This is a genomic window from Yoonia sp. D2-7, assembly GCF_055809435.1.
Window position 1 is genome coordinate 911,914 of record NZ_CM147912.1, and the last position, 111,469, is coordinate 1,023,382.

Sequence of the window (111,469 nt, forward strand, 5' to 3'; positions counted from 1 at the left end):
GTTTGAGGTTCAAATGATCTATGTGGCACGTTTTTTGTCGATGATCGGCGCTATCGTGACAATTCCTAGCGCCATTGCGTACTTTGTCATGCTTGTATCCGATGACACTTTTGAGACGTTTTTCAACGATCATGGCGGCCAAATCGTCGCTGCCACCGTCATCGGATCGGTAATTCTGTTTCTCGGGCAAAAGCTTGGCAACGACTTGTTTCGCGTGCGTGGAGAATACGAGCGGCCAAAAGACTACGACCCCGCCGCACGAAACCAAACTGGTCACATCAGTGGCGGCGACTGGTAATTCGGATCGAACTACGTAGGAGGCATAGTGGCAGTGCCCCTGAAGGACCGCGGTTGCGGCCACTTTGTCCCAACCAAGCACGTTATCGAATGGGGCCGCATGACGCTGGCAAAGCGGCGATCCGCCGGACGAGCTGTTTCCGGCCCGGTGCCTAGACTACGGGCTGGGGCACTAAAAATAGATAGAAGAAAGGCCCGAAAATGGATAGTTCAACCTGACCAACCGCCTTGATACCTAAATAGAGCAGGAATCGGTCGAGGCTAAACTTTGGACGAGAAGCATGTTCGCATTTGCTAAATATGATCCATCAAGATGCTGCCTTTGTGGTGAGCAGGGGCCGCTGACTGCGGAACACAAATTCAAAGCAACACAGATCCGATCTAGCTTTCCAGATAGTGAACTGCTTGCGATAAATAATCCCGATTGGAACCGGCCGAAATATATACAGGGATCGAAATCAAATAACCTTAAGTTCAAGAAGAGTATATGCGCTGTTTGTAATAGTAGTCGCACGCAGTCCGCAGATAGAGCTTTTGACGATTACCAGCACGCCACAAGTGCTAACCTTTCGGATGTTCTGGCTGAGTACGAAGAAATCGGTGAGAGTGTACGTGCAGTTACATCTGATCACCAACGGGATGTCTTTAGATATTTTGCAAAACTATTATGCTGTTTTCTAGCGGAGGTAGATGGCCCACGACCGCAAGCCGTTGGTGCATTCGCGGCGTCGTTAGTAGACCAAAATCCAATCTTGTTATCCGTGACAGCGGACCCTGCGTTAGTGGAAATTAGGCGACGTGAAATCTCAACGGGATGGGTTGCTCATGGAGGTCTTTGGCTATGGTTCGAGAAATCTAAAACGTTCGCAACAGCAATTGGCTCAAGGCTGACGATTGGTGAAGTGCGCTATGAGTATCGAATTGAGCTTAATAGGTGCGCCCAATTAGAACTTTACTTGTTTCATCGACAGTTCCTTGAACGTGCTAAGGAAGGTTTTGTAGAATGAGGATACAGCCCACTTGCCACCCCCACCTTCCCCTGCTACATCCCCGCTATTCAAAGGCCTCGGATTCGTTCCGGGGCCCTTGTGTTATGACTACTCTGGCACCTACGGGGGCCTTCACATCAGGTCTCGCAAGAGACCGCCAAGCAAACGGAAGAAGCTAACATGGCACTTAAGTCGTATAAGCCGACGACGCCGGGCCAGCGCGGGCTGGTGCTGATCGACCGTTCGGAGCTTTGGAAAGGACGTCCAGTTAAGGCCCTTACACAAGGTCTTACAAAATCGGGCGGCCGGAACAACACCGGACGGATCACAATGCGTCGCATTGGTGGGGGTGCAAAGCGCCTTTACCGTATCGTAGATTTCAAGCGTAACAAGCTGGACATGTCCGCTGTTGTCGCACGGATCGAATATGACCCGAACCGGACAGCATTTATCGCGCTGATCCAGTACGAAGATGGCACACAGAACTACATTCTGGCCCCTCAGCGTCTGGCAGTTGGCGACAAGGTGATCGCGTCTGCAAAGGCCGACATCAAGCCGGGTAACGCAATGCCGTTCTCAGGCATGCCTATCGGTACAATCGTACACAACATCGAACTGAAGCCTGGTAAAGGTGGTCAGATCGCACGTGCAGCTGGTACATACGCCCAATTCGTTGGTCGTGATGGTGGCTACGCGCAGATCCGTCTGTCTTCCGGTGAATTGCGTCTCGTCCGTCAGGAATGCATGGCGACAATCGGTGCCGTGTCCAACCCAGACAACTCCAACCAGAACTACGGTAAAGCCGGTCGTATGCGCCACAAAGGTGTTCGTCCGTCGGTTCGTGGTGTTGCGATGAACCCGATCGATCACCCACACGGTGGTGGTGAAGGCCGTACATCTGGTGGTCGTCATCCGGTTACTCCATGGGGTAAGCCGACCAAGGGTGCGCGTACACGTAACAAAAACAAAGCGTCGCAAAAGCTTATTATTCGCTCGCGTCACGCCAAGAAGAAGGGTCGTTAAGTATGGCTCGTTCCGTCTGGAAAGGCCCATTTGTGGACGCATACGTCCTCAAGAAGGCCGAAGCGACCCGCGAAAGCGGCCGCAACGAAGTGATCAAAATCTGGTCCCGTCGTTCTACAATCCTGCCTCAGTTCGTTGGTCTCACTTTTGGTGTGTACAACGGCAAGAAGCACATCCCTGTTAACATCACAGAAGACATGATTGGTCAGAAGTTCGGTGAATATTCCCCGACTCGGACTTACTACGGTCACGCTGCTGATAAAAAAGCGAAGCGGAAATAAGCCATGAGCAAGGATAAGAATCCCCGCCGCGTGGCCGACAACGAAGCACGTGCAAAACTGCGCATGCTGAAGACGTCCCCGCAGAAACTGAACCTCGTTGCTGGCTTGATCCGCGGCAAGAAAGTTGAAAAGGCCCTAACGGACCTGACTTTCTCTAAAAAGCGGGTATCAGAAGACGTGAAGAAATGCCTTCAGTCTGCAATCGCCAACGCTGAGAACAACCACAACCTTGACGTTGATGAACTGGTTGTTGCCGAAGCTTACGTCGGCAAAAACCTGATCATGAAGCGCGGTCGTCCACGGGCACGTGGCCGTTTCGGCAAGATCATCAAGCCGTTCGCAGAAATCACCATCGTGGTGCGTCAAGTCGAGGAGCAAGCGTAATGGGTAACAAAGTAAACCCAATCGGCATGCGTCTTCAGGTCAACCGTACCTGGGACAGCCGTTGGTATGCAGATACCAAAGACTACGGTGACCTTCTTCTTGAAGATCTCGCCATCAAAGCGTTCATCAAGAAAGAATGCGCTCAGTCTGGCATCAGCCGCGTGATCATTGAACGTCCGCACAAAAAGTGCCGCGTTACAATCCACGCAGCACGTCCAGGTGTGATCATCGGCAAGAAAGGTGCAGACATCGAAGGTCTGCGTCAGAAGCTGGCGAAACTCACTGCGTCTGAATTGCACCTCAACATCGTTGAAGTTCGCAAGCCAGAACTCGATGCAGCACTGGTTGCTGAAAACATCGGTCAGCAGCTCGAGCGTCGTGTGTCTTTCCGTCGTGCAATGAAACGTTCTGTTCAGAACTCCATGCGTATGGGCGCCCTTGGCATCCGTATCAACCTCGCCGGTCGTCTTGGCGGTGCTGAAATCGCGCGGACTGAATGGTACCGTGAGGGCCGCGTGCCGCTTCACACACTGCGCGCCGACATCGACTATGCTCACTACGAGGCGATGACGCCTTATGGGATCATCGGTATCAAGGTGTTCATCTACAAAGGTGACATCATGGAGCACGATCCATCTGCGCATGACCGTAAACACGCTGAGCTCCAAGAGGGTGCTATCCCTCGCGGCGCCGGCCGTCGCTAAGGAGATCTGAACAATGCTTCAGCCAAAGCGTACCAAACACCGCAAGCTTCACAAAGGCCGCATCCGCGGTGAAGCTAAGGGCGGATCTGACATGAACTTTGGTTCATTTGGTCTTAAGGCCATCGAACCAGAGCGCATTACAGCCCGTCAAATCGAAGCTGCACGTCGTGCCATGACGCGTCACATGAAGCGTCAAGGTCGTGTGTGGATCCGTATCTTCCCAGACACTCCAGTGACGTCTAAGCCCGTCGAAGTGCGTATGGGTAAAGGTAAAGGTTCCATTGATTTTTGGGCATGTAAGGTCAAACCAGGCCGCGTCATGTTCGAAATTGACGGCGTATCTGAATCCGTTGCCCGCGAGGCCCTGCGCCTTGCAGCAATGAAATTGCCTATCAAAACACGTACAATTGTACGCGAAGACTGGTAATTTCTACGGTCGCTGATGTGACTGTTTGAAACAAGACTTGAACCCCTGCGAAGCAATTCGCGGGGGTTTCTTCTTGAGATGTCGTCGTGTTGCGTTCACCCTTTACGTGTCTTTCATTTTGAAGAAGTAAGGGGCACCCGTTGAAAATTGCTGCCATTCTCTTGATCGTTACGTCCATCTTGGCGAGTTGCGACGCGACCCCGCATCAATTAACCACTGAAGAACGCGAAGCCCAACGGTATGCCGAAGGTGAAGCTGCCGTTGCCGCCTGTCAGGCCACACGATGCAAACAGCTGGACCTCGACGGCAATTTACTGACCGACTTCACGGTACTGAACGCCATGACTCATGTTGAGGTTCTAATGGTCAGCCGGACAAATTTTGTCGATCTCACCGATATCGCCGAAATGGGTCAGTTGCTGGAACTTCATATTTCGAACACGGGCGTCAATGATCTGACGGGCCTTAGCGCATTCTCGAACCTTGATGTGCTCCACATGGAAGGTCTGCGCGAAAAACCAAGTCTCGCGCCGATGGCATCACCTGCGTTGACAGGTCTCGTGGAGCTCGCCCTGACGACCGAAAAAGAGGATAGCATCGCGTTCATCGCAAACATGCGATCTCTGAAACGGCTTAAATTCGGCTGGGGCGAAGTTGGGTCAATCAGACCGCTCGATGGGCATCCTTCCCTCGAGAAACTCTCCTCTGATTCCGATATTCTGTCGTGGCAACGCGGATTGCTGCGGATACCGCGCCTGCGTGAATTTTATGTTGGAATCGGAATGCGAAATCTGGATGATGGTATCCGGCAGTCGCTCGATGAACGGGGCGTTCTTGCGATAGCGCCGCCTTTGGTCGTGTGTTAGCAGGTCTTTCAGGGGCAAAGGGTGGCGCGGCGGCGCGAAGCCTGTCACGGTCCGGTTAACGCCCGAATCTGGACGAAAAAGGACCGCGCCATGAAACACGTTCCCAAGCCAACGACTGACGAAGACCTGATCAAACAGTTCCTCGACAACGGCGGCAAGGTCACCAAAGGCAAGACCAAACCGATGCCCGATGACCTTGGCCTGTCCAACAACGTCTGGGGCAATAAGCTGACCAAAGACGAAAAGGCCGCGAAGAAGGGCAAGTAACGCCTTCAATTCGTCGCACTCTCAAGACACTTTGCCCGTCAGGCGCCCGCATCGTGGGGCGTGGTTGATAATCTAAGAGGTGCTTTGTGATGATACGGCAAGCGATGACAGCAGTTGCTCTGTTCTTCATGTCGACAGCGCCAGCCGCCGCGATTCCCATGGGCATCCGGACGGGTTGGAATGAAACGCTTTCACTCTGGCTCGGGTTCTTCTGTTTCATGGCAGCCACGTCGGGGCTCGCGCTGCACGCGGCAAAGCCACCCCAAATCGCATTTCATAAGGTGCATACGGCGGAAATCAGTAGGCTCGCAAAAGTCTACCGCGCCATTTTCGACATCACGACAACAGGGTGTATGCTGATTGTCGTCTTCGGGCCCTATGCAATGGGCGAATGGAAAGTTGATCGAACGGAAGACATCGAAGCGGGCATTCTACAGATGCTTGAAGGTGGTCATGTTGCGGACCAGCATCCGCCAGCCGCTACCCCCAGCTATAATTGAACGACACGGTGATCCGTTCGTCTTCGGCCATGTTCATCGGCACCTCGTGGCGCAACCAGCTTTCCCACAGCAACACGTCACCCACATCGGGCTTCACGTAGACAAATTGCTTCAACGCCTCTGGGGCGTCTTTCAAGCGCCCCGGCGCGGCCATCATCATCGCCAAACGCGGGTCTTCGAATTTAATCGCTGACGTGCCTTCGGGCATCGCCACATAGGTTGTGCCAGAAATCACCGAATGCGGATGGATATGGGCGGTATGGATGCCGCCCTCAGGCAGGATGTTGATCCACAGGTCCTCTAACTTCAGCTCCTTATCACCCAAATCAAAATGGCATTCTTTGGCAAACGCGGCCACATGCTGATCTAATGCTGCCACCAATTCCTTAAAGATCGGAAAACGCCACGGCAGATCGGTTAGCGAGGCGTAAGAGGTATAGCCCGGAAACTCGTTCTCTTCACACCAATCCTGACCAGCCTCATCATCATTCGCGATCACATCGCATGACGTGGCCAGTTCATCCTGATCAATCTTGCCGTGGTCATTTAGTGGGGCACGGTAGAGCGGGGTGGTGAAGAGGGGGGTTGTTTTGGTCATTGGATGTCCTCGACGCGGCTGCGGGCGATCTAATTGGGATTTGTCCGTCTATATACAGGGCGCAAAGCTGATTGCGAGCAGGCATTGATCCGCTATGTTGCGTGGCATCCCACACTCCTGCCAAATCCTTAAAAACAAAGGGCCGTTAGGGGTTGCGAGACTCACAGAACCCCCCTATACGGCCAACTTCTACCCAATCCACTGGATTCGGGGTGACGCATATCGCGCGGCCTCCCAGTGTTTGAAACAAAGGAAAATGGCATGAAAGCCAATGAGTTGCGGGAAAAGACCCCCGACCAGCTTCGTGATGAGCTGGCAAATCTGAAAAAAGAATCATTCAACCTGCGCTTCCAGCAGGCCACTGGCCAAATGGAAAACACATCAGGTATCCGCGCTGCACGTCGCAACGCTGCTAAAGTCAAAACCATTCTGAACGAAAAAGCAGCAGCCGCTGCCAAGGAGGCTTAATCAATGCCTAAGCGTATCCTTACTGGGGTTGTCACAAGCAACCAGAACGCCCAAACAGTCACAGTTTCTGTTGAGCGCCGCTACAAGCACCCATTGCTTCAGAAAACAATTCGTAAGTCCAAAAAGTACCGGGCGCACGATGAGCAGAATACCTTTAACGTAGGTGATCAAGTTCGCATTCAAGAATGTGCGCCTAAGTCAAAAACGAAACGCTGGGAAGTTATCGCTTCTTAAGCGGTACCCAACAGTATTAACGAAACCCTGGGCCCCCGGACAGAAATCGGGACTATGCCCATAGGTCGGAGAGAATCTAAATGATCCAGATGCAAACCAACCTAGATGTGGCTGACAACAGCGGCGCGCGCCGTGTTCAGTGCATTAAGGTTCTGGGTGGTTCCCACCGTCGTTACGCGAGTGTCGGTGACATTATCGTCGTATCGGTGAAGGAAGCCATTCCACGTGGTCGTGTAAAGAAAGGTGACGTCCGTAAGGCCGTCGTCGTACGCACCGCAAAAGAAGTTCGTCGCGCAGACGGCACAGCAATCCGTTTTGATAAAAACGCTGCTGTGATCCTGAACAACAACAATGAGCCAGTAGGTACGCGTATCTTTGGGCCAGTTGTTCGCGAATTGCGTGCGAAAAACTTCATGAAAATCATCTCACTTGCTCCGGAGGTGCTGTAACTATGGCTGCTAAGCTCCGTAAAGGTGACAGTGTCATCGTTCTTGCTGGTAAAGACAAAGGTCAGAAGGGCACAATTTCGTCCATCGATCCTAAGTCCGGCAAAGCCATCGTTGATGGTGTGAACATGGCGATCCGTCACACAAAGCAAACCCAGACATCTCAGGGTGGCCGCACGCCAAAGGCGATGCCGATCGACCTGTCCAATCTGGCGATTGTTGATGCAAATGGCAAAGCAACACGCGTTGGCTTCCGTATGGATGGCGAAGCGAAAGTTCGTTTTGCGAAAACAACAGGGGATGCGATCTAATGCTTGATAACGCAAACTACACCCCGCGCTTGAAAACTGCTTACGTCGACACGATCCGTGCTGCGATGAAAGAAGAATTCGGCTACAAAAACGACATGCAGATCCCACGTTTGGACAAAATTGTTCTGAACATCGGCTGCGGTGCAGAAGCTGTCCGTGACAGCAAGAAAGCAAAGTCGGCTCAAGAAGATCTGTCTACAATCGCCGGTCAAAAAGCGATGACAACACGCGCTAAGAAATCCATCGCTGGTTTCCGCGTTCGTGAAGACATGCCTCTTGGTGCAAAAGTGACCCTTCGTGGTGACAAGATGTACGAATTCCTTGATCGTCTGATCACAGTTGCAATGCCACGTATCCGCGATTTTCGCGGCGTATCCGGCAAATCTTTCGACGGTCGCGGCAACTACGCCACTGGCCTGAAAGAGCACATCGTGTTCCCAGAAATCAACTTTGACAAAGTTGACGAAAACTGGGGCATGGACATCGTAATCTGCACCACCGCCGGTAACGACGCTGAAGCAAAAGCATTGTTGAAAGCTTTCAACATGCCTTTCAACAGCTAAGCGGTAGGGAGAATTTAGATATGGCTAAGAAATCCATGATCGCTCGCGAAGTTAAGCGCGAGAAATTGGTCGCTAAGTACGCTGAAAAGCGTGCTGCGCTCAAAGCAATCATCAACGACAAAGAGAAGCCAGTAGAAGAGCGTTTCAAGGCAACACTTGAACTCGCAAAACTGCCACGCAACTCGTCTGCTGTTCGCCTGCACAACCGGTGCCAGCTGACAGGTCGTCCACACGCTTACTACCGTAAGCTCAAGATCAGCCGGATCGCGCTGCGGGACCTTGGTTCCAATGGCGAAATTCCCGGCATGGTCAAGTCAAGCTGGTAAGGGAGCATAGATAATGAACGATCCTATCGGTGATATGCTCACACGTATCCGCAACAACCAACTTCGCGGTAAGTCCACGGTTGAATCACCTGCTTCTAAAGCACGTGTTTCTGTCCTGAACGTACTGGCAGACGAAGGCTACATTCGCGGCTATGAGCTGACGACTGGCAAAGATGGCCACCCGGCAATCGAGATCAGCCTCAAGTACTACGAAGGCGAAGCTGTAATTCGTGAAGTGAAACGGGTCTCAAAACCTGGTCGTCGCGTTTACATGAGCGTCAATGACATCCCACAAGTCCGTCAGGGCCTGGGTGTGTCGATTGTCTCCACCTCCAAAGGTGTGATGACGGATGCAAGCGCACGGGCGGCCAACGTTGGCGGCGAAGTGCTCTGCACCGTATTCTAAGGAGAACTCGATGTCTCGTATTGGTAAAAAAGCGGTTGAACTGGCATCCGGCGTTTCTGCGTCCGTATCCGGCCAAACCATCGAAGTGAAAGGCCCGAAAGGGACCCGGACCTTTAAAGCAACAGACGACGTGACAATCACAGTAGACGGCCAGTCCGTTTCCGTTGAACCACGTGGTAAATCCAAGCGCGCGCGTCAGCAGTGGGGCATGACCCGCACTATGATCGCGAACTTGGCCACCGGCGTTACCGAAGGTTTCAAGAAAGAACTTGAAATCAACGGTGTTGGTTACCGTGCACAGATGCAGGGCAAAACCCTGAAACTGGCGCTTGGTTACTCACACGACGTCAACTTTGAAGTGCCCGAAGGGATCACAGTCACAGCTGCAAAGCCGACTGAGATCACTGTGGAAGGTATCGACCAACAGCTTGTAGGTCAGGTCGCGGCAAACATCCGCGCTTGGCGTAAGCCCGAGCCATATAAAGGCAAGGGTATCAAGTACAAGGACGAGTACATCTTCCGCAAAGAAGGCAAGAAGAAGTAAGGACGGTAACAATGGCAAATTCAAAAAGAACTCTGTTCTTGAAGCGCCGCTTGCGCGTTCGGAACAAGCTGCGGAAAGTTACTGCCAACCAGGGTCGCCCTCGGTTGTCTGTACACCGCTCCAACAAAAACATCAGCGTCCAGCTGATCGACGATGTAAACGGCGTTACAATCGCGTCCGCTTCTTCGCTCGAAAAGGACCTGGGTTTTTACGGCAAGAACAACATCGAAGCAGCTCAAAAAGTGGGCGCGGCTATTGCCGAGCGTGCTAAAAAAGCTGGTGTTGAAGTTGCATTCTTCGACCGTGGTGGTTTCCTCTTCCACGGTAAGATCAAAGCACTGGCAGACGCTGCCCGTGAAGGCGGTCTGAAGATCTAAACGAACAGTAGGCGGCTTGGACAGCGTTCAGGCCGCCTCGATAATCGGGGACGCGCCACGCGTCACTGCGATTGAGATTAATAGGCGCAAAGCGCGCCACCTGAATAAGGACTGCATTCATGGCAGAACGTGAAAACAACCGGGGCGGCAACCGTCGCAACCGTGAAGAACAAGCACCAGAGTTTGCTGACCGTTTGGTCGCAATCAACCGTGTTTCCAAAACTGTTAAGGGTGGTAAGCGCTTTGGCTTCGCCGCACTCGTAGTTGTTGGCGACCAAAAAGGCCGCGTCGGCTTTGGTAAGGGTAAAGCGAAGGAAGTTCCTGAAGCGATCCGCAAAGCCACTGAGCAAGCGAAGCGTCAGATGATCCGCGTCGCGCTCAAAGACGGCCGCACATTGCACCACGACACAAACGGTCGCCACGGCGCTGGTAAAGTTGTGATGCGGACAGCCCCAGTTGGTACTGGTATTATTGCTGGTGGTCCAATGCGTGCTGTGTTCGAAATGCTGGGTGTTCAGGACGTTGTGTCCAAGTCCATCGGCTCTGCGAACCCATACAACATGATCCGCGCTACAATTAACGGCCTGAAGTCCGAGCAATCCCCACGCAACGTCGCACAGCGTCGTGGCAAAAAGGTTGCCGACATCCTGCCAAAGCGTGATGACGCACCAGCGGCTGAAGCTGCTGCAACTGAGGAGGTCTAAACCATGGCTAAAACAATCGTTGTAAAACAGATTGGTTCTCCAATCCGTCGTCCCGCCAAACAGCGCGCAACGCTGATCGGCCTGGGCCTGAACAAAATGAACCGTACCAAAGAACTGGAAGACACACCTTCCGTGCGCGGCATGGTTAACAAGATCTCTCACATGGTTGAGATCATCGAAGAAAAAGGCTGAGCCTGACTTCGAACGCAGGGGAAACCCCGCAGCGACATTCAGAACGCCTCGCAGAAAACTGCGGGGCGTTTTGCGTTGAATTGGGGGAGGGGGGACGCTGTGATATCGGTGCCATGCACGGGGGCGCAGCGATCCCCATTGGCCTTTGTCGCGGATGCTGCCCCCCCATTTCAGCAGCTAACGACAGCCATTGAGCCCAGAGCCCCCAATGCTAGGGGGCACACGAATGTCGGATTTTGAAAATTATGTTGAGTTGGATAATCCGAACGACCGAGTTTGCTCGGGAAAAGTAACGCAAGTACGGGTTTCCATGCTTTGATGTTTGCGGAACGGCGGTCTACTGCTTTGGAGTAGAGCTGCATGATATTGTAAAAAAAACAATATAAAGCCAACCGTTAGTCGTTCTAGGGGAAGTCATATTGGAGAGATTTTGTGCTTACTTTGAGACGCTCGATGCTTCTTTGGGTTCTTTTTTTGCTGCCGGGGTGTCTTCCCGTGGGCGACCCTCTCGTCAATCTCGATGCTTTTATCCAAGATCTATTTCGATTTCAGATCGACCCAATCGATATTGGGCTACTGAGAAGCGACCCTAGGAAAGCCAATCAACCGCCAGATGATACAAATGAGAGACGCGCAATACATCTTTCGGATAGCTACCAACCTAACCGCAGTGCGTTATCGTGCGATGATGTCGTTCTACAAGGCTATGCTGACTGGGCAATAGGTAACGCTGCTGCCCGAACGGCCAGAGAAAATGCGACAGGGAATGAATCTACCGCTGAGATGCAATGGCCGAACTTCTGGAACTGGAATTCACCTGCTTTGGCTGTACCACAAAAACGAGTTGCTTTCCTAGGAACGCTCTTTTCAGCAACCTACGAAATTGCGTTGCTCAACAGTGAAGCTAACTCTCTGGCCGCCATTGAGCCTGACACAGGCGAACCGTCTGCGCTTGCGCTTGAAAAGGTCTTAGCGGTGCGAGGTCGTGGATATCAGAGTTTGTACGCCAACAGATTGGCCTCAAAGAGGTTTTCAATAGAAAACATCCGCGATTGTGGTGCGTTTACAATTTTCGCTTTGACGATCCAATAAGTGTCTGACTACGATATTGGGGCAATTTTTAAGCCAGTCTAGCTAGATATACAAACGCCAGCTTCCGGAAAGCCAGCGTCCGCGCAACCGCTGCAAAAGGACGCTTGTCCGCTTTGCGGTAATTCGGCGTAGGATCATAAGGTCCGCTTTGGACAACAGGCAGCGGGTTGCTATGGACACTGCCGATTGAAAAACGGCTCAGGTGAAGGGCGTTCCAGCGTGGTGGCGCGCTCGGTCATTTTAGGCGGTCACGGGACGACGCGGCGGTGCACGCATCGTGCACGGGTTGTGCACGTGAGTCACAGGCTGATTTTTACGAATTTAGGTGCGCTTAAGCGGGCAGCAGCATGCCGTCAGATTGCTTGCGGCGACGCCCGAATAACCCCAACCCAAACAGGACCGACCCAAGCAAAAGCACAGATGCCGGCACCGGCACAGGCGCTGGGACTGCGTTGGATGTTGTGAATTCACCGATGGCTGTTTGGCCTACGATGTCGTTCGCGCTATCCGCAGGAAAGAACAAGGAACCAGCGCCGGGGGCGTTGACGAATTCGGCGTAAAGGCCCGGCGTCAGGTTCCATGTCGCGGATCCCGTAAATGCCTGTGTGCCATCAGTAAAACTTACGGTCCCGCCGTTTACGAACGACCAGATGTTCAGGCCGGTGTCGCCGCTAAAGCTCCATAGATTGGCCGAACCGTCGGATGTCTGGTTCGTCGAACTAAAGTCGCCTGATGTGTTATTGATCCCGAACCCCGTGTTGCCGTCCGCAAAGAAATTCGGAAGATAGATACCTACGCCGTCCGATCCAGACACAGTTGCGTTGGCAAGGCCCGGTTCGGCGACGACAGTGATCTGGTTCGCAATGCTTAGGTCAATTGACAGCAGTGTTGCTGCAGCAGACACGCTCGGTGAAAGCACTAACGCTGCGATCAGCGATGAAACCAGTTTTGCCATGACAGTCTCCAACAACAACAAGACACAACCGTCCCAAGATCACGTGACGGTTTACGTTGGGGTGTGTGTTAGAGGGCACCTACGACAATTGTTGGGCTGAAAAGTGTCAATACTGCCAAATTGCCGAAAAATATACATTATTTCTTGTCATTTCCGCTGGCAGCGTTCCACTGGGGGGAGGGGAACGCTGCTCAATTGATTGTGTTTAGGTCGCTGTTTTACGGCCGCGGCCGCCGCGCAGATGCATCACAAACAGCGTCGGTATCTTCCGAAGCGCAGCCCACTTCAGCCTTGAGACACGACAGGATCGCATTTGTTCCAGCAGCACCTGCGTGGTAATGATATACGCCGTTTTCGTCCGAATGGCCGTTGCAGGCGTCGAGCCCCTCCGGCTCTGAACCGTCAGATAGCAAGTGCGTAAAGATTGCATGGCCATCCATCGCGATCCCAACCTGTGCTGCATCGTTTCCGTCGGTTGCAGGTTGATCAAGGCAGTTCGTTACCGCGTGATAATGATAGCCGACATGGGTGTTCACGTGCCCGCCGCAGTCGTCAAAGGGCGCAACCGTATAGGCGGACAGAATGGCATCCACAGGGGCAGGGCCATCAAGACGCACACCATTGTGCGCAAGGCCCGAACCCGCTGTATTGGTCTGCACGGTTTGCGCGCTAAGCTGTGGTTCTAAAGGAATGACGTAAGTCATGCTCGCGTCGTCATCCATGTATTCGGGCAGGCACTGAACGCAGAAATTGTTGTACTCTGGATCAACATCTGGACGGGCGGCTGCTTCGCAAGAGGCCTGTGTGTCCGTGACGTTCACTTCGCCTGTTGTCTCATTGAAAAGTTGCCAGTTCTCGTCACCATAAAGCGTCGATAGTTCCGTGATGAATGTGCCGTCGACGTCCAACACCTCGCCTTCGTTCAGCCAGATGCCGCCTGCCCTCGCATCGTCATTGATCGATGTGGGGCACCATGGGCCGGGCGTGTAATCCTGCGGCTCTGCCTTAACTGTGATCGAAAAGCAGCTTGTCTGGGTGCCGCCCGATAATGTGCAATCCACGATCTCTGGCCCATTGAGGACCACGGCATTTTCGAAAAAATGTTCAATCTCATGTAAGCGATCATCGGTTGTGTCTGCCGAGGCTGAAGTCGCTATCAGCATTGTGGCGGTAAGGTAGGGCAGAGTTTTCATAAGAAATCCGATCATCACTTGGCTGGGTAAATCGTTTGGGCATATCCTGTTCTACGTTGGCGTTTCCCGTTTCCGTCGCCGTAATTTCAATATTGTGAAAAGATTTGAACCGCGTTCATGTCGTGCGGGTTTCCTTCTGCTTTCACGTACTGAGAATTTTGATTTACCCGCCTACTTGATCCGTCCTGCACACCCGTCTATACGCCCCCAGTCGGGTTCCCGAATCCGATCTATTTGAAACGCCGTGTGCCCCATTTCCGTCGCTGGACGGGGTCCTCCGGCAAAAGGAGAAGCGACAATGTTTAAGTTGAACGAACTGTCCGACAACCCGGGCGCAACATCACGCAAAAAACGCATCGGCCGTGGTCCAGGTTCTGGCAAAGGTAAGATGGGTGGCCGTGGTATTAAAGGTCAAAAATCCCGTTCCGGTGTAGCCATCAAAGGCTTCGAAGGCGGTCAGATGCCGATCTACCAACGTCTTCCAAAGCGTGGCTTTAACAACATCAATGCCAAGACATACGCAGTTGTGAACCTTGGTCTGATCCAGAAATTCATCGACGCTGGCAAAATCGACGTCAAAGCGGACATCACCGAAGATGCGCTGATCGCATCCGGTCTGGTACGTCGCAAAAAGGACGGTATCCGCGTTCTGGCCAAAGGTGAATTCACCGCAAAAGCCAACATCGCTGTTCACGGCGCATCAAAAGGTGCGGTTGAAGCAGTTGAAAAGGCTGGCGGAAAGCTCACAACAACTGCCCCTGCGAAAGTAGCGGCTGAGTAAGACCTTGTGAGCGGCCAATTGGTCGCTTACATACCAAACTCAAGTTTTCCCAAACGCCGCCACTCGGGAAACCGTGGCGGCGTTTTTCATGAGAAGAGACCCATATGGCATCCGCAGCAGAGCAAATGGCATCCAACATGAGCTGGGGGGCGTTCGGCAAAGCAACTGAGTTGCGCCAGCGTATCCTGTTCACACTTGGCCTTTTGATCGTTTACCGTCTTGGCACATTCATTCCGGTTCCCGGTATTGATGGTGCTGCCCTTCGTTCCTTTATGGAGGACGCCCAAGCCGGTATCGGTGGCATCCTGTCGATGTTCACCGGTGGTGCGCTGTCCCGCATGGGTATTTTTGCCCTCGGGATCATGCCGTATATCTCTGCATCCATTGTGATCCAGTTGCTGTCCACAATGTACGAGCCGCTGAAAAACCTCAAAAAAGAGGGTGAGCAGGGGCGCCGCAAGATTAACCAATACACGCGTTACCTGACCGTGATCGTGGCGACAGCACAGGCCTTTGGTCTTGCCGCATCGCTCGAGGCGGGTGGGCTTGCGTCCAATCCGGGCCTGTTCTTCCAAGCGTCGTGCATCATTACGATTGTTGGCGGGACGATGTTCCTGATGTGGCTGGGTGAGCAAATCACCGCACGTGGCATCGGCAACGGTATTTCCTTGATCATCTTCGTCGGCATTATTGCCGAGGTTCCAGCAGCGCTTGCGCAGTTCCTGTCGCAAGGCCGGTCCGGTGCGATCAGCCCTGTTGTGATCGTCGGTGTCATCCTGATGGTGATCGCGGTTCTGACGTTTGTTGTGTTCATGGAACGCAGCCTGCGGAAAATCCACATCCAATACCCACGTCAACAGCGCGGCATGAAGGTCTACGACAGTTCGTCGTCCCACCTGCCGATCAAGGTGAACCCTGCAGGCGTTATGCCAGCGATCTTTGCATCCGCATTGCTGTTGCTGCCCACAACGATCAGCACGTTCTCTGGCGGGTCAACGAACCCTGTGATGTCGACTATTCTGGCCTACTTTGGCCCTGGTCAGCCGCTTTACCTAATCTTCTTCTCAGCGATGATCATCTTCTTCACGTATTTCTACACGAAGGAAGTTGCGTTCAAGACGGAAGAAGTCGCAGAGAACCTGAAGAACCAGAATGGTTTTGTGCCGGGTATTCGTCCCGGTAAAAAGACCGCTGACTACCTAGATTATGTTGTGAACCGTATTCTGGTTCTGGGTTCCGGTTACCTTGCTTTGGTTGCCCTGATGCCAGAGATCATTCGTTCACAGCTGTCCATCCCGTTCTACTTTGGCGGCACGTCGATCTTGATTATTGTGTCTGTTGGTATGGACACGATCCAGCAAATCCAGTCACACCTTCTTGCACATCAGTACGAAGGCCTGATTGAAAAATCGCAACTCCGTGGTAAACGCGGTGGAGCAAAACGTAAGGGACCGTCACGCCGATGAATATTATTCTGCTTGGACCGCCAGGAGCGGGCAAAGGAACACAAGCCTCCATCTTGGTCAAAGAGCGGAATATGGTTCAACTCAGCACCGGTGACATGCTGCGCGCAGCAAAGACATCGGGCACCGAGATGGGCAAAAAGGTTGCTGCCGTTATGGACGCTGGCAACCTTGTGACGGACGAGATCGTGATTGGTTTGATTCGCGAACAGCTGGAAGTTCAGAAAGACGCGAACGGTTTTATCTTTGATGGCTTCCCACGGACATTGGCACAGGCCGATGCGCTTGGTGAACTGCTGGCAGAGATGGGCGAGACGCTCGACCACGTGATTGAGCTGGAAGTGAACGAAGATGTGCTTGTGCAGCGTATCCTCGGTCGTGCGGCAGAAGCCGTAGCTGCCGGAGGCACCGCCCGTGCTGACGACAACGAAGAAAGCCTGAAGATCCGCCTGATGGCCTACTATAAGCAGACTTCACCGCTGATCGGGTATTACTACGCCAAGGGTGATTTGAAATCAGTTGATGGGCTCGCGTCGATGGAAGACGTGGCTGGAAGCATCAAGGCGGTCCTTGGTTGACCCAAACGCGTAAGCGCCGGGACTGGATCGATTTAGCGATTTTTGCCATTTCGCTGTGTTCCGGTTTTGCGTTTTACGTTTTGCTGAGCCGGTACTTTAACGCAGAGTTTGCCTTGCTGGAAAGCTACTGCGACGGCTGGCGCGATTGGAATATTGTGGAAGGTGTGCTTCTTGAGGAGCCGAAAGAGTGGCGCGACCATTGCCGTGTGCTCACGAGGAACCTTCATTTGTCTTCAGGGATAAATAATATGGCCTGTGGGGTGCTTGGCTACGGCCTATTTCGGCTGATCAGAGACGTTATGTTTTGGCGTGATCCTGCGGTTCGATCTAAGACTTGACCCCCCGCTGAATCACTCCTAAACACCCCCATCTCTTATGAGAATCATTTTGCAGGAATTGGGTCGCACCCGATGATCGCAAGCTACCTCGATATGACGCAGCCCGGCGCCTTTAGGTCCGGGCTTCCGTTGTGAAAAAAGGGTCTGGAACCACGGACCCGCAACGTAAAGGAAATGCACGTGGCACGTATTGCTGGCGTAAACATCCCTACAGGAAAGCGCGTTCCAATCGCACTGACCTACATCACCGGAATCGGCTCTACCACAGCTGTTCAGATCTGCGACGCGATCGGTATCGATCACACACGTCGTGTGAACGAACTGTCTGACGCAGAAGTCTTGAAAGTCCGTGAATACATCGACGAAAATCTGACTGTCGAAGGCGACCTGCGCCGCGAAGTTCAGATGAACGTGAAGCGTCTGATGGACCTCGGTTGCTACCGTGGCCTGCGTCACCGTCGTAACCTCCCTGTGCGCGGTCAGCGTACATCTACCAACGCGCGTACTCGCAAAGGCCCTGCAAAGGCCATTGCTGGTAAGAAGAAATAAGGGAGGGCTGATATCATGGCACGCGAAGCTAAACGCACCAAGAAGAAGGTCTCCAAGAACATCGCCGCTGGCGTTGCTCACGTGAACTCTTCGTTCAACAACACAAAAATCCTGATCTCCGACGTACAGGGCAACGCCATTTCATGGTCGTCCGCTGGTACAATGGGCTTTAAAGGCTCACGGAAGTCCACACCTTACGCGGCTCAGATGGCTGCTGAAGATGCGGGCAAAAAAGCACAAGACCACGGTGTGAAGACGCTGGAAGTCGAAGTGCAAGGTCCAGGTTCTGGCCGTGAGTCCGCATTGCGCGCTCTGGCTGCTATCGGTTTCAACATCACATCGATCCGTGACGTGACGCCAATGGCACACAACGGCTGCCGCCCACCAAAGCGCCGCCGCGTCTAAGCGAATTACCCGTGATGGGGCTGTGCATTTGCACGGCCCCATTCCGTCATTTTGAAACCTCGGGCGTTTGCCTTTTGATCATGAAAGGTAGACTGGAATGGAGGGACACATGATCCACAAGAACTGGGCTGAATTAATCAAGCCAACACAGCTGGAAGTGAAGCCGGGTAATGACCCAGCACGCCAAGCCACTGTAATTGCCGAACCGCTTGAGCGCGGCTTTGGTCTGACACTGGGTAACGCCCTGCGTCGTATTCTGATGTCATCCCTTCAAGGTGCTGCCATCACTGCCGTACAGATCGACAACGTTCTGCACGAGTTTAGCTCTGTGTCTGGTGTGCGTGAAGACGTAACTGACATCGTGCTTAACCTCAAAGGTGTGGCGATCCGTATGGATGTCGAAGGCCCTAAGCGTTTGTCAGTACAAGCCAAAGGTCCAGGTGTTGTCACTGCTGGTGACATCTCTGAAACCAACGGCATCGAAGTGCTGAACAAGGATCACATCATCTGTCACCTCGATGATGGCGCTGATCTGTACATGGAACTGACCGTGAATACCGGTAAGGGCTATGTTGCAGCTGAGAAGAACAAACCAGAAGACGCGCCGATCGGCATGATCTCAATCGATGCGATTTATTCGCCGGTTAAGAAGGTGTCATATGACGTGCAGCCTACCCGTGAAGGTCAGGTTCTGGACTATGATAAACTGACGATGAAGGTTGAGACTGATGGGTCTTTGACACCTGACGATGCCGTCGCTTACGCGGCCCGCATTTTGCAGGATCAGCTGTCCATCTTCGTCAACTTCGACGAGCCTGAATCAGCACAAGCTGGTGCAGACGATGACGGTCTTGAGTTCAACCCGCTGCTTCTTAAGAAAGTGGACGAGTTGGAACTGTCTGTTCGTTCCGCGAACTGCCTGAAGAACGACAACATCGTTTACATCGGTGATCTGATCCAGAAAACCGAAGCTGAAATGCTGCGCACACCGAACTTCGGTCGGAAATCTTTGAACGAGATCAAAGAAGTTCTGTCCGGCATGGGTCTGCACCTCGGCATGGACGTTGAGGACTGGCCACCAGACAACATCGAAGATCTTGCGAAGAAATTCGAAGATCAGTTCTAAGACATTGGGCGGGTTTTCGGACCCGCCCTTTCACGACAATGCCGGCAATGACCGGGAACATATGGGCAATCACGCCCCAACAGAGTGGGGGACACGCATCCCTTGCCGTACAAAGCATAAAGCACTTTAGGAGACTGACATGCGCCACGGACATGGTTACCGTAAACTGAACCGTACACACGAGCACCGCAAAGCGATGTTCGCAAACATGGCTGGTTCTTTGATCGAGCACGAGCAGATCAAAACAACACTGCCAAAAGCTAAAGAATTGAAGCGCGTGATCGAAAAGCTCGTCACGCTCGCAAAGCGCGGCGACTTGCACGCACGTCGTCAGGCAAACGCACAGCTGAAGCAAGAAATGCACACAGCACGTTTGTTCGAAATCCTCGGCCCACGCTACAAAGACCGCCAAGGTGGTTACGTGCGTGTGATGAAAGCGGGCTTCCGCTACGGTGACATGGCGCCAATGGCGATCATCGAATTCGTAGACCGCGACGTTGATGCAAAAGGCGCGGCTGACAAAGCACGTCTGGCAGAGTCCGACGCAGAGTAAGCCAATCGGCTAAGTATTCGGAAAAGCCCCGTGCATCCCGCGCGGGGCTTTTTCTTTGTCTCCTTTAAGTTTAGCGCATAGGTTCCCGTTATGGCTGATCTTTTTGAAACATCTGCGGCGACACCCGCTGCTGGACCCCGCCCATTGGCAGATAGACTACGCCCACAGTCTTTGGGCGACGTCATCGGTCAGGAACAGGTGCTTGGCCCCGATGCGCCTTTGGGCATTATGTTGTCGTCGGGATCGTTGTCATCCCTGATTTTCTGGGGCCCGCCTGGCGTTGGGAAAACGACGATCGCGCGGTTGCTCGCGAACGAATCCGATCTGCATTTTGTCCAGATATCCGCGATCTTTACGGGTGTGCCTGAACTGCGCAAAGTCTTTGAGGCTGCGAAAATCAGACGCCAGAACGGGAAGGGGACGTTGTTGTTCGTCGACGAAATCCACCGTTTCAACAAAGCACAGCAGGACGGTTTTCTGCCCTACATGGAAGACGGCACCATCCTATTGGTTGGGGCTACAACCGAGAACCCGTCGTTTGAACTGAACGCCGCGGTGCTGTCGCGCAGTCAGGTGCTGATCCTGTCGCGGCTGACCGAGGATGACCTTGAACGATTGGCGCAGCGTGCAGAACGCGAGCTGGATCGAAAACTGCCGTTAGATGCACAGGCACGTGCCGCTTTGATCGAAATGGCCGATGGTGACGGGCGCGGGTTGTTGAACCTGATCGAGCAGATCGCTGCATGGAAGGTTGATGCGCCGCTGACGGCCGATGATCTGTCTAAGCGTTTGATGAAACGTGCGGCCAAATACGACAAAACAGGTGATGAGCATTACAATCTGATCAGCGCCTTGCACAAATCGGTGCGTGGCTCTGACCCTGATGCCGCACTCTATTGGTTTGCACGGATGTTAGCGGGGGGCGAGGACCCGCGTTATCTGGCCCGCCGCATCACGCGCATGGCGGTTGAAGATATCGCACTGGCCGATCCGCAGGCGCACCGCGTGTGTCTGGATGCATGGGAAACCTACGAACGGCTTGGGTCGCCTGAGGGGGAATTGGCTTTGGCGGGTGCCGTAACCTATGTCGCGCTCGCTCCAAAATCGAACGCGGTTTACGTCGCCTATAAGGCCGCGATGAATGCCGCGAAGAAACACGGGTCTGAACCGCCCCCCGCGCATATTCTGAACGCCCCAACGACGTTGATGAAAGAGCAGGGGTTCGGCGCGGGCTATGCCTATGATCACGACGCAGAAGACGGGTTCAGTGGCCAGAACTATTTCCCCGAAACGATGAAACGCGGCGAATACTACGCCCCCGTTGATCGTGGCTTTGAGCGTGATCTCAAGAAACGCGTTGAATATTTCGCGGGACTGCGCGCCAAGAGGGCAAAGTCATGACTGTCGTGTCCGTCGCCCTAGGTGGCGCAATCGGGGCGGTGTTGCGGTATTGGGTGGGGCTGGCTGTCGCTTTCCCGCTCGGGACGCTGACCGTCAATGTCGTGGGATCGCTGATTATTGGAATCGTCTGGGCCTACGTCAATGCAAAGGGCCTGCACGCGTGGTTGCCGTTCATTATGACCGGTTTATTGGGCGGTTTTACCACGTTTAGTGCGTTTTCCTTGGATACGGTGCGTCTGATCGAGGCGGGAAGGCTGGCGGCGGCTGGTGGATATGTTATGGCGTCCGTTCTGTTATCGCTGGCGGCCTGTGTCGTCGGCCATTGGATGATTAGGGGCACGCTATGAGCGGCGTACAAACACGGGTCGTGGGACCAGACGAAGGTGATCAACGCGTTGACCGTTATTTGCGGCGCTTGTTTCCGCATGTGACCCAAGGCCGGATCGAAAAGATGTGCCGCAAAGGCGAGGTCCGCGTTGACGGTGGCCGTGTGAAGTCGAATTCACGCGTCGAAGTTGGCCAGAAAGTTCGTATCCCCCCATTGCCGACCGAAGAAGAAGCTGCAGCAGCTGCGCGGCTGAACAAGCACGGCGTCACCAAGGCTGATGCGAAGCTGATCCAGTCCTGTGTGATCTACCGCGACGCCGATATGATCGTGATCAACAAACCTGCGGGCCTTGCCACGCAAGGTGGCACGAACACGACGCGCCACGTAGACGGGCTGTCGGAAGCGTTGATGTATGATTACGACGAAAAGCCGCGTTTGGTGCATCGTCTTGATAAGGATACGTCGGGCGTGCTGGTTTTGGCCCGCACCCGTATGGCCGCGCGTGCTTTGACCGAAAACATGAAGCATCGCGAAACCCGCAAGATTTACTGGGCCGCGATTGCCGGTGTGCCGCATCCACGTGCCGCGACCATCAAATACGGTCTGATGAAAGCTGGCGGCGGACGCGGTGGCGAAAACGAAAAGATGGTGTGCATTCACCCCGGTGAAGTTGCCAAAACCGAAGGCGCGAAACGTGCCACGTCTGACTACGCCGTCATGGATACGCTTGCCTCGCGTGCGTCATGGTGCGCCTTGGTGCCGATTACGGGGCGGACGCATCAGTTGCGCGCCCATATGGCCGAGATTGGCCACCCGATTGTCGGTGATGGCAAATACGGCGGGTCCGAGCAGGAAAATCTTGGCGATGGCTGGGGCGCGGGCATGGGCAGCGAAATCGGCCGCAAGATGCATTTGCATGCGCGTAGCTTGAAGATTGAACATCCGACGACCGGTGCGGTCATGGATTTCATCGCACCACTTCCAGAGCATATGCAAAAGACGTGGGATTTTGTCGGGTGGAAAGTCAGCCACGCCCCCGCTGATCCGTTCAATATGCCAGATGCCTGAACCGCGGCTTGTCATCTTTGACGTGGACGGCACCTTGGTCGATAGCCAAGAGATGATCGTCGCGGCCTTCACGCATGCCTATGCTGGACTTGATCTTGCGCCACCGCCCCGCGATCAAATGTTGCGGTTCGTCGGGCGGTCGCTCGAGCTGATTTTTCCGGAATTGTCGCCTGAACTCGACGCGCCGCTGCACGACAAGCTAACGCAAGGCTACCGTGACGCGTATTTCCATTTGCGCAAGACACGCGGCAGCAACGCGACGTCGCCATTGTATCCAGGGGCGATGCAGGCGCTTGAAACGCTACGGGCGCAGGATTGGACTTTGCTTGCGGTTGCGACAGGGAAATCCAAGCGCGGCCTTGATAAGCTGATCGAAGGATATGGGCTTGAGGGCTATTTTCTGAGCCAACAAGTGGCCGACTTTCATCCGTCAAAACCACATCCCGCGATGGTGCAGGCTTGCCTGAACGAAACAGGCGTTGCCGCTAATCGCACCGTCATGATCGGTGACACGACCTTTGATATCGACATGGGTCGTGCCGCCGGCGTGAAAACAATTGGTGTTTCTTGGGGGTATCATCCGGTTGAGACCTTGCAAGCCGACACAATCATCCACAGCTTTGATGCGCTTCATAGCGCGATAGACGATCTAATAGGACTTGAGACATGAGCGACTGGGCCGCGAAACGCTTTTGGAAGACAACAGCAGCCGTTGAATGTGACGGCGGCTATGCGATTGAACTGGACGGGCGTCCTGTCAAAACACCTGCAAAGGTGGCGTTGGTTGTGCCAACCGCTGATATGGCGGCGGCGGTGGCGTCCGAATGGGACGCGCAGGTTGATTTAATTGATCCTACAACAATGCCGGTGACGCGCGGTGCGAACGCGGCAATCGATAAGGTGTCCGTACAAAAGGCCGAAGTGGTCGAAATGCTGGCCGCCTACGGTGACAGTGATTTGTTGTGTTACCGTGCTGCGGGCCCTGCGGAATTGATCGCGCGCCAAGCGGATCATTGGGACCCATTGTTGCGGTGGGCAAAAGGACGGTTTGATGCCGACCTGAAAAGCGCTGAGGGCGTTATGCATGTCCCACAGGACGGTGGTGCACTGACGCGCCTGAAAGCAGAGCTGGATGCGATGACACATTTCCAGATCGCGGCTGCCCACGATTTGATCAGCTTGTCGGGGTCGCTTGTCATCGCGCTGGCGGTGATCGATGGTCATTTAAGCGAAGAAGACGGGTGGGCAGTGTCGCGCGTCGACGAAGAATGGCAGTTTGAACAATGGGGTGACGACGACGATGCGCGTGCGCTCGAATCTGTTAAACGCCAAGCTTTTTTTGATGCTGCTAATTTCTACAAAATGGCCCGGACCTAGCGTCACCTCTCGTTAGACGGGTGTGCGAAAGCCGTCGTTTGAGGCGTTTGCGTATTTTGATAGCAAATTTGTCTGAGAATCCCTTGACGATTCCCGATGATTCCTCCCACTCTAGGGCAGTTAAAGGCGGGGTGTCCCGTCTGGAGCTTCATAACTATCCCTGAAGGGATGGAACAAAACCGCCCGAACGGGAGTAAGGGCGGAAACTCAGGAAGAGGTAACAATGAAAAAAACCGTATTTCTCGGCGCACTCACGGTCGCTGGTCTGGCTGCAGCATCTGCATCCGCGGCAACACTGGATGACGTCAAAGAGCGCGGCAAACTGAACTGTGGTGTGACCACAGGTCTTGTCGGTTTTGCGGCACCTGATGCGAACGGCGAATGGGCTGGCTTTGACGTTGCAGTCTGCCGCGCAGTTGCAGCTGCAGTTCTTGGCGACCCAACTGCCGTTGAATTCGTTCCAACAACTGGTCAGACACGCTTCACAGCGCTGGCGTCCGGCGAAATCGACATGCTGGCACGTAACACCACATGGACATTCTCACGCGACACAGACCTTAAGTTTGATTTCGTAGGCGTGAACTACTACGACGGCCAAGGCTTCTTGATCCCGAAAGAGCTGGGCGTTGCCTCTGCTAAGGATCTGGACGGCGCGACTGTATGTATCCAAACTGGTACAACAACAGAGCTGAACCTTGCTGACTTCTTCCGCGTCAACAACATCTCTTACGAGCCTGTGCCGATTGAAACAAACGCAGAAGGCCAGCAGCAGTACCTTGCCGGTGCTTGCGACGTTTACACAACTGACGCATCCGGTCTTGCTTCGACACGTGCGACATTTGAAAACCCAGACGATCACGTTCTGATGCCAGAAATCATCTCCAAAGAGCCACTTGGCCCGCTGGTACGTCACGGTGATTCCGAATGGGGCGACATCGTACGCTGGACACTGAACGCACTGATCACAGCTGAAGAGCTGGGTGTGTCTTCATCCAACCTTGCTGAGCTGTCCGCAGCTGCAACTGACAACCCAGAAGTGAACCGTTTGCTCGGTACTGAAGGTGAGTTGGGCGCGATGATCGGTCTTGACGCTGGTTGGGCTGCTGCCGCTATCGGCGCAGAAGGCAACTACGGCGAGATCTTCGAGAAGAACATCGGTGAGAACACACCAATTGGTCTTGCTCGTGGTCTGAACGCACAGTGGACCGAAGGCGGCCTGCTGTATTCACCACCATTCCGCTAAATCCGGAATACGAAGGGCCCGGCATAACGTCCGGGCCCTTCGGCTTTAAGATTTAAGACGACATTACAAAAACAGCATCTCGCGCCTTGATAGATCCACATAAGTGGACATGAGGCGATAAAAATAACGAGACGCCCGGGAGATCATCATGTCCGTCATGACCGACCCGCCGAAACCTGCGTTTCGGCCCAGTCAGCTTATTTACGACACCCGCTACCGTTCCATCACGATCCAAGTTGTTGCCCTTGCGCTTATTGGCGCGGGTCTTTGGTGGTTGGTGAACAATACGATCAGTAACCTGAATGCCCTTGGCAAAGACTTTGACTTTGGCTTCTTAGGTCAATCAGCCGGTTACGACATTAACCAGATGCTGATCGAATACACCAACCAAGATACACATGGCCGCGCAGCGTTCGTGGGTATTCTGAACACGCTTTTGGTCGCCTTTTTGGGCTGTGTCACAGCGTTGGTTCTTGGGGTTCTGGCCGGTGTCGCCCGTCTATCGAAAAACTGGGTGATCAGTTTCTTGATGGCCGTCTACGTCGAAGGATTCCGCAACGTACCGTTGTTGTTATGGATCATTTTGATTTTCGCGGTTGTCACCGAAGCGACCCCGCAACCGCGTGACTTCCGTGGTGATACACCCGAAGCTAGCATGATGTTGGGCGAAAGTGTCGCGATCACGAACCGCGGCACCTATATCCCAGCAATTGGTTTCACACGGTCCCTGAGTGGTAACGAAGCTGTCGCGCCGCAAGAAGGTCTGGCCCCTGTGGCCTCCGGCGGTATCGACTGGATCTTGGTTCTGGGCACATTGGCTGCAAGCATCATCGCAATTCGCTTTGTGAATGCCCGTGCCAACCGTATCCAGGAGCAGCATGGTGATCGGCCAAATACAATTTGGACCAACCTCGCTATCTTCTTTGTGCCAATCGGGATTGTTTTCCTAATCCTTGGTGCAACGATCGTGAAGCCGTACCTGAAAGGGTTCAACTTTACCGATGGTGTCCATCTGCGGAACTCTCTGATCGCGCTTTGGATTGCGCTGTCGCTTTATACGGGGGCGTTTATCGCTGAGACGGTACGTGCAGGTATTTTGTCTGTGTCCAAAGGTCAGTCCGAGGCCGCATTTGCGTTGGGCATGCAGCCCGGTCGCACGATGAGCCTTGTGATCTTGCCGCAGGCTTTGCGTGTGATTATTCCGCCGCTGATTTCACAGTTCCTGAACTTGACGAAAAACTCGTCGCTAGCGATTGCGGTGGGGTACATGGATGTGCGTGCAACTTTGGGCGGGATCACGATTTCCCAAACAGGGCGCGAATTGGAAGGCATGCTGATGCTGGGTGGGTTCTACCTGATCCTGTCGCTGCTGATTTCCACTGCGATGAACATCTACAACAACTCAACTAAACTGAAGGAGCGGTAGGATGTCTGATACACACGCACAAACCGTCTCTTATGTCCGTGATACGATGTTGCCAGAATCGTCGCCCCCTACGACTGAAGTGGGGGCCGTGAAGTGGCTGCGCGAGAACCTGTTCTCAAGCGTTACGAACACGGTTCTGACGCTTCTGTCGATCTTTGTGATCTACTGGATCCTGTCCCATGTCGGGCCTTGGATGTTGGGTGGTATCTGGAATGCTGGGTCCTTGTCCGAATGTCGCGAGATCCGCGATGCGACTGTCGGATCAGATCACGGCGTTGCCTGTTGGGCGGTGCTGAGTGATCGTTGGCACCAATTGCTATTCGGCTATTACCCAAGCGAATTGTACTGGCGTCCGATCCTTGCCTTGATCCTTTTCTTGGGCGGACTGGCACCTGTTCTGTTCGACAAGGTGCCGCGCAAGATGTTCATCCTTTCAGCAGTCGCACCATTCTTGTGCTTCTGGCTGTTGTGGGGCGGGTCCATCTGGTTGCCGATCTCTATCGCTTTGGGTTTTGTCGTAGGCTACGTCGCGTACGGACCTCTCACCAAAACGTTCGGATCATTGGCTGGGATCATCGGAGCCATCGTATTGCCGTTGCTTTACTGGTTGTTCCTGTCGGGCCCAATCTACGCTGGGCTTGATAGCATCGCGCCAATCGGGATCGAATTTGTCGAATCTCGTGCGTTTGGTGGGTTTATGCTATCCGTGGTCATCGGCCTGTCAGCGATCGTGCTGTCGTTGCCGCTGGGCATTTTGTTGGCGCTTGGTCGTCAGTCGGACCTGTTCATTATCAAGACATCCGCTGTGGTGTTCATTGAAGTGATCCGGGGCGTTCCACTGATCGTGTGGTTGTTCACAGCCCAGTTGCTGTTGAACTACTTCCTGCCACCAGGGACCAATTTTGACCTGACGCTTCGGGTGATCATTATGGTGACCCTGTTCTCTGCCGCTTACATCGCGGAAGTTATACGGGGCGGTTTGGCGGCTTTGCCAAAAGGTCAGTACGAAGGTGCCGATAGTTTGGGTCTGTCTTACTGGCAATCGATGCAGCTGATCGTCCTGCCGCAGGCCTTGAAAATCTCGATCCCGGGCATCGTGAACACCTTTATCGGGTTGTTCAAAGATACGACGCTTGTGGTCTTTATCGGCCTGTTTGACCCGCTTGGGATTGCCTCTGCGATCCGTGCCAGCACTGACTGGAACGGTATCTACTGGGAGCTCTTCATCTTTATTGGCGCTATGTTCTTCATCTTCTGCTTTAGCATGGGCCGTTACTCACTCTACCTGGAGAAAAAACTCCAGCGTGAAAACCGATAGGAGGGTTTGGATATGTCAGACCTCGCAACTGATCGCGCAATTGATCGTTCCAACATGCAGGTGTCCGATGAGGTCGCCATTGAAATCAACGGGATGAACAAGTGGTACGGCACATTCCATGTGCTGCGCGACATTAACCTGACCGTGAACCGTGGCGAACGGATCGTGATTTGTGGGCCTTCCGGGTCCGGTAAATCGACGTTGATCCGCTGTATCAACCGTCTGGAAGAGCACCAGAAGGGCCAGATTATCGTCGATGGGACAGAATTGTCGTCAGACCTGAAGAACATCGACAAGATCCGGTCCGAAGTTGGTATGTGTTTTCAGCACTTCAACTTGTTCCCGCACCTGACGATCCTTGAGAACTGTACGCTGGCCCCGATTTGGGTGCGTAAAACGCCCAAGAAGGAAGCCGAAGAAATCGCGATGCACTACCTTGAGAAGGTGAAAATTCCTGATCAGGCGCTGAAGTATCCGGGCCAGTTGTCCGGTGGTCAGCAGCAGCGTGTGGCGATTGCCCGTTCGCTTTGCATGAAGCCACGGATCATGTTGTTTGATGAACCGACATCCGCGCTTGACCCTGAGATGATCAAGGAAGTGCTCGATACGATGATCGAGCTGGCCGAAGAAGGCATGACCATGCTTTGCGTGACGCACGAGATGGGCTTTGCTCGTCAGGTGGCCAACCGCGTGATTTTCATGGACCAAGGTCAGGTCGTTGAACAGAACGAACCTGAAGAGTTCTTTAACAACCCGCAATCCGAGCGGACACAGTTGTTCTTGAGCCAGATTTTGGGCCACTAAGTTTTCAGCTTAGGCCGTTCTACATGGATAAACGAAAGGGCCACGCGGTTGCGTGGCCCTTTTGCGTTACAGGTCCCGTGGAACAATAAAGTCCACTGCGTTGCCCTTACCGGGCTTCAGCCAATCGTCATCAGCAAATTCAATAACCGTGGTCGCGCAGGTCGGGTAATCGTCGAACCGATGATGATCGGGTGCGTAGGTCACAAAGCGCCGCGCCGCCATGCCGATTCCGGGGTTGTGTCCGACGATTGCGATGGTCTGGGCATCTACCGCGCTTGCAACTTCTTGGATCGTCTCCGGTGCGGCGTGGTACAGCATGCCTATCTCTTTGGTCGCGATAGTCTCAGCTAGCCCGCGTTTCACCATGTTTGTCGTTTGCAGTGCCCGCGTCGCGTCAGAGGTCAAGATCAGGTCTGGCAGATAACCCTGCGCCTTTAGCCATCCACCAATGGCTTCTGCCGCCTTTTGCCCTCTGTCAGTGAGTGTACGCGCATGGTCGTCTGCATAGATGTTATCCCATCCTGATTTGGCGTGACGGATGAGGATAAGTCGTTTTGTCATAGGAAAGCTTTCATATGGTGTGTTGCTTGGGCGGGCATCCGATTGCCTTGTCCGATAGGGCATGCACGCCGACTGCGACAGCCTTGTGACATACAGTCCACCCCTTGGGCCATGCGAAGGTGTGATTTGCAGCTGTCGACATCATACCCGTCATGAAAGGCATTCACTGGGCATGCAGGGATGCATGGCTTTTGGGTACAGGTGATGCAGGGGTTCTGACCTTGGGTTGGCGCAACAGCGTCATCCAGCAACAGAACACCGCGAAACGACACGAATAGCCCCGCAACATCATGCACCAGAAAGCCAATGGGCGAGGACCAGAAACGTCCGGTACGCAATGCCCACGTGAAAACGGGCTGAAAGGGTGGGCCACCAAAGGGGAACAGCGCAGTTGCGCCGTGTTTTTCTGCAAGATCGCTAATAACCCGCAACGACCATCGGTCCAGCGGGTCCGTCTGTTGATCGTGGTATTCGGCACTTTGCAAAAATATCGGCCAAAACGCGGGTTCTTGGGGTCCGATCAGGACGAACGTGCCGTCACGTTGCAGGTTGTCCGTTGGCACTGTGGCGCAGTGACCAAGCGCCTGCAAGCCATGTGCGGACAGGTCGTCGATCAATTGTTCTGGATAGGTGGGCAGCATTGGGCCAGACTAGCGGCTCACCGACCTCGCGCAATCGTCTTTTGTATTAATCCAGCCGTTGCCAGTTCGGCGGTATTTTCGCGGGTGTACTGTTCGTCGCAAAGCTAAGCGCGTTGCCGGCACAGGTGTACGTTCCATCACCGTTGCCAAACATGCCTGTCGAGGAACTAAATGGAATCTCCATGCGGGTCCCCATGACGTCGGCTGCACCAACAAGGTTGTAGTCAGTGGCGGTCGCGGCCCAAGACCCGCCTTCAGCCTGCATCCCGCCCGCGCTGTATCCGGACACGCTGACGTCCATTTCGGGCGCGTTCGGGACTTTGACCCGCAATGTCATGTTCTGCACTTCGATGCGTACTGATCCGGGTGGGGCGACTTGCATCACGACCATGCCGCCAACAGGCGTCGCGGCACCTTGCATTTGGGACGCCATGATCTGTGCGAGCTCGTCGAGGTCCGCCTGCCATGTGCCAACGACGCAAGGATCGATCGCAGCGTGAGCAAAGCTCGCGAAACAGGAAAAAGCGGTAGCAAGGCGTAGTGTCGACATAACAGACCTCTTAGCTAGGGTTGTGTTAAGCTACCACAACACGCCTCAATCGCGAAATCTGTTTTAGTCGTTGCGTATGATTGATCCGGCGCCATGTTCGGTAAACAGTTCGAGCAGGCTGGCGTTCGGCAATGTCCCATCAAGGATCACAACAGCGCGGACACCTTCATCAAGTGCTTTCAGGGCTGTTTCGGTCTTGGGGATCATGCCGCCTGCAATTGCGCCGCTTTTGATCATGTCGCGAACTTGGATCGCAGACAATTGGGTCATCACCTGACCGTTTTCGTCTTTCACACCGGGGACATTCGTGAGCAGCAAAAGGCGGTCCGCCTTAAGTGCCGCCGCAATGGCGCCAGCGGCGGTGTCGCCATTGACGTTGAAGGTTTCGGCGCGGCCTGTGCCGGAAGCCACGGGTGCAACAACAGGGATAATGCCCGCTGCGTTCAGATCATGCAGGACCTGCACGTTCATTCTTGACGGCTTGCCAACAAAACCCAATTCAGGATCGTCCGCTTCGGCGACCATCAGGTCGTCGTCTTTGCCAGACAGGCCAACAGCGCGGCCACCTTCGTCCATAATGGCCTGCACGATCCGCTTATTCACGAGACCGGTCAGGACCATCTCGACGACTTCGACAGTTTTCTGGTCAGTCACCCGTTTGCCGCGCACAAAGCTGGATTCGATGCCGAGTTTGTCGAGCATATCGTTGATCATCGGACCACCGCCATGCACCACAACAGGGTTCAACCCGACCTGTTTCATGAGCACGATATCGCGGGCGAATTCGGCCATCGCGTCTTGGTCGCCCATCGCATTGCCGCCGAATTTCACCACAACAATGGCCCCAGCGTAGCGCTGCAAATAGGGCAGGGCTTGGGATAGGGTTTGAGCGGTTCCGATCCAGTCGCGAGTCATGTCTTGGGCCTTCATATTAATCAATCCCGGCAATAATTGCGCGCAATGTTTCGATGCCATCACCCTTCTCGGATGAGGTCAAGATCAGCTCGGGGTAAGCGGCAGGGTGTTTCACCAGTGCCGCGCGGGTTTTTGCAAGTGATTGTTCCAACGCATCGCCACGCAGCTTGTCGACCTTCGTCATGACGACCTGAAAGGTGACAGCAGCACTGTCGAGCAGGGACATGATTTCGTCGTCAACTGCTTTGGCCCCGTGACGCGCGTCGATCAAAACAAACACACGGCGCAGGGTTTGACGCCCACGCAGGTAGCTTTTCAACAAGCGCTGCCATTTTTCGACCACGGGCAGGGGAGCGTTGGCAAAGCCGTAACCGGGCAAGTCGACAACATACAAATCACCAGCAGTAAAGTAGTTGATTTCTTGCGTCCGGCCTGGCGTGTTGGACGCGCGCGCAAGACCTTTGCGGCCTGTGAGCGCATTGATCAGGGACGATTTACCCACGTTAGAACGCCCTGCGAAACAGACCTCTAGGCGATCCGCAGGCGGCAAGCCGTCCATGGCAACGACGCCTTTCACAAATTCGGTTTCCCCCGCGAACAGCAGGCGACCGGCTTCGCGTTCGGCGTCTTCGGGTGGCTGAACTTCGGGGAAGCGCATTTCCATTGTAAGGCTCGTTCGTTTGACTGGGATGAAGAAAAAACCGCCGCATCACTGCGGCGGCTTTGGTTTATTTGTTTTTCGGCTTTGCTGGCGCATCCTTGGCGGGCGGCGCTTTCTTGAAGCTTGACGTGATGTTCCCGAACAGATCGGGTTTCGACCCGTGGCTCCGCATGATCGTGTATTGCTGGATAAACGTGATCACGTTGTTGGTGATCCAGTAGAGGACCAGACCGCTGGCGAAACCGCCCAGCATGAACATGAAGACCCAAGGCATATAGGCGAAGATCATTTTCTGTGTCGGATCTGTTGGGGCCGGGTTCAGTTTCTGCTGCAACCACATGGAAACACCCAAAACAATCGGCATAATCCCAATCGCGATCAGTGCGATAAAGCTACCTGGTTCTGGCGCGCCCCATGGCAGAAGGCCGAACAGGTTGATGATCGATGATGGATCCGGTGCGGACAAATCTTTGATCCAACCAATCCAAGGCGCATGACGCAGTTCGATCGTCACGAAAATCACCTTGTAGAGCGAAAAGAAGATCGGAATTTGCAGCAGGATCGGCATACACCCAGCGGCTGGGTTAACCTTGTTATCCTTGTAAAGCTTCATCATGCCTTGCTGCAGCGCCTGTTTGTCTTCGCCTGACTTTTCTTTCAGGGCTTCCATTTCAGGCTGCAATTCCTTCATTTTCGCCATGGAAACGTAGGATTTGTAAGCCAAAGGCAGCACGAGAGCCTTCAGGATGAAGGTCAGCGCGATGATCGACCAACCCATGTTGCCAATGATGACATTCAGGTTGTGCAGCAGCCAGAAGATCGGCTTGGTCAGGAAAAAGAACCAGCCCCAGTCGATGCTGTCGAGAAAGCCGGTGACGCCTTCTTCGTTTTCGTAGTTGCGGATCGCGTCCCATTCCTTGGCACCAGCGTAAAGCCGCGTGGTGACTTCGGTTGTTTCACCGGGGGCGACGGTTTGCAGCGCCATGACTGCTTCAGCTTGGTACAAGTCGCGGCTGTCGAAATACTTGGACGTGGACCGGAAGGCCGTGCCCTGTTCGGGGATCAGCGTCGTCATCCAGTAGTGGTCTGTGTAACCGATCCAACCGTTTTCGGTAGCTTCCAAGCGTTCCGCTTGGGTGCCTTCGCGCGGGTCCAGATCGTAGTCGACGATTTTCTTGTAGTCGGTTTCTTCCAACTCACCGTCAGTCATGCGCACGAGGCCTTCGTGCAGAATAAAGAAGTTCTTCAAGTCTGCTGGTGTGCCATGACGGCGCAGCAGGCCATATGGCCGCAAAGTAATGTTGGAAGAACCTGTGTTTTCAACGCTTTGAACGTAATCGAACATGAAATCTTCGTCGACGCTAATTTCAGTGCGGAAGATGTGGCCAGCGCCATTGTCCCAGACCAAGGTCACAGGTGTTTCAGGCGTCAGCGCATCACCGCTTTCGACTGACCAAATGGTGTCGGGGCCGGGGACCTGATCCGCAGCGATGCCTTCAGCAGAGGCCCACCCGAATGTTGCGAAATACGCTTCGGCTTCGCCAACAGGCTTCAGAAGGTGAACGATGGGTGAACCGTCGACCAATTCCTCGCGGTATTGGGTCAGTGACAGATCATCGATACGGGCACCCTGAAGGGACAAAGACCCTTTGAATTCAGGTGTTTCGATCGCGATACGTGCGGCTTCTGCGACGGTTTCTGACGCGGCGGGCGTTGTTGTCGGTGCCGACGTGGTTTCCGCGGCAACGCTTGGCGTTGTGACATCTGCAGCTTCTGCGACTGGTGGCAGATCAGTCAGCGCGGGTTCTTCAGGCGGGAAAAGCCAAAACCACACCATCACAACGAGGAAACTTAGCACCGTTGCGAGTATCAGATTCTTGTTTTGGTCGTCCATGCGAATGCCGCCTGTGTCGAAGAAAAGGTCCCGCTGGTTCAACCCCTCAGAACCCCAAAGGTCAAGCGGTTTTGCCTTGTTTTGATGAGAATTCGACGTGATTGACTGCGGAAAATTGCCATTTCACGTCGCGCATTTGCGCGACCATCAGGCAATTACTGAAGATAGCGCGGTCTCTGTGCGAAAACCTGCGGCAAATTGTAGTCGCGCAGCCATGTCAACGTTTCGGCGGGGGGAAGAGGGCGGGCAATGGCAAACCCTTGTGCATGACCGCAGCCATTCTTCGCCATGTGTTGGACTTCGCTCGTCGTCTCAACACCTTCGGCGAGCGTTTCTATTGATAAGCCCTTAGCGACCATCAAGATCGTGTTAACCATTTGCTGTTGGCTTTCGTCGACATCAACGTGGGAGACGAAGGAACGGTCAATTTTGATCCTATTAACGCTAAAATTCTGAATGGTTGTGATGGCCGCGTGGCCGGTACCAAAATCGTCAAGGTCGATGTTGCAGCCCACGTCGGAAATTGCATGCAGGTTCCGAATGATCGGATCGTCAGCGCCCCTTGCAACGACGGTTTCCAAAATTTCGATGACTAACCTGTCAGGTGTCAGGTCAAAGGCATCCAATTCTAGCCGAATGATGTCGACAAGATTCGGGTCGCGCAGTTCAAATGCCGACATGTTGACGGATACGCGTGGCACGTGGACGTTCGCGTCATCCCATTTCCGCAGCGCACGAAGAGAATCGCGTAACATTGCCAAACCAAGTTGGCGCATCATCCCGGCTTCTTCCAAGATGGGGAGAAATTCCGCGGGTGAAATCACACCTCGTATCTTGTGATTCCATCGTGCCAGCGCTTCAACCCCTGAGACTTCATTGGTCGACAGGCACAGCTGAGGTTGGAAATATGCATGAATTTCGCCAGTTTTAATTGCGCGCAATGCCTCCGCCAAGAGAGAGCGGCGCGCATCGATCCGTTCTTTCATTTCGGTCGAATACACCCGGATCATCGAAACGCCTTGGTTCGCAGCCTCAATTTGCGCGATGCGAGCGGATTCTAATAGTTCCTCGCCGTCTTCCTGCTGTTCCTGGGAGGATATTGCGCAGCCTAAAGAGAGGCTAATTGGGAGTCCTTCGTCACCAAGTGGAATGGGTTCCGCCGCCTTGTCCTGGATCATCATCGCAAGGTCCAATAACCCCGCGCGCACCAATCCCCTTAACGGGCTGACAACGCATACAAATTGATCCCCGTCCAATCGGCGCACTACATCCCGAATGAGAAGATCGCCCTTTAGACGGTCTTCCAGAACCCGTAAAACGTGTCGGATATCTTTACCATTTCGGGTACGTCGCAGATCGTGAAAATTGTCGATTTCAGCCACGATCACAATCGCATTGTAGCAATCGTAATAACGGCGTTTAAGCATATCGTCCAAGGCGTCGATGATTTGTTTACGCGGGTCGGTCGGCCCTACGAAGACGTTTAAGACGGCAGTGATCCGTGTCCATAAATGGTGGATGAAACTGCGCAAATCTGTGCCTCGCTTGGTAACGGGCACCATGCCCTAACGCGCAATGGATAAGGCCGATTAGATAAACTTTGATTAATCCTGTTCAGGAATCGTCATCAATCCAACGAAATCGAACAGCTTTGGGTCGAGCAGATGCGACGGCCTTGCATTTGTTAACGCGCGGAACATCTTTTGGCGGCGACCGGGGTGGTTCTTTTCCCAGCCGTCCAGCATTTGTTTGATCTGCTGACGTTGCAGCCCGTCCTGCGATCCGCACAGATCACATGGAATAATCGGATAGTTCATCGCGGCTGAAAAAGCTTCGCAATCGGCTTCGGCCACATGCGCCAGAGGGCGATACAAGAACAGATCGCTTTCTTCGTTAACGAGCTTGGGCGGCATCGTCGCCAGACGGCCACCATGGAACAGGTTCATCATAAATGTTTCAAGAATATCATCGCGATGGTGACCCAAAACGACGGCGGAACATCCTTCTTCACGCGCAATCCGGTAGAGATTTCCGCGTCTTAGTCGCGAACATAATGCGCAAAAAGTGCGGCCAGTAGGGACTTTGTCCATGACGATAGAATAGGTGTCTTGGTATTCAATCCGGTGCGGAACGCCCATTTTCTCCAAGAAAGCAGGCAGAACGGTCGCTGGGAAATTGGGCTGCCCCTGATCCAGATTGCACGCAACCAGATCAACGGGCAGTAGCCCGCGCCATTTCAGTTCGTACAAGACTGCCAACAAGGTGTAACTGTCTTTGCCGCCAGACAAACAGACCAGCCATTTCGGCGGTTTCCCATCGCGTGCTTCGGGCGCGATCATGCCATATTGTTCAATCGCTTCACGCGTATTGCGCACGATCCGTTTGCGGAGTTTCTTGAACTCTGTCGTGGAAGGTGCGCCATTAAAGAGCGGATGAATATCTGTGTTTTCGTCTAGCATGATCCCGCATTATAGCGCGTTCGCGATCCCGCCAAGGGGTTTCGTGACTTGCCGCTGCCGCTTTGCGAATTAAGTCGTTGGAGGAAAAGAGGAACAAATATGCGTTTATTGATTGCTGCCGCCTTGGTCGTATTGTCCGCTTGCACTGGGAAGCCGTCCTTTGACGACGAAAGCCTGGGCCGCGAAAAACTAAACCTTGAAGAATTCTTTGACGGTGATTTGGTCGCATATGGCCAGTTCCAAGACATCTTGGGCACAGTTCGGCGCAGTTTTGTGGTCGAGTTGAAAGGCGATTGGGACGGGGAACGCCTGCGCTTGGAAGAAGATTTCATTTACGAAGATGGATCGACCGAGAAACGCATCTGGACACTAACAAAGACTGGACATGACAGTTGGACAGGGACAGCCCCCGGTGTGATCGGTGTCGCGACTGGTGAGGAACAGGATAGCCGTTTTAATTGGCGCTATGAGATTGATTTGCCGATTCCGGCGGCGGACGGGTCTGTTGAAACCATGCGGGTCACGTTTGATGATTGGATGTGGTTGCTGTCTGAGGACCGTTTGTTCAATCGCGCCTACGTGCAGCGGTACGGCTTTGACATTGGGGACGTGAGCATTTCCTTTGAAAAGCTAAACTAGTCGGGCACGTTGTCGATGCCTGAGCCGCCCCAAGGGTGGCATCGTCCGATGCGGCGAATCGTCAGGATGCTGCCTTTGATGCCGCCGTGGTTTTCCAACGCCTCAAGCGCGTAGGCGGAACAGGTTGGCTGAAAACGGCACCCGTGTCCCACCCAAGGACTAAGCAGAAGGCGATATGCCTTGACGGGGGCTGCAAAGACGTGGGCAAGCGGGCTCATGTGTGCACCTTATCCAATGCGCGGATCAGGTCGCTTTGCAATTGGGTGAAGGGCAGGGCGGCTGTCGTTTCGAACCGTCCGACAAGAACGTAATCCCAGCCATCGCGCCCGTGATCCTTAAGAACAAGACGCGCAACTTCGCGCAAACGGCGCTTGGCGCGGTTGCGGGCGACGGCGTTGCCGACTTTTTTGGAACAGGTGAAACCGACACGGATACCATCGGCCGTTTCATCGGCGTGGCGCTTACGTGCCTGCAGATGAATCCCCTTGGTTCCAAAGCGTTGTGCCTTGGAGCACCGGACAAAATCAGCCCGTTTGGTCAGTACAGTGATCGCTGGACAAGCGAAAACCGCCGGTGGACCGTCCATGTGATCGACCGTTTGGTCAGACATGGGTGCCACCGGCGGCTTCAATTCGAATAACCGAAAGTTGGCGCTTACGCGCTCAGCTTCGCGCGGCCTTTTGCGCGACGGTTGTTCAGGATTTTGCGGCCAGCTTTAGTCGCCATGCGCGCGCGGAACCCGTGACGGTTCTTACGAACCCGGTTAGATGGCTGGAACGTACGCTTCATCGCGTGTCCTCCGGTTAATGGGCCAAACCCTGTTAGAGATTCGAAGCCGATTGGAATTCAGACTTGTCGTTTAGAGGGGGTACCGTGTCCTGTCAACGCAGGTCAGACCAGAAAACTGCAACAATTTCACATAGCGTGGCAGGTCAATTGTTTCAGTCGACGGCCTGATAGGCCCCGAAGTATCGCAAACCGCTAACGACTGATCAAGCGCCCGTGATCGGGGTATCACCAACAGACGTTTCAAGTCATCTACAGTCCTAACGAAAGCGCGTCCGTCAACCGTGATGGCGCCGCGCAATATGATAGGATGACCCGATGATTGATGCCCCGACCGAAATGGCCCCTGATAAGCAAAGCAGTGCCTATGTCCGCAGATTGCCCCTTATAATCATAGCGATTGTCGCTGTGTTGGGGGCAATTTTCCTACGTGATTACCTGACATTCGATGCGTTGAGCGAAAATCGTGAAACGCTACTGGCTTTCCGCGATGCCAATTATCTGCTGACAGCATTGTTGTTCATTGCGGCCTACGTCGTGATCGTGGCCTTTTCATTGCCGGGTGCAACAATTGCCACGCTGACAGGCGGCTTTTTGTTTGCCACTTTCCCGGGCGCGTTATTCAACGTGACTGGTGCGACGCTAGGGGCGACTGCAATTTTTCTCGCGGCCCGTTGGGGATTCGGGGAAAAGCTTGGTGCCAAGCTGGAAGGATCCGAAGGGATCGTCAAAAAGATCAAAGATGGAATCGATGAAAACCAGTGGTCGATGCTGTTCTTGATCCGTCTGGTGCCGGCTGTGCCGTTCTTCATGGCGAACCTGATTCCATCGTTCCTAGAGGTCCCGACACGCCGCTTCATCATTTCAACATTCTTTGGCATCATTCCGGGTGCTGTAGTCTACACGTCCGTTGGTGCGGGTCTTGGTGAAGTGTTCGAGCGTGGCGAAACCCCGAACCTTGGCATCATCTTTGAGCCATTCATCATTGGCCCAATCATCGGCCTTTGCGTGCTTGCCGCACTTCCTATTTTGATCAAGGCCGTGCGCGGCAAGAAAGGTCTTTAAGCCATGAACCGTATTAAAACTGATATCTGTATCATTGGTGGTGGCTCTGGCGGTCTGTCTGTCGCAGCTGGCGCTGTTCAAATGGGCGCAAAAGTTGTCCTGCTTGAAGGCCACAAAATGGGCGGTGACTGCCTGAATTATGGCTGTGTTCCATCAAAGGCGCTGATCGCGTCCGCGAAACAAGCCTATGCGATGTCCCATGGGTCCGCGCTGGGCATTGCAGACGAACAGGCGCAGGTGGACTACGCGGCGGCCAAAGATCACGTCGCCGACGTCATCGCGACGATTGCACCAGTCGATTCGGTCGAGCGTTTCGAGGGTCTGGGCGTTCAGGTCATTCAGGAATTTGGCGCGTTCATCTCTGAAAACGAAGTGCAAGCCGGTGATACGATCATCGAAGCGCGTCGGTTTGTTGTGGCCACAGGGTCTGGCCCGTTTGTGCCGCCAATCGATGGCATCAGCGATGTCACTTACTATACAAATGAAAACATCTTCGATCTGCGCGAAAAGCCAAAGCATCTGATCATCATCGGTGGCGGGCCCATCGGTATGGAAATGGCGCAAGCGCATCGTCGCCTTGGTTGCGATGTAACCGTGATTGAAGGGGCCAAGGCATTTGGCAACGATGATCCGGAAATGGCCGAAATCGTGCTGAACAAGATGCGCGACGAAGGAATCCAGATTATCGAAGGTGCGCAGGCGGAAAAGATCAGCGGCACGGATGATAGCGTGACGGTCCATACGCCAAAAGGTGATTTCACTGGGTCCCATCTGCTTATGGCCGTTGGGCGTAAAGTGAACATCGATAAGCTTGATCTGGATAAGGGCAACATCGCCCATGACCGGCGTGGTTTGAAAGTCGGTGATGACCTGCGGTCCGAGACAAACAAAAAGGTCTATGCCGCTGGCGATGTCGCTGGTGGTCTACAATTCACCCATGTGGCAGGCTATCATGCCGGTGTTCTGATCCGGTCACTTTTGTTCGGTTTGCCGTCCAAGCAAAAGACGTCTCATATTCCTTGGGCGACTTACACTGATCCAGAATTGTCCCAAGTCGGCCTGACCGAAGCCCAAGCCCGCGAAAAACATGGCGACAAGTTAGAAGTGGTGCGTTTCGAATATCACCACAACGACCGCGCCATCGCAGAACGGAAAACTACAGGCCTTATCAAGGTGATGGTGGTCAAGGGACGGCCAGTGGGCGCGTCCATCGCCGGTCATCTTGCGGGTGAATTGATTTCGATGTGGGCCATGGCGATTGCAAATAATATGAAAATGTCTGCCATCGCCAATACCGTTTTGCCTTACCCGACCATAAGTGAGGTCAACAAGCGGGCGGCTGGGGCCTATTTCAGCCCGCGCTTGTTTGATAGTGCAATGGTTAAGCGGGTTGTTGGGTTCGTTCAGCGCTGGATCCCGTAACGCAGGCAAGAAGGCGTCATTATGTTCAATACCCTCTCTGGGCGGTTCTTGGTTCTGACCATCATTTTTGTGATGTTGGCCGAAGTCTTTATCTTTGTGCCGTCGATTGCGCGGTTCCGCGAAGATTATTTGCTCGAACGCCTTGAGAGGGCACAAATCGCATCATTGGCGCTCGAGGCGGATCCGTTCATATCGCCAGAGCTGCAATCGGAGCTTTTGAAAAACGCTGACGTCTATAACGTTGTTTTACGGCGTAACGAAGTCCGGCAACTGGCGTTGTCATCGCCGATCCCATTTCCCGTCATGGCGACCTACGACATGCGCGACCCGTCGTCGTGGGAATTGATCAGGGACGCCATGTCGACGCTTGTCACCAAGGACGAACAGGTCATCCGCGTGATGGGGACGCCTGTGCAAGGCGGCGGATCACTGATTGAAATCACGACACCGCAAATGCCGCTGCGCGATGCAATGATGGCGTATGGACGGAACGTCTTGATCCTGTCGTTGGTGATTTCGGTTATCACGGCGGCGATGTTGTTTGTTGCGGTTCGCTACCTGCTCGTCCGGCCTATCAAAGGGTTGGTCGATCAGATGGAACGGTATGCCGCGGCGCCAGAAGACGCCCGTAAGATCATTGAACCAACGGCCACCGTGCGCGAATTGCATGCGGCTGAACTGGCGTTGCAATCTATGGAAAACCAATTGACTGGCGCATTACGGCAAAAAGATCGTCTCGCGCAGCTTGGCGGGGCCGTCGCCAAGGTCAGCCATGACCTGCGCAACATCCTCACGTCAGCGCAATTGTTCACGGACCGGATCGAAAGTTCGGAAGACCCACTGGTTAAACGCATGGCACCCAAGTTGGTCGGATCGATCACGCGGGCCGTCAATCTGTGCGAAACGACCTTGGCCTTCGGGCGCGTGGAAGAACCGCAGCCTACGCTAACCCGCATTGTGTTGGTCGGGTTGGTCGACGAATTGCTGGAAGGCGAACGCCTTGCGGCAGGCGATGCACCAATCACGTTTGAAGCGGATGTGCCGGCTGCGATGACTGTACGCGCGGACGGAGAACAAATTTTCCGGGTCCTGTCCAATTTGCTGCGCAATGCCCGTCAAGCGATTGAAGCAACAAGGGCCCCTGGCACGATCACCATCCGCGGATTCGAAGACGATGCGGCATGGTGGATCGAAGTATGCGATACGGGGCCAGGGTTGCCGAAGCGAGCACGGGACAATCTGTTCAAACCGTTTGAAGGCGGGGCGCGCAAAGGCGGGACGGGACTGGGCCTCGTCATCGCAGGCGATTTGATCAGAGGCCACGGTGGCCGGTTGGAGCTCGGTAACACGGATGAAAACGGTACTGTGTTCGTGATCCAGCTGCCAAAAGCTGACTTGGCACTGGAGCCTTCGGCGTTTGAAACGGCCTGAATTGAACAAGATTAAAAATACTTACGATTTGGGCCTTGCATACCCCGGCAGGCACAGCTAAATCCCACCACACGCGGATTGGTAGCTCAGTTGGATAGAGTACTTGACTACGAATCAAGGGGTCGGGGGTTCGAATCCTCCCCAGTCCGCCACATACACACTTGTCAGGCGACACATAGTTCTGCCTTTCACGACACATAGCTCTACATTTTCCATCGATTTGATTGCCATCGCTTGTTTCTCGCGCCCTTCAATCGTTGCAGGTTTTCAAGACAACGCACGCAGTGCGCTTGCTCTGAAATCTTGCCACGTGGCGAACGCGGGAGGGGGCGAGGCAGGTCTATTCGACGGCAGTGGTGCGGCCCGCAGGCGCTAGCCGAGGACCCGGTGCTGTCTAATGGACTTGCCCGAGGGGGAGGGCCGCGCCCTCACCCTGACGCTGTGCGGCGGCGTTCGGCTTGCCCGAACCCCAAACAGCCATAGAAGGACCAGGATCGCAGATCCGTTGCCCCAGCGACCGCGACCCGCAGGGCAGATCGGCGCGGCTTATGGACAGCATGAGGCAAAGGAAAGGCACCGGCTCTAAAAGAGACGATACCTGACTATTGGATCCGCTGCCGATTAGTTGTGACGTTCTGGGTGAAAGCTGCTCTTTGCAGCTTGAGCTTAGGGCGCGGTGACACATCCAAGGGATTTGGCAGGGGCCATGCCGCAATCGCAACAAGACGCGGCATTTGGCGGGGTGCGGAAATTCGCTGCATTCGCCCCAATGTCTGCTTTGCAGACTGAGGCGTTCGCTAAAATGATGAGATCGCCGCTAGTCGGTTAGTAGTTGACGCGCCATACGGCTTGGGCAATCCGAGCCAGCTTTGCCTGGCGAGCATCGATACTCGAAGTTGACCAGACATCTTGTTCGGCAACTGAGTCATTGATTTTGAGCGGGCTTTCTACAAAGTATTGGCCTTCAACCTTCTCTGCGAAGGATTTGTTGGCCAACTTGCGGTTTACTCCGCTTGGGAGCAACGTCATATTACCTATCCGGTGGATGTATTCCTCAATTTCAGCATCTGGGTCGTCAAGAAATTCCGACCATTCCTCTGGTACGAACTTCTGAGGAAGAATGTGCTCCAAATTGAGCGAATTTGGATCGGAAACCGCCTCGATGCCGGTATTGCCTTCAATATGATCGTTCAGCTTCTTCAGAGTGTACCGCGCTAGTTTTGAAACAGTGATCTGTTTTCGTGCGAATGAGGTCCGGAAGTCAGCGTCTGAAGGATACAGGCTCTTGATTTGATCAAATACATCCTTTGCTGAACAACTTGGGTTTTTGCGTACAAATTGCGCTGCAGAGGCAAAGACTTTTTCGATGTTGCCCGTACCTTGCCCCATAATGATACTATAGCGGTAAGCGAAGGCGACGACCATTGAACTGACGCCGCCAAATATCTCGGGCCTTGCTTCGAAAACTGAGAGTAGCAAGGGGTTATACTGGTTGACGTTGAACGTGACCAACTGATCGATGTTCGCCTTTATCCGCGATCGCTCACTACCTTCAAACAGATCCCAAGTTACGTGTTCCGGATCATGCAAGGCCGAATAATACTCCGAAGAGTCGCGTAGGCAGCGTGACAACTGGACGACCTGCGTCTGGCTCTCAAATTTGTCGGCTATTCTCCTGTAAAGGTATTTTTCACGAACTACGTCGTACTCGGAAAGCCAGTAATGCCTGAGGAAACGCTTCAATTCGATAGCACCAAGATAGTCAACCATCGACCGCCAATTGTCTTGCGTCCTTTGGAGTTTGTTTCCAGATTTAGAGAACAAGTAATTTTTTAGCAGGTCAGCAACCGAAAGAGCCAAGCCGCGGTCGTTCAGAGTTTCAAAGAGCAGATAAGCATCGTGGTCGTCCTTCACAGCAATTCGGATTACCTGGAATGTATCATCGATTGCTCCAGTGATGGCTGTCACAAGATCACCAAGACTTTGCCCGTCGTCTAAGGTTTCACCAACCTTGTCGTAGAGTGAGCAGTAGCAACTCGCGAGAAGGCGGTTAGTCTTTGGAATGCTACGTGAATTAACCTGCCGTCGAATACGTTGGATGTCGGGTTGATTGATTATGTGTTCATCGTAGAAGTCGCGATTGTTGGTATTCAGCGTTAGCTTTGGAATGGTGCTTTTGGACTTGTAGTCAAACTTACCCAAAAAATCTGTGCTGATTTGCTTGGCGGTGTCGTCCTCACCCAACCGGCTTGCGTGATCCCGCAGTACGCAGACAAGTATTGAAGTAGTGGTAAGACGCTGTTGGCCATCGATAATCTTGTAATTCGACTGGTCTTTGTCATTGATTACAAACGAACCGAGGAAGTAATCGTCGCGCTGATTTCGGATCGCGGCCAGAAAATCGTCCCATAGTTGGTCGACTTGTTCTGCTTCCCAGCTAAAATCACGTTGGAACTCAGGAACTGAGTATCGCTTACCGTCCCGCAGTATGGTTCCGATATTGATTGCGCCCGTATCGATGTTTGCCAATTCGATAGCCCTTTTTGTGTTGGTTGCCTTTTGGCTACCACCATGTTGTCGGAGCAGCGATTACTTTTCAATCGTATTGCGCTTCATAAGCAGACCTTTTGGGTCTGTTTAACGAAAGGCAGCTATGGGCCGGTGAGCATCGATCGAACCCGTGTAAATCCATCAGTATACCGCAATGCGGAGAATGGCGGCAGTGAGCCCATCCTGACGAATGCTGCAAAGAGCGTGAAGGGCGGCTATCTCTAAAGCCTCAGCTCAGGTCCTCTTTGCTCCGGTCCTAGTCATTCGCTGTAACGGCAATAATTTTTTTCCAGTCCCGTGCCTGCAAGTCTTTTGGGTAGATCATAAACTGAATTAGTCCTTCGACGCCGATTGCATCGTCATACCCAAGCTGTAAAAGCATTTGGCGATCTTGCACAGGCTCCAACTGATTTTGAATATCCAATCCAACTCCGAAGACTTGGTGCGCCTTACTGCTTCCCATTCGAACGTCGGTATTTTGTTGCTCGGAAGTGAAGTCAATCGGTGCAAATGGAAAATCGCCTTTACGCTCGGGCTTTGTAGCGACTTGTTCATCTGATCTCTCAATGATTGCGAAATCGCTTGATGTGATCCCTCGGGCGCGTGCTAGCAAAGCATCTTTTCTGCATATGAAGAACAAAAGCTGACCGGACTCTGGCAAAATGTCGGGCGGTAAATGCTGATTCAATTGAGAAAAAGAAAGCGTTGCGTAATGCTGCATCTTTTCCTCTGTGATCGGGTCGCAGGGCCAAGGCTGATGTAGTCCTGGTGGCTGCCCCCCAATCCAGCTCAGAGCGCTACCTTTAGGTGAAGCAACTGTTGCACCTTGGTCAATTGTTTTGATCAGGACTGCTGGAAGCGGGTCAGTGAGCTTTTCCGGGACTTCCCGGTCTTGAATTGGATTGTCCTTGAGGGGAGACGGAATAAAGCTAGAAAGCTTCCACAATGCCCAGCCCACTGAAACCAATATTGCAACTGCGATGATTTGGGGGCCAATCGACGCGGCTTTTGCAACTTCGCTCATCCAAATGAGCGCAAGCAATGTTGCACACCATACAGTTGCCAGTGTCGCAATAACTACCTTTTTGACCATGACCGCTACTAGCCCTTTGCCGCATAGTTTTGTGGCTGGACCGACAATGCAAGCACCTCAAGAATACCACAAGAAAAATCGGATGCTGCCATTCGTAACGGCCGAAGAGACGTCCGCTTTGTCCGCACCTTTCCCGTTCGCCGCATCCAAGATTTCGTGGTTGCGGCTAATGGCCGGTTTGACGGGCCGCACCGCAGCATGCCGATCAGTGAGTGAACGGCAGCTAAGGGCCGACTTTGTCGATATTGGCGCGTGCTCGATGTGGACATGCTACGACACATCGGATGACCGGAAGAGCCTCAAGTATTAAATCTCTAAGACCTCTCTAAGCGTAGTTAAATTTGATAGCGGCCGTTGCTGACACAGTCTAATGTGATCGAGATAGGCACCTTCAAGCAGTGAGAAGCCAGAAATACGGAATGCTGCGAAAGGCTTGGGAATGATAGATGAGACCAAGAATTGCATTTATTGTGACGAAGAGAAACAGTCGAGTGACTTTTCCCTAGAGCACATCTGGCCAGATGCATTAGGGGGAGATTATCTTTCTGAATTCTGGCGGACACGTGACGTATGCGGCAAATGTAACAGTATATCTGGGGTGTTTGTGGATGGCGCATTCATCAAGCAGCATTTGGTTGCAGCCGAAAGAATGCGTGATGGGCTGGAATATCTATCTTCGGAGAATTCGACCGAAACAATCCCTCTAGGTTTCTGTAGCACAGTTCAGAATATTGAAGCTCCTGAAGGTGAAGTGGCAGATTTTTGGGTTTGCACTCCGGGAGCCAATATTTTGCATTTCCGTGCAAAAAGCGAGATCACTTTTGACACCTATGTGGGCGGGGATCCACGTAGGTCTTCGAAATGTTCGAAGGCAGGACGCGTCGTTGTTAGTTTCACCACCGAAGAGCCTTTCTGGATTAAAGTTGCACTACGCTCTATCAAACGGCATTTCTCCAAGGCCCAGCTATTCGTGGAGACCTCAGGCTGGCCTGACGAACACGAGGGATTTTCAGCACTATCACCGGAAAATCCCGAGCATGCTTTCTATTTGGAAGCTGTCAGAAAACTGTATCAACATACTGATGCAGGTGGACAGATACACGGTCAAATATCCCTTCCGTTGCATGCGGATGCTCGTTTCCTGTCGAAATTGGCATTAGCGGTTGGGTTCAAAATCTTCGGCCAAAGTTTCATGACCTCAGATGATGCTCGTTTGCATCGAAGGTCGTTTCGCGAAGCTGACCCTTTGAAGAGAGTGGACCTGAAAATAAGGGGTACCGGGTTCTTGAAAGAGGACGATTCACCGGAGCTTTCCGAATTTCTAAAGTGGCCCGGTGCATGGCAACTACTGTTACAACAAGTAAATGGAGCACTTGCTCTTGTCGTTACTGCGCCATCTGGGCGAAAAATGGTCGTGCAGATCACAGATGACCGCGAGTTATTGGAACAGCTCGGTCATGACTACCTTGAGGGCAAACATTGGCTAGTCGTTCCGCAAGTTCAAAAAGGAGTAGGCCCAACTCCATATCCAAAGTATCTCGCTCATATTCTAGGCTCACAGCCCTTGGTTGAGTTGGAGCAGCTGGCAGCACGAAGAACGGCCCCTTCAACTCTACCATCGGCGAACATCAGATTTGACGTCGGCACTTAAGTCGCAAATTTTCCCGCAAAAGCTCTTTGGGTTGAAGCCGGCCTTTGGCAAGTCAAAGGCGAAACGCAGTTTTGTTTCGCAGTGTGTGAGTTCAAGTCGGCTGAAATGCTGCGCACTGCATGAATGTCCGCAATGTGGGCTGTGGGCGCAGCATTCGAGAACCCTTGCGAACGGCTGCAATGGGCCGTCTATGACGTAGGTTTCAGGTGGTTTTGGGCGGTATTTCGTTCGTTTCGGTCAAGGATACGCACGAAAGGTGGGAACTGTTTTTCAGTAAGTTGTTATTTTTATCAATGCGTTGAAAGAACTCCCGTCGAAAAACGTAGAAATTTCCGCCACCGATGTCGAAAACCGAGAGCAGCTTCCGTCCTAGAGGTACAAAACCAAAAGAGGGACGAAGACATGACTTTCACTGTAACACCAATTTACGCCCTGGCCGCAGCAATCATCTATATGGTTCTTTGGATGCGGGTCACTGCCAAGCGTGGTGCCATGGGGCAATCCATCGGCGATGGCGGCGATGCCGACCTACTGCTGCGCATCCGCCAACATGGCAACTGCGCTGAATGGACCAGCTTTGTGTTGATCCTGATGATCTTGGCGGAGGGCATCGGTGCCCCCGCACTTTATCTGCATATCGGCGGAGCGCTCTTACTCTTGGGGCGGATTGCACATCCGTTTGGTCTCAAGAAAGACAATGCGGGCCATGTCCTGCGTTATGTCGGAAATGGATCCAACATGCTTGCGACACTGAACCTGATGATCTGCCTCTGCGTGAATATTCTGGGTCTTTGACGCCACTGAATTTTCTGAACTAATCTCAATCTGGAAAGGAACGACCAATGAAGTACATGCTTTTGATTTACAACAACCCTGAACAGCAGCCGCAATACGGCACGCCGGAATTCGACGCCATGATGGGTGGGTTCTTTGCCGCCAACGAAAAGATGAAAGAGGACGGTGTCTTGGTCGATGGTGAAAGCCTCAATCAGCCGGACAGTGCGACCTCCGTGCGTATCAAGGCAGGTAAGACCGAGACTATGGATGGGCCCTTTGCCGAAACACGGGAATACCTAGGGGGCTATTACATTGTTGACGTGCCCGATCTGGATACCGCAATCACCTATGCCGAAATGATCCCATCGGCCGCGTTTGGCACCATAGAGGTGCGTGCGTTGATGAACTATAACCCGGCGGGCTGATCCATGACTAAAACAGCCACCCCCATTGCGATCAACAAGGCCATCGAAGATGTGTTGCGTCATGATCGGGGGCGGCTGATCGCTGGATTGTCCACGCGATTGGGTGACCTGCAACTGGCCGAGGACGCTCTTCAAGATGCCCTGATTTCGGCCATGTCCCACTGGGGCCGATCTGGGTTGCCGCATTCTCCCATTGGTTGGCTGATGAAAGTCGGCCTCAACAAAGGGATCGATAGGATACGGAAGGGCCAGAGCGACACACGAAAGGCAGATGATTTCATGGTTGTTCATGTGACACATTCTGAGCGTTTGGATGATGAACCAATCCCGGACGAGCGTTTGCGTCTTATCTTCGCCTGCTGCCACCCGCTCCTTGAAGAAAAGTCCCGCGTGGCGCTGACGTTGCGGACTGTCTGCAATCTAACAACCCGCGAGATCGCGGCGACGTTTCTTGATAACGACGTCGCAATTGGTCAGCGCATTTCGCGCGCCAAGGCGAAACTGAAAGAGGCCAGTGTCGGCTTCGAAATTCCTGATCAAGAGGTTTGGCCTGCGCGATTGGATGCGGTGCTTTCGACGCTCTACCTGATCTACACTGTCGGATATATCAGCGAGGATGAAAGTGACCGCGACCTTGCTGCAGAGGCAATCTTTCTGATGCGCCTTTTGGATCGGCTGCGCCCGGACGACCCCGAGATTGAAGGCGCTCTTGCGTTGGTGCTCTTGACCGAGGCGCGACGCAAAGCACGGGTCGGAACCGATGGCGCAACTGTGCCGCCCGAAGTGCAGGACCGCAGTCAGTGGGACACACATATGATCCGCGAAGGGCAAGAGATCTTGGGGCAGGCCGTGGAACGCGGTCGCCCTGGCCCCTATCAGATCAAGGCTGCAATCGCAGATTGCCATATGTCCGGCCCCAAACCTGACTGGCAGCAAATCTCGCTGCTTTACGGCTCTCTTTGGGCGCACGAGCCGACGCCCGTGGTGGCCCTAAACTGGGCGGTTGTGATGGCAGAGCTGGGCGAGACGGAATTGGCGTTGCGCAAGATTGAAAATTTAGAAACGGATTTGCGCGACTTTCAACCGTTCTATGCGGCCTATGCGAATGTTCTGGAGCAGTCAGGTCGACCGGAAGAGGCCCGTGAAGCGTATCAAAATGCAATCGACCTTGCGCAAAGCCCTTCAGGCCAGAAATTCTTAGAGAACCGACTTCAGCAGTTAGAATCCTAGTGCTTCGTGCAATTCTTCATCAAGGGTAGACCTTCAAGCAACCGCTGCGAATGTCGGCAATGCGGGCTGCATGCGCAGCATCGCGAAGGTTGGCTGAAGGTCCGGAAAGGGCCGCATGCGTTACGTGATTGAACTTCGAAGCGTTCATGCGTTTCCGCACCTCTCCCAGCCAGAAAAACCTAGCGGGAAATGCTGACCAATTATGAGAGCGTTTTTTTAAGGATCACCGCAATATCAACTGGGAACTGCTGCACGATTTTCCAGCTGATGAAGGCGAGATTTCGCATTCTGGACTGTTGCCCAGCTAATGCCCATCGACTTCGCGATTTTGTTTGTAGACCAGCCAATATTGAACAGCTTTTTCATCAGTTCTGCGTCGTATCGAGGATTCGCATTACGAGGTCTGATCTGGCGCCCAGTCAACTTTATCATTCTGGAGATTGCCTGAGTGCAGGGTCCATGTTTTGCGCTAAGTGCGCGAAGTGATGAGCCACTTTCCCATTCCAGCGCGATCTCCTCGTGAATATCGATTCCGCCTCGCTTCATCAATTTTACGGCATTGTTGCGTGTTACACCCATAATCTGGGCACACAGATCTAATCTGGGGATCTGCTCATATTTCAACACGACGGCTTGAGGCGAGGGCAGAGCTTTCCTTATTATTCGTCGCGCAGCGCGTGTTTCCCACAAAAGCTTCAGTCGTGCGCGTCGGTGAGCACGACGTTCTTGGTCTTTTTTGTCCTGGTGCTGAGAAATCTGTTGTTCAGTGCGAGAAATTGGGTTGGCTGGGCGATTGCTTTGCGATCTCCAAAAGCGCCTTTCTTGGAGCCGCAAATCTGCAAGTGAATCCCAGACTTGCTGAGCTCGACGAAGGTTTTCTCTTGCCGCTGTCAGTTGCGTAATTTGGGCCTCTGTTAACTCTTCAGACACGGTCTAGCTCCATTTCCCTGATCGTTGGCTGGAAATCAGCATCTGTTTGCTGCGGCACGACTGATTCCATTCGTGACCAAGCTGCCATTTTTTCGTGAGGAAAAAAATCAAAAGTCTCAGTTTGTAGCGTGCGGGGAGCAGCAAAGGTGAGGAATTACCCTTCACAAACTGGAAATTCTTGACGAGCGGACAAACTGCCGAGAAGTAAAGTTACGTCAAATAAGTTTGATGAAATAATGCACCCAGACCTCGAGAAACATGAACGCACTAAATTCATGCTAAGACAGCGGAAGCTTTCGTTGGCTCATTTGGCGAGGGACCTCGGTATCAGAGCGGGAAGCGTTACAGCTGTTAGTCAAGGTTATCGGCGCTCGAGACGTGTCGAACGTGCCATTGCGGAAGCCTTGGATACCACAGCCGAAGAGCTTTTCCCGGACAGGAACTACGAAAGGAGAACACCAATGACCTAGAAAAGTAAAAGGCCCTCGAGAGCAGTTGCTCTCAAAGGCCTTCTGAAAGATGTGTACTTAAGTTTTCCGACCCTAGTACGCCTCTTTCATCACATAGAATTCGGAACCGGTCAAGCGCGCAGATGCTTTCTGCGCGGCGGTTCCGTTCATCCATTTTTTGAAGGAGAGCCATGACGTAGCCTGGGTTGAGCCCGGCTGCGCATGCAAAAGCTATGACAGACAACACAGAACTTCTTGAACTAAATTCATCCTTGAGCGGAGCACCCACGCCGCTCCAGCCGAAACCAACGGACCTCAAGGCCGCGGTATTGAACGACAACTTGGCCGTCTTAGATGACATCGGAGACCTGCCTCCGCTGCCCAGCCGAGCAACGCGCCGGATTGGGAAGCGTAACAAAATCAGTTCCCGAGGCGGCGTCCTCGTACAATTGCCCAGTTGGAAAAGGCCGAGAGTTGTCTACTTTGAAAGCAAGCTGGAACAGCGTGTTCTGTTTGTGCTTCTGGCGCGGGGCGATGTCATCGATCTTTGGGAACAACCGCCTTTGGTCCGGTACTTCGATGACCAGGGACAGCCAAAACACCACTTCATCGACTTCTACATTGTGCTTGAATCTGGCAGGCGGATCGCGATCGTCGTCAAACCCGCCAGGATTGCGGCGCGTACAAAGTTCATGCGGGAGCTGCGGAACATTCGCACGGCAATCCGGAAGGACTTTGCCGATGATCTCGTGTTGATCACAGACCAAGATTTTACACGGGATGAGGCGCTGAACGCAGAGCGGTATCATGATTTTTCACGTCATCGATGTCCTGCGACGTTCGATCAACTGCGCGCACTTGTTTCGACAACTTCGTTCCCGACGACAGTGGGGGATTTGGCGCGAGCCTTGGATGCCGGCAGCGGCGGTTTTAGAACGATCTTCATCGCAATCTACGAGGGCCTACTGACCGCAGACCGCACGTCAAAGATTGATGCAGAAACATCGATCCTCACGGGAGCTGCACAATGAGCCAAGCGACGGACTACACAACATTTGATCGCTTGACGGTTGAGCCGCGGAAGTACCAATGCGTGGCGGTCACAGACATCGGTGCCACGTATGAGAGCACGGATACGCCGATTGAGAGGCTGTTCTTCACCTTCGAGGAGCTACGCCAAAAGCTCAAGCAGCCTGATGTGTTGCTCGAACGGGAATATTTTCTTTCCGGAGCCGCTGAGACCCGCGAACTTGCCAACACCGACATTATTGGCGCACTACCTCTGAAGGTGCAGATAGAAGTAGTTTGGCGCTACGCATATGTCAGCACGCTTTTGCAGTTCTTTGCACTCGGGCGCGCGAAACGCACAGAATTCCATGTCAACGCGGTCCTTGAGGAGATTGAAAGGCTTGTAAACAAGCAAGCCAAAGCGGTGCAAGGCGGCTGGACACCAAAGCGGGCGGGCAAAGAAAAGGTGTACCGAGATGCGCCTTGTGCCAGTACGGTTTTAGAGTGGGTGCGCCGCTTTGAGGCTGCAGGCAATTCGCCTCTTGGCCTTGTTCCGCGAACGCATCTCTCTGGCAATCGTAATCCGCGCTTCAGCCTTGTCGAATTGCGCATGCTGGGAGAAGCCATCGGTAGTTATTTAACACGCAAGCGGAGGTCAAAACGTCAGGTCGCAGCCGATTGTAAAGCCAGCTTTGATGCGAAGAATAAGCAGTTTGAGCAAGATGGCCTGCCGTTGCTTCAAGTCCCCTCGAAACGAATGGTTGAGCGGGAAATCGCGAAGCTTGATCCCTACACAACCTACGCTGCGCGACATGGAGTTGAAGCTGCCAATCGAAAGTTCCTTTTGTATGAGGAAGGCATCGACGCTGCTTACCCGATGGAGCGGGTGGAAATCGACGAGTGGCAGGTTGATCTGATATCAATCTTGGCACAGCGCGGGGCCTTGGCAGGGCTTTCTCCGGAACAGCTTGCCGCGCTGCCACGGGGGCGACGCTGGCTGTACCTTGCGATCGATTGTGCGACGCGCTGCGTGGTGGGCATGAGATTGGCGGTCACGCCTAACTCGGAAGATGCCGTTGCGCTTTTAGCCGATGCAACCCGCGATAAGAGCGATTTGGCTGCTGCAGCCGGATGTAGGTCCGAATGGGGACACTGCGGCGGGCTTAAAACCATCGCGACAGACCTCGGTGCAGCTTTTATCGACGACAGGTTCCATACCGCAATCTTCGACGCATCTGGTCTACCAGAAACCCCAACGGGTGGGTTACCGCATCTGCGGTCGCGTGTTGAGCGGATATTCGGGACGTTCGGTACAAACCTGATGCCTGGCCTCGCGGGGCCGACATTTTCTAATCCAAAAGAAAGGGGTGACTATCCGTCTGTGGAAACGGCCGCGATTACAGATGATACCTTAATACAGATGCTGATCCTGTACGTGGTGGACGTCTATCACAACCGGCCCCATCGGGGTCTCAAGGGAGAAACACCCAATAACTGCTGGAAGAGGCTGGCCGCAGAAAAAGGTGTCGTTCCCGATGTCCCAGAACGCATCCGGCGACGTGCCTTCGGCAAGAGCCTCACGCGCAAAGTGAGCGGCAAAGGGGTGGAGGTCTTCGATATCCACTACACTTGTGCGGCCCTGCGGCGTTTCCATCTTCATAGCCATGAAGAAGAGGTCGAGATCAAAGTTGATCTCAACGACATCGGCTGGATCATGGTGCGTGTTGATGACACTTGGTACCCCGCCAAAGCAATTCAGAAGTGCTTCGACGGTGTTTCCTACGATGACTGGAAAAAAACATCACGCCAGCTTGCGATGAAGTATCGCGATCAGGCGACCATCCACGAAAGCACGGTTGCTGAGGCGCTTGCCAAGATCGTCGCGTTGAATGCGGCAGACGAGCACACCTTCGGCGCGCAGCTACGCGCGGTGACACCTTACGGCCTGCGGCGCGGCATGGATGATTTGCATCTTGGTTTGGCCATCGAGCCAGATGATCCGGAGCGTTTTGATCTCCCGCCCGATGACGACCTGTTCGGCCACGTGGTCCCATTGCCGCAGTCAGACAGCGGTGGCGGAGGTGCGACCTTCGAAGCCGCCGAAACCAGCAACTTGGAAACCGATACGAGCGACATTGACCGCGCTTCCACATGGAGCTTTGACCATGACTGATCTTAACAACATTCACTTCAAGATCGCAAAACTGCGGGCAGAATTCATCAAGAGTGAACCGTACAATCGGCTTTGGGACCAATTTGACCGCCAAATTCAACGCAGGAGGGCAAATCTATCTCTTGGTCTGTATGGTGAAGCGCGGGGGCTGGCGGTCGTCGGCGCCCCCGGTAGCGGCAAGTCGACCTTGGTGAACCGGCTTTTGACCCAGTATCCCGATTTGTCGCAACCCCGGCCTGAACAGATGAAGGCTGAACTCATCAGTCTTCTAGTGCCATCACCCGCGACATTGAAATATGTCGGCTCCGCCATGTTGTGTGGGCTTGGGTACCCCCTGACACGGGACAAACCCGCGGGGTTTATCTGGGATCAGGTGCGGGATCTTTTGCACAAACGGGAGACATTGTTTGTTCACCTTGATGAAGCCCAAGACCTCTTTTCGACCAAGAATCTGAACACACGAGGCGATGTCGTCAATACGCTCAAATCTCTGATGAACAACCGCGTCTGGCCTGTTGGACTGATCCTATCCGGTACCCCCAAGATGCTGGAAATGATTAATTCCGACGATCAACTGAAGCGACGCATCGATATGATCAATCTCGATGCGGTCTCTTGGAGCACGCATGGCACAGAAGTCCGAGAGACATTCTTGGCGTATGCCGCCAAGGCGGGGTTGGGCATTTGCCCAGAGCTGCAGCTCAACGACTTTTTACCACGACTGGTCCACGCAGGTTGTAATGAGCTGGGGTTGATCATCGAAATGATCCTCAGCGGCATCGAAAACGCGCTACTTGCTCAGGGTGATGCGCTTCGTATTGATCACTTTGTGGACGCTTTCCAGCGCAAATCAGGGTGCAGCAGAGGTCTAAATATCTTTGTTGTCTCAGATTATCTGGCAATCGACCCGCGCGCGGTGATGCGCAAAGCTAACCATCCGGGAGGGGGCGACCGATGAGCATTCAGCACACGTTATCGTTCCCCATTCAACAGTTTGAGACCGCGACATCTTATGTGTCGCGGCTCGCGCTCTGGTGCGGTTTGGGCAGCCCGTCTGATCTGTGTCTCGACTGGGGGTTTCGATGGCAGGATTTTGTGCGCGGCGATGACGCCTTGTTTGAGAAGGTTGGAGAACTTGGTGGGGCTCGTGTCGCTGATCTGAAGCGTTGGGCGATCCGCACAACAGGATCAAACCGATTTGAGGTCTCGGGCCAACAGGGGACACGTAATTCGCTGATACGGTCTCGTTTACGCGTCTGCCCGCAGTGTCTTGTCGAGGACTATCAGCAAGGGGGGCGTTGTGGTCGGTATCGCCGGTACTTCTGGCAATTTGCATCGGTGCGAACATGTGCCGTTCATAACGTGCCGCTGCTGTCGATCCCGCCTGAGAAATATACGATACTCAACTATGACTTTGCCGGGCAGATCAGTCAGCATTGGAACTTTGTTAATCGCGCTGCAGATGAGGGCGAGGAAAGGTTGTTCACACCGTTTGAAAGCTACATATTGCAACGTCTCGAGGGGAAGCTGTCTGTCCCGTTTCTGGACGATATGCCAATGCACCTTGCCACGCGTTTCTGTGAGGTCTTGGGATTTGTTTTGTTGGTGGGTCCTGGTCGGAAACTCTCATCTGGAACCGAGGATGAATTGTCGAAAGCGGGGCAGCTTGGTTTCGAGGCATTGGCGGACGGAAAGTCGGGGCTTTATGCGGCCTTAGACCAACTTGTCACGCCAATGGCTGTGCGAACAGTGCGGCATCAAACTGACTTCGGCGCATTGTTTGAATGGCTGCGAAGTTCAGCGCTCGGGGATGAGTTCGAAATTTTGAAGGACGAGGTTCGAGAGTATATCTTTCGGACCTATCCACTGCGGGTCGGTGATATGGTCTTGGGCAAGCCCTGCGAAAAGGAAACGACGTTTACCATTCACAGGGCCTGGCAATCACTTGGTATCCAGCGCAAACGCATGAATCGGGTTTTGATCGCGGAAGGTCTTGCCGCGAAACGCACCGAAGACAATGCCGTTTGGTTGAGTGAGGGGCTTAAGTCTGCGGATCTGGACCGGTTTTCTGAAAGGCTTGCCAGCCGCTTAACAGCTAATGACGCGGCAAACGTCTTGAATATCAGTGGTGAAATGCTTCAGGGCTTGCGGGACGCAGGGATCCTCACACCCATTTCGGACGCTCTGGATGTCATTCCAAAGTACCTGCAGCGCGACCTCGATAGCTTTTTGATGAATGTGTCAAAAGGCGCTGACCACAAGGCGCTGACTGGCGAGAAAAGGGGATCAGTCATCGACGCGTCTCGACGTGTTCGCTGCCCCAGCGCAGATATCGTTCACCTGATCTTGGAAGGCAGACTTGCAAAGGTCAGTCGGGACGAAAGCATCAGAGGTCTTGCTGGGCTCACGATTTGTCTAAAGGAGTTGCGACAGGTTTTACCGCCGTTGGAAATGGCGGCCATCCCGAAAGGCGAGGCATCGCGGCTGTTACGGGTCACATATCCGACGATCAACTATCTGATCGATGAAGGGCATTTGACGTCACAGCGTGTCAGAAACCCCAAGTCCCGGCAATTTATTGATGCGGTTTGCCAGGACAGCATCGCTGATTTTAGCAAGGCCTATATGACCCTTGGTGAATTGGCGCATCGATACAAACGCGCCTCTGGCCCTCTGGGGTGTCATCTCGAAGCGAAGGGCATTTGCCCGATTGAGACCCCGCCGAGGATCAGCTGGTACTATGAGCGAAAGGGCCTGGATCGGCGCATTCAAAAGGCAGGGGTTTCGCTCGCCACGGAAACAAAGCGAGAGGGGCGTCAACATGCGTAGCGCGGGGTGATATCTCAACCTACTGGTGCTTCACATAACGCCCGTTAAGGGGTTTTCATGGTCTGTTACGGAATCCGACCAGTCAGTTCGTTTTTAATTGGGACTCCTAGCGTAGATGTTGGTGATAGCTATCAAAGGCTTCATCATCATGAATATTAATTCCAACAGCCAGAAGTTGGCAGATTTGCTCTAAGTCGCCCTGATTGAATGTATCGAAGATTGTGATCTTAGGTGAATGATCAGTTTTGCTATGAGGCCAAATGATCCTGAACCAAAGCACGACAGAACAGCTACTATTTTATCATAAATGATTGTCCTCATACGTTGCGAGTGTTGCTAGTTAATCACTCGGATTAAATGTCTATATTCCGCCTTGGAAATGAGCAATTTTTCGCTCAAATGGATCAAACGATAAGTTGATTCTAATGAGAGTGAATATGAGAAATGAAGAAAATTATTTTGATGACCGCCGTAGTCTTTAGTCTTTCAGCATGTGCAAAGCGCCCAGACGCTATCGCTCCGGTTTCCGTAGGGAATGCATTTGACAATATTTCCTGCCAAGCAGCCCAGGAGAAATTAACGATTGAAAAAGCAAATTTAGCCGCCTTGTCTGAAGCTCAGAACTCTGCAGCTACCGGGGATGCGATTGGCGTGTTTTTGATCGGTTTACCTGTAGGCAGCATTACTGGTTCGGATCAAGAGGGCGCAGTGGCCATCGCTAAAGGTCAGGTTCTGGCTTTAGAAAATCGCTTGTTAAGCTGCCAATAGGCGGCTTCTAGCTTAGCTAGAAAAATTCTATCAGTAGGCACTCTTGCGGAGCGATCTGGCTTTCGTTCCGCAAGCTCGTTGAATAGACAGCGCATCACAGCATTCAGCGCGAAATACGTCACACTGGGCGAATTGGCTAAACAATGTCGCCGTGCAGTTGAGCCGTTAGGGTGCCATCTCGAAGCCAAAGGCATTTACCTATGTTGCCACACTTTTTGCCGCTTCGTTTTGGGGCATCACTTTTGCTCACGCGCTGTCGCGGTACTATGTAGTCGGCGGAGCTGTGCTAGTCTTACAGGACGTCCCCCCCGGCAGCCGTAGCCACCGGGAGGGGTTTAACCGAGGAACGACCCACGCGACACATAGTCCGCAAGCCATCCCCAGTAGTGTTCAGCGTCGGTAAGCCCTGCTGTTGCGCTGCGAGGTCTCCAGCGGGCCATCGATTGAGTAACCTGAGACATAGTCCTCGAAGGTCTCCCAAACCTCAAAGCGGTGTTCAGGGATATCGTCCAGCGGGTGTAGCAGAACGATTGATCCGCCCTTCAACCCCTCAAGCACGGCAGCCATTCAGCAGTGCCAGCATGAGGATAATGGTTGCAAGGTAGACGCTTTCGAGTAACGGGCCCAGCTTCGAAACACGGCCCTTTGGCTTGGAAAACATCCAAACCAGTAGTGAATAAAACATAGGTAATCTCCATATCGCATCTATTTTTGATGCATGGATTTCCTCGGTTTGGTTGGGGCGAGTTTGGCGTTAGACCACACGGAAAAAGATAGATTTAGCCTTGTAATTCGACCGCACCGAGCGCAACCTAAGCGGGCGATCGCTAGTTCGGTCCAGTTTAATTGTGTGATTTTATTATGAAATATAACTTAGGCACTTTTCTGATTGTAGCACTTCTTGCGTTCCCTCAGCCATCAACTGCTCAGGACCTAGTACCGTTCAAGCGGCAAATGATTCAGCAATCCATTCAACGATACCCAGGCAATTGTCCATGCCCCTACAATCGGGCGAGCAATGGCTCGAGATGTGGGGGGCGGTCTGCTTGGTCGCGTCCTGGAGGTAGATCTCCGATTTGTTTCGCCGAAGATATTACGGACTCGATGGTAAGGTCGTGGATGGCACGAAATAATATGCAGGTAACTCGACCAAGTACGAGCATTCAAGACTCGACCCGTGAAACTGTGCGCAGAGTACAGGTCGAACTCAATCGAACTCGGTTGCGAACTTGGAACACCTGACGGGATCGTCGGCCCGAACAGTAGATCTGCTATGGCGGATTTTTCAGCCGCCCGCCGGATCGAATTGAGTATGTCAAACTTTAGGTCTCAACTGTTTTTACGACGCTTACAGGGCATTAGCTTGGAAGTTTGCAGGAGCTGATCACATCTGTGGCGAGGGTGAGGTGGGATTTGAAGTCCAGGTTCCGCGATGTAGGTGGGGAACCGGGTCAGTTCAATTTGGGCTAACTCAAAGCGGTACCCTTTTGTGCCCAAAATCTATCACATGCGCCAATTCGAGATGCTAACGCTTACGAGGTCTAATACGCATGTCTGCCGAGCGTAACGGTCCGCTGAATGCCGACAGTTCAAAAGGAAAACTTAATATCAATGCTGACCTCTAATAGAATATGCTCCGAAGCTACTTTTTCCGACACCGGTAAGGTTAGCGATCGTCACTTCAAAGCCCAACCTACAACGAGACATCATCCATCTTTGACAATGAACCGACCTCGAAATTCACCACGTTCGGCGCCTGTATCGGCCAAACCTACGGCACTTCCCCCTAGGAATGCTGCATCTTCGTCATAAAAATCGCCTTCAAGCCGAATGCTGACATTGAGATCTTCAAGGTCGGAGACGCCCAGCTGCCCCTCAAGAATACCGGAAAAGCTGTAATCTAGATCAACATTTGCAGCAGCGTCGAAATTTGTCTGCTCAAGTGTCAGTACCCCCGCGATGAGAGAAGCATCACTAGTGACGAAGTCAGTTGCTTCGCCATCAAATTGCAAAGTGCCGGTTGAAAGGTCGGTTCTGATGGCAAGGGCACCGGCCAAATCTATTGGCGTGCCCTCAATCAGTTCGAGTGAGCCAGACAGAACTCCCACGTAGGCTGCAGATCCAAGGCTGGTTATCGAACTGGGGTTTGTGAAGGTCAGTTGAGAAACTTCGGAAACAAGCAATGCTTCCGTCGCGAAGAGGCCTAAGTTTGGTGCCTGAACCATCGGATCTTCAAAAGCTCCGGTGCTGCCGCCACACCCACTCAGTAAAACTGGTGAAGTGATCAAAAGGATATTTAGATATCTGGCTGTCATCGGAGTCATACCTCAAAATTCGTTCGACCGGTTCTATATCGGGAATGTATAAACTTCGGCTAAATGCGCTGAAAAATAGCCGAAATTGCCCGGAAACCCCTGACGCAAACTTTCATAGAATTGGTCAGAAGCCCCAAGTTTCTGCCCTATTTGCGGCACAACGCTGCCTTGCCATTGAAGCACTTCTTCTGATGTAACACGGAGAAGATTGATGCTTAATTCGCGGCTGGATATTTCAGTATCACACCAAACTGAGAAATCTGGGACAATCACCGATAAGCACTTCGGCAGCGTAATGGTTAACAAGTACGGCGCTGAACTGCACGTCGAACAGGTAGACAAGTATGGTCTAGATTTTTTTCGGTTCCCCGGGGGCACAATTGCGGAACACTCCAAGGTCATCAACGGCACCTTGGTCCTCAACAATCAACGCGTTACCCATGAAGCGTTGAGCGGAGATCGGTCAAATGTAGGCTTCGATCTTACCCATCCCGAATTGATCAGTCCCCTTGCATTGTTTGAGGAGGGAAATCCGAATGAACGCACTGGTGTTGTGACGTTTAGCGAGGCACTCGCATTTAGCGTTGAACGCGACACCGAGTTTAACCTAATCATCCCAGTTCAGCGCTATTTTTTGGACCGAGACCTGACTGATCCGGCAACTCTTGATCATGCCATTGCGACTGCTCGTTCTGATGTTGAAACCTTCACAGCCCGGTTGAAAGGTGGCTATTTCAACGATGGGATTTTACCAAAGACGTTGCTCTTCGATATTGGAAATGAGCCATATTCGGACCCGTTCGGTTACGCTATCATTGCTAAAGAGATGATCGACACAATTGAGACTGAACTCGCTGGAGCTGGGATCAGTTATGAGATTGGCATTCAGATGGGCAACGGGTCGAATACTCACCGGAAATTGCTTGAAGATGGATACTTTGACGCCTTGCTAGATGAAGGTGAACCGGCACTGGAGAGCATGGCGGGTTTTGAAGCATCTGATCAGCATCATGCCGAGTTAGATGAGAGAGTGTTGCTGGTCGACCAAGCGATGGCGCATATTCTGGACGACACCCTCTCAAGCATAGACTATGTCAGGCACCATCACCTCGCAGTTGATATCGAGATGCTCGAAGATGAAGAAGCAATCTTTCATCAAAGGGAAGAGATAGCCAAATTCTGGCAAGATTCCATCGCGGCCTCAACCGCAGACCATGAGAGACCGGAATACTACGTCTCCGCTTGGACAACTGACGCAAGTAATTCGGATAACGTTGCCTACACCCTAGCTGGAGCAACGAACGTGTTGGGGATGTTTAAGAACTTTGCTGAAACCGGTGTAGATCGAGCCGCTCTGTGGGGCCTTGTTGCATCCTATAATTACGAACCACAAGACATGTTGCCCACGGTAGTGTCGGACTTCCGCTCTGACATAGTATCTCCATCACTAAATTTACTTACCATGCTTGCTGAAAACATAACTGAAAGCGAGTACTTGGACGTCGAGAGCTCGTTTACTACGGATTTGCTGACGGATCAGCACTTTTTTGCATTTGAAGGTGAAGATCAATTTACGTTCTACGCGTCCGCCGGAGAGCTCAACAATGATAGGCTGAACTTGGATCTAAGACTAGCCGGGGTGTCGTTGGATATTGATCTCGACGTCCAACACTTAAAGATACTCGACGCGTCAAGCACAGGTCACTCCGAGATCGTGGATGAAACCTATACGATCCAAGATGGAGAATTGTCGGTCAGATTTGATCAGGACTATGAGATCGTTCAAATTGTGGCACCCAAAAATGCGACACTGTCGAAATACGAACAAAACCTGATGAACAAGGTCGAAACCTCCATCCACGGACTGACGAGCCCCAATGAAATTCGTGGAAACGACAGGGGCAATAGTATTCTGGGGACTGAATTCTCAGATGTGATTTTCGGCAGAGCTGGTGACGACGCCTTAAGTGGCGGAGGTGGCCGGACCAACTATTTTAGCGATGGACTAGAACTCGACAGCACCGATAGGTCCGATTTCTTATTCGGGGGCGCAGGTGATGACGTGTTACATGGATATGATGGCAGTGATGTCCTGCATGGAGGTGATGGTGATGATTACCTCGTTGGAGGGGGCGGAGCCGATACGTTCATCTTTACGAAGGGTGACGATACCGTTGAAGATTTTGACTATCGCATCGACCAACTAAAGCTCTCGGCAGGATTGCTTGATGGTGATACGAATGATCTTGGTCGCCTGATTTCGCATGAAGGTGAAGACTTAGTCTTTAATTTCGAGGGCGACCATTCCTTAACATTGCTAGGTGCAGGTCAACTAACTTCAGTTGACCTCAATCTTACCACAGATGCGGATCTAGTTTTCTGACAGAGTAAAGTAAGGGAGCCTCACCTTCGGACATTAGTTCCTAAAATATCAACAATGTTAGGCGGTTAGTTAAATCTTTTGTTAACCCTAGCCTGCAAGGTTGATGCCCGAGCAGTCACTAAACTTATCAACTCAAAAGACCTAAAATACTGTGTTCCCTGTAGCAGGGTCACCACGACGAAAAAGAGAAAAAGGGCGCCTCCCCGCATTCGGGGGGCGCTCCTTTTAGAGGGTTCGAAATTAGTTTACAAAATTGGAGTGATAGTAGTTGGCGTCGCCACAATCATCTTCCTGACTTGTTAGAGCGACTGCTGCGAGCACTGCTCGGATTGTAAGCCACTGGTCAATTAGTGCTTCCAGCTCTTCCTTTGAGCCGATCACCATACCGGACTTAATTCTTCGTTCATAATCTGAATACATCTAAAAATCCTTAAGATTTGAGCGCCTCTTAAGCTGCGATGGTAAATTTTGAGTTAATAGCGATCTGTTCCGTAGTATATCGAGAGACATACAGGTGAGCTAATCGAGACAGTCCATAGATCAATATTTGCGAAGTGCCTTAACAAAGTGACCTGATAACACTTTTGGTTCGACAGGACCTACGTTGCTTCGAAGCGGCGCTTGATCGTCATTTCTTCAGGCCGTTAATCCCAAACGTTGGAGGGAGGGTCAAAGGCGAGATAGTTCGTTCACGGGCGAAACGCTGAATTTTCGCCCCGCTATCTTCGAGAGCACCAAGCGCTAACCTCAAAAATGCTTCTGACGTCGCTGGGAAACCATTCTTGTTTGCTTCGATAGCTTCGTGAAAAGCCCGGAGCGCTTCTGTTTGATCAGCAGACTTCATCTTTTCACCACCACGTTTTTCGAAGACAGCTTTAACCTTTGCTTAATTGATTAAGAATTGATTAACGACAGAGGCCTTCCAAACATCGATGACATCTCGTCAGTCTTTGATTTTAGGGTTGGAGACGATGATTGCTGCGAGCGTCCAGCACACTTTTGTTAACAATTCGTTAGACTACCGTTGCGGTCGATTTGGACATTGTTAACCATATTCGCGCCATGGTTTTAGCTCCAAGCAGCAAAGGATTTAGACCATTGGACCAAGAAGTTGAGAGAAAGCTCCATATCGCTAGAGGTACGGATTTATGGTTAACGCCGAATCTGTCGGAGGGAATGTTTGAAGACAGAAGGATTCAATTCCGGGAACGATTAGGGTGGCCGGTCGATGTCGATTCATTTGGTTATGAACGGGACGCTTATGAGAAAGAAAATCCTCTCTATGTGATGGTGGCCGATGATAACGATTCACATTTAGGATCGTTGAGGCTACTTCCGACCACCGGACGAACGATGATTCTTGATCATTTTCCTGAAGCAACCAACGGGAAAGCGATCAGATCTCCAGAAATCTGGGAATGTACACGGTTTTGCTTGTCACCTGATAAGAGTGTAAAAGCCGGGCTTGCCTTATTGACGGTAACCGCAAGGTTAATGCAGGAGGCCGGCCTCCGTCATCTCGTAGCAGTTTTTGATGAAAAAATGTTCCGTTTGTACCGAATGCTCGGCGTGTCTCCTGAAGTCATTGGATCATTCGACTATGCGTCAGGCACAGTCACTGCTGGGCTATGGTCTTTCGATTCCGAAAGATTTGAAGCACTCAAGAAAGCGTCGGAAGTAGACACTCTTGAACTCGAACTCGTGATCGCAAATACCGAAGTTCCGTGGAAAGTTAAGGCTTTCGAGAACTCATAAGCGTGCTGCTTGCCTGGAAACAGGAAACATTTAAGCCTTTGCACAGCCCCAGATCAGCAGAGGCTTTTCCTTCAATCTTTGAGATCGAACGGGATTGTGCGGAAGATAAAAACGAAAACCCGCGAGGGCCTTACGGCTGTCGCGGGCATCTAAGAAATTGGAAGACTTAAAACTGCCTTCTACTACGTTCCGGCTAGGGTACGATGGATCAGTTGTCAACACGCGTGCTCAGCCGGTTTCTGTATTTTAAGCATTGGTTGCCAATATGATTTCTGAAGGGCCCAAATGCGCAAGCATACTGTACCACAGCCGCCATGATCTCCCTAGACGTGCAGAGCAACGATCTAATTTTCGATGTGCAATTGCAGCGAAAGTCTCTTTCGAGCCCAATATCACCGATGCTGCAAAGAGTATGGACGGCTGCTTTGTTGAAACGCGCCGATCAAACCGTCATCCCTACACTCGCTTGCATCATAAATTGCGCACCAATCGGCCGCGTTGCGGCACCGATCGCGCGGGCCTTGCCGCCAATGCTGCCGCTTTCGATCCTAGGTTGGATCAGTCCACGTGTATCTTGTGTTACGACGTAGCGGCGAACTCGGCTCACGAGATCCTCGCGCACACTGGTCGGAAATGCTCCGTCAATTAGGATCGCTTCAAAATCTATGACCGAGCAGGTCGACAGCGCGGCCTTGGCAAGTTCTTGTGCTGTTTGACCCAACCAAGGGTCAACATAGCGTGAAAGGGTATGCCAGCTGTCTGGGTCCGACCAGAGTTGCTGGGGGTTCAAATCCACCTCACGAAGGCGCAGTTCCAACTGATGGATCGAGGCCATATCGACCAACTGCATGCTTTCTCCGTTGGGGCCAATACTTCGAAGTGATCCCAGCGCGCCTGCGTTTCCCTGACGTCCCTCAAAGACCGAATTGTTCAGCACAACTCCGCCACCGATGAACGCTCCAATGAAGAAATATGCATAGTCCCGAAACTCTTTGCCGCGACCGTAGGTGTGCTCGGCCTGACACGCAGCAGTGGCGTCGTTTAAAAGCAATACGGGCAAGCTGACACGTGATTGGGCCTCCTCTTTCAGATCGATGCCTTCCCACGGCGACAAGGCCGCAGACATGTCTAAGGACCGGTCTGGCCAGTTCCATAACTCAAACGGGGCCGCGATCCCAAGGCCACAAATCCGCTCGGCGTGCGCTGTTTCCATATCATCCATGATGTCGCGAACGCTAACTTCCAGAAATTCGAAGATGTCATCAGGAACCGGGACAGGGTAGGTCAATTGCCGCTCTTCGCGCAGGTTGCCATTCAAATCGAGGAGCACCAGATCTGTGGACCTTCGCCCGATCTTGAGGCCGAATGAAAATGCGCCATCTGACGCTAATTTCATTGGAATAGAAGGCTTCCCAACCTTGCCCCTAACCGGATCTCCCGTTTCCAAAATCCCCTCTCCCTTAAGGCGTCGAAGGATGCTTGAAACAGTGGGCGGGGAAAGCTCGGCCAATCGTGAAAGGTCGCTGCCTGGCATCGGACCATTGCGTTGCAGAAGCGACAGCAAAAGCCGTTCGTTATGATCCCGAACGCCCTTTTGGCTTAAGCCCGTGCTGATTGATCTGATAAGCCCGTCTTCCATTACACCACCATAACAGCCATACAATGCAGGTAAATAGATTAATAAGAAAAGTTAACTAACTAATTGACAGGTGTCTGAGAATCGCGTTTCCTAAGGCCAAGCGATGGGTGAGTGCCGGTCGCACATTCGTTGGGGTGGAGGCCCTGACCAATCAACCGTCTGGGAGGACATCATGAAAAAGTTGCTTATCGGCACCGCTCTTGCCGCCATTACATCCGCTGGTTCCGCGATGGCTGACGGCCACGCCACTTCTGCATGCCTGATCACCAAAACCGACACCAACCCGTTCTTCGTCAAGATGCGCGAAGGGGCGACCGCAGCTGCTGAAGCGGCTGGCATCACACTGAACTCCTACGCGGGTCAGGTTGATGGTGACAACGAAGCACAGGTTGCTGCGATTGAAACCTGCATCGCTAATGGCGCATCCGGGATCCTGATCACTGCATCCGACACCGCGGCTATCGTGCCATCGATTGAACAGGCTCGCGAAGCTGGCCTTCTCGTCATCGCGCTGGACACACCGCTGGACCCTATTGATGCAGCTGACGCGACGTTTGCAACCGACAACTTCCTTGCCGGTGAGTTGATCGGCCAGTGGGCTGCAGCAACACTGGGTGATGACGCGGCAAACGCGAAAATCGCCATGCTTGACCTTGCGATCAGCCAGCCAACCGTTGGTGTTCTGCGCGACCAAGGTTTCCTGACAGGTTTTGGCATCGACACAGTTGATGTGAACAAGTGGGGCGACGAAACAGACGAGCGTATCATCTGTAACGAAGTGACCGCCGGCAACGAAGAAGGCGGTCGGACAGCGATGGAAAACTGCCTTGCCGTCGATCCTGAGATCAACGTGGTCTACACCATCAACGAGCCTGCCGCTGCGGGTGCATATGAAGCTCTGGCTGCCATCGGTCGTGAAAACGACGTGTTGATCGTGTCTGTGGACGGCGGTTGCCCGGGCATTCAGAACGTGGCTGACGGCGTGATCGGTGCGACGAGCCAGCAGTATCCTCTGTTGATGGCGTCTTTGGGTATCGAAGCGATTGTCCAGTACGCGGCTGATGGCAAACTGCCAGAAAACACTGCGGGTAAGAATTTTCTAGATACGGGCGTGTCCCTTGTCACCGGTCAGCCTGCCGATGGTGTCGACTCTATCGACGTCGCTGAAGGCACGGATCGCTGCTGGGGCTAAGCCCTGTGGCCCAGGTGTGATAACATCCTGAAAGAACCAACGAGACGGGCGGCACGCCGCTGCCCGTTTCCAACTTGGCCCATCAACGGCCGTTCATAAAACACGACATTGGGGGGACGCAGATGACCGATAGTCAAAGCTACGAAGACGTGGTTAAGGACAAAACCGAAACGCAATTCGCACAGTTCGACGACGAACAAAGAGGATTGATCGGCAAGGTCCAGCACGCGCTTCATGTCAATCCGGCCCTTGTTCCCCTGATCATTCTGGTCACAGCGATTGCGCTGTTCGGAATGATCCTTGGCCAGCGGTTCTTTTCCGCCGGCACGCTGACCTTGATCCTGCAACAGGTGCAAATTGTCGGAGTTCTTGCTGCCGCGCAGACCCTTGTTATTCTGACGGCGGGAATTGATCTGTCTGTCGGTGCGATTGCGGTTCTGTGTACGGTGATCATGGGGCAATTTACATTCCGCTATGGGCTTCCGGCAGAGCTGAGCCTGATGATCGGGCTCGCCTTTGGGGGCGCTATCGGCGCGATCAGCGGGTTCCTTGTGAGCCGCGTCAAAATCCCTCCGTTCATCGTGACCTTGGGCATGTGGCAGATTGTTCTGGCGTCCACCTATCTGTTTTCCCGCAACGAAACCCTGCGCAGCAGTGATCTGCGCGCCGATGCGCCTGCGCTTTTGTTCTTGGGCAACAAGATCCAGATCGGCGGGGCGAATTTTACCTTTGGTGTGATCTTGATGATCCTGATCTTCATCGCCCTTGCCTATGCGTTGCGAGCGACGGCATGGGGGCGACATGTCTATGCCGTGGGCGATGACCCAGAAGCCGCGCAACTGGCCGGAGTGAACGTCCACAAGACCCTGATGTCGGTTTATATCATGGCTGGTCTGATCTGCGCGGTGGCCGCATGGGTTATGATCGGGCGGTTCAGTTCTGTGTCGCCATCGGCATCAACCGGAGTGATTGGGAACATCCAGTCGATCACGGCGGTGGTGATTGGCGGCATCTCTCTGTTCGGCGGTCGCGGATCGATTTTCGGCGCATTCTTCGGTGCCCTCATCGTGGGCGTGTTCGAAATGGGCCTGCGTATGGCAGGGGCTGATCCGCAATGGACCTTCCTGTTGATCGGCATGTTAATCATTGGCGCTGTGGCGCTTGACCAGTGGATCAGAAAGGTATCGTCATGACACAGCAACATCCCATCCTGTCCGGCAAAAACCTTGTGAAACGCTACGGCAAGGTCACCGCCCTCGATCACTGCGACTTCGAGCTGTATCCCGGCGAGATCATGGCCGTGATCGGCGACAACGGCGCAGGCAAGTCATCGCTGATCAAGGCCCTGTCTGGGGCCGTGGTCCCCGATGCCGGTGAGGTCTATCTGGAGGGTCAGAAGGTCAACTTCAAATCCCCCATAGACGCACGTCATGCAGGCATTGAAACGGTCTACCAGACCCTTGCCATGTCGCCCGCCTTGTCGATTGCCGACAACATGTTCATGGGCCGCGAAATTCGCAAGTCAGGATTCATGGGTAAGGTTCTGCACCAACTGGATAAGAAGAAGATGGAAGAATTTGCCCGCGATAAGCTGTCCGAGCTTGGGCTGATGACCATCCAGAACATCAACCAAGCGGTGGAAACGCTTTCGGGTGGTCAGCGCCAAGGTGTCGCTGTAGCCCGCGCGGCTGCGTTTGGCTCGAAAGTCATTATCCTTGACGAACCGACAGCGGCCCTGGGGGTCAAAGAATCGCGCAAGGTGCTGGAGCTGATCCTTGATGTGCGGTCACGCGGGATTCCGATCATTCTGATCAGCCACAACATGCCCCATGTCTTCGAGGTCGCAGACCGAATCCACGTCCACCGACTTGGCAAACGACTGTGTGTGATTGATCCTAAGGACTATACGATGTCAGATGCTGTGGCGTTTATGACGGGGGCGAAAGAAGCTCCGTAGACTTTATGTTTATCGTCGATTGGTACAGCGTCAATTTCCGAAACCGGTCATTGGTGCAGCTGTAGCGAAAGCTCAGTACGTCTGCTCGGCGGACCTTCACGAAGATATCTGTGAAGGTCCGATCGGGGTCAAATCAGCCGCACGCAGCGACAGTAGGACTGCCAGCCTGACGTAGGGCGACAACTGTAGCCTTTCAGTGCAAGCACTTCGCAATTGCCCGCACTACTCACGCATAACCCAGCGTTTCTTAAGAAATCGTATTGGCAATCAATGCATAAATTGCACGGTCCCGCTGAATAGGCATGGTCTGTTTTTGTTGGCAACTGATACGACGGACCCTATCCGGTGCGCAGTAAAAGGCAACTTTGAGTCTTCCAATTTCTTAGATGCCCGCGACAGCCGTAAGGTCTTCGGGGGGTATCCTCCCCATTATTGCGCTCGAGCTCCTAGATTGAACGCGAAAGTCCACTTTGCAGACGTCTACTTTCTGGCTGGATACGCGGCCGAAATTAGACTTTTTATGGGGTTTAGCCAAAGGTTGCTTCCAAACGTTTTTCCCGTTCACATGTAAGTTGAAACAATTTTGCACGTTCAATGAACTTATCTCAAAATGGCATGGCGTCGTTGACCGGAGGTTAGTGACGCAAAGCAGTATCGCGGAGGCAATCAGTCGTGAGTTTCTATCGAAAAACCTCGGTAGCTTTAGTGTCATTGGCAGTTTTGGCACAGGCTGCGAGCGCGGATGTTTCCACCATTGCAGAAGCATTTGTAGACATGTGCCCTTCGGCGCTAGCACGGGGGATATCGCCGCGCGATCTTGGTATGGTCCCGCAGGTTGATGGAATGTCGCAAGTCATCACAAAAGAACTAATTGAGAGCATGCCCGGTGTGTTTTGGCGCAGTGAAACGACTGACGTTAGAATGTCGCTTCCTTTGGGCCGCCTATCGTGTGGAGTTGGGGGGGCAATCAGTAACCCATCTGCTGCGCTGGCCGCGTTCGAGGATTGGGGTTTGGAGCATCCAGCTCGGCTGCAAATCATTGAAACACAAACCTTTGGTCAATCTAGCTCGACGGCAGGTGTATTGCTGGAGCTGTGCCTGTGGGACCCTTCCGATCAAAGCGAAAATCGCGCGATCGGAGAAATGACCAAGGGTGCGGAAGGCTGGGCGTTGAACCTCACACTTTACCTGCATGAAGCATGTAGGCCCGGCAGTTGAAGTAGCCCAAAGCAAGGCTTTAGGCAAAGCGTGTCAAATGCGAAGCCAACTTAGAGCAATTTGCGGCGCCTGCAAAATGGACAAAAAGGGGGATCAGTGGCGGTACGGCATGAAGACTGGCAGCATTTCGGCCGGCAATGACCGCTACACAAGCAAAAGGAGTTTGCTCATGCAGTTCGCAAAGAGTCTTGTAACCTCTGTACTCGTCATCGAAGGTGACCATCTATGGTCCACAAGGCTCAAACAGTGAAAGTCACAGTCGATGCCCAATCAAAATGTCGAAGCGATCAATAAGGTTGAGGGTAACTGCCTTTGCGGAGCGATATCCTTTGAAGTGTCCTGCTGCTTCGATAAACTGTATTTTTGTAGCTGCAGCCAGTGCCGTCAAATTACCGGATCAGCTTTTGCATCGAATTTATTCGTTCGGGCTGATGGGTTCAAATGGGTGAGTGGCAAGGAAAAAATTAAATTCTACCAACTGCCAGGACGCGACATCTCCAAATCGTTCTGTCGGGATTGCGGATCCGGCGTTCCTTGGGCAAGCAGCGATAGATCAAGTATGATCGTACCTGCCGGAACACTGAGTGGGTCTCCCGACATTGTCGAACGCCTCAGAATATTTGTTGCCGAATTGCCTTCATGGGCTTCCGAACTTGAGCGTCTCGAGACCCACGAGAAATTTCCCATTTAGCACCTCAAGCGGCCTGCTGGCACAGATATTGGCGTGGGTGAACTCTATCCGGCACTGCGACCACTGTTAATCAAGAGCATAAGGAATATCGCCCAACACATAGAAATTCGCTATTACGGCGAGGTCATCATTTTTCCCAAAGGATTTCGGCCATGGACGCCCCAATCTGGACTATTTCACCTTTATTAAACACGCAATTGCCTGGCGTTCCCCTTTCCCCGTTTGTATTGGATGGCGGCGAATTGCGCAAAATGGCGCAACGCGAAATCAACCTTGCTTTTGGGCACACCATGAAGGGCGAACCACTAACATCTGGCGACCGTCCGGACGCATTGGTGTTTCTAGACCCGACCGCTGATGCAGATAATAACTGGCTGTTAGATTTGCTCGCGCCTCTCAAAACGTTCCGCCACCTTGGGCAGCTTTATGTGTCCGGTGATGTTGCCAACGCGCTTGGCGAATTTGATCTGGGCGACGGTGGCCTGTTTGATACTCCGATCCTGCAATCCGATCTGGCGACCCCGTTCGACGTATCCTTTTCCATGCTCGGCTATTGGAACAACCGCGACACTGTCGACCGCGAAAACACACCGCGTTGCAAACCGGTTTATCCCGACACGCCTGGGTCGCTTTACAAGCTGCCTTTGAACCTGACAGGGCGCGATGTGTACGTGCATCCGTCTGCGGTAGACGGGCCTGATATGTGGTTTGATCCAATGATCACGAACGTCCAGTTCGTCAGCGACCGCGTCGCACAAGCGCTGATTGCGGCTGGGGTCGACCAAGATTTCGAAATCAATCAATGCCAACATGTCCCGGATTGGACAGAAAGATGTTTGCGGGCATGAGTAGCACTATTTGGGCAAGCGATATCGAAGCCCGAACCGAGGCGCAATCAGCGTTCGGTTTCTGGCGTCGTGCAGATGCAAAGCCGGGCCAGATGTTCCCCGATGGGGCAACTGAACTTAGCGATATCTTTAAACGGATCAGAAACGGCGAGCCGTTTTCGGATGATGAATATCCGAAACGCCTTGTGTGGGATGATGGCAATGCCAAACCATATTCCGGAAAAGTGCCCGCAGTGTTTACCAGCGGTTTCATATTTTTGCGACAAGACGTTGCCGAGATATTTTCCGGTTTTGATCTTGGCGATGCGACGCTTGTTCCGTTTGATCTGTACGAACAGGACAACACGACCAAAATCGATGTCAAAGTGTTCGCGCTGGTGTCACGATCACGGCAGCGCACAATTGATCTGGACTCGCCGAATTTGCGCAAGGTCCGGTATTCAAATCCGCCCAATTTCAAGATGCCTTTAGAACCGGATGATCTTGCGAATCTAAAGGTTTTGGACCTCCCCACAGACTGTCCTGCCTATTGGGCCGACCCACGGATCTACTTTAGTATTTTCATGAAGTCTGACCTTGCCAACGCCTTGGTCAACGCCGGCTATGGCAAGGAGTTTTTCCTGAACAAGCTTGGATAATCCGCTCTTGCGCCGAAACTTGCAAAAATCGAGGGCCTCTCGATAAAATGATACCGTGGACCTTCCCGGCGGACGGCTCGCAAGAAGATTTAAGGACAACTAGTGACAGTTAGCCGACATTCGCGCAATCGGAGCGAAATGGCGCTTTGTCCGCAGATCGTGAGTTCATTTGCGTTGATATTTTGCAGTAGCAGCGAAAGTTCGGAATGACCGGCCGCACCATTGCAGTGGCACAGTACGGTGAATGGCAGCAACGGGCGGTGCCCGTAGGTCAGATCACGCTCGTTCGGTCGTATCGTGTTGGTGCGGCTAACGGCGGCGGCGAACCCGATCTACCAAATTATCGCGCCTGTCTCTCTAGGTTCATGAGGTTCAAAAGAGTCTCTGGGTCGAGGTCATTCCCGTTGTCGACCGAGACAACATAGCTGAGAAGATTGACTCGTTCCTGGCTAGGGTTTTCCACCACTTCGATACCCTCACCTACATCATACATGTGTCCGTGTTTTTGAAAGTTAGCGCACGCCTTCGCCAATGAGTATGGGCCATTAGGTCCGTCCCAGACATGGTCAGCCGAGTCCTTGTTTTGCCCATCGTCTTCCCACCAACAGACGGTACAAATCTCGTAGACTCCGCGTTCTGAAAGAGTCGGAAAATTGCAACATGGGCAAGATAAAAAACGTTGATCCATCCACAATCAATGCCCACAACGATTCAAAAGTTCAACGGCCCAAAACTCCGCATTGTAACAGTTCATGCACGATGCCGCGAACAGCGGTGGTCCCCGAACCTGCCATTCCTGATGTCTGCGGCGAAGGTCTCGAAGGGGCCCACAGTCCCTCATGCTGCGAGGTGCATGAACAGCGACAAACCCTGTGTTGCAGCCATCGGCGCAAGAGGCAGCATTGCCCACATTGGGCTCGGAGAAGACCTTCGATGCTTGCTGCGCCAACGACCGCTTTCTCAAAAATGGTAAAACTATGAGTCGTAAAAGGTAAGAGTAATGCGTTGGCCAAAATCGGATTGATTCAAAATCAACGGCTTAGCTTTATGAAAAAAGTAAAACTATGTGTCGCCCCACAACACTTGTCGAAAACCGAGATAACTTGCCTTTTTGCGCGGTAAGTTGCCTTTTTCGGCGTGCATTGCGGACCTTTCTTTTCAATTTGATTGCCATGGCTTGTTTCTCGCGTCTTTCAATCGTTGCAGGTTTTCAAGACAACGCACGTAGTGCGCTTGCTCTGAAACCTTGCCACGTGGCGAACGCGGGAGGGGGCGAGGCAGGTCTATTCGACGGCAGTGGTGCGGCCCGCAGGCGCTAGCCGAGGACACGGTGCTGTCTAATGGGCTTGCCCGAGGGGGAGGGCCGCGCCCTCACCCTGACGCTGTGCAGCGGCGTTCGGCTTGCCCGAACCCCCAACAGCCATAGAAAGCGCAGGATCGCAGATCCGTTGCCCCAGCGACCGTCACCCGTAGGGCAGATCGGCGCGGCCCATAGACAGCATGAGACAAAGGAAAGGCACCGGCTCTGAAGGAGACGTTGCCCGACTATTGTATCAGGTGGCGATGGGTTGCGCTGTTCTGGGTGAAAGCTGCTCCTTGCAGCTGGAAGCTAGGGCGCGGTGACACATCCAAAGGATGGGGCGGGGGCCATGCTGCAATTGCAGCCAAACGCAGCATTGGCGGGAACCGGACCTTCGCTGCAATGGCAAAAGACTCGAGATAGCCTCCTCAAAGCAGACATTGTTTTCTGTGTTTTAGCCAATCAATCTTTAGAAGCCTGTGTGGTTACTTTGGTTTTTTCCTGAGGTTGAAGCTCACAAGGTTGCAAGAACACCGTAGCCCCTCTGGAGAAGTGTTTTTGGGCGTGATGTACAACCATGATCCGCAGTCATCGCATTGCGCGCAGGCTAAAAGATCCTTGAACGCTTGGACTATGGGTTTGAAGTCGTTCGGACTGAAGTTGGCCCATTCATTGAAATGCACCGCTTTGTTGACCGTCCAATCTTCTTCGCCCTTTTTGGTATTGGCTTGCTTGAGCCGTTGTTTGCGAGCATGTGCTTTGGTCTTTTGGTCATCATTTCCCCAAGACTGCGCAGAGTCGACGGCATTTCCCAGTAGGTTTGATAGCCTAGACATAGCACTCGGTAACAGCCCTCCGAGATCATAGCTGTTATCAGCTCTGAAGACCGTCTGCGCTCCTAGTTGATCCGCAAGCAGGCGCGACACAAATTCCATGTGACGACGCAAAATCGGAGCTGCAACTCCGACCTTACCCTTGGACAAAGCAGCATCAATTTCCGCCCAAATTTCAGGGTTCGCCTCGACCAACGGCCCAGTATCGACCGACCAACTGTCAAATACCATAGACGTCTCTCGCGTCACCAACTTTGCTGAGCGCATCTGCTCCGCCCAAACTTTGTCATGCGTCGCAATCACAAACTGCGTGTTTGGGAACTCCGTCATCAACAGCTTGCAGAACTGATATCGATGGTCTGCATCGACCGACATCACAACATCATCGAGCAGCGCGACGGTAAAGTTATTGCCGAGGAGACGCTTCATTAGCGCAAGGTAGAGACATACCCCCATCCCATCTTGATGACCTTCGCTATGGAAAGCTCCGGGGGGAAAGAGGCCCCGCTCATAAAAGTTCACGTCGAAGTCAAGACGTCCTTCTGCGGCCTTGAAACGGGCGACGAATTTTTGCTCGTCACCATCATTCAAGACACGATAGAAGTTGCTGAAATCATCTTCGACAGCCTCATAGAGAGCGTCGAGTTCCGACTCCATTGCAGCACACCAAGCGTCATAAGCGATTTTCCCAGCATCATGGGCCTTTTGGGCCCCTTTCTCAATCTCGCGGGCCGCTTTGTAATCTTTAAACCTTTGTTCCGCATTGATTAGAAAACTCTGCGCAGCCAAGGTTGCTGACTGGTCGGGCTTCGCACGGACTACGTCTACAAAAGCCATCAGCTTAGTTTCGAAATCTTCCGGAATGGCTGGCCATCCGAATGTCAGGCGATCCTTGAGCTCCAATACCGTCGAAAACGACTTTAGCCGTTCCTGTAGAGAGGCCAAGTCTTTGCCCCATGCCACCACGCTGGCCAGCATGTCCGTCGCGTTCTCAACTTTCGCGATGCGGTGTGTTTCAAGCAATAGTGCCTTCAGGTTGCCCACATCCGTCGAAAGCAACGCTGCATGATCTGTGAGTTTTTGCTTAAGCTCCCCAGCTGCTTTCGATTTCTGCTGCTTTTCGTGCAGATGAGAGAGAAGGTGAGCTTCATCTGGCCATTCATGGTCGCACATCGGACATGCAGGGCCATCCACCAACTTTAATCCGCGTTCCACCAACTCACGTTGCTGCAGCGAAACAAGCAGTAGTGAGTCATTTTCAAGTTGTTCGATTTTAACAACAAGGGCTTCTGCGTCTGGCGATGTTACCTGACCAAGCTCAGTGATCATCTTAGTGAGCTTGTCTAATTCAATCAGTGCTGCAGGTTTGTTAAGGGATTGTTCATCGGTCGGCTCTGCCAACCCTTGATCAATTATTGTCTCGGCCGTTATGATATCGTGGATTGCGAGACCAAGCAGCTCACGCTTTGCATTCACTGCTGCCAACATCTCAGCGTTAGACAACGATACAATCCCCAAGTGCTGCAGCAAAGTGTTCTTCTTGTCCTCCGCATCCTTTTTTGCAGCGGTCGCAGCGCGATTGAGTTTTCCTACAGCAGTATTCAGTGCCGAACGGGTTTTGCCTAGTTCATCGACCTTCAGAATCTCTTGAATTTGGGTGGAGCGTTTCGTCGGTTCGACGAGGATAAACTTTAGAATTTCTCGTCTTGCCAATGTTATCTCGGGATGCTGAGCAACCTCATCCAACATCGCGACAATATCCGGATCGTTTGGCTCGATTTTTGGCTTTTTAGGCGCAGAAACCTTACGGGTAAGCTTGGCGCTTTTTCCAAGTGTCGGAAAGAACACTTCTAGCTCTACAAAAGCCGCATCTGGGAACTTTACGTGATCTACATGAGGTCCATGATCTGCAAGCGACAACCCTTTGGTTCCCGTCCCAGCCAGTCTGCCTACCTGACCTGTAAGCGCAAATTCGATCGCATCGATGACCCCGCTTTTTCCAGAACCATTCGGGCCAGATACAGCGAAAGACTTCTTAGCAAGATCAATGTCCAATTTCCGAATGCCGCGAAATTCTTCGATATGCGCAGAGACGATTTTGATCACAGGATCTCCCCACCTTCTGGGAGGGCAAAGATCGCCGTTAGATCGTCTGCTTTGACCTTCCCGTCCGCCTTCAGGAGCGCTTCAAGTTTCGCTGTCTTGGATTGATCAAAGGACACATCGTCCCCGAGGGTCTCGAGAAACTTACTTAAAACTGCTTCTTGAAGTGATGCCATTGTCCCACCCTTCTTCCATTCTTCATAACTATAGGTTGAACGCCAGCTTTCCGGAAGCTGCGATGTCGCGGAATCTCTATTAGTCAGCGATGCACTTTCAGCGACAGGCCTGCATGTAGCAAAAGCGATTTGCCGACCGTAACTGGATGGCCGCTTTGCCTAGCTGCACTGCAGTAAGACAATTGCATGGGCAACGGCAGGTTTGGGCCGTGCGTGTCGATTAAATCGAGACCGTTCGGCCGGATCGCGGCGACGCGGCTAACGGCAGGTGTGAGCCCATGTTGACAAATTGCTGCGCCGCGGCAAGGTTCCCCATCTATGATCAAAGATCGTGAGTTCAGACATGAAAAATACTGCTAACCGAACTTTTGGTGTCGTCGGGCTCGGCAATTTTGGCAGCACCGTCGCAAAGGAGTTGCAGCGATTCGGCAATCACGTCGTCGGGGTCGACATATCCGAAGCACGCGTCATAACCCTTGCCGATACACTCTCTCAAGCCATGATTGTGGATGCACGCGATGATGCGGCTTTGCGGGAAGCGGGCTTTGGTGATTGTGATGTGGCCGTAGTTGCCATGGGCGACGATCTGGAGGCCAGTATCCTTGCGGCGATCAACCTCAAACTTGTCGGGGTTCCGGTTGTTTGGGCCAAAGCCACGACCAAAACGCATCACCGAATTCTGAGCAAACTTGGTGTCGACAGGATCATTCATCCGGAAGTTGAGGTCGGTCAACACATCGCGCAGGTTTTGCATAACCCGCTGGTGCGTGACTATGTCAGCCTGGGCAACGGCTACCACGTTGTCAATTTTCGTATCCCTGAAAGCCTTGAAGGCAAGAGCCTGAAAGACCTGCCGCATGGCGATAAATTCAATCTGCGTTGCATCGGGGTCATGCGGGGAACCGATTACGTAGGGCAAGATGCGACAGGATGCCAACTGGAGCGGCACGACCTTCTACTATTGCTCGGCCAACGAAAAGATCTGCGCAACTTCGCAGCTAGCCTCTAACCATGGTATTTCGGCCCTCGAAACTGGTGAAGCGGTTCGCGACCCTGCGGATGCCCCCCCCCGCGGTTCTGGTGCTCTTTTACCTCGCCTTCATCATCGTGGGTGCGCTGCTGCTCTGGCTGCCGATCTCACATCACGGTGAAATCGGACTGGGCGAAGCACTGTTTACATCAACCTCTGCCGTGACCGTAACAGGGCTTGTGCTTGCTGACACGGGTGCTGCTTTTACGGGCTTTGGGCAGGCTGTCATTGCCGCGCTCATTCAGCTCGGCGGGTTAGGCTTGATGACTTTTGCGGTGCTCTTGCTCGGGGCGCTCGGCATTCCGGTAGGTATGCCACAACGCCTGATCCTGCGCGAAGACCTGAACCAGACATCGCTGTCAAACCTGACCTATCTTGCGCGCATCATCTTTATCATCGCCCTGGTCTGCGAGGTGATCGGGGCCGCCTTGCTTGCCCTGGTCTTTGTTCCTGAGTTCGGCTGGCATGGCATATGGCAGGCGGTTTTTCATTCTATTTCGGCCTTCAATAACGCGGGTTTTGCGCTTTATCCCGACAGCCTCTCTCAATGGGTAGGCCACCCGATCGTCAACATTGTGATCCCTGTCACCTTCATTCTGGGAGGCCTCGGGTTCATTGTCGTGGGGGATATCTATCAGAAACGCCAGTGGCGCAAACTTACGCTGCATTCCAAACTGATGCTGCTCGGAACCGGCATTCTGATTGCCTGGGGGAGCATCATGTTCGGGCTTCTTGAATGGACGAACCCCAACACCTTGGGCCCGTTGAGCACTGGCGAAAAACTATGGGCAAGTTGGTTTCAGGGGGTCACGCCGCGCACGGCCGGGTTCAATACGATCGACACCGGCGGAATGCATGACAGCACGACCATGTTGACGATGACTCTCATGTTGGTTGGCGGTGGCAGCACCTCGACTGCAGGAGGGATCAAAGTGACGACACTCTGCGTGTTGTTGCTCGCCACTGTCGCTTTCTTCAGGCGTCAAACAACATTGCACGCCTTTGGGCGATCTTTGGGTGTCGACGAAGTCATGAAAGTCCTCGCTCTCACGACCATTTCAATGCTTCTGGTACTAACGGGCATTTTTGTCACGTTGATCAATCACGACGGTGAATTCATCGACCTCGCGTTCGAGGTCACATCGGCATTCGGCACAGTGGGTCTGTCGCGCGGGACGACCGGAGAGCTTGATGGTATCGGCAGGGCAATCATTATGGCGATGATGTTCATCGGTCGGGTTGGCCCTCTGGCCATCGGTTTTTTCCTCGCGACCCGCAGCGCGCCGCGGGTAAAGTACCCCGCAGGGCAAATATATCTTGGGTAGCCAAGCGACATAGGTCGAAGGACCGCTTCGTCCCGTACTGCCGCCAGTTCGCCACCTCCGAGTCTTTGCGCTCGCGGCGAAGGTCCGCAATGCGGGCTGCGGATGCAGCATCTCGACTGATCGATGAACGGCAGGTTTGGGCCGCGTCTGACTATGTGATCAATTCCACTTTTCAGATTGACATGCTCCCCAGAGACAAGCGCTCATTAATGGTTGTCGTGCAATTTGTGGAGCCTTGAGACATTTGTTCACAAATTTGAATTTGTTCCTCTTTTTGAAATTTGTGAACATTTTTCGTTTTGTATCAATTACTTGAGGGAATCGAATCGATTGTGTTTCGTGAATTAATCACGCTACATTGTAAGGCAGACGTAATCGGGGGATTGTCTGCAATGATTGATCTTGAACGGCATGACGCAATTCGCAGAAGGCTGCGCGCGCTTGGCGTTAATTTCACTGATATCGCAAATTCTGTCGGTTGTGTTCCAAGTCTTGTGACCATGGTTTGCCAGGGTCACAGGTCAAATGTTGCTATTGAAACGGAAATAGCGGCTCGATTGAACGATGTTCCATCAAACCTATGGCCTCATAGATACGAGGAGGAAACCAAATGAAGATTTAACCCCAAAAACGAGAAACGGCCAAGGCCGGTTTCCCAGTCAAGGCCGCTTCGTATCATTTGGATCTGATACGTAAGCTTCTCCTTTCGACTGTTCAATGTCAAGTCAGAACGCCCTTTGGGGCGCTCAATTCCTTTGTCTCAATAAATGGAGAAGCGCCCTTGGGCGATCGGTGAAGTTATGCCGGTCGTCAGGGCCAACACAAACATGAATTATTCATCTAACCGTACGTTTCGCAGGGCTCTTGCGAGCCGTTCCAATCGCCGGATCAACCCACGTGGCCGCAGTGGTCGTGGCGCAATTGTCTGCAGGTTGCCGAACTGGCAGTTTGATCGCCGTGTCATATTCGAGAGCATTCTAGAAATGCACGTGCTGCTTTTATTGCTCGCACGGCGCGACACCATAGACCTTTGGGAGCAGCGCGGGCCCATCAGATATACTGATGCGCATGACGCGACGCGCCACACCTACTTTGACTTTGTGGTCAAACTGGCATGCGGCAAAATGCTCGCCATTGCTGTGAAGCCTGCAGCGATTGTTGAAGAACATGGCTTTCGGCAGGAGCTGGAGCTGATCAAGGCGGCAACTCCTTTGAGCTTTGCCGATGACGTCGTGTTGGTGACAGATCGCTCGTTCACACCTGCAGAGGCCAGAAACGCGCAACGGTTGCACGAGTTTCGTAGGTATCCAGATGTCGAGGCCGACGCGGCAATTGCGTCTTTGTTGGCTGATCTCGATACACCTACGACGATTGCTGATCTGGTGCAGAAGTCAGGACTTGATGGGCGAGGCTTTCGAGCTGCGTTTCGCGCTCTGTTCACCGGACAAGCCAAGGTCTTGAACGTAGGCGATATCACCCCGCAGACGATGATCACCGCGGAGGTGGCGTCATGAGAGTACGCTTTGATCCGAGTGACGCGTTTGAGTTGGCGGCTGTGCTCTATATGATCACGTTACAGTCCAAAGATGGGATTGTCCTGCAGCAGGTCGATAACGCGGACATCACGCTGTCCTTTAGCCATGACGAGGTCACGGCTCTCCTAAAGGATCCGACGACGCGACTGCGACGGGGATTCTTTTCCAAGCATCGCGCAGTGTCGCGTCTGCATACTAGTCAAAAGTACCTTGCGACAGCAAAGCCGAAAGCGCGCTCAGACGCTTTGTGGCGCGAGGTTTGGGTTCAGGTTACTTCAGCTTCGGTACATGCCAAGGAAATCAATCGGACTGAGACATCGATTACCCAGTTCATGCCGGTGCTGCGCCAACGGGTGAATGCCATTTGCGTTGATGCGCAGTACCTGGGGTCATCAGGGCAAGCTGGTAGGAAAGCAACCATCCGCAAAGCGCCATGTGCGAAAACATTATTGAATTGGCTACGTCGCTATGAACGCGCGGGCGGATGTCCGTTATCGCTGATGAACAAGCAGCGCTGCGAGACGACCTACGTTAGGCGATTTGGCACGGAGGTCATGAAGGTCCTCAACGCGTGCCTGTGGGAGTTTCTATCGCTGGGCAAGCCGACACCCGCAAAGATCGTCCGCGATACCCAAGATCACTTCAAGGAGCTGAATGCGGAACGCGCAACCGACGGCCTGCCTGATCTCGTCATTCCATCGGCCTCGGACATCAAGCGCCGCGCGTCTCAACTCAAAAAGTTCCAGTGTAAAGTCGGGCGTTACGGCAAAAGTGCCGCTGTGCGTGACATGAGCATCTATCAAGAGGGCTTGAAGATCTTTCATCCTTTGCAATGGGTGGAAATGGATGAATGGAAGATCGATGTCTATTCGCTGCTGGATGAAGCGGGATGCCTTGATGGCCTGAGTGAGCAACAAAAAGCGACCTACAAAGTTGGCCGCAGATGGCTGTGTCTCGCGATTGATGTGGCGACACGGTGCGTCGTTGGTATGCGGCTTGCGCAGAGGCCGACGCCGGCTGACGCGATCAGCACGCTTTCTTTGATCACAATGGATAAGACTCCGCTTGCGCAGGCAGCAGGGTGTGAGTCTGGTTGGGGATTTTTTGGTGGTTGCGGCACCGTTTCTACGGACATGGGGCCCGCGTTCATCGCCGATGAGTACCGTGTTGCAGTCGCGGACTTGCGTTTTACGCAGTCGGCTCCGGCTGCAGGCGTCCCCAAACTTCGCGGGCATGTCGAGCGCATTTTTGGGACCTTCGCATCACAGTTGATGGTAGAACTCACAGGGCGCAGTTTTTCGAACTCTAAGGAACGCGGGGACTACCCGGGTGAAGACTTGGCTGCTGTGACAGACGATGATCTCGTTCGGCTGTTCACACGGTTTGTCGTCGATATCTATCATAACGTGCCACATGCGGGATTGGATGATGAAACACCTGCCAATGCATGGAAGCGGCTTGCCAAGGAGCAAGGCGTGACAGCGACGCCAGATGCGACAACACTGTGTTCCGTGTTCGGGATTGCATTGCAGCGCAAGATTGATCGCCACGGTGTGCTAGCGCATGGCATTCACTACCTGTCCCCCGAGATCGAGCAGGCCTATTCCGACGGCGCCCGATCCAAAGTGGAGATCCGCGTCGACCCGCACGACCTGACCTTTATTACCGTGTATTTGGATGGGGAATGGTATCCAGCTCACGCGGTATCAGACAGTGTCTGGGGGCTTTCGCTTGTCGAGTGGACCGAGATTTGCCGCAATTTACGTCTCAAACATAAGAAGGAGGCGCAGCTATCTGAAGATGTCGTGCGGCGTGCGCGCAAAGCCATTCGCGCAATCAACGCCGATGCGATGGCGCTGCGGCGCCTGAAACCAATGACATTGACGACGGAAGAGTTGGAGCGTGCAGAGCGTGAGTTGTTCATGTCGCTCTCGATCAAGCCTTCCAAGCATGTGCCGCCGGTCAAAGATGCGCCCGAAGGGCTTGGGCTGTTGGGCGATGTGATTGATCCATCAGGGTCTGACAGTGTGGATCAGGGTCACGATGATCAAACAGATTTGCCCGTCGACGCGCCTGATCCGGGATCGGAGCGGGAGCCGCAATCGGACAATAATCCGCAAGAAACCAAGCCAAGCGACGATGAAAACGAGCCCCAGAAGGGTCGCTCAGGCGGATTTGGGTTCCGCCATGACTGATGATCGCATTGCTGACCAAATTGTCAGGCTCGGTATGATCTTTGCCGAGCACCCTGCCTACGCGCCCCTGGAGAAGAAGTTCTTTGACCTTGTGTCCTTGCGGCGCGCGCAGCTGGCGGCGGGGATCGCACCCGAAGTCGAAGGTATCGTTGTCACCGGCCCCCCTGGGGCCGGCAAATCGATGGCGGTGCAAGAATTGCTGCGGTCGTTCCGAGAAGGAGATGATGGCGGCGATGATGGTAACATCTGCGAGGCGCTGAGTTGTTTGGTGCCATCTCCTGCCACCGAGAAGTCGGTTGGTATCACCTGTTTGAGGTCCCTTGGATACAAACTTGAGCGGGACCGCCCGGCCCATATTATCTGGGACATGGTGCGCGATAATCTGCGAGATCGCCAAACGCTCTTTGTGCACTTTGATGAGGCGCAGCATCTTTGCGAAAAACAAACCCCGCGTGAAATCCAATCGGTGATCAGCACCCTGAAATCCTTGTTGCAGAACCCCGGATGGCCTGTTGGTCTCATCTTGTCGGGCACGCCGCTGCTGAAGGACATGATCAATCAAGACGCGCAATTGACGCGGCGATTGTATCCGATCGAGTTGAAAGCGCTGAACGCACTGCAGGACATTGATGCCATTATCGGAACCCTTCGCTTTTATGTGGGCAAGGCCGGTTTAGACGTGTGCCCTGATAGTCTTTCGGCTGAATTTGTGGCGCGCTTGGTCCACGCGGCCTGCGGTGAATTTGGCCTTCTGATCAAGTTCATCATCTTGGCAATTGAACAGGCACTGAGGCAGGGGAAGACCGCGGTTGGGCCTGCGCAGTTCCAATCAGCCTATGCGGACAAGTCAGGCTGCATGGACGGCATGAACCCGTTTATCGCGGTGGACTTCGAGCGGATTGATTGCAGCAAGCTTTATGGGGAGGGCGACACCTATGGCATTTGAACCTCGTATCAGTTTCCCGCTCAAACGGTTCGAAACAGCGACGTCTTATGTGTCGCGCCTAGCGCGGTTTTTCCACGTGGAGACGCCGCACGACTTTTGTCTCGATCATGGTTTCCGGTGGCAAGACGTTGTGCGGGGCGATGATGTTCTCCTTGAACGCGTCGCGCGCATCGGCGGGGCCTGTTCCGCTGATCTGAAACATTGGGCTGTTCGCAGTACTGCGTCTCATCGGTTTGTGGTGGCAGGGCAGGAGGGCACTAAGAGCTCGCTCATTCGCACGCGGCTGCGAGTGTGCCCGCAATGCCTTGTTGCGGATCGGATCGCTGATTGGCGGCATGGTGCATACCGTCGGCACTTTTGGCAGTTCGCAGCAATGCGGGCTTGCGATAAGCATCATTGCCCGATCATCACTTTGCCGCACGAGCGCTATACGATCCACAACTATGACTTTGCAGGTCAAGTCGAAAGGCATTGGGATCTCATTGCGGGTGCAGCAAGCGATTGCGCACACCAGTCTGCAACTGACCTTGAGGCCTATGTGATGTCCCGCCTGATGGGGAAGCCGTGCAATCCGTTTTTGGACGCTATGCCGATGCACATCGCCACGCGATTGTCTGAGGTATTGGGCTTTGTGCTGTTGTTCGGGTCGAAACGTTTGATCTCGAGTGCGTCGGAGGCTGAACTGGCAGAAGCGGGGCAGGCGGGTTTTGACGCACTGCAGACGGGCGAGGAGGGGCTTTGCAAGGCTTTGGAAAGTCTGGTGGCGCCAGAGGCTTTGCGCACGGTGCACCACAAATCCGATCTGGGAGCATTATTTGAATGGCTCAGGACGTCCGCGCTGGGGGAAGCGTTTGAGCCCCTGAAAAACATCGTGCGCGACTTCATTTTCCGCAGCTATCCGATCCAAGAAGGTCAAACTGTTTTGGGGAAGGCTTGCACATCCCGCGAGAAATACACGGTACACACTGCCTGGCAGACACTGGGCATGCAGCGCAATCGCATGAACAGGGTCCTTCTGTCAGGCGGGCAGGCCCAGCTTGATGATGAGGACAAATCCATAAGGCTTCATGCCGCCCTGGATGTCACAGACGTCGCCCGTATTGCGGCGCAAATGGAGGGGCGTCTGACGGCGCAACAAGCGAGCGCGCGTTTAGCTGTCAGCACCGAGGTTCTGCAGCAGTTCAGGGAACGATCAATTTTGACGCCAATCATCGACGCGTTGGATCTCATTCCAAAGTACGAACAAGCGGACATCGACCGGCTGCTCGCGCGGCTGTCACATCGCGTGACTGTGCGAGGTGCGTCTCATGCAAAGCTTGTCCCGATCACGGAGGCATCGCAGCGCGTCCGGTGTCCCAGCGCTGATATCGTCTCGTTCATTCTGGACGGACACCTGCAGACCATCGGGCACGATAGCGCAAAAGATGGGCTGTCAGGCTTCCGTATTTGCATTGGGGAATTGCGGTCACTGCTGCCAGTGCCTGAGCTGCCGGGACTGCCCAAGGGGGATGCCGCACGCGCGCTGCGTGTAACATATCCCACGATCAAACATCTCGTCGATCACGGACTGCTGAGTGAGGAGCGCGCGATGAACCCAAAGTCGCGTCAGCCCATCACGGTCATCACGTTTGAAAGCATCACAGCATTCAGCGCGAAATACGTCACGCTCGGCGAATTGGCCAAAGAGTACCGCCGCACAGCCGGGCCTTTAGGGTGTCATCTCGAAGCCAAAGGCATTTGCCCCATCGAGACGCCGCTGAAGATCAGTTGGTACTATGAACGTCATGGATTACGTGCGCGGTTGGCCGCGATTGGGTTGAAGGCTCCGGTTGATCGGCGCCAAAGGCGACAGAACACTGATCGCCAGACCCAAGAACATCGGGAGGCAAGGCTTTGATTGTGAAAACTACGCAATTGCAACCGGATCCGAGATGATGGCACTCTGCGATCTCCAGCAAAACATGTCGTAGTCCGACTTTACGACGACGGAGATCTCGTCACACAGCTACTAAAAACGAAAACCCGCGAGGACCTTACGGCTGTCGCGGGCATCTAAGAAATTGGAAGACTCAAAGTTGCCTTCTACTGCGCTCCGGATAGGGTCCGCTGTACCAGTTGTCAACAAAACAGACTATGACTATTTGGTAGGACTTTGTGCTGGTGTCCGCCATGGGGATGGTTGCAGTTCGTCTGGTAACTTTTGTACTTCCTGCAGCGCTGTCTTAATCAAATGATCGGTTAAGTTGCATTATCGTTCTTGGTATATGCCCAGTCAGTCTCGAAAAAGAATGAGATACTATGGAAGGATCAGGTCGCCATGTGCGCCGCTTTTTCCTGCTCCTAAACTGGTAATACGCATCTGAAAGAACTTGGAGCTAAGCAACCATATTCTTCTGTAGGTGTGCTTTAACTTAAAAGTGGTCGGTCCTTCTGAAAGAACCAGACCACTTTTATATCACTGATTTACAACCCAATGACGGGATACTCATAACTTCGAGAAACAAGGCAACAGAACTGGTAACCGAAAACCATTCACTCAAGACAGACTAATACCGAACTCGGTACGACCGCTCGTATACATGCGCCGATCAACCGTGAGGAGATGTCCTTTAGTACAGGCACAGATAAGTTGCACAAATCGGCACGATACAGTGAGGTTGCGATCGGACTATTGAGGATAGGCACTGTTAAATAGCTGGGAACGTTAAGGGAAACAGCTGGTGAATGAATTCGGCTGGAGTCTTAAACACTGGGAATCCTCAAAAGTGGCTAAAAAGAGTTAATGCTGAAAGCTCTCCGAGCGGAACCCTAGCAGTACTCAACTGAATATTCGGTCCGATATGCTTTGATTTGCTATGGTTCGCCCTATATGTGCCCAATCCCCGGCTCCACTTATGGTTGAGCGGGAGCCTTACCAAAGAGAAGGAGTGCTCAGTGAATACGATAGTAAACGATATTGAGGTTGCAGACGGTGGGCGGGTCGAAGGCACAGTTAAGTGGTTCGATTGTATAAAGGGTTACGGATTCATCTGCGTGCCCGGCGTGCAAGGAGATATCTTACTGCATTTGAATGTTCTTCTTCAGGTCAATAGATCATCGATCAGTGAAGGGGCAACCGTACTATGCAAGGTATCAGGTGAAGCGGGGCGTCTTCGGGCAACCGAGGTTTATGGGGTCCACCCAGTGGAACAGTTTGAACAATCCACTTTGACGTTTCAACCGGCGCGCGTGAGATGGTTCTCGAAGTCCAAAGGTTACGGTTTCGCAGTCGTTTTTGGAACGACCGAAGATATCTTCGTAGGGCAAGAGTCCATGAAGTCGTCAGGTTTCGGATCACTGGAGGCGGGTGAAGCGATCTCAATTGTTGTGGAACGAAGAAAAGACGGTTTGGCAGCAGTCAAAGTCGCAGCATGGCAATAAAAATTGTCCCAAACCGCTGTTCGCGCTAGCGCCGCGATTTAGCAACTTGACAACTAATTGATGTTTTACTTTCGCTGTGGCGACAGTGGTATCTCGAATAAGACTGAGGCGGGGTCCACGAACGACGTGATTGGGGAAAAGTAGTCGCACCACAACAAGAACCATGATGCGAATTCAAATTAAAGCTGCGTCAGTGAAGTAACAAACTCCAGGGCCATCTTTGTCCTCTACCTATGGGTCGCTCTATTAAGCCTCCCAGCACGACGTTCAAACGGTCCTTACGGGCATTAGCTGCGCGATGCACCGAGGTCTGCTTTGCGGACAAACCGGACTTATGCAGGCGCGGCTGTTGCTGACGCAGCATTAGTTCGCACGCGCGGCGCGTTCATCGCTGTGTCGCAGCTGATGTCGCCAGACCGGTCGATCAGAGGCCCCGATTGTGCCCGAACCAAGACCGAACTTTCGCCGTACGCTTCGCAAATGTGAAAGATGGTGGGACAGGGATACCGTTCGCGAAACTCAAACTAAAGGCTGCCTTACTCTTGCAGGCCATCTCCAAAGCCATCCTTCATCAAAGCGTCCAACATGGGGCAAGCCGCAGTGCCATCTTCGCAGTTCTTTGAAAGGCTCAAGAGCGCGTCTCGGAGGCGCACTAAGTTCTCAATCTTGGCGGTGATCTCACCCAGATGGTTCTCAGCCATTGCTTTCACCTCGCCACAGGATCGGTCGCTCTGCTCGGTCAGAGATAGAAAGGTCTGAATAATCGAGATCGGGAAGCCCAAATCGCGACACCGGCGCACGAACCTGAGTTTGGCGATTTCATCGGATGAGTATAGCCGACGTCCACCTGCGGAACGCCCCGGCTTCGGAACAACACCTTCTCGTTCATAGTATCGGATCGTTTCGATGTTGACGCCGCTTTGTTCCGACGCTTTGCCGATGGTGAACATTTCGCTTGCTCCTGTAGTGGCTACAGAAAGTAGAAAGGCAAAATGGACATGAATGCAAATCAACAACCCGTGGCAGACACCGGCATCGCTGCCCGCCTGGTGATGCCCTTCGCAGCCCTTTTGGCGCTGTTGTCGGCGTCATGTTGTGTTTTGCCTATTGGCCTTTCGATATTAGGCCTTGGCGGCGCATGGCTCACCATGCTTGGCCCATTCATCGCTTACCGAGGGTTCATTCTTGTCGCTGTCGCGATTGCCCTCGTTTGGGCTTGGTATCGGGTGCTGCGGCGCAAGCCATGCTCAACGCGCAGGCGGTCTGCAATTATCTGGACGTCGCTTGCATCCATCGCCTTTTTGATCGCGCTGTCTTCGCCGCTCTGGGAGGCGTCAGCGCAACGTTTTATGTGGGATTTGTGGAGATCGACTCGATGAAGAACAAACTCCTGGTGCTCGGGGTAGGTGGCACGATTTTGGCCGCGCTATGTTGCTTCACACCGTTGCTGCCGGTCGCGCTGACAGCGCTTGGTCTGACGGGCTTACTTGGTGTCGTCTACAACGATGCTGTTTTGCTGCCGATTTTGGCGGGATTTCTTTTACTGACGGGGTACGCGATATGGCGACAGAAAACGCAAAAGTAGTTTTGGAATCTACGCTCACCTGTCCAACTTGCGGACACGTCGAAACCGAGACTATGCCGACGGATGCTTGCCAGTGGTTTTATGAATGCAAGTCATGTCAGACTGTCTTGAAACCGCTTGAGGGGGATTGCTGCGTCTATTGTTCTTACGCAACAGTTCCTTGCCCACCGATCCAGGAAGGCAAATCCTGCTGCGGAGTTTAGGTATGGACGCGTCTAATCTGCCGGGGCACCGGCTATCTCACCGAAGACGATTTCTCGGCCACCCGGTGCCATTGCTACAATCTCTCGGCAACCGTATGGCTTGTCGGTTATCGGGCCTTTGAGCTTTGCGCCTCGGCGCTCGAATTCGTCATGCAGCTCTTCTATGTTTTCTACCCAGAAATAGGCCGCCCAACCATGTTTTCGGAGTCCAAATGTTCGATGGCAAGCAAGCATGATTGTCTGACCATCTCTGTCCAAAGTCACAAATTTTGGACCAGCCCCAATCTCCGTACCAAGTTCAAATCCGAGCCGCTCAACAAAAAAGTCCCGCATCGGTCTTACTGAGCGGCTGTTCACCTGGAGCACTGCGGCGGTTCGGTGGAAGAATGGGGAAGGGATTTCTTCAGTGTTCATCTTACGACTATTGCCATAACCAACTACCAATACCAGTCAGTCAAGTGATTGGCTTAGCAGGTTGGCTAACACCCTTTTTCCGCAATTGTAATTTTGGTTATCGATATCAGTGCTCCCTCTCACAAAGTTCATGATCAGCCAAAGACGCCAAGACATAGCAGTCTTCAGAAACGCCGTGCCCATCACATCCCTTCGAAATTCGCGTGAGTTCCTTTTCCAAAAGCTTGAGCCGTTTGATTTTCGCGCGAACATCTGCAAGCTGCGAAACAGCAATGTCTGTTGCGGCCTTGCACGATCTGTCTGGATGATCCTGTAACTCGATGAGCGATGATATCGCCTCAATCGAAAATCCCAGATCACGAGCGTGACGAATGAAACTCAGTCGTTCCAATCCTTCCTTATCGTAGCGTCTTTGGTTGCCACTCGTGCGCTCGGCTTCTGCCAAAAGTCCCATTTCTTCATAGTAACGAATGGTTGGAACCTTGACCTTTGTGCGTTTTGAAAGCTCGCCGATAGAAAACATGAAGAAACCTCTTGAACCTCTAGTCACTAGAGACATTACACTATCATCAACGTAAGATGAAAGAGGATTCACCCATGTCAGGTTGCTGCGGACACGACACCAAATTTGACGGCGTATCAGACGATTACAAGCGAAGGCTTTGGATCGTCATTGCATTGAACGCGACGATGTTCGCAGTTGAAATGACGGCTGGCCATTTGGCGCAGTCACAGGCTTTGCAAGCCGATGCGCTCGACTTTGCGGGGGATGCAATGACCTACGGCATTTCTCTGGCAGTCATTGGTGCCTCACTTCGCGCCCGTACCAATGCCGCGCTGTTCAAGGGTTTCAGCCTCTTGTTGATGGGGCTTTGGGTTTTTGGATCGACTGTCTACCGCGTATTTTATGTCGGGGTTCCCACAGCCGAGATCATGGGTGCTGTTGGCTTTCTGGCATTGCTCACCAACCTTGCCAGTGTGTTCTTACTGGTGCGCTACAAGGACGGTGACGCCAACGTGCGCTCAGTCTGGCTATGCTCCCGCAATGACGCCATCGGCAACGTCGCAGTTATGTTCGCCGCCTTGGGCGTCTGGGGCACTGCAACGGGCTGGCCTGACCTGATCGTGGCAACAATCATGGCGGGACTGTTTCTGTCGTCAGCATTCCAGATAGTGCGCCAAGCCCTCGCGGAACGGCGGGAAGTGATCGACCACGGCCACGTAGACGTATGATGCATAGCATGCTTGTTGCTCTAGGTCTGGGCATTGCGGCTATGACCTTGGCCGCGATCCTTTGGTCAATCGCCTTTCCTGCGCGGCGGATATGGCCGCCCAAACGCTATACGGCACTTACACCTTTCCTTGTCTGGGTGCCGACATTCACGCTGTTCGGTGTTCTCATCTTGCTTGGTGTCTTGGGTTGGGCTGATCTGGCCATTCCAAGTTGGGTGCGGTTTGGCGTTGGCCTGCCTCTCATCCTCCTTGGCAACATTGTGGTATGGATGGAAGTCTCGCACTTTGGGGTGCCGCAGACTGGTGGAGCCAAAGGCACCCTGCGCACTGAGGGCATGTATCGTTACTCTCGGAACCCGCAGTACATCGCTGATATTGGCATCGTAAGTGGCTGGATGATCTTGTCAGCAGCGCCTTGGGCAATGGTCGTCGGGTTAGCGGGAATAGCAGTGCTTATCGCCGCACCATTTTCTGAGGAACCTTGGCTCAAGGATAAATACGGAAGCACGTTTGAACAGTACGCGACACGTGTGGGGAGGTTCTTCTGAGGTACGCAACGAGCCAAAGTCGGATTGCGACTGACACCAAAATGTAACAACGCTAAAAAGCTAGGTAGGCATTCCATCAGCTTTCGGGAGACTGGGGTCCATTTGATCCCAAGGCTGTGCGCTCTTCACGTAAATGTCACGGCTTGGCTGGTACCAACTCGGATCATCCAAACTACCCGCGAACAGGATCATTGCTCCTTCGCTTGCCTTGTTGATCAGAAACAGCGGTGATCCACACTCAGCGCAGAAACCGCGAAGCATTGCATGGCCGCGATCAGCTTGGCGCTCGAACCACTTTGGTTCACCTTTCTCAAGCCTGAAATCAGTCTGTTTCACTAGCACAGCTGGAAAATAGGCACTTCCAGTGGCCTGCTGGCAATCGCGGCAATGGCAGTTACCCATGTAGCGGGCAACACCTTCGGATTTGTATCGGACTGCTCCACACGCGCACCCACCGGAAAACTGCTCAGGCAACATGATCTTTCCTCTCCAGTTCATTTTAGGAAGGAGAACCAACTTCGCAACAACTTATAGTCTGAACCTATCTGGTTGCTGCAAGGCCCAGAAAGTCCGATATCTCAAGAAGGGTATTTGTGTCTGGGTTCATGCCTGATCGTCCCGGCGACGCTTCGCAAGTTCGCGATAAAGAGCGGGTGGCGTCACCCCAATCCAATCGGCGACGTGCACCCACCCACCTTCTTTTGGAGGTCCATTAAGTTCGAGATAGGCATCCAGCCGATCTGTTACCTTTCGCAACCGCATGATCTCAATGCGCGTCCGCAGTGCCTGAAGTTCTCTGGTCGTTCGCTCCAATGCTCTTACCGAAAGATTTCCCCCCAAGAACCGTTCTCAAAGTCCTTCAGAAGCTGCGCCTTAGGTATGGCCGAAACCTTTGTGGTCCGATCCGTGACCGCATCGCAGTGGTACTGATCTGCAAACAAGGACGCTTCGGCGACCAAATCGCCCGCATTGGCGATGTGCAATGTGAGAAGCCCGCCATCTTTCAGAGCACGGCGAAGGAGCACATGGCCTTCTCTTACGAGGAAGGCCATTTCAACTTTGTCGTTACGCCGAAAAAGATACTCGCCTGCGTCTAGTGTTCGAACAGATGCGCCTTCGAATGATGTGAGCCAATGATCTGACATGATTTCTATCATGTTTCATGTTGCTCATCATATGCAATGTCTTTGCGCAAATACCGGATCAAACAAGGATATCAAACATGACAACCAAGCGCTTCGCATTCCTCATGCTGTTCTTGCCCACCTTTGCCTTTGCTCAAAACCACTCTGGAAACTACGGCTCAGTCCCATCGGACTATGCAGGGCAAGAAACGCGCCTTATCAAATCCCTTTCCGAGGACGACTTGGAAGAGATCGCACGTGGCGGCGGTTGGGGTCTTGCACGCGCCGCCGAGCTAAATGGCGTTCCCGGGCCAACGCATCTCCTTGAGCTTGCCGATGAAATCGGTCTGACCGAACAGCAGCGCGCCGACATCGAGGTGGTCCGGGCGCAGATGCTATCAGACGCCATAACTGCTGGGGAGCGGTTCGTCGCGGCGGAACAATCGCTGGACGCAGCGTTTCAACAAGGCGCACCAGATGCCGATATGCTTGAACGTCTAGTCGCAGAAGCAGGTCAAGCGCGCTCAGCTCTTCGCCTTGTCCATTTGAATGCCCATCTGTTGACTTTACCATTGCTGACTGATGCCCAAGTCAGCCAGTACTCGGTCTTGCGCGGTTATTCAGATGATCCCTGTGCCACCGTTCCAGACGGGCATAATCCGGACATGTGGCGTAGCCATAATGGTTGCAACTAGGCAGGCTCGCGGCGACACATCCTCGTGACTTGTCAAAGCCAAATACCCCCAGTAGGTATTGGTTATGCTTCGTTTGGTTCTGTCGATCATTCTTGTTTTTGCATTCACTGGTGCATCCACCGCATCTGTGATGCATGGCTTGAACCATGGATCGGATCACGCCGACCACCACGCCCAAACATCAGAAAGCGACCCCTTGGCTGATGCTGAGAAGGCACTTGCGGACTGCTGCGACGCCTCAAGCGGCATGGGGTCAATGCCCTGTTTTGGCGATCTCGCGGCCGCTTCTGCTATTTTGCAGGTCATTCCCGCGAGCAGATCGGTTGTTAGTGTTCTGAACGCTGACTTCGACTTTGCAAACCTGACGCTAGCTGTCCCAACCGGTCCTCCGAAAGTCTAAGCGGCAACGGGCGCTAGCCCGCAGTCCATTCAACTTTCAAATCAAAGGACCGACAGACATGATCACACGTCGTCACTTCACCACCCTAACTGCAACAGCTCTTGCCATGGCTGCCCTGCCTGCTCGTGCTGGCACACCTATGCGCGTTCTCGCTTCGCCAGGCTGCGGGTGCTGTCACGCTTGGGCTGACCTAGCTCGCGCACGCGGCTACGCCGTCACGGTCGAGGAACTGACCGACCCCGAGGCGCAGAAGTCAGAACGCGGCATACCGCTTGAACTGGCATCCTGTCATACCATTGAAGCGGATGGATATGTCTTCGAAGGGCATGTGCCGTTCGAAGCATTGGAAACTGTTTTGCACGATCGCCCAGACATCACCGGTCTTGCTGTTCCGGGCATGCCTATGGGTTCCCCCGGCATGGGAGATGACCCGTCTGCCCGTTACGACGTCATCGCATTTGGTGGAGAGGCGGGCACCGGAATGGTTTACTACCGCGCTGGTACAGCACAGCCCTTCGACACCTGATGGCAAGTCGCAAAGCAGTTCTTATGACCGGCGGGCTCGCGCTCGCCGGTTTCGCCGCCGCCTTTGTCATGGCCCAACCCTCCGATGCGGTCGGTCTTTTGTCACCTGACGACGCCGAAGTAGTTGCCAACGGCCAAGGCATCTACGCGGACCAATGTGCTGCGTGCCATGGTGCGCGCCTAGAAGGGCAAGCGAACTGGCGGATGCGGGGCGAAGATGGTTTGCTACCAGCACCGCCGCATGACGCGACCGGGCACACGTGGCACCACGACGATGAAACGCTCTTCACCCTGACCAAATATGGGCTTGCCGGACTGATGGAGAATGCACCCCCATCCGGTATGCCTGTCTATGAAGAAGTGCTCAGCGATGAAGAGATCATTGCCGTGTTATCCTTCATCAAATCAACCTGGCCCAGTGATATTCGAGAGCATCACGACGCACTCAATGCCCAGTCCGAATAGAGGAAAACTCAGATGATTAGACAAGCCCTTCTCGGTTTGGCCATCGCAGTCGCTCCGGTGGTTGCTGCGGCGCATTCCAAGTCCGAAGCAACGACACCTGCTGATGGTGCGACTGTCACAGAAGTGCCAGAGCTTTCAATGCGGTTCGATGATCCGATGCGCATCATTTCCGTCATGCTGACTGCAACCGATGATGACATCGAAATCGAACGCGAGACCGGTATGGAACCAACAACGGAATTCCGGGCAGTGCCATTGGAAGCGCTTGCGCCTGGAAGCTACCGTTTCGACTGGCGCGGCATGGCCTCAGACGGTCACCCGATGCAGGGTAGCTTCTCCTTCACGGTCGCGGAGTGACCGGACTGGCTCCAATCGACGGTCTTGCCGTCTTGGCCATTGTAGCCAAAGCGATTGGCTATAGCGCGGCTCTTCTCGCGATTGGGGGCGTCTTGTTTTCCTTCATCTTTGCGAAGCGCGCCGAGGCGTCTGTCCTGCGCCTTGCCAGGCGGCTTGCCGTCGTTGCGGTACTGGTTGGCCTGACTGTGTTGGCTATACGTATTGGCATTCGTGCGGCCCGCATATCTGGGATGGGCTTTGAGGGCGCAACGGACCCGATGATGCTCGGGTTTGTTTGGGAAAGCCCGCTTGGCACCGCCGCGATTTGGCGTGGATTTGGCGAACTTGCGATACTGGCGGTTTTGGTGCCTCGTATTGGGCAATGGATTGCTTTGTTGGGCAGCCTTGCCGTGGCCATATCTTTTGCTCAGGTGGGCCACGCTCTGGGTGATCCCAGGATGATTCTCGTTGTCTTGCTTGCTCTTCACCTTCTGACCGCAGCTTTTTGGGTTGGTGCGCTTGTGCCTTTGCGCCGCGCGGCGCTTACTCCCTCGGGCGTTGACGTGTTGCACCACTTTGGCAATGTCGCTGCTCTTGGAGTGGCTTTCCTGATCTTTGCAGGTACAGCGCTCGCCTGGCTCCTTTCAGGCTCCGTCACTGCCTTATTTGGAACAGCCTATGGCCTGGGGCTTTTGCTCAAAGTCGCGATTGTTGCGGTACTTCTGGGCTTTGCGGCTTTCAATAAGGTGAGGCTCGTTCCTGCGTTGCGCGCCGAGAAAGCCGGTGCAGCCCATGCCCTGCGGCGGTCTATTTTGATGGAAATGCTGGCCGTCGTGATGATCCTGTTGGCAACGGCAACGATCACAAGCGTGACGACACCGCCGATCAATCTTTGACGGCTTAGCCGCGCGCTTTGTCGAGCAATTCAAGGAGTTCGGTGAACTTCGCCCGCTGGTCCTCACGATCACCCGAGGCGAGCGCATCTTCGATGCAGTGGGATGCGTGATCGTCGATCACGAGCTTTTCGACGCCTTTCAGCGCCGCGCGGACTGCCGCGATTTGCGTCAAGACGTCAACGCAATAGCGGTCCTCTTCGACCATCCGGGCGATCCCGCGGACCTGACCCTCAAGGCGTTTCAGACGTTTCAAAGTGGCTTCGCGGTTTTCGTGCATAGTCCCTTTTCGCATGGTGGCAGATAAAAAGTCGAGTGAGTGCGGAACCAAAGGTCGAACTCTTGATTATATACCCTATGGGGGTATATAGAAATGAGAGATACACACGCAAATAGATCGTCGGAGAAGCCAATGCCCAAAGACACACGCGACGTTGCAGACATAGACACAAACCCCGCCGAAGTGGCGGTGGGCAAGACAGCTGTGCTTTACCGAATGGCCTTGCCAGACCATCTGTGCCCATCCGGGCAAAAGGCGCGCTGGCTTCTTGAACGTCAGGGATATGATATCGATGACAGGCTTTTCCGAACACGCGCCGAAGTTGACAGCTTCAAGGCCGAGCATGACGTCAAGACGACGCCCCAAGCATGGATCGAAGGCGAACGCGTTGGCGGCTATACGGACCTGCGCGAAAAGCTGACCGGCTGGGACCCAAAGGCAACCACCTACCGGCCAGTGCTTTATCTCTTTGCCGTGGCAGCTCTGACCGCAATCGCGCTCTCCATCGGGTTTCTTGGCGCCATCACATGGCAGACGCTTGGCTGGTTCATCTCGGTCTCGATGATCCTTCTCGGCATGCAGAAACTGCGCGATATCGAGGGCTTCTCCACGATGTTCCTCAACTACGACCTTCTTGCTCGGAGGTGGGTGCCCTACTCCTATATCTATCCATTCGTAGAAACAGGTGCAGGCATCCTCATGACCGGCATGATCCTGACCTGGGTATCCGCTCCCGCAGCACTCCTGGTTGCGAGCATCGGAGCCATCAGCGTCTTCAAAGCCGTCTACATCGACAAACGCGAGCTGAAATGCGCGTGCGTTGGAGGAAACTCCAACGTCCCGCTAGGGTTTGTCAGCCTCACAGAAAACCTCATGATGGTGGGAATGGCCGTCGTGATGCTTTGGTTGATGATTTGAAACTAGCGATCAGCAATCAAAGCGGGCCTTAGGATACAGATCTGGAACGGCATCAATATTCCGCGACCTGCACTTTCGAATCCAAAACCATGCTGCGGCATCCTCGAATGGCGGTTTCTCCCGCCGCGCGACAGCATGAGGTTTTTCGCTCATGCCGCATTTCTCCCGCTGCGAGCGCACGCAGCATAAATACATAATGGCCGGGTCGGGCTCTCAGCAGCCGTTTGCTGCGGTCTCTATGAAGGTCCGCTTATGTCGTCAGAGGCAATTTACCTTGGTCGAAAAGGCTATATTGCTCTACAGAAATCCTGTAACCCTTTGATTTCCTGTGTCTGAAAAGGCAACTTTGGAGTGTTTTTGACACACTTTGTCGAAAACCGAGATAACTTGCCTTTTTGCGCGGTAAGTTGCCTTTTTCGGCGTGCATTGCGGACCTTTCTTTTCAATTTGATTGCCATCGCTTGTTTCTCGCACCCTTCAATCGTTGCAGGTTTTCAAGACAACGCACGCAGTGCGCTTGCTCTGAAACCTTGCCACGTGGCGAACGCGGGAGGGGGCGAGTCAGGTCTATTCGACGGCAGTGGTGCGGCCCGCAGGCGCTAGCCGAGGACCCGGTGCTGTCTAATGGACTTGCCCGAGGGGGAGGGCCGCGCCCTCACCCTAGCGCTGTGCAGTGGCGTTCGGCTTGGCCGAACCCCCAACAGCCATAGAAAGCGCAGGATCGCAGATCCGTTGCCCCAGCGACCGTCACCCGTAGGGCAGATCGGCGCGGCCCATAGACAGCATGAGACAAAGGAAAGGCACCGGCTCTGAAGGAGACGTTGCCCGACTATTGTATCAGGTGGCGGTGGGTTGCGCTGTTCTGGGTGAAAGCTGCTCCTTGCAGCTGGAGCCTAGGGCGCGGTGACGCATCCAAAAGATGGGGCGGGGGCCGTGCTGCAATTGCAGCCAAACGCAGCATTGGGCGGGAAGCGGGCGTTTGCTGCAATTGCAGAACCGCAGCCACAAAAAGAATAAGCAGCCACTCAATGCAACTTTCCGTAATGATGGAGCGGCACACTTAAGCCGATTGGGCGTCAGGCATAATGAATTGATTCTACGCAAGAACGCATCATCATTATTGTTCCAATAGCGCGAATTTGATTTTTGTTTAGATACTTAGGTGAAGCATTTCGTCAAATGCCTTCCGAAGTGCGGCAGACCAGCCGTCCGAGAGTTTTTGGAAGTCCGGATCGAGGTCTTCGATGCGACGGTTTTGCGAGAAAACAAATTTGTCTGTCTCAATCACGCTCAGATCAAGCGGCATGCCAACCGATAGGTTTGACCGAAGCGTTGAATCCATCGACAAAAGTGCTGCAGTGACGGACACGTCAAGTGGTGTTTGCGGTGTGATCACGCGATCAAGGATTGGTTTGCCGTACTTGTGTTCGCCAATTTGGAAATATGGCGTTTCGTCTGTCGCCTCGATGAAGTTTCCAGCGGAATAAACGTGGAACAACCGTTGGGCACCGCCGATGCGCTGTCCCCCTACAATAATTGAACTAAGGGTGCTTTCGCCAGATTGCGCCATGCCCTGTGCGTAACGCGCCTGCACAACCTGCATCGCATCCCCAACCAGTTCTGCGATCTTGAACATGGATGGTGCGGTCAGGATTGTCTCGAGCCCATTTTCAGGGTGATCGATGTTTTCCTGCAACAGCGAAATGACCGCCTGCGTGATGGACAGGTTGCCTGAGGTCATCATGGTGATACAGCGTTCCCCGGGCACCTCCCAAGAAAACATCTTTTTGTATTTTGCGATGTTGTCCATACCCGCGTTTGTGCGCGTGTCGGACAAGAAAACCAAACCTGTTTCCAGCTTGATTGCCACACAATAGGTCATCTCTCGGTCCATCCTCTGGGGTTCCTGGTCGGTGATCTATGAGGCAAGCTGCGTGTCGCCGCAAGTTGCTCAGGATGCCGATATCCAGAATTTTTGAATAATCTATGAATTGGCCGTCACGTCATCTGTTCCGAAGCCAAACGCGTTTGCTGTTTCGACTGCTCTGTTGTTTGTGTCCATTATGAATTGCGTGAGCCATTCGTGCAGCCCTTTTGCGAAAACGTCACCGGTCGTTAGGTCCATAAGCGCTGTGTAATCGGATCGGACCCGTTGCAGTAGTGCTGTTTGCTGTGGATTTTGATCCGACGTCAACGCAACCAGTTCACCGTAGATATGCGACAGTGCCGTGCGCAATGATCGAGGGCTATCGCTGTTGAGCACCAATAGATCGACCACACCTTCTGCATCAAGATTGCGACCGTAAGTCTGACGGAATGCACCTGCGGAATTGGCGGCACGTAAGATCTGCAGCCATTGCAGGTAATCCAAACCACCGCCGACGTCAGAAACGCGGGGCAGCAACACGTGGTATTTGACGTCTAGCAGCCGTGCCGTCGAATCCGCACGCTCGAACCATTTTCCAAGCTGTACAAATCCGTGCCGATCATTGCGTAGCATTGTTTCGGCCACAGCCCCGCCAATCAGGATCGATCTTGCCCGCACTTTATCAAGGAAGGCGCTCAGGTTTGTACGGTCTAATTCAAGTGCGAGGTCTAGTTTCAATTCGGCATGGGTCTGGTTGATTGCCTCCCATACTTCTGACGTCAGTGCCGTGCGGACAGACTTGGCGTTGTAGCGCGCGGCCTCAATGCATGCGATAATAGATGAAGGGTTTGTTTCATCTCGGATCAGGTATTCGCTAACGGTTTTGGCCACAGCCGCCTCCGGATCGGTTGGGAATGTTGCAGAAGACCCCGACGCAATCACGACAGACGTCCATTCGCTTAGCGGCGCGCCCTCTTGTCTTGGCAAAGCATCCAATCGTCTGCCCGCGTCCAACAGGCGTGCGATAAAGTCCATACGTTCCACATAGCGTGACATCCAGAACAGGCCTGCGGCGGTGCGACTAAGCATTGGACGCCTCCTCACAAAGAACCCAAGTATCTTTCACGCCGCCACCCTGACTGGAATTCACCACCAGCGATCCTTCCTTCAATGCGACCCGCGAAAGGCCGCTGGGAATCAAAGATGTGGTTCTTCCAGAGATGACATAAGGCCTGAGATCAACGTGTCGCGGGGACATGCCATTGGGCGTCAAAATCGGGGACGTCGACAGATCAAGTGTTGGCTGGGCGATATAATTCGCAGGGTTCGCCGCAAGCTTTTCACCAAATGCTGCGATTTCTTCTTGGGTAGAGGTCGGACCAACAAGCATCCCGTACCCGCCGGACCCATGGACCTCTTTGACGACAAGTTCGGCAAGATTGGCCTGCACATAGGCCAAATCATCAGCCCGCTCACAGCAGTAGGTGGGCACGTTGGGAATGATCGGGTCTTCGCCAAGATAAAATTTGATCATGTCGGGGACGTAGGTATAGATCGCCTTGTCATCTGCGATGCCAGTGCCTGGTGCATTTACCACCGTCACATTGCCCGCCTTCATTGCTCGAATAAGACCGGACACACCCAACAGGCTATCCGGATTGAAGACCTCGGGATCAATGTATTCGTCATCAATCCGGCGATAAAGGACATCAATTTGTTTGGGGCCGCGCGTGGTCCGCATATAGACGCGGTCATTTTCAACAAAAAGGTCAGACCCTTCGACGAGCTCGATCCCCATGAGGTCGGCCAAGAAGTAATGTTCGTAGTAGGCTGAATTGAATTGGCCCGGCGTCATTAGAGCAAGCGTTGGCGTGCCCATGCAGTTGGGCGGCGCGCAGTCCTGCATCGCAGTCGCCAGATGTTCACCGTAGCCGTCGACTGCGCGGACAAGCCCACCTTCGAAAAGTTCGGGGAACATGCGCGTCATAACTTCGCGGTTTTGTAGAACATAAGATATTCCGGACGGCGTGCGGCAATTATCCTCGAGCACATAAAATGTGTCCTGATCTGTGCGTACGATATCCACACCGATGATATGCGACCAAATATCGTTTGGCGGACGGTAGCCATTCATCTGTTCAAGGTATGCTGGATTGCCATCAAGGATCGTAGACGGCACCACCCCGGCTTTGAAGATTTCGCGGGGCCCATAGATGTCGGCGATAAACGCGTTCAGCGCATTGGCCCTTTGGATTGATCCGCGTTCAACGATTGACCACTCCGACGCGTTGAACACACGCGGGACCATATCAAATGGGATCAACCGGTCGGTATTGTTACCTTCGTTGTAGACGGCGAAAGTAATGCCGATGCGGCGAAATAGGGCTTCGGCTTCGGCTTGTCGTTCTAAAAGTGCCTCAGGACCGTGCTTTTTCATCCATGCGTCGATGACAGAATACTCTTTGCGCAAATCGGCGTCGCGAAACATCTCATTATACATGCATTGTCCTGTTTATATTTCGGTAACCTCTTGTGCGATTGCACAAAAAGATGATCATCTCTGATTAATAACAGCGTCTACACGCGACACGTCTTGCCAAGCCGCGTTATCAAAAGCTTAAGGAACAAATGTACTTATGTCGATAAAAGTGGCACTTTCGCACAAAACGACTTATTCTTACGACAGATTGGTAACGCTCGCGCCGCATGTCGTACGGCTTCGCCCAGCACCACATACGCGCACGCCGGTTCAAAGCTACAGCCTGAAAATTGAACCCAAAAACCACTATCTGAATTGGCAGCAAGACGCCTATTCCAATTGGCAGGCCCGACTGGTTTTCCCCGAAGCGACGCGCGAATTGTCGGTCACCGTGGATTTGGTGGTCGATTTGGTCGCCATCAATCCGTTCGATTTTTTCCTTGATGCCGCGGCTGAAAATGTCCCGTTCACATATGATAAGGCCTTGGCAAAAGACCTACGCCCTTATCTGCGCAAGGTCGCGCGCGGTGACGCGTTTATGGATTTCGTGGCCAAGGCGCCTGTGCAAGAGGGCACAACCAACGACTGGCTTGTGGCCCTAAACCAATATGTGGCCAACGCTATCGACTACACGATCCGCATGGAGCCGGGTGTGCAGCGCCCATCCGAGACGATCAACAAAGCGCTCGGGTCGTGCCGTGACAGCGCGTGGCTGATGGTCGCCATGTTCCGCCAATTGGGGTACGCGGCGCGGTTCGTGTCGGGCTATTTGATCCAGCTGACTTCTGACCAGAAACCGCTGCATGGCCCCGAAGGCCCGACAGAAGACTTTACCGATCTGCACGCTTGGACCGAGGTTTACCTGCCTGGCGCGGGCTGGGTCGGAATGGACCCGACATCTGGCTTATTCGCAGGCGAAGGCCACGTTCCGCTTGCTGCCACGCCAGAACCAAGTTCAGCGGCTGCAATCTCTGGGGCGCATGACGAGGCCGAGGTCACGTTTGGCTTTGAGATGTCAGTGACCCGCATCGCTGAACCACCGCGTGTGACACGTCCACTATCACCAGAACAATGGGCCGAAATCGACCGCGCGGGACAGTCCATCGAGAACAAGTTGCAGGCCCAAGACATGCGCCTGACCATGGGCGGGGAACCTACATTTATTTCGGCCAATGATCGCGACGGTGCCGAATGGACAACCGACGCCGTTGGCCCCACCAAACGCGATTATGCAGATGATCTGCTGCGGCGGCTTCACGAACGGTTTGCCCCGCATGGTGTGCTGCACCACGGGCAAGGCAAATGGTATCCGGGAGAACCGCTACCACGTTGGGCCTATTCGATTATCTGGCGCGGTGACGGTTTGCCGCTCTGGTCAGATGTTGGTCGCATTGCCAAAGAGGGGACAGGTTCTGCGGATGCGGAGACAGCAGGCGCATTTGCGACAAAGCTGGCCGAGAACCTCGGGCTAGATGATGACTTTGTTCACGATATTTACGAAGACCCTATGCACTTTATGGGCACAGAGGCGCTGTTGCCCGAAGATGTCAAGCCTGAAGACAGCGAACTCGAAGACCCCCAAGAACGCGCGCGTCTAATTCGCATGATGAATAACGGCCTTTCGGCGCCTTCAAGCTACGCCATCCCGCTGCAATTGGCGCAGGCCAAGGCATCCGGTGCTCGCCGTTTCAAATGGGCGTCCGAGCGATGGACGACGCGGCGTGGCAAATTGTTTTTGACACCCGGCGACAGCCCTGCAGGTTTGCGGCTTCCGCTAGGAACTTTGCGCAAAGGCGAAAAAGACAAAAGTGGGAAGCGCAGACGGATTGACCAGCCCTTTGTGCGTGATCCAATGGCGCGCCGCGCACCACCGCCGCCATCGCAGCGCGTCATGCAAAACGCGATGGGCGGGGCCGCAGGTCCCGCGCAGGAACATCAGGCCGATTACTGGTTGCGCGACATCGGTGCTTCTGACGACTGGATCGCAGGCGAGCAGCAGTTCTGGGAAGAAGGCATGCCCATCCGCACCGCGCTCACGGTCGAAGCTCGCGACGGCATCCTGCATGTGTTTATGCCGCCCACCGGATCAGCTGACGAATATCTCGATCTGATCGAAGCCGCAGAGGAAGCCGCTCAAGACATGGATCTTGCTGTGCGCATCGAAGGCTACGAACCCCCACGGGATCCGTCATTGAACGTGATCCGCGTGACCCCCGATCCCGGTGTGATCGAGGTCAACATTCATCCTGCCGGCGACTGGTCTGCTTTGCGTCAAATCACTGAGGCGCTGTATGAAGAAGCGCGGCAATGCGGCCTTGATAGCTTTACCTTCATGGTCGATGGACGGCTGACAGGATCAGGTGGCGGCAATCATATCGTCGTTGGTGGCCAAACACCCGCCGATAGCCCGTTCCTGCGGCGACCCGATTTGGCGGCATCAGTCGTGCGCTATTGGCAGCGCCACCCTTCGCTGTCCTACCTGTTCTCAGGCACATTTATTGGCCCCACATCACAAGCGCCGCGGTTTGACGAAGGACGGTCAGGCAACGTCTATGAAATGGAAATCGCGTTGACCGAACTTGCGCGTATGCAGGAAACCGGCCAATCGGCCCCTTGGCTCGCGGATCGCATTTTGCGCCATTTGCTAACAGATTTGACCGGCAATACGCACCGTGCCGAGATTTGTATCGACAAGATGTTCTCGCCAGATAGCCCGACAGGCAGGCTTGGTCTTGTCGAATTTCGCGGCTTTGAAATGCCGCCCCATTGGCAGATGTCGATGGCACAGGCCTTGGTGATCCGCGCATTACTGTCTTGGTTCTGGGAAAAACCCTACACCGAGCCGCTGATCCCGTGGGGCGATACGCTGCACGACAAATATCTATTGCCACATCATGTGATGTCCGATTTCAAAGAGGTGCTTTCGGATCTGTCGGCCGCACATGGCTTTCCTTTCCGTGATGACTGGTATGACGCTCAGTACGAATTCCGCTTTCCAGAGGTCGGTTCGGTACAGGTCGAAGGCGTGACCCTGCGGTTGCGCAACGCCATTGAGCCTTGGCTTGTCTTGGGTGAGGAAAGCACCGGTGGCGGCACATCGCGTTATGTCGATAGTTCTTTGGAACGGGTCGAGGCCACAATTGAAGGGCCATGGTCGGACCGCTACATCCTGACCTGTAACCAAGTCGAGGTGCCTTTGAGAGACTACGGCCCGAACTTACGCGGTGCGGGCGTCCGGTTCCGCAGTTGGCAACCGTGGTCATCATTGCACCCGACAATCCCATCCCATGCACCGTTGGTTTTTGATATTTACGACAAAACAGTCGGCAGATCGGTTGGCGGTTTGACGTATTCGGTGTCGCATGTTGGCGGCAGATCGCATGAAACCCGTCCGGTCAATGATCTGGAAGCCGAAGGTCGACGCCGTGTCAGATTTGTGCCTGGCCAACATACGCCCTTGGGATTCAACCCAATCTCACCTCGCAAGAACCAACATCAATATTGGACGATTGATTTGCGTTTCGTTTGAGCCGTGGCATGCTAAGACGTCGGAAATAGTTTAGAAGTTTGGCCAAAAGCTGAACTTCTAAACCGCAATACATGCATCAAGAAGGACACGTTGCATTCATAGTTCGCGCAACGTTTCCCAAGACGTACCATGTGAATTCCAATGAGGTACAAAGCCGGGTGTGGCATACACGACCGCGGGAAACCGTGCTTGCACTGTCTTGGATGCATTCGCCTGCGTTGTCAGCAGGCTATGTAACTCTGGCTTGAAAATCGACGAAAATCGGCAATGTCCGTTTGGGGCAATTCTTCGCAAACGGCCCAAGCGCTCATCTTCCAAGGGTTTTTGCTTTCAAGTTCAACTCCCATCTATCTTACAGTGCGGTCCACCTCTATATGCCAGACATAAGCAGAACTGCACGAAGATCGCCGTTCTTCTAATTGATCTGCGTGCCCCTTGTTCATCGCGTTGAATGAATCCTTGGGCAGTCACCCGAAATTTATGCGTTACGGGCTGATGATGTACTGCATCTGAGGCTTGCCTTGGGTTCACTTTAACTGACGCTGCACCGCGCATGAATGACTGCTTCGGCGAGAAAGCAGACGTTTGGCAACACGTAACGCTTTCAACCGCAGCTGGCACCGAACCCGCATCGACGACGAAATCTCTATTCTGTTGAACAGCTAATATACCGGTCCGTGTCGAAATCGGCAATTTGGAATTACCGGTGAATTGATCCTTTGTCGGCGGACTTCAGCCGCGTACAGATCCGACAATTACGTCCATGAACGCGCGCGCTGAAGCCGTATTTTCGTGCCCTAAACGGCTCAAAAGGCCGATCGGTCTGCTTATTGCTGGGTCCGCCATAGGGCGCCAAACGACACCTCCGGACGAGCAGCCATCAAGTGCCATTTTCGGTAGAACGGCGACGCCGATTTTCTGCGAAACCAGTTCCAGCGCCGTCGTCGTACGGCCCACTTCATGTGTCCACAAAACTGGCGTTCCGTTTCGGGCAAGGGCTTCGTCGATAAGCAGTCGGTTGCCCGTCCCGCGGGCAGGCAAGATCAGCGGAATGTCGGAAAGGTCGTGCCATGTGAGGCTGTCCTTTGATGCAAGCAAGTGATCTAGCGGCAGGACAAGCACCATCAACTCTTCAAAGAGGGGCGTGAAGTCGGTGACCGGTTCAAGCATGGGGATCGAACCGATGCCAAAGTCTGCTTCGCCCTGTGCGACTGCTTCTGCAACTTCGTTGGCCGCCAAGTCCATCACGCGAATACGAGCGTTGTGGCCTGCGGCCCGAAACTCCGAGATCGCCGGAGCGACCAATCCGCCAATGACGCTCGGAATCGTGGCAAGCGTGACAGTTTGCGCCATTTGATAGGCATATGCGGCGCTTTCGTCCTGCATAGCGAGTGTGGTTTCCCGGGCTTCTTGCAAGATCGCCTCGGCCCGAATTTGCAGACGTTTGGCTGCCAGTGTTGGGCGCACATCACGGGTCGTGCGTTCGAATAGCTGGGTCCCAAGCGCTTCTTCCAACTTGCGCACCCGCCGTGTGATGGAAGATTGCGACAGATTGAGACGTTCGGACGCAAGGTGGAACGAAGCCGTGTCTTTCACAGCGAGGAAGGCTTCTAGGTCGAGAAAATCATAATTGATGCGCATATTGCATCAATTCCAAAAAATGTTGCATTAGTCAAATAAATCTGAGCCTGCTAGTGAGTAATCAACTAGGAGGCTCCTATGATCAACCAGCCCGATATCGTCATCATTGGCGGTGGCAACGCCGCCCTTTGTGCCGCTATCACCGCAGCCGAAGCTGGTGCGCGCGTGCAAATTCTTGAAACCGCGCCCAAACCCTACCGCGGCGGCAATTCCCGCCACACGCGCAATTTTCGGTGCATGCATTCTGGCCCGCTCGGCCCGCTGATTGATGACTACAGCGAAGACGAATATGTGGCCGATCTTATGAAGGTCACAGGCGGCAAGACCGATGAAAACCTTGCAAGGCTGGCGATCCGCCGTTCCGAAGACTGCCTGCCGTGGATGGAAGAACGCGGTGTGCGTTTCCAACCGTCATTGTCGGGCACCCTGTCGCTGGCGCGGACCAATGCGTTCTTTTTAGGCGGCGGGAAGGGGTTGGTGAACGCCTATTATCGCACCGCTGCAGTGCTGGGCATCGACGTTCTTTATGAGGCAGCTGTCACCCATTTGGAACGCGAAGGCCAGCGGATCACGCGAGTCGATTTCATCCACGAAGGTACCGGCAAGAGCCTTTCACCCAAATCGGTCATCGTCGCCTCTGGTGGTTTTCAGGCTGACACCGATTGGCTGGCCCGCGCTTGGGGACCTGCGGCAAAGAACTTCTTGATCCGAGGCACGCCTTACAATCGCGGGGTGGTTTTGGCGGACCTTCTGGATCAAGGCGTTGAACAGGTGGGCGATCCGACCCAGTGTCACGCCGTTGCCATCGACGGGCGCGCGCCGAAGTTTGACGGGGGAATCGTGACCCGCCTCGATTGCGTCCCGTTTTCTATTGTTGTGAACAAGGACGCAGAACGTTTTTATGACGAAGGTGAAGATGTTTGGCCCAAACGTTACGCCATTTGGGGGCGTCTTGTCGCCGCTCAACCCGATCAGGTTGGATACGTCATCATTGACGCCAAATCGCTCGAACTCTTTATGCCGTCGGTCTTCCCGCCAATCAAAGCCGACACGCTAGAAGCGTTGGCCGAAACCATGGGCCTACCGCCCAAAAATCTGCGCGCAACGGTCGACACCTTCAACGCCGCCTGCGGCGACACGTCGGGCTTCCATCCTACCGAGCTGGACGGCGTGACCACCAGCGGCCTCACGCCGCCCAAAACGAACTGGGCCCGCCCGATCACCGAGCCGCCATTCTATGGCTATTCCCTGCGCACCGGCGTCACATTCACTTACCTCGGCCTCAAAGTAGACGAGAACGCCCAGTGTTCCGCCGATGGCAAGCCTATCGAAAACCTTTGGGCCGCCGGTGAAACAATGGCTGGATCGATCCTTGGGCAGGGCTATTTGGCCGGTTTCGGGATGACAATCGGCACGGTCTTCGGACGCATCGCAGGTAAGGAGGCCACGGCTTATGCAAACTGATTTCCTCAATGAAGCCCGCCGTCAGGCCGAAATTTGCAATGCATGTCGTTACTGCGAAGGATATTGTTCTGTCTTTCCTGCTTTGCATCGTGAACGCGCATTTTCCGACGGCGACCTGACGCAACTGGCCAACCTGTGCCACAACTGCCGTGGGTGCTATTATGCCTGCCAGTACACCGCGCCACACGAATTCGATCTGAACCTGCCCAAGGCCCTCGCCGAAGTCCGCCAAGACAGCTGGAGGGAACACGCATGGCCGCGCGGTTTGGCCCACCTGTTTGACCGGAACGGCGTTGTGATTGCCGCCGGTTTGGTCTTGGCGCTGTCCCTGATCTTCGCGCTTGCGCAAGCATTGCGTCCCGAGGGCGGAGAAGGGTTCTACGCTTACATGTCTCACGGCCTAATGGTTGCGATCTTTGCGCCCGCGTTCGTGGTGCCGCTGCTTGCTCTTGCCGTGTCGCTACGCAATTACTGGCGCACGGTGGGCGGCGGAAAAATACGGATGGGCGACATCTGGGAAGCGGCCAAATCTGCGGGCCAAATGCGCAACCTGAAAGGGGGCCACGGAGACGGCTGCAATTTCGAGGGCGAAGATCGATTTACCCACGCCCGCCGCCACCTGCATCAAGCGGTGCTATATGGCTTCTTGCTTTGCTTTGCCTCCACGTCCAGCGGCACGATCCTGCACTATGTACTTGGGCTTGAAGCGCCTTATGGGTTGTTTAGTCTGCCAAAACTGCTGGGTGTGCCGGGCGGGATATTGTTGACGCTGGGCTGCGTGGGCCTCGCGTGGATCAAGACCAAAGCGGATCCGAACCTCGGCGCACCCAACGCTTGGGGCGGTGAGATGGCCTTTGTGCTGTTGCTTGGCTCAGTCGGTTTCACCGGTCTGATCCTTTATTCTGCGACAGGCACATCCGCCGTTAATTGGCTGCTTCCGCTACACTTGGGCACGGTGCTGACGTTCTTTCTGCTGACGCCATTCTCGAAGATGGCGCACGGGTTCTACCGGTTGGCCGCCCTTGTCAAAGAGGCTGCGGTGACGCGGTCAGCGGAAAGGTCATAAGAACGCAAAAGCCGTCCTCGGTATTCGATAGCCTGATCTTCCCACCGACGCTTTCAAGAACCGCTTGGGCAATCGGGAGCCCAAGACCTGATCCCGCGCTTGGACCAATTTGGCTGAACCGACCAAGAGCGCGCTCAAAATCCTTTGCGGCAATGCCGACTCCGTTGTCCGTGACGGTGACGTCAAAACTGCCCGAAGATCGCTGAGTACGCAGCATCACTACGCTAAGGTCAGTCCCACCGTGTGCTAGCGCGTTGTTTAGCATGTTCAAAATGGCCTGCTCGAACATGACCGGATCGCCCGTCAAATAAGTTTGCCCATCGGTCAGCACGGCCTCAAAGGTGACGCCCATTTGTCTAGCAGTTACGGTGAATGATGCGACGAGTGGTTTCAGGATCGCAAAGGGATCAAAGGTCTGGACTTGGCCAGCGGCTGGGGTCGCGCGGGCGCGCTCTAGCGTCAAAAGGTTGTTGGCCAATTGCCCAGCATCCCGCGCCGCGTCGCGCAGATCTTCAGAACGCACCATCGCGTCCTCATAGGTTTTTGCATTGGCCACTGAATCTGCCAGCGACATCACGCCAGCAATTGGGTTCCGCAGTTGGTGCGCAGCATCCGAGATGAAAGCATCTTTGGCGTCAAACGTGCGCGACAGTTCTGCCACCAGATCATTGAACCGACCGACGATCCCAACGACCTCTTGCGGAATGCGGCGTTTGATGGGTGACAAATCGGACGCGGACCGCCGTGCTATGGCGCTTTCCAGGTCCGTGAGTGGTGCAAGGCCGCGCGCGACCCCAAACCAGACGAACAGGGCCAGCGCGCCGATCATCGACGCGATAATTAAAAAGACAGGCCCCGTGCGAGATCGCACAAACCCATCCCGTACCGCCGTTTGCTGCCAAACGGTAAAGGTGAACAGCCCTGTCACCCCGTCAATCGAGGTGCTTTGGGAAAATCGTAAAGCGCGCACCGGTTCGCCGCGATAAATGGCGTCGTAATAGGTCTGCGTTGCGTCCGGCGGCACCACGTTCGGAGGCACAGGCGGGGTCGCATAGCCCGTCACAAAAACGCCGTCGGGTGCAAAAACGTGATAGAACACCGCGCCACCAGACGTATCGCGGATCAGGTCGCGAGTTTCTTCGCTTAATGCGTCGCCGCCGGTCACGGCCGTATCGCGCGAAATTGCCAACGCTGTTGAAAGCAGGGATCGGTCGAACCTGTCACCCGCATTGTTTTGCGCGTCAAAATAGGCCCAAACGCCCACAAGGGCAGCTACCAATATCAGTGGCCCGAGGATCAAAAGCGTCAGCCGCGCACGAAGGGACAGACTATTATTCAAGGTGTCGCCTGCATCACATAGCCCAAGCCCCGCTTTACGGTGATCTGCACGCCATGTGGTTGCAGTCGCTTGCGCAACCGCGAAACGTAAACTTCGACGACTGGTTCGTCCACATCCGCGCCAGTGCCGTAAAGACTATCAAGCAGCAGCTGTTTCGAAACGATACGCCCGTCTGCCATCAGAAGCCGTTCAAATAAGGCGACCTCCCGTCGTGGGACGTCCAGCGGTCCGTCAGCCCCTGAAATCGTTCGGGCCGTCAGATCAAAGGATACGCTTCCGATCTGCGAAATTTGTACAGGCTGTTTGCCCACGCGGCGGGACAGGGCGCGAATGCGGGCGCCGAATTCGTCCATCTCGAAGGGCTTGCTCAGGTAATCATCTGCCCCTGCATCCAGACCTTTGACCTTGTCCTCGGTTTCCGACTGCGCGGTTAGCAACAACACTGGGCGTTTGTCGCCCCTGCCACGTAGCTCGCGCAGGATCGTCAGCCCGTCCCGCTTAGGAAGATTGATATCAAGCACCACAATATCCGCATCATCATCAATCAAGAAGGCTGCAGCTTGCTCACCGTCGTGTAGCAAATCCACCGCGTGTCCCGCGTCATGCAGATAATAGCGGATGCCTTTCGCGACAGAGATGTTGTCTTCGACGACGACGATACGCACTGGGGTTCCTTTCAAAAAATCGGGCGGATGCAAGGTTCGCGCAAGGATGTCACTGCAAGGTCGCCGCATCAAGGAGACTCGGGAGGTCTTTTGATTCTACGTGTCAGGTCGAGGTGGCCTGATCAATGGGAGGAAAAAATGCTTAAGAAAACACTGGGCGCTCTGGCGCTTACATCTGCTTTGGTCGCCACACAGTCTGTCGCTGACGGCCACCAGATCGATCTGTCCGGCAAAACTGTCGAATGGATTATCCCTTTCTCTGAAACCGGTGGTTCCGCCAAATGGGCCAACTTCTATGCCCCGCTTTTGTCCGAAGCGTTGCCTGGCAACCCTACTGTTGTGGTCACTTTTGATCCCGGTGCAGGTTCCACGAAGGGCGCGAACAACTTTCAGGAAATGACTTACGAAGACGGCACAACGATCTTCGGGTCTTCTGGTTCCACACAGTTCCCTTACCTGTTGAGCGACCCACGTGTGCGCTATGAATAT

General features: G+C 53.6%; 122 protein-coding genes and 1 tRNA gene (1 of these 123 cut by a window edge). 86 read left to right on the forward strand and 37 right to left on the reverse strand.

The window, feature by feature from the left end; translation table 11 throughout:
- The first annotated feature begins 22 nt into the window (after window positions 1-22).
- From AC0L7R_RS04380 to AC0L7R_RS04425, 10 genes are all read left to right on the forward strand, one after another.
- Window positions 23-298: a hypothetical protein gene (locus AC0L7R_RS04380; protein WP_473659074.1), complete on the forward strand. Its 276-nt coding sequence runs from the start codon at window positions 23-25 to the stop codon at window positions 296-298.
- A gap of 280 nt (window positions 299-578) precedes the next feature.
- Entirely contained in the window at window positions 579-1,304 is a 726-nt protein-coding gene (locus AC0L7R_RS04385; RefSeq protein ID WP_473659076.1) for a hypothetical protein, read from the forward strand.
- 162 nt (window positions 1,305-1,466) lie between these two features.
- Complete coding sequence (rplB, locus tag AC0L7R_RS04390) at window positions 1,467-2,309, forward strand: 50S ribosomal protein L2 (protein WP_348107793.1); 843 nt, start codon at window positions 1,467-1,469, stop codon at window positions 2,307-2,309.
- 2 nt (window positions 2,310-2,311) lie between these two features.
- Entirely contained in the window at window positions 2,312-2,590 is a 279-nt protein-coding gene (gene rpsS, locus AC0L7R_RS04395) for a 30S ribosomal protein S19 (RefSeq protein ID WP_247130158.1), read from the forward strand.
- A gap of 3 nt (window positions 2,591-2,593) precedes the next feature.
- Window positions 2,594-2,974 (forward strand): 50S ribosomal protein L22, encoded by a 381-nt coding sequence (gene rplV / locus AC0L7R_RS04400; protein WP_247130159.1) that lies wholly within the window; start codon window positions 2,594-2,596, stop codon window positions 2,972-2,974.
- Window positions 2,974-3,678, forward strand: a complete 705-nt coding sequence (gene rpsC / locus AC0L7R_RS04405) for a 30S ribosomal protein S3 (protein ID WP_247130160.1) — start codon at window positions 2,974-2,976, stop codon at window positions 3,676-3,678. The genes rplV and rpsC overlap by 1 nt, the downstream gene beginning before the upstream one ends.
- 13 nt (window positions 3,679-3,691) lie before the next feature.
- Window positions 3,692-4,105 (forward strand): 50S ribosomal protein L16, encoded by a 414-nt coding sequence (rplP, locus tag AC0L7R_RS04410; RefSeq protein WP_247130161.1) that lies wholly within the window; start codon window positions 3,692-3,694, stop codon window positions 4,103-4,105.
- Between the two features lie 140 nt (window positions 4,106-4,245).
- Complete coding sequence (locus AC0L7R_RS04415) at window positions 4,246-4,971, forward strand: hypothetical protein (RefSeq protein ID WP_473659079.1); 726 nt, start codon at window positions 4,246-4,248, stop codon at window positions 4,969-4,971.
- A 90-nt stretch (window positions 4,972-5,061) separates the two neighbouring features.
- Entirely contained in the window at window positions 5,062-5,238 is a 177-nt protein-coding gene (locus tag AC0L7R_RS04420) for a hypothetical protein (protein ID WP_247129904.1), read from the forward strand.
- An 89-nt stretch (window positions 5,239-5,327) separates the two neighbouring features.
- A complete protein-coding gene (locus AC0L7R_RS04425) occupies window positions 5,328-5,738 on the forward strand; it encodes a hypothetical protein (RefSeq protein ID WP_473659081.1) in 411 nt (136 codons plus the stop codon).
- On the opposite strand, the gene AC0L7R_RS04430 is transcribed toward AC0L7R_RS04425, so the two are convergent.
- The gene (locus AC0L7R_RS04430) at window positions 5,719-6,336 is read right to left on the reverse strand and encodes a TIGR02466 family protein (protein ID WP_473659083.1); all 618 of its coding nucleotides are present in this window, start codon (window positions 6,334-6,336) and stop codon (window positions 5,719-5,721) included. The two genes, AC0L7R_RS04425 and AC0L7R_RS04430, sit on opposite strands and share 20 nt — an antisense overlap.
- 261 nt (window positions 6,337-6,597) lie before the next feature.
- Between AC0L7R_RS04430 and rpmC the strand changes: the two genes are divergently transcribed.
- The 12 genes from rpmC (at window position 6,598) to AC0L7R_RS04490 (ending at window position 11,999) form a co-directional block, all read left to right on the forward strand.
- The gene (gene rpmC, locus AC0L7R_RS04435) at window positions 6,598-6,804 is read left to right on the forward strand and encodes a 50S ribosomal protein L29 (protein WP_247129901.1); all 207 of its coding nucleotides are present in this window, start codon (window positions 6,598-6,600) and stop codon (window positions 6,802-6,804) included.
- A 3-nt stretch (window positions 6,805-6,807) separates the two neighbouring features.
- The gene (gene rpsQ / locus AC0L7R_RS04440) at window positions 6,808-7,038 is read left to right on the forward strand and encodes a 30S ribosomal protein S17 (protein ID WP_247129900.1); all 231 of its coding nucleotides are present in this window, start codon (window positions 6,808-6,810) and stop codon (window positions 7,036-7,038) included.
- A gap of 80 nt (window positions 7,039-7,118) precedes the next feature.
- Window positions 7,119-7,487 (forward strand): 50S ribosomal protein L14, encoded by a 369-nt coding sequence (gene rplN, locus AC0L7R_RS04445; RefSeq protein ID WP_183524614.1) that lies wholly within the window; start codon window positions 7,119-7,121, stop codon window positions 7,485-7,487.
- A gap of 2 nt (window positions 7,488-7,489) precedes the next feature.
- The gene (gene rplX / locus AC0L7R_RS04450) at window positions 7,490-7,795 is read left to right on the forward strand and encodes a 50S ribosomal protein L24 (protein WP_247129899.1); all 306 of its coding nucleotides are present in this window, start codon (window positions 7,490-7,492) and stop codon (window positions 7,793-7,795) included.
- Window positions 7,795-8,358 (forward strand): 50S ribosomal protein L5, encoded by a 564-nt coding sequence (gene rplE, locus AC0L7R_RS04455; protein ID WP_348107799.1) that lies wholly within the window; start codon window positions 7,795-7,797, stop codon window positions 8,356-8,358. Before rplX ends, rplE begins: the two co-directional genes overlap by 1 nt.
- A 20-nt stretch (window positions 8,359-8,378) precedes the next feature.
- Window positions 8,379-8,684: a 30S ribosomal protein S14 gene (rpsN, locus tag AC0L7R_RS04460; RefSeq protein WP_247129897.1), complete on the forward strand. Its 306-nt coding sequence runs from the start codon at window positions 8,379-8,381 to the stop codon at window positions 8,682-8,684.
- A 13-nt stretch (window positions 8,685-8,697) separates the two neighbouring features.
- Window positions 8,698-9,090 (forward strand): 30S ribosomal protein S8, encoded by a 393-nt coding sequence (gene rpsH, locus AC0L7R_RS04465; RefSeq protein ID WP_473659086.1) that lies wholly within the window; start codon window positions 8,698-8,700, stop codon window positions 9,088-9,090.
- A 10-nt stretch (window positions 9,091-9,100) separates the two neighbouring features.
- Window positions 9,101-9,634 carry a 50S ribosomal protein L6 gene (rplF, locus tag AC0L7R_RS04470; RefSeq protein WP_348107800.1) on the forward strand — a complete coding sequence of 178 codons (534 nt, stop codon included), beginning with the start codon at window positions 9,101-9,103 and terminating at the stop codon, window positions 9,632-9,634.
- Between the two features lie 11 nt (window positions 9,635-9,645).
- Complete coding sequence (gene rplR / locus AC0L7R_RS04475) at window positions 9,646-10,011, forward strand: 50S ribosomal protein L18 (RefSeq protein WP_247129894.1); 366 nt, start codon at window positions 9,646-9,648, stop codon at window positions 10,009-10,011.
- A gap of 119 nt (window positions 10,012-10,130) precedes the next feature.
- Window positions 10,131-10,715: a 30S ribosomal protein S5 gene (rpsE, locus tag AC0L7R_RS04480; protein WP_473659087.1), complete on the forward strand. Its 585-nt coding sequence runs from the start codon at window positions 10,131-10,133 to the stop codon at window positions 10,713-10,715.
- Window positions 10,716-10,718: 3 nt separating this feature from the next.
- Window positions 10,719-10,907, forward strand: a complete 189-nt coding sequence (gene rpmD / locus AC0L7R_RS04485; protein WP_247129892.1) for a 50S ribosomal protein L30 — start codon at window positions 10,719-10,721, stop codon at window positions 10,905-10,907.
- A gap of 453 nt (window positions 10,908-11,360) precedes the next feature.
- The gene (locus AC0L7R_RS04490; protein WP_473659090.1) at window positions 11,361-11,999 is read left to right on the forward strand and encodes a hypothetical protein; all 639 of its coding nucleotides are present in this window, start codon (window positions 11,361-11,363) and stop codon (window positions 11,997-11,999) included.
- A 331-nt stretch (window positions 12,000-12,330) separates the two neighbouring features.
- Here AC0L7R_RS04490 and AC0L7R_RS04495 read toward each other — a convergent pair whose 3' ends face one another.
- Window positions 12,331-12,954, reverse strand: a complete 624-nt coding sequence (locus AC0L7R_RS04495; protein ID WP_473659092.1) for a PEP-CTERM sorting domain-containing protein — start codon at window positions 12,952-12,954, stop codon at window positions 12,331-12,333.
- A 218-nt stretch (window positions 12,955-13,172) separates the two neighbouring features.
- Entirely contained in the window at window positions 13,173-14,147 is a 975-nt protein-coding gene (locus tag AC0L7R_RS04500; protein WP_473659094.1) for a YHYH protein, read from the reverse strand.
- A gap of 298 nt (window positions 14,148-14,445) precedes the next feature.
- Here AC0L7R_RS04500 and rplO point away from each other — a divergent pair, with 298 nt between their 5' ends.
- The 16 genes from rplO (at window position 14,446) to AC0L7R_RS04580 (ending at window position 28,905) form a co-directional block, all read left to right on the forward strand.
- Window positions 14,446-14,928 carry a 50S ribosomal protein L15 gene (rplO, locus tag AC0L7R_RS04505; protein WP_348107804.1) on the forward strand — a complete coding sequence of 161 codons (483 nt, stop codon included), beginning with the start codon at window positions 14,446-14,448 and terminating at the stop codon, window positions 14,926-14,928.
- Window positions 14,929-15,032: 104 nt separating this feature from the next.
- The gene (gene secY / locus AC0L7R_RS04510; RefSeq protein WP_247129887.1) at window positions 15,033-16,394 is read left to right on the forward strand and encodes a preprotein translocase subunit SecY; all 1,362 of its coding nucleotides are present in this window, start codon (window positions 15,033-15,035) and stop codon (window positions 16,392-16,394) included.
- Window positions 16,391-16,969, forward strand: coding sequence for an adenylate kinase (locus AC0L7R_RS04515; protein WP_473659097.1), 579 nt, complete (start codon window positions 16,391-16,393; stop codon window positions 16,967-16,969). Before secY ends, AC0L7R_RS04515 begins: the two co-directional genes overlap by 4 nt.
- A gap of 518 nt (window positions 16,970-17,487) precedes the next feature.
- A complete protein-coding gene (gene rpsM / locus AC0L7R_RS04520) occupies window positions 17,488-17,856 on the forward strand; it encodes a 30S ribosomal protein S13 (RefSeq protein WP_247129885.1) in 369 nt (122 codons plus the stop codon).
- 15 nt (window positions 17,857-17,871) lie between these two features.
- Window positions 17,872-18,261, forward strand: coding sequence for a 30S ribosomal protein S11 (gene rpsK, locus AC0L7R_RS04525; RefSeq protein WP_247129884.1), 390 nt, complete (start codon window positions 17,872-17,874; stop codon window positions 18,259-18,261).
- Window positions 18,262-18,370: 109 nt separating this feature from the next.
- On the forward strand, window positions 18,371-19,387 hold the full coding sequence (locus AC0L7R_RS04530) for a DNA-directed RNA polymerase subunit alpha (RefSeq protein WP_247129883.1): 1,017 nt from the start codon (window positions 18,371-18,373) through the stop codon (window positions 19,385-19,387).
- Between the two features lie 139 nt (window positions 19,388-19,526).
- Window positions 19,527-19,940, forward strand: coding sequence for a 50S ribosomal protein L17 (gene rplQ, locus AC0L7R_RS04535; RefSeq protein WP_247129882.1), 414 nt, complete (start codon window positions 19,527-19,529; stop codon window positions 19,938-19,940).
- Between the two features lie 90 nt (window positions 19,941-20,030).
- The gene (locus AC0L7R_RS04540; RefSeq protein ID WP_473659100.1) at window positions 20,031-21,341 is read left to right on the forward strand and encodes a replication-associated recombination protein A; all 1,311 of its coding nucleotides are present in this window, start codon (window positions 20,031-20,033) and stop codon (window positions 21,339-21,341) included.
- Window positions 21,338-21,688 (forward strand): fluoride efflux transporter CrcB, encoded by a 351-nt coding sequence (gene crcB, locus AC0L7R_RS04545; protein ID WP_247129880.1) that lies wholly within the window; start codon window positions 21,338-21,340, stop codon window positions 21,686-21,688. The genes AC0L7R_RS04540 and crcB overlap by 4 nt, the downstream gene beginning before the upstream one ends.
- Window positions 21,685-22,737 carry an RluA family pseudouridine synthase gene (locus AC0L7R_RS04550; protein ID WP_247129879.1) on the forward strand — a complete coding sequence of 351 codons (1,053 nt, stop codon included), beginning with the start codon at window positions 21,685-21,687 and terminating at the stop codon, window positions 22,735-22,737. Before crcB ends, AC0L7R_RS04550 begins: the two co-directional genes overlap by 4 nt.
- On the forward strand, window positions 22,730-23,407 hold the full coding sequence (locus AC0L7R_RS04555) for an HAD-IA family hydrolase (protein ID WP_473659103.1): 678 nt from the start codon (window positions 22,730-22,732) through the stop codon (window positions 23,405-23,407). Before AC0L7R_RS04550 ends, AC0L7R_RS04555 begins: the two co-directional genes overlap by 8 nt.
- Entirely contained in the window at window positions 23,404-24,114 is a 711-nt protein-coding gene (locus tag AC0L7R_RS04560; RefSeq protein WP_473659105.1) for an ATP12 family protein, read from the forward strand. Before AC0L7R_RS04555 ends, AC0L7R_RS04560 begins: the two co-directional genes overlap by 4 nt.
- A gap of 223 nt (window positions 24,115-24,337) precedes the next feature.
- A complete protein-coding gene (locus tag AC0L7R_RS04565) occupies window positions 24,338-25,357 on the forward strand; it encodes an amino acid ABC transporter substrate-binding protein (protein ID WP_247129876.1) in 1,020 nt (339 codons plus the stop codon).
- Between the two features lie 148 nt (window positions 25,358-25,505).
- Window positions 25,506-26,783: an ABC transporter permease subunit gene (locus AC0L7R_RS04570; protein WP_473659107.1), complete on the forward strand. Its 1,278-nt coding sequence runs from the start codon at window positions 25,506-25,508 to the stop codon at window positions 26,781-26,783.
- Window position 26,784: 1 nt separating this feature from the next.
- Window positions 26,785-28,101 carry an ABC transporter permease subunit gene (locus AC0L7R_RS04575; RefSeq protein ID WP_473659109.1) on the forward strand — a complete coding sequence of 439 codons (1,317 nt, stop codon included), beginning with the start codon at window positions 26,785-26,787 and terminating at the stop codon, window positions 28,099-28,101.
- A gap of 12 nt (window positions 28,102-28,113) precedes the next feature.
- Entirely contained in the window at window positions 28,114-28,905 is a 792-nt protein-coding gene (locus tag AC0L7R_RS04580; RefSeq protein ID WP_281502254.1) for an amino acid ABC transporter ATP-binding protein, read from the forward strand.
- 66 nt (window positions 28,906-28,971) lie between these two features.
- Here the strand turns inward: AC0L7R_RS04580 and AC0L7R_RS04585 are convergent, their stop codons facing one another.
- The 8 genes from AC0L7R_RS04585 to ttcA all read right to left on the reverse strand — a co-directional run bounded on the left by AC0L7R_RS04585 (window position 28,972) and on the right by ttcA (window position 36,586).
- Complete coding sequence (locus AC0L7R_RS04585; RefSeq protein WP_473659111.1) at window positions 28,972-29,466, reverse strand: histidine phosphatase family protein; 495 nt, start codon at window positions 29,464-29,466, stop codon at window positions 28,972-28,974.
- Window positions 29,463-30,107, reverse strand: coding sequence for a ferredoxin (locus AC0L7R_RS04590; RefSeq protein ID WP_473659113.1), 645 nt, complete (start codon window positions 30,105-30,107; stop codon window positions 29,463-29,465). The genes AC0L7R_RS04585 and AC0L7R_RS04590 overlap by 4 nt, the downstream gene beginning before the upstream one ends.
- Before the next feature lie 46 nt (window positions 30,108-30,153).
- Entirely contained in the window at window positions 30,154-30,657 is a 504-nt protein-coding gene (locus tag AC0L7R_RS04595; protein ID WP_473659115.1) for a hypothetical protein, read from the reverse strand.
- A 63-nt stretch (window positions 30,658-30,720) separates the two neighbouring features.
- Entirely contained in the window at window positions 30,721-31,572 is an 852-nt protein-coding gene (gene argB, locus AC0L7R_RS04600) for an acetylglutamate kinase (RefSeq protein ID WP_473659117.1), read from the reverse strand.
- Between the two features lie 16 nt (window positions 31,573-31,588).
- Window positions 31,589-32,236, reverse strand: coding sequence for a ribosome biogenesis GTP-binding protein YihA/YsxC (gene yihA / locus AC0L7R_RS04605; RefSeq protein WP_247129869.1), 648 nt, complete (start codon window positions 32,234-32,236; stop codon window positions 31,589-31,591).
- Between the two features lie 64 nt (window positions 32,237-32,300).
- Complete coding sequence (gene yidC, locus AC0L7R_RS04610; protein WP_473659119.1) at window positions 32,301-34,127, reverse strand: membrane protein insertase YidC; 1,827 nt, start codon at window positions 34,125-34,127, stop codon at window positions 32,301-32,303.
- A 155-nt stretch (window positions 34,128-34,282) separates the two neighbouring features.
- A complete protein-coding gene (locus tag AC0L7R_RS04615; RefSeq protein ID WP_473659120.1) occupies window positions 34,283-35,689 on the reverse strand; it encodes an EAL domain-containing protein in 1,407 nt (468 codons plus the stop codon).
- 42 nt (window positions 35,690-35,731) lie between these two features.
- A complete protein-coding gene (gene ttcA / locus AC0L7R_RS04620) occupies window positions 35,732-36,586 on the reverse strand; it encodes a tRNA 2-thiocytidine(32) synthetase TtcA (RefSeq protein ID WP_473659122.1) in 855 nt (284 codons plus the stop codon).
- A 99-nt stretch (window positions 36,587-36,685) separates the two neighbouring features.
- Between ttcA and AC0L7R_RS04625 the strand changes: the two genes are divergently transcribed.
- Entirely contained in the window at window positions 36,686-37,225 is a 540-nt protein-coding gene (locus tag AC0L7R_RS04625) for a DUF3833 family protein (protein ID WP_473659124.1), read from the forward strand.
- Here the strand turns inward: AC0L7R_RS04625 and yidD are convergent.
- From yidD to rpmH, 3 genes are read right to left on the reverse strand one after another with little or no spacing between them, the layout of a single operon-like run.
- Window positions 37,222-37,443 (reverse strand): membrane protein insertion efficiency factor YidD, encoded by a 222-nt coding sequence (gene yidD / locus AC0L7R_RS04630; RefSeq protein WP_473659126.1) that lies wholly within the window; start codon window positions 37,441-37,443, stop codon window positions 37,222-37,224. The genes AC0L7R_RS04625 and yidD overlap by 4 nt on opposite strands.
- Window positions 37,440-37,835 (reverse strand): ribonuclease P protein component, encoded by a 396-nt coding sequence (gene rnpA, locus AC0L7R_RS04635; protein WP_348107820.1) that lies wholly within the window; start codon window positions 37,833-37,835, stop codon window positions 37,440-37,442. Before rnpA ends, yidD begins: the two co-directional genes overlap by 4 nt.
- A gap of 44 nt (window positions 37,836-37,879) precedes the next feature.
- Complete coding sequence (gene rpmH / locus AC0L7R_RS04640) at window positions 37,880-38,014, reverse strand: 50S ribosomal protein L34 (RefSeq protein WP_008231458.1); 135 nt, start codon at window positions 38,012-38,014, stop codon at window positions 37,880-37,882.
- Window positions 38,015-38,329: 315 nt separating this feature from the next.
- On the opposite strand from rpmH, the gene AC0L7R_RS04645 reads away from it, so the two are divergent.
- The 4 genes from AC0L7R_RS04645 (at window position 38,330) to AC0L7R_RS04660 (ending at window position 42,081) form a co-directional block, all read left to right on the forward strand.
- Window positions 38,330-39,076, forward strand: a complete 747-nt coding sequence (locus tag AC0L7R_RS04645; RefSeq protein WP_473659129.1) for a VTT domain-containing protein — start codon at window positions 38,330-38,332, stop codon at window positions 39,074-39,076.
- 3 nt (window positions 39,077-39,079) lie between these two features.
- On the forward strand, window positions 39,080-40,498 hold the full coding sequence (locus AC0L7R_RS04650) for a dihydrolipoyl dehydrogenase family protein (protein ID WP_247129860.1): 1,419 nt from the start codon (window positions 39,080-39,082) through the stop codon (window positions 40,496-40,498).
- A 21-nt stretch (window positions 40,499-40,519) separates the two neighbouring features.
- Window positions 40,520-41,929, forward strand: a complete 1,410-nt coding sequence (locus AC0L7R_RS04655; protein WP_473659131.1) for an ATP-binding protein — start codon at window positions 40,520-40,522, stop codon at window positions 41,927-41,929.
- 75 nt (window positions 41,930-42,004) lie between these two features.
- Window positions 42,005-42,081 (forward strand) — tRNA-Arg (locus AC0L7R_RS04660).
- Window positions 42,082-42,754: 673 nt separating this feature from the next.
- Here AC0L7R_RS04660 and AC0L7R_RS04665 read toward each other — a convergent pair.
- Together AC0L7R_RS04665 and AC0L7R_RS04670 are read right to left on the reverse strand one after the other, a co-directional pair.
- A complete protein-coding gene (locus AC0L7R_RS04665; protein WP_473659133.1) occupies window positions 42,755-44,458 on the reverse strand; it encodes a GmrSD restriction endonuclease domain-containing protein in 1,704 nt (567 codons plus the stop codon).
- Window positions 44,459-44,735: 277 nt separating this feature from the next.
- Complete coding sequence (locus AC0L7R_RS04670) at window positions 44,736-45,572, reverse strand: DUF1963 domain-containing protein (RefSeq protein WP_473659135.1); 837 nt, start codon at window positions 45,570-45,572, stop codon at window positions 44,736-44,738.
- Window positions 45,573-45,654: 82 nt separating this feature from the next.
- Between AC0L7R_RS04670 and AC0L7R_RS04675 the strand changes: the two genes are divergently transcribed.
- The 5 genes from AC0L7R_RS04675 (at window position 45,655) to AC0L7R_RS04695 (ending at window position 49,655) form a co-directional block, all read left to right on the forward strand.
- Window positions 45,655-45,882: a hypothetical protein gene (locus tag AC0L7R_RS04675; RefSeq protein WP_473659137.1), complete on the forward strand. Its 228-nt coding sequence runs from the start codon at window positions 45,655-45,657 to the stop codon at window positions 45,880-45,882.
- 129 nt (window positions 45,883-46,011) lie between these two features.
- Entirely contained in the window at window positions 46,012-47,223 is a 1,212-nt protein-coding gene (locus tag AC0L7R_RS04680; protein WP_473659138.1) for an HNH endonuclease, read from the forward strand.
- Between the two features lie 402 nt (window positions 47,224-47,625).
- Window positions 47,626-48,018, forward strand: a complete 393-nt coding sequence (locus tag AC0L7R_RS04685) for an MAPEG family protein (RefSeq protein WP_473659140.1) — start codon at window positions 47,626-47,628, stop codon at window positions 48,016-48,018.
- A gap of 47 nt (window positions 48,019-48,065) precedes the next feature.
- Window positions 48,066-48,425 (forward strand): YciI family protein, encoded by a 360-nt coding sequence (locus AC0L7R_RS04690; RefSeq protein WP_473659142.1) that lies wholly within the window; start codon window positions 48,066-48,068, stop codon window positions 48,423-48,425.
- Between the two features lie 3 nt (window positions 48,426-48,428).
- Window positions 48,429-49,655: a DUF6596 domain-containing protein gene (locus AC0L7R_RS04695; protein ID WP_473659144.1), complete on the forward strand. Its 1,227-nt coding sequence runs from the start codon at window positions 48,429-48,431 to the stop codon at window positions 49,653-49,655.
- Window positions 49,656-49,889: 234 nt separating this feature from the next.
- On the opposite strand, the gene AC0L7R_RS04700 is transcribed toward AC0L7R_RS04695, so the two are convergent.
- The gene (locus tag AC0L7R_RS04700; protein WP_473659146.1) at window positions 49,890-50,585 is read right to left on the reverse strand and encodes a hypothetical protein; all 696 of its coding nucleotides are present in this window, start codon (window positions 50,583-50,585) and stop codon (window positions 49,890-49,892) included.
- Between the two features lie 275 nt (window positions 50,586-50,860).
- Between AC0L7R_RS04700 and AC0L7R_RS04705 the strand changes: the two genes are divergently transcribed.
- The 6 genes from AC0L7R_RS04705 (at window position 50,861) to AC0L7R_RS04730 (ending at window position 57,812) form a co-directional block, all read left to right on the forward strand.
- Complete coding sequence (locus tag AC0L7R_RS04705) at window positions 50,861-51,055, forward strand: helix-turn-helix domain-containing protein (RefSeq protein ID WP_473660356.1); 195 nt, start codon at window positions 50,861-50,863, stop codon at window positions 51,053-51,055.
- 212 nt (window positions 51,056-51,267) lie between these two features.
- The gene (locus tag AC0L7R_RS04710; RefSeq protein ID WP_473659148.1) at window positions 51,268-52,065 is read left to right on the forward strand and encodes a PDDEXK family nuclease; all 798 of its coding nucleotides are present in this window, start codon (window positions 51,268-51,270) and stop codon (window positions 52,063-52,065) included.
- Window positions 52,062-54,215 carry a Mu transposase C-terminal domain-containing protein gene (locus AC0L7R_RS04715; RefSeq protein ID WP_473659150.1) on the forward strand — a complete coding sequence of 718 codons (2,154 nt, stop codon included), beginning with the start codon at window positions 52,062-52,064 and terminating at the stop codon, window positions 54,213-54,215. Before AC0L7R_RS04710 ends, AC0L7R_RS04715 begins: the two co-directional genes overlap by 4 nt.
- A complete protein-coding gene (locus tag AC0L7R_RS04720) occupies window positions 54,208-55,173 on the forward strand; it encodes a TniB family NTP-binding protein (RefSeq protein WP_473659152.1) in 966 nt (321 codons plus the stop codon). Before AC0L7R_RS04715 ends, AC0L7R_RS04720 begins: the two co-directional genes overlap by 8 nt.
- Window positions 55,170-57,044 (forward strand): TniQ family protein, encoded by a 1,875-nt coding sequence (locus AC0L7R_RS04725; RefSeq protein ID WP_473659154.1) that lies wholly within the window; start codon window positions 55,170-55,172, stop codon window positions 57,042-57,044. The genes AC0L7R_RS04720 and AC0L7R_RS04725 overlap by 4 nt, the downstream gene beginning before the upstream one ends.
- 444 nt (window positions 57,045-57,488) lie before the next feature.
- On the forward strand, window positions 57,489-57,812 hold the full coding sequence (locus AC0L7R_RS04730) for a hypothetical protein (protein ID WP_473659156.1): 324 nt from the start codon (window positions 57,489-57,491) through the stop codon (window positions 57,810-57,812).
- Window positions 57,813-58,362: 550 nt separating this feature from the next.
- Here the strand turns inward: AC0L7R_RS04730 and AC0L7R_RS04735 are convergent.
- Together AC0L7R_RS04735 and AC0L7R_RS04740 are read right to left on the reverse strand one after the other, a co-directional pair.
- Window positions 58,363-58,497 (reverse strand): hypothetical protein, encoded by a 135-nt coding sequence (locus AC0L7R_RS04735; protein WP_473659158.1) that lies wholly within the window; start codon window positions 58,495-58,497, stop codon window positions 58,363-58,365.
- Window positions 58,498-59,518: 1,021 nt separating this feature from the next.
- Entirely contained in the window at window positions 59,519-60,127 is a 609-nt protein-coding gene (locus tag AC0L7R_RS04740) for a hypothetical protein (RefSeq protein ID WP_473659160.1), read from the reverse strand.
- 211 nt (window positions 60,128-60,338) lie between these two features.
- On the opposite strand from AC0L7R_RS04740, the gene AC0L7R_RS04745 reads away from it, so the two are divergent.
- Window positions 60,339-62,510 carry a calcium-binding protein gene (locus AC0L7R_RS04745; protein ID WP_473659162.1) on the forward strand — a complete coding sequence of 724 codons (2,172 nt, stop codon included), beginning with the start codon at window positions 60,339-60,341 and terminating at the stop codon, window positions 62,508-62,510.
- Between the two features lie 240 nt (window positions 62,511-62,750).
- On the opposite strand, the gene AC0L7R_RS04750 is transcribed toward AC0L7R_RS04745, so the two are convergent.
- Window positions 62,751-62,930, reverse strand: a complete 180-nt coding sequence (locus AC0L7R_RS04750; protein WP_473659164.1) for a hypothetical protein — start codon at window positions 62,928-62,930, stop codon at window positions 62,751-62,753.
- A 208-nt stretch (window positions 62,931-63,138) separates the two neighbouring features.
- Window positions 63,139-63,354, reverse strand: a complete 216-nt coding sequence (locus AC0L7R_RS04755) for a hypothetical protein (RefSeq protein WP_473659165.1) — start codon at window positions 63,352-63,354, stop codon at window positions 63,139-63,141.
- Between the two features lie 254 nt (window positions 63,355-63,608).
- Between AC0L7R_RS04755 and AC0L7R_RS04760 the strand changes: the two genes are divergently transcribed.
- Window positions 63,609-64,265: an acyl-homoserine-lactone synthase gene (locus AC0L7R_RS04760; protein WP_473659167.1), complete on the forward strand. Its 657-nt coding sequence runs from the start codon at window positions 63,609-63,611 to the stop codon at window positions 64,263-64,265.
- A 442-nt stretch (window positions 64,266-64,707) separates the two neighbouring features.
- Here the strand turns inward: AC0L7R_RS04760 and AC0L7R_RS04765 are convergent, their stop codons facing one another.
- Window positions 64,708-65,904 carry an ROK family protein gene (locus AC0L7R_RS04765; protein ID WP_473659169.1) on the reverse strand — a complete coding sequence of 399 codons (1,197 nt, stop codon included), beginning with the start codon at window positions 65,902-65,904 and terminating at the stop codon, window positions 64,708-64,710.
- Between the two features lie 172 nt (window positions 65,905-66,076).
- On the opposite strand from AC0L7R_RS04765, the gene AC0L7R_RS04770 reads away from it, so the two are divergent.
- From AC0L7R_RS04770 to AC0L7R_RS04800, 7 genes are all read left to right on the forward strand, one after another.
- Complete coding sequence (locus tag AC0L7R_RS04770; RefSeq protein ID WP_473659171.1) at window positions 66,077-67,096, forward strand: substrate-binding domain-containing protein; 1,020 nt, start codon at window positions 66,077-66,079, stop codon at window positions 67,094-67,096.
- A gap of 122 nt (window positions 67,097-67,218) precedes the next feature.
- On the forward strand, window positions 67,219-68,289 hold the full coding sequence (locus AC0L7R_RS04775; RefSeq protein ID WP_247127287.1) for an ABC transporter permease: 1,071 nt from the start codon (window positions 67,219-67,221) through the stop codon (window positions 68,287-68,289).
- A complete protein-coding gene (locus tag AC0L7R_RS04780; RefSeq protein ID WP_473659172.1) occupies window positions 68,286-69,053 on the forward strand; it encodes an ATP-binding cassette domain-containing protein in 768 nt (255 codons plus the stop codon). The genes AC0L7R_RS04775 and AC0L7R_RS04780 overlap by 4 nt, the downstream gene beginning before the upstream one ends.
- Window positions 69,054-69,725: 672 nt before the next feature.
- On the forward strand, window positions 69,726-70,271 hold the full coding sequence (locus tag AC0L7R_RS04785; protein WP_473659174.1) for a hypothetical protein: 546 nt from the start codon (window positions 69,726-69,728) through the stop codon (window positions 70,269-70,271).
- A gap of 262 nt (window positions 70,272-70,533) precedes the next feature.
- Window positions 70,534-70,962, forward strand: coding sequence for a GFA family protein (locus AC0L7R_RS04790; protein ID WP_473659176.1), 429 nt, complete (start codon window positions 70,534-70,536; stop codon window positions 70,960-70,962).
- A 152-nt stretch (window positions 70,963-71,114) separates the two neighbouring features.
- Window positions 71,115-71,810 (forward strand): hypothetical protein, encoded by a 696-nt coding sequence (locus AC0L7R_RS04795; protein WP_473659177.1) that lies wholly within the window; start codon window positions 71,115-71,117, stop codon window positions 71,808-71,810.
- Window positions 71,807-72,448 (forward strand): hypothetical protein, encoded by a 642-nt coding sequence (locus AC0L7R_RS04800; RefSeq protein WP_473659179.1) that lies wholly within the window; start codon window positions 71,807-71,809, stop codon window positions 72,446-72,448. The genes AC0L7R_RS04795 and AC0L7R_RS04800 overlap by 4 nt, the downstream gene beginning before the upstream one ends.
- A gap of 340 nt (window positions 72,449-72,788) precedes the next feature.
- Here the strand turns inward: AC0L7R_RS04800 and AC0L7R_RS04805 are convergent, their stop codons facing one another.
- From AC0L7R_RS04805 to AC0L7R_RS04815, 3 genes are all read right to left on the reverse strand, one after another.
- Window positions 72,789-73,136, reverse strand: a complete 348-nt coding sequence (locus tag AC0L7R_RS04805; protein ID WP_473659181.1) for a CPCC family cysteine-rich protein — start codon at window positions 73,134-73,136, stop codon at window positions 72,789-72,791.
- A gap of 1,097 nt (window positions 73,137-74,233) precedes the next feature.
- Window positions 74,234-76,687, reverse strand: a complete 2,454-nt coding sequence (locus AC0L7R_RS04810) for an AAA family ATPase (RefSeq protein ID WP_473659183.1) — start codon at window positions 76,685-76,687, stop codon at window positions 74,234-74,236.
- Window positions 76,684-76,860 carry a hypothetical protein gene (locus tag AC0L7R_RS04815; RefSeq protein WP_473659185.1) on the reverse strand — a complete coding sequence of 59 codons (177 nt, stop codon included), beginning with the start codon at window positions 76,858-76,860 and terminating at the stop codon, window positions 76,684-76,686. The genes AC0L7R_RS04810 and AC0L7R_RS04815 overlap by 4 nt, the downstream gene beginning before the upstream one ends.
- Window positions 76,861-77,203: 343 nt before the next feature.
- Here AC0L7R_RS04815 and AC0L7R_RS04820 point away from each other — a divergent pair, with 343 nt between their 5' ends.
- The 8 genes from AC0L7R_RS04820 (at window position 77,204) to AC0L7R_RS04855 (ending at window position 87,311) form a co-directional block, all read left to right on the forward strand.
- Window positions 77,204-77,869 (forward strand): potassium channel family protein, encoded by a 666-nt coding sequence (locus AC0L7R_RS04820; protein WP_473660357.1) that lies wholly within the window; start codon window positions 77,204-77,206, stop codon window positions 77,867-77,869.
- Between the two features lie 2 nt (window positions 77,870-77,871).
- Window positions 77,872-79,215 carry a potassium transporter TrkG gene (locus AC0L7R_RS04825; RefSeq protein WP_473659187.1) on the forward strand — a complete coding sequence of 448 codons (1,344 nt, stop codon included), beginning with the start codon at window positions 77,872-77,874 and terminating at the stop codon, window positions 79,213-79,215.
- Between the two features lie 392 nt (window positions 79,216-79,607).
- Window positions 79,608-79,829, forward strand: coding sequence for a helix-turn-helix domain-containing protein (locus tag AC0L7R_RS04830; RefSeq protein ID WP_473659189.1), 222 nt, complete (start codon window positions 79,608-79,610; stop codon window positions 79,827-79,829).
- A 213-nt stretch (window positions 79,830-80,042) separates the two neighbouring features.
- The gene (locus AC0L7R_RS04835) at window positions 80,043-80,729 is read left to right on the forward strand and encodes a PDDEXK family nuclease (protein ID WP_473659191.1); all 687 of its coding nucleotides are present in this window, start codon (window positions 80,043-80,045) and stop codon (window positions 80,727-80,729) included.
- A complete protein-coding gene (locus tag AC0L7R_RS04840) occupies window positions 80,726-82,945 on the forward strand; it encodes a Mu transposase C-terminal domain-containing protein (protein ID WP_473659192.1) in 2,220 nt (739 codons plus the stop codon). The genes AC0L7R_RS04835 and AC0L7R_RS04840 overlap by 4 nt, the downstream gene beginning before the upstream one ends.
- Window positions 82,890-83,891, forward strand: coding sequence for an AAA family ATPase (locus tag AC0L7R_RS04845; protein ID WP_473659193.1), 1,002 nt, complete (start codon window positions 82,890-82,892; stop codon window positions 83,889-83,891). The genes AC0L7R_RS04840 and AC0L7R_RS04845 overlap by 56 nt, the downstream gene beginning before the upstream one ends.
- Window positions 83,881-85,788 (forward strand): TniQ family protein, encoded by a 1,908-nt coding sequence (locus AC0L7R_RS04850; RefSeq protein WP_473659195.1) that lies wholly within the window; start codon window positions 83,881-83,883, stop codon window positions 85,786-85,788. Before AC0L7R_RS04845 ends, AC0L7R_RS04850 begins: the two co-directional genes overlap by 11 nt.
- 1,037 nt (window positions 85,789-86,825) lie before the next feature.
- Window positions 86,826-87,311 (forward strand): cold-shock protein, encoded by a 486-nt coding sequence (locus AC0L7R_RS04855; RefSeq protein WP_473659197.1) that lies wholly within the window; start codon window positions 86,826-86,828, stop codon window positions 87,309-87,311.
- 536 nt (window positions 87,312-87,847) lie between these two features.
- On the opposite strand, the gene AC0L7R_RS04860 is transcribed toward AC0L7R_RS04855, so the two are convergent.
- The gene (locus AC0L7R_RS04860; RefSeq protein ID WP_473659199.1) at window positions 87,848-88,261 is read right to left on the reverse strand and encodes a MerR family transcriptional regulator; all 414 of its coding nucleotides are present in this window, start codon (window positions 88,259-88,261) and stop codon (window positions 87,848-87,850) included.
- A 293-nt stretch (window positions 88,262-88,554) separates the two neighbouring features.
- Between AC0L7R_RS04860 and merF the strand changes: the two genes are divergently transcribed.
- Together merF and AC0L7R_RS04870 are read left to right on the forward strand one after the other, a co-directional pair.
- Window positions 88,555-88,896: a mercury resistance system transport protein MerF gene (merF, locus tag AC0L7R_RS04865; protein ID WP_473659201.1), complete on the forward strand. Its 342-nt coding sequence runs from the start codon at window positions 88,555-88,557 to the stop codon at window positions 88,894-88,896.
- Window positions 88,872-89,099 (forward strand): GDCCVxC domain-containing (seleno)protein, encoded by a 228-nt coding sequence (locus AC0L7R_RS04870; RefSeq protein ID WP_473659203.1) that lies wholly within the window; start codon window positions 88,872-88,874, stop codon window positions 89,097-89,099. Before merF ends, AC0L7R_RS04870 begins: the two co-directional genes overlap by 25 nt.
- Before the next feature lie 12 nt (window positions 89,100-89,111).
- Here AC0L7R_RS04870 and AC0L7R_RS04875 read toward each other — a convergent pair whose 3' ends face one another.
- Both AC0L7R_RS04875 and AC0L7R_RS04880 read right to left on the reverse strand, forming a co-directional pair.
- Window positions 89,112-89,513, reverse strand: coding sequence for a VOC family protein (locus tag AC0L7R_RS04875; RefSeq protein ID WP_473659205.1), 402 nt, complete (start codon window positions 89,511-89,513; stop codon window positions 89,112-89,114).
- A 106-nt stretch (window positions 89,514-89,619) separates the two neighbouring features.
- Window positions 89,620-90,036, reverse strand: coding sequence for a MerR family transcriptional regulator (locus tag AC0L7R_RS04880; protein WP_473659207.1), 417 nt, complete (start codon window positions 90,034-90,036; stop codon window positions 89,620-89,622).
- A 74-nt stretch (window positions 90,037-90,110) separates the two neighbouring features.
- Between AC0L7R_RS04880 and AC0L7R_RS04885 the strand changes: the two genes are divergently transcribed.
- Window positions 90,111-90,746, forward strand: coding sequence for a cation efflux transmembrane domain-containing protein (locus tag AC0L7R_RS04885; protein WP_038006127.1), 636 nt, complete (start codon window positions 90,111-90,113; stop codon window positions 90,744-90,746).
- A gap of 8 nt (window positions 90,747-90,754) precedes the next feature.
- Window positions 90,755-91,294: a methyltransferase family protein gene (locus AC0L7R_RS04890; RefSeq protein WP_473659209.1), complete on the forward strand. Its 540-nt coding sequence runs from the start codon at window positions 90,755-90,757 to the stop codon at window positions 91,292-91,294.
- A gap of 60 nt (window positions 91,295-91,354) precedes the next feature.
- Here the strand turns inward: AC0L7R_RS04890 and AC0L7R_RS04895 are convergent, their stop codons facing one another.
- On the reverse strand, window positions 91,355-91,771 hold the full coding sequence (locus AC0L7R_RS04895; protein ID WP_473659211.1) for a GFA family protein: 417 nt from the start codon (window positions 91,769-91,771) through the stop codon (window positions 91,355-91,357).
- A 341-nt stretch (window positions 91,772-92,112) separates the two neighbouring features.
- A complete protein-coding gene (locus tag AC0L7R_RS04900) occupies window positions 92,113-92,439 on the reverse strand; it encodes a cyclic nucleotide-binding domain-containing protein (protein ID WP_473659213.1) in 327 nt (108 codons plus the stop codon).
- Between the two features lie 77 nt (window positions 92,440-92,516).
- Here AC0L7R_RS04900 and AC0L7R_RS04905 point away from each other — a divergent pair, with 77 nt between their 5' ends.
- From AC0L7R_RS04905 to AC0L7R_RS04930, 6 genes are all read left to right on the forward strand, one after another.
- Window positions 92,517-93,113, forward strand: coding sequence for a Spy/CpxP family protein refolding chaperone (locus AC0L7R_RS04905; RefSeq protein WP_473659215.1), 597 nt, complete (start codon window positions 92,517-92,519; stop codon window positions 93,111-93,113).
- Between the two features lie 64 nt (window positions 93,114-93,177).
- Complete coding sequence (locus AC0L7R_RS04910) at window positions 93,178-93,513, forward strand: hypothetical protein (RefSeq protein WP_473659217.1); 336 nt, start codon at window positions 93,178-93,180, stop codon at window positions 93,511-93,513.
- 58 nt (window positions 93,514-93,571) lie between these two features.
- On the forward strand, window positions 93,572-94,039 hold the full coding sequence (locus AC0L7R_RS04915; RefSeq protein ID WP_473659219.1) for a DUF411 domain-containing protein: 468 nt from the start codon (window positions 93,572-93,574) through the stop codon (window positions 94,037-94,039).
- Window positions 94,040-94,062: 23 nt separating this feature from the next.
- A complete protein-coding gene (locus tag AC0L7R_RS04920; protein ID WP_473659221.1) occupies window positions 94,063-94,503 on the forward strand; it encodes a c-type cytochrome in 441 nt (146 codons plus the stop codon).
- A 12-nt stretch (window positions 94,504-94,515) separates the two neighbouring features.
- On the forward strand, window positions 94,516-94,860 hold the full coding sequence (locus AC0L7R_RS04925) for a copper resistance CopC family protein (RefSeq protein WP_052077296.1): 345 nt from the start codon (window positions 94,516-94,518) through the stop codon (window positions 94,858-94,860).
- Entirely contained in the window at window positions 94,857-95,735 is an 879-nt protein-coding gene (locus AC0L7R_RS04930; protein ID WP_038006108.1) for a CopD family protein, read from the forward strand. Before AC0L7R_RS04925 ends, AC0L7R_RS04930 begins: the two co-directional genes overlap by 4 nt.
- A gap of 4 nt (window positions 95,736-95,739) precedes the next feature.
- Here the strand turns inward: AC0L7R_RS04930 and AC0L7R_RS04935 are convergent, their stop codons facing one another.
- The gene (locus AC0L7R_RS04935; RefSeq protein WP_220750648.1) at window positions 95,740-96,012 is read right to left on the reverse strand and encodes a metal-sensitive transcriptional regulator; all 273 of its coding nucleotides are present in this window, start codon (window positions 96,010-96,012) and stop codon (window positions 95,740-95,742) included.
- A 132-nt stretch (window positions 96,013-96,144) separates the two neighbouring features.
- On the opposite strand from AC0L7R_RS04935, the gene AC0L7R_RS04940 reads away from it, so the two are divergent.
- Window positions 96,145-96,930, forward strand: coding sequence for a MauE/DoxX family redox-associated membrane protein (locus AC0L7R_RS04940; protein WP_473659225.1), 786 nt, complete (start codon window positions 96,145-96,147; stop codon window positions 96,928-96,930).
- A gap of 1,150 nt (window positions 96,931-98,080) precedes the next feature.
- On the opposite strand, the gene AC0L7R_RS04945 is transcribed toward AC0L7R_RS04940, so the two are convergent.
- From AC0L7R_RS04945 to AC0L7R_RS04955, 3 genes are all read right to left on the reverse strand, one after another.
- On the reverse strand, window positions 98,081-98,812 hold the full coding sequence (locus tag AC0L7R_RS04945) for a proteasome-type protease (protein WP_473659227.1): 732 nt from the start codon (window positions 98,810-98,812) through the stop codon (window positions 98,081-98,083).
- 102 nt (window positions 98,813-98,914) lie between these two features.
- Window positions 98,915-99,886, reverse strand: a complete 972-nt coding sequence (locus tag AC0L7R_RS04950; protein WP_473659229.1) for an alpha-E domain-containing protein — start codon at window positions 99,884-99,886, stop codon at window positions 98,915-98,917.
- Complete coding sequence (locus tag AC0L7R_RS04955; RefSeq protein WP_473659231.1) at window positions 99,879-101,297, reverse strand: circularly permuted type 2 ATP-grasp protein; 1,419 nt, start codon at window positions 101,295-101,297, stop codon at window positions 99,879-99,881. Before AC0L7R_RS04955 ends, AC0L7R_RS04950 begins: the two co-directional genes overlap by 8 nt.
- 136 nt (window positions 101,298-101,433) lie before the next feature.
- On the opposite strand from AC0L7R_RS04955, the gene AC0L7R_RS04960 reads away from it, so the two are divergent.
- Window positions 101,434-104,805, forward strand: a complete 3,372-nt coding sequence (locus AC0L7R_RS04960) for a transglutaminase family protein (protein ID WP_473659233.1) — start codon at window positions 101,434-101,436, stop codon at window positions 104,803-104,805.
- Between the two features lie 732 nt (window positions 104,806-105,537).
- On the opposite strand, the gene AC0L7R_RS04965 is transcribed toward AC0L7R_RS04960, so the two are convergent.
- Window positions 105,538-106,446, reverse strand: a complete 909-nt coding sequence (locus AC0L7R_RS04965; protein WP_473659235.1) for a LysR substrate-binding domain-containing protein — start codon at window positions 106,444-106,446, stop codon at window positions 105,538-105,540.
- A 78-nt stretch (window positions 106,447-106,524) separates the two neighbouring features.
- Between AC0L7R_RS04965 and tcuA the strand changes: the two genes are divergently transcribed.
- Window positions 106,525-107,910 (forward strand): FAD-dependent tricarballylate dehydrogenase TcuA, encoded by a 1,386-nt coding sequence (gene tcuA / locus AC0L7R_RS04970; RefSeq protein WP_473659237.1) that lies wholly within the window; start codon window positions 106,525-106,527, stop codon window positions 107,908-107,910.
- Window positions 107,900-108,976 carry a tricarballylate utilization 4Fe-4S protein TcuB gene (gene tcuB, locus AC0L7R_RS04975; RefSeq protein ID WP_473659239.1) on the forward strand — a complete coding sequence of 359 codons (1,077 nt, stop codon included), beginning with the start codon at window positions 107,900-107,902 and terminating at the stop codon, window positions 108,974-108,976. Before tcuA ends, tcuB begins: the two co-directional genes overlap by 11 nt.
- Here tcuB and AC0L7R_RS04980 read toward each other — a convergent pair.
- Window positions 108,936-110,315, reverse strand: a complete 1,380-nt coding sequence (locus AC0L7R_RS04980; RefSeq protein WP_473659241.1) for a sensor histidine kinase N-terminal domain-containing protein — start codon at window positions 110,313-110,315, stop codon at window positions 108,936-108,938. The genes tcuB and AC0L7R_RS04980 overlap by 41 nt on opposite strands.
- A complete protein-coding gene (locus tag AC0L7R_RS04985) occupies window positions 110,312-110,980 on the reverse strand; it encodes a response regulator transcription factor (protein ID WP_348106975.1) in 669 nt (222 codons plus the stop codon). Before AC0L7R_RS04985 ends, AC0L7R_RS04980 begins: the two co-directional genes overlap by 4 nt.
- Before the next feature lie 138 nt (window positions 110,981-111,118).
- Here AC0L7R_RS04985 and AC0L7R_RS04990 point away from each other — a divergent pair, with 138 nt between their 5' ends.
- On the forward strand, window positions 111,119-111,469 hold the start of the coding sequence (locus AC0L7R_RS04990; RefSeq protein WP_348106974.1) for a tricarboxylate transporter. It continues 741 nt past the right edge of the window; the window shows 351 of its 1,092 coding nt (coding positions 1-351); its start codon is at window positions 111,119-111,121; its stop codon lies beyond the right edge, outside the window.

Bases quoted from the DNA above. Each gene is read 5' to 3' on its own strand.
- AC0L7R_RS04385 (WP_473659076.1), top strand. From the start codon at position 579: ATGTTCGCATTTGCTAAATATGATCCATCAAGATGCTGCCTTTGTGGT.
- rplB (WP_348107793.1), top strand. From the start codon at position 1,467: ATGGCACTTAAGTCGTATAAGCCGACGACGCCGGGCCAGCGCGGGCTG.
- rpsS (WP_247130158.1), top strand. From the start codon at position 2,312: ATGGCTCGTTCCGTCTGGAAAGGCCCATTTGTGGACGCATACGTCCTC.
- rplV (WP_247130159.1), top strand. From the start codon at position 2,594: ATGAGCAAGGATAAGAATCCCCGCCGCGTGGCCGACAACGAAGCACGT.
- rpsC (WP_247130160.1), top strand. From the start codon at position 2,974: ATGGGTAACAAAGTAAACCCAATCGGCATGCGTCTTCAGGTCAACCGT.
- rplP (WP_247130161.1), top strand. From the start codon at position 3,692: ATGCTTCAGCCAAAGCGTACCAAACACCGCAAGCTTCACAAAGGCCGC.
- AC0L7R_RS04420 (WP_247129904.1), top strand. From the start codon at position 5,062: ATGAAACACGTTCCCAAGCCAACGACTGACGAAGACCTGATCAAACAG.
- AC0L7R_RS04425 (WP_473659081.1), top strand. From the start codon at position 5,328: ATGATACGGCAAGCGATGACAGCAGTTGCTCTGTTCTTCATGTCGACA.
- AC0L7R_RS04430 (WP_473659083.1), bottom strand. From the start codon at position 6,336: ATGACCAAAACAACCCCCCTCTTCACCACCCCGCTCTACCGTGCCCCA.
- rpmC (WP_247129901.1), top strand. From the start codon at position 6,598: ATGAAAGCCAATGAGTTGCGGGAAAAGACCCCCGACCAGCTTCGTGAT.
- rpsQ (WP_247129900.1), top strand. From the start codon at position 6,808: ATGCCTAAGCGTATCCTTACTGGGGTTGTCACAAGCAACCAGAACGCC.
- rplN (WP_183524614.1), top strand. From the start codon at position 7,119: ATGATCCAGATGCAAACCAACCTAGATGTGGCTGACAACAGCGGCGCG.
- rplX (WP_247129899.1), top strand. From the start codon at position 7,490: ATGGCTGCTAAGCTCCGTAAAGGTGACAGTGTCATCGTTCTTGCTGGT.
- rplE (WP_348107799.1), top strand. From the start codon at position 7,795: ATGCTTGATAACGCAAACTACACCCCGCGCTTGAAAACTGCTTACGTC.
- rpsN (WP_247129897.1), top strand. From the start codon at position 8,379: ATGGCTAAGAAATCCATGATCGCTCGCGAAGTTAAGCGCGAGAAATTG.
- rpsH (WP_473659086.1), top strand. From the start codon at position 8,698: ATGAACGATCCTATCGGTGATATGCTCACACGTATCCGCAACAACCAA.
- rplF (WP_348107800.1), top strand. From the start codon at position 9,101: ATGTCTCGTATTGGTAAAAAAGCGGTTGAACTGGCATCCGGCGTTTCT.
- rplR (WP_247129894.1), top strand. From the start codon at position 9,646: ATGGCAAATTCAAAAAGAACTCTGTTCTTGAAGCGCCGCTTGCGCGTT.
- rpsE (WP_473659087.1), top strand. From the start codon at position 10,131: ATGGCAGAACGTGAAAACAACCGGGGCGGCAACCGTCGCAACCGTGAA.
- rpmD (WP_247129892.1), top strand. From the start codon at position 10,719: ATGGCTAAAACAATCGTTGTAAAACAGATTGGTTCTCCAATCCGTCGT.
- AC0L7R_RS04490 (WP_473659090.1), top strand. From the start codon at position 11,361: ATGCTTCTTTGGGTTCTTTTTTTGCTGCCGGGGTGTCTTCCCGTGGGC.
- AC0L7R_RS04495 (WP_473659092.1), bottom strand. From the start codon at position 12,954: ATGGCAAAACTGGTTTCATCGCTGATCGCAGCGTTAGTGCTTTCACCG.
- AC0L7R_RS04500 (WP_473659094.1), bottom strand. From the start codon at position 14,147: ATGAAAACTCTGCCCTACCTTACCGCCACAATGCTGATAGCGACTTCA.
- rplO (WP_348107804.1), top strand. From the start codon at position 14,446: ATGTTTAAGTTGAACGAACTGTCCGACAACCCGGGCGCAACATCACGC.
- secY (WP_247129887.1), top strand. From the start codon at position 15,033: ATGGCATCCGCAGCAGAGCAAATGGCATCCAACATGAGCTGGGGGGCG.
- AC0L7R_RS04515 (WP_473659097.1), top strand. From the start codon at position 16,391: ATGAATATTATTCTGCTTGGACCGCCAGGAGCGGGCAAAGGAACACAA.
- rpsK (WP_247129884.1), top strand. From the start codon at position 17,872: ATGGCACGCGAAGCTAAACGCACCAAGAAGAAGGTCTCCAAGAACATC.
- AC0L7R_RS04530 (WP_247129883.1), top strand. From the start codon at position 18,371: ATGATCCACAAGAACTGGGCTGAATTAATCAAGCCAACACAGCTGGAA.
- rplQ (WP_247129882.1), top strand. From the start codon at position 19,527: ATGCGCCACGGACATGGTTACCGTAAACTGAACCGTACACACGAGCAC.
- AC0L7R_RS04540 (WP_473659100.1), top strand. From the start codon at position 20,031: ATGGCTGATCTTTTTGAAACATCTGCGGCGACACCCGCTGCTGGACCC.
- crcB (WP_247129880.1), top strand. From the start codon at position 21,338: ATGACTGTCGTGTCCGTCGCCCTAGGTGGCGCAATCGGGGCGGTGTTG.
- AC0L7R_RS04550 (WP_247129879.1), top strand. From the start codon at position 21,685: ATGAGCGGCGTACAAACACGGGTCGTGGGACCAGACGAAGGTGATCAA.
- AC0L7R_RS04555 (WP_473659103.1), top strand. From the start codon at position 22,730: ATGCCTGAACCGCGGCTTGTCATCTTTGACGTGGACGGCACCTTGGTC.
- AC0L7R_RS04560 (WP_473659105.1), top strand. From the start codon at position 23,404: ATGAGCGACTGGGCCGCGAAACGCTTTTGGAAGACAACAGCAGCCGTT.
- AC0L7R_RS04565 (WP_247129876.1), top strand. From the start codon at position 24,338: ATGAAAAAAACCGTATTTCTCGGCGCACTCACGGTCGCTGGTCTGGCT.
- AC0L7R_RS04570 (WP_473659107.1), top strand. From the start codon at position 25,506: ATGTCCGTCATGACCGACCCGCCGAAACCTGCGTTTCGGCCCAGTCAG.
- AC0L7R_RS04575 (WP_473659109.1), top strand. From the start codon at position 26,785: ATGTCTGATACACACGCACAAACCGTCTCTTATGTCCGTGATACGATG.
- AC0L7R_RS04580 (WP_281502254.1), top strand. From the start codon at position 28,114: ATGTCAGACCTCGCAACTGATCGCGCAATTGATCGTTCCAACATGCAG.
- AC0L7R_RS04585 (WP_473659111.1), bottom strand. From the start codon at position 29,466: ATGACAAAACGACTTATCCTCATCCGTCACGCCAAATCAGGATGGGAT.
- AC0L7R_RS04590 (WP_473659113.1), bottom strand. From the start codon at position 30,107: ATGCTGCCCACCTATCCAGAACAATTGATCGACGACCTGTCCGCACAT.
- AC0L7R_RS04595 (WP_473659115.1), bottom strand. From the start codon at position 30,657: ATGTCGACACTACGCCTTGCTACCGCTTTTTCCTGTTTCGCGAGCTTT.
- argB (WP_473659117.1), bottom strand. From the start codon at position 31,572: ATGACTCGCGACTGGATCGGAACCGCTCAAACCCTATCCCAAGCCCTG.
- yihA (WP_247129869.1), bottom strand. From the start codon at position 32,236: ATGGAAATGCGCTTCCCCGAAGTTCAGCCACCCGAAGACGCCGAACGC.
- yidC (WP_473659119.1), bottom strand. From the start codon at position 34,127: ATGGACGACCAAAACAAGAATCTGATACTCGCAACGGTGCTAAGTTTC.
- AC0L7R_RS04615 (WP_473659120.1), bottom strand. From the start codon at position 35,689: ATGGTGCCCGTTACCAAGCGAGGCACAGATTTGCGCAGTTTCATCCAC.
- ttcA (WP_473659122.1), bottom strand. From the start codon at position 36,586: ATGCTAGACGAAAACACAGATATTCATCCGCTCTTTAATGGCGCACCT.
- AC0L7R_RS04625 (WP_473659124.1), top strand. From the start codon at position 36,686: ATGCGTTTATTGATTGCTGCCGCCTTGGTCGTATTGTCCGCTTGCACT.
- yidD (WP_473659126.1), bottom strand. From the start codon at position 37,443: ATGAGCCCGCTTGCCCACGTCTTTGCAGCCCCCGTCAAGGCATATCGC.
- rnpA (WP_348107820.1), bottom strand. From the start codon at position 37,835: ATGTCTGACCAAACGGTCGATCACATGGACGGTCCACCGGCGGTTTTC.
- rpmH (WP_008231458.1), bottom strand. From the start codon at position 38,014: ATGAAGCGTACGTTCCAGCCATCTAACCGGGTTCGTAAGAACCGTCAC.
- AC0L7R_RS04645 (WP_473659129.1), top strand. From the start codon at position 38,330: ATGATTGATGCCCCGACCGAAATGGCCCCTGATAAGCAAAGCAGTGCC.
- AC0L7R_RS04650 (WP_247129860.1), top strand. From the start codon at position 39,080: ATGAACCGTATTAAAACTGATATCTGTATCATTGGTGGTGGCTCTGGC.
- AC0L7R_RS04655 (WP_473659131.1), top strand. From the start codon at position 40,520: ATGTTCAATACCCTCTCTGGGCGGTTCTTGGTTCTGACCATCATTTTT.
- AC0L7R_RS04670 (WP_473659135.1), bottom strand. From the start codon at position 45,572: ATGGTCAAAAAGGTAGTTATTGCGACACTGGCAACTGTATGGTGTGCA.
- AC0L7R_RS04675 (WP_473659137.1), top strand. From the start codon at position 45,655: ATGCTGCCATTCGTAACGGCCGAAGAGACGTCCGCTTTGTCCGCACCT.
- AC0L7R_RS04680 (WP_473659138.1), top strand. From the start codon at position 46,012: ATGATAGATGAGACCAAGAATTGCATTTATTGTGACGAAGAGAAACAG.
- AC0L7R_RS04685 (WP_473659140.1), top strand. From the start codon at position 47,626: ATGACTTTCACTGTAACACCAATTTACGCCCTGGCCGCAGCAATCATC.
- AC0L7R_RS04690 (WP_473659142.1), top strand. From the start codon at position 48,066: ATGAAGTACATGCTTTTGATTTACAACAACCCTGAACAGCAGCCGCAA.
- AC0L7R_RS04695 (WP_473659144.1), top strand. From the start codon at position 48,429: ATGACTAAAACAGCCACCCCCATTGCGATCAACAAGGCCATCGAAGAT.
- AC0L7R_RS04705 (WP_473660356.1), top strand. From the start codon at position 50,861: ATGCTAAGACAGCGGAAGCTTTCGTTGGCTCATTTGGCGAGGGACCTC.
- AC0L7R_RS04710 (WP_473659148.1), top strand. From the start codon at position 51,268: ATGACAGACAACACAGAACTTCTTGAACTAAATTCATCCTTGAGCGGA.
- AC0L7R_RS04715 (WP_473659150.1), top strand. From the start codon at position 52,062: ATGAGCCAAGCGACGGACTACACAACATTTGATCGCTTGACGGTTGAG.
- AC0L7R_RS04720 (WP_473659152.1), top strand. From the start codon at position 54,208: ATGACTGATCTTAACAACATTCACTTCAAGATCGCAAAACTGCGGGCA.
- AC0L7R_RS04725 (WP_473659154.1), top strand. From the start codon at position 55,170: ATGAGCATTCAGCACACGTTATCGTTCCCCATTCAACAGTTTGAGACC.
- AC0L7R_RS04730 (WP_473659156.1), top strand. From the start codon at position 57,489: ATGAAGAAAATTATTTTGATGACCGCCGTAGTCTTTAGTCTTTCAGCA.
- AC0L7R_RS04735 (WP_473659158.1), bottom strand. From the start codon at position 58,497: ATGTTTTATTCACTACTGGTTTGGATGTTTTCCAAGCCAAAGGGCCGT.
- AC0L7R_RS04740 (WP_473659160.1), bottom strand. From the start codon at position 60,127: ATGACAGCCAGATATCTAAATATCCTTTTGATCACTTCACCAGTTTTA.
- AC0L7R_RS04745 (WP_473659162.1), top strand. From the start codon at position 60,339: ATGCTTAATTCGCGGCTGGATATTTCAGTATCACACCAAACTGAGAAA.
- AC0L7R_RS04750 (WP_473659164.1), bottom strand. From the start codon at position 62,930: ATGTATTCAGATTATGAACGAAGAATTAAGTCCGGTATGGTGATCGGC.
- AC0L7R_RS04755 (WP_473659165.1), bottom strand. From the start codon at position 63,354: ATGAAGTCTGCTGATCAAACAGAAGCGCTCCGGGCTTTTCACGAAGCT.
- AC0L7R_RS04765 (WP_473659169.1), bottom strand. From the start codon at position 65,904: ATGGAAGACGGGCTTATCAGATCAATCAGCACGGGCTTAAGCCAAAAG.
- AC0L7R_RS04770 (WP_473659171.1), top strand. From the start codon at position 66,077: ATGAAAAAGTTGCTTATCGGCACCGCTCTTGCCGCCATTACATCCGCT.
- AC0L7R_RS04775 (WP_247127287.1), top strand. From the start codon at position 67,219: ATGACCGATAGTCAAAGCTACGAAGACGTGGTTAAGGACAAAACCGAA.
- AC0L7R_RS04780 (WP_473659172.1), top strand. From the start codon at position 68,286: ATGACACAGCAACATCCCATCCTGTCCGGCAAAAACCTTGTGAAACGC.
- AC0L7R_RS04790 (WP_473659176.1), top strand. From the start codon at position 70,534: ATGCCCAATCAAAATGTCGAAGCGATCAATAAGGTTGAGGGTAACTGC.
- AC0L7R_RS04795 (WP_473659177.1), top strand. From the start codon at position 71,115: ATGGACGCCCCAATCTGGACTATTTCACCTTTATTAAACACGCAATTG.
- AC0L7R_RS04800 (WP_473659179.1), top strand. From the start codon at position 71,807: ATGAGTAGCACTATTTGGGCAAGCGATATCGAAGCCCGAACCGAGGCG.
- AC0L7R_RS04805 (WP_473659181.1), bottom strand. From the start codon at position 73,136: ATGGATCAACGTTTTTTATCTTGCCCATGTTGCAATTTTCCGACTCTT.
- AC0L7R_RS04815 (WP_473659185.1), bottom strand. From the start codon at position 76,860: ATGGCATCACTTCAAGAAGCAGTTTTAAGTAAGTTTCTCGAGACCCTC.
- AC0L7R_RS04820 (WP_473660357.1), top strand. From the start codon at position 77,204: ATGAAAAATACTGCTAACCGAACTTTTGGTGTCGTCGGGCTCGGCAAT.
- AC0L7R_RS04825 (WP_473659187.1), top strand. From the start codon at position 77,872: ATGGTATTTCGGCCCTCGAAACTGGTGAAGCGGTTCGCGACCCTGCGG.
- AC0L7R_RS04830 (WP_473659189.1), top strand. From the start codon at position 79,608: ATGATTGATCTTGAACGGCATGACGCAATTCGCAGAAGGCTGCGCGCG.
- AC0L7R_RS04835 (WP_473659191.1), top strand. From the start codon at position 80,043: ATGAATTATTCATCTAACCGTACGTTTCGCAGGGCTCTTGCGAGCCGT.
- AC0L7R_RS04840 (WP_473659192.1), top strand. From the start codon at position 80,726: ATGAGAGTACGCTTTGATCCGAGTGACGCGTTTGAGTTGGCGGCTGTG.
- AC0L7R_RS04845 (WP_473659193.1), top strand. From the start codon at position 82,890: ATGAAAACGAGCCCCAGAAGGGTCGCTCAGGCGGATTTGGGTTCCGCC.
- AC0L7R_RS04850 (WP_473659195.1), top strand. From the start codon at position 83,881: ATGGCATTTGAACCTCGTATCAGTTTCCCGCTCAAACGGTTCGAAACA.
- AC0L7R_RS04860 (WP_473659199.1), bottom strand. From the start codon at position 88,261: ATGTTCACCATCGGCAAAGCGTCGGAACAAAGCGGCGTCAACATCGAA.
- merF (WP_473659201.1), top strand. From the start codon at position 88,555: ATGCTCAACGCGCAGGCGGTCTGCAATTATCTGGACGTCGCTTGCATC.
- AC0L7R_RS04870 (WP_473659203.1), top strand. From the start codon at position 88,872: ATGGCGACAGAAAACGCAAAAGTAGTTTTGGAATCTACGCTCACCTGT.
- AC0L7R_RS04875 (WP_473659205.1), bottom strand. From the start codon at position 89,513: ATGAACACTGAAGAAATCCCTTCCCCATTCTTCCACCGAACCGCCGCA.
- AC0L7R_RS04880 (WP_473659207.1), bottom strand. From the start codon at position 90,036: ATGTTTTCTATCGGCGAGCTTTCAAAACGCACAAAGGTCAAGGTTCCA.
- AC0L7R_RS04885 (WP_038006127.1), top strand. From the start codon at position 90,111: ATGTCAGGTTGCTGCGGACACGACACCAAATTTGACGGCGTATCAGAC.
- AC0L7R_RS04890 (WP_473659209.1), top strand. From the start codon at position 90,755: ATGCTTGTTGCTCTAGGTCTGGGCATTGCGGCTATGACCTTGGCCGCG.
- AC0L7R_RS04895 (WP_473659211.1), bottom strand. From the start codon at position 91,771: ATGTTGCCTGAGCAGTTTTCCGGTGGGTGCGCGTGTGGAGCAGTCCGA.
- AC0L7R_RS04900 (WP_473659213.1), bottom strand. From the start codon at position 92,439: ATGTCAGATCATTGGCTCACATCATTCGAAGGCGCATCTGTTCGAACA.
- AC0L7R_RS04905 (WP_473659215.1), top strand. From the start codon at position 92,517: ATGACAACCAAGCGCTTCGCATTCCTCATGCTGTTCTTGCCCACCTTT.
- AC0L7R_RS04910 (WP_473659217.1), top strand. From the start codon at position 93,178: ATGCTTCGTTTGGTTCTGTCGATCATTCTTGTTTTTGCATTCACTGGT.
- AC0L7R_RS04915 (WP_473659219.1), top strand. From the start codon at position 93,572: ATGATCACACGTCGTCACTTCACCACCCTAACTGCAACAGCTCTTGCC.
- AC0L7R_RS04920 (WP_473659221.1), top strand. From the start codon at position 94,063: ATGACCGGCGGGCTCGCGCTCGCCGGTTTCGCCGCCGCCTTTGTCATG.
- AC0L7R_RS04925 (WP_052077296.1), top strand. From the start codon at position 94,516: ATGATTAGACAAGCCCTTCTCGGTTTGGCCATCGCAGTCGCTCCGGTG.
- AC0L7R_RS04935 (WP_220750648.1), bottom strand. From the start codon at position 96,012: ATGCACGAAAACCGCGAAGCCACTTTGAAACGTCTGAAACGCCTTGAG.
- AC0L7R_RS04940 (WP_473659225.1), top strand. From the start codon at position 96,145: ATGCCCAAAGACACACGCGACGTTGCAGACATAGACACAAACCCCGCC.
- AC0L7R_RS04945 (WP_473659227.1), bottom strand. From the start codon at position 98,812: ATGACCTATTGTGTGGCAATCAAGCTGGAAACAGGTTTGGTTTTCTTG.
- AC0L7R_RS04950 (WP_473659229.1), bottom strand. From the start codon at position 99,886: ATGCTTAGTCGCACCGCCGCAGGCCTGTTCTGGATGTCACGCTATGTG.
- AC0L7R_RS04955 (WP_473659231.1), bottom strand. From the start codon at position 101,297: ATGTATAATGAGATGTTTCGCGACGCCGATTTGCGCAAAGAGTATTCT.
- AC0L7R_RS04960 (WP_473659233.1), top strand. From the start codon at position 101,434: ATGTCGATAAAAGTGGCACTTTCGCACAAAACGACTTATTCTTACGAC.
- AC0L7R_RS04965 (WP_473659235.1), bottom strand. From the start codon at position 106,446: ATGCGCATCAATTATGATTTTCTCGACCTAGAAGCCTTCCTCGCTGTG.
- tcuA (WP_473659237.1), top strand. From the start codon at position 106,525: ATGATCAACCAGCCCGATATCGTCATCATTGGCGGTGGCAACGCCGCC.
- tcuB (WP_473659239.1), top strand. From the start codon at position 107,900: ATGCAAACTGATTTCCTCAATGAAGCCCGCCGTCAGGCCGAAATTTGC.